The organism is Chryseobacterium binzhouense, assembly GCF_007474545.1.
Lineage (GTDB): Bacteria > Bacteroidota > Bacteroidia > Flavobacteriales > Weeksellaceae > Chryseobacterium > Chryseobacterium binzhouense.
The window spans coordinates 1-93,215 of the sequence record NZ_VKOG01000008.1; the positions used below are offsets into that span (position 1 = coordinate 1).

Annotated in this window: 92 protein-coding genes, 1 tRNA gene, 1 other RNA gene and 1 riboswitch; of the genes, 60 read left to right on the forward strand and 34 right to left on the reverse strand. The window is 35.3% G+C overall.

The window, feature by feature from the left end; translation table 11 throughout:
- Positions 1-169: 169 nt before the first annotated feature.
- From FNE73_RS15270 to FNE73_RS15310, 9 genes are all read right to left on the reverse strand, one after another.
- The gene (locus tag FNE73_RS15270) at positions 170-586 is read right to left on the reverse strand and encodes a hypothetical protein (protein ID WP_143885427.1); all 417 of its coding nucleotides are present in this window, start codon (positions 584-586) and stop codon (positions 170-172) included.
- A 145-nt stretch (positions 587-731) separates the two neighbouring features.
- Positions 732-2,021 (reverse strand): cryptochrome/photolyase family protein, encoded by a 1,290-nt coding sequence (locus FNE73_RS15275; protein ID WP_143885428.1) that lies wholly within the window; start codon positions 2,019-2,021, stop codon positions 732-734.
- Positions 2,008-2,700, reverse strand: a complete 693-nt coding sequence (locus tag FNE73_RS15280; RefSeq protein WP_143885429.1) for a lycopene cyclase domain-containing protein — start codon at positions 2,698-2,700, stop codon at positions 2,008-2,010. Before FNE73_RS15280 ends, FNE73_RS15275 begins: the two co-directional genes overlap by 14 nt.
- Positions 2,701-3,159, reverse strand: coding sequence for a sterol desaturase family protein (locus tag FNE73_RS15285; RefSeq protein WP_143885430.1), 459 nt, complete (start codon positions 3,157-3,159; stop codon positions 2,701-2,703).
- The gene (locus FNE73_RS15290; protein WP_143885431.1) at positions 3,156-3,632 is read right to left on the reverse strand and encodes an SRPBCC family protein; all 477 of its coding nucleotides are present in this window, start codon (positions 3,630-3,632) and stop codon (positions 3,156-3,158) included. The genes FNE73_RS15285 and FNE73_RS15290 overlap by 4 nt, the downstream gene beginning before the upstream one ends.
- A 2-nt stretch (positions 3,633-3,634) precedes the next feature.
- Positions 3,635-4,084 (reverse strand): hypothetical protein, encoded by a 450-nt coding sequence (locus tag FNE73_RS15295; RefSeq protein ID WP_143885432.1) that lies wholly within the window; start codon positions 4,082-4,084, stop codon positions 3,635-3,637.
- A gap of 99 nt (positions 4,085-4,183) precedes the next feature.
- Positions 4,184-5,020, reverse strand: a complete 837-nt coding sequence (locus FNE73_RS15300) for a phytoene/squalene synthase family protein (protein WP_143885433.1) — start codon at positions 5,018-5,020, stop codon at positions 4,184-4,186.
- An 11-nt stretch (positions 5,021-5,031) separates the two neighbouring features.
- Complete coding sequence (locus FNE73_RS15305; RefSeq protein ID WP_185147363.1) at positions 5,032-6,498, reverse strand: phytoene desaturase family protein; 1,467 nt, start codon at positions 6,496-6,498, stop codon at positions 5,032-5,034.
- Position 6,499: 1 nt separating this feature from the next.
- Positions 6,500-7,168, reverse strand: a complete 669-nt coding sequence (locus tag FNE73_RS15310) for a MarR family winged helix-turn-helix transcriptional regulator (protein ID WP_143885434.1) — start codon at positions 7,166-7,168, stop codon at positions 6,500-6,502.
- A 184-nt stretch (positions 7,169-7,352) separates the two neighbouring features.
- Here FNE73_RS15310 and FNE73_RS15315 point away from each other — a divergent pair, with 184 nt between their 5' ends.
- A complete protein-coding gene (locus FNE73_RS15315; protein WP_143885435.1) occupies positions 7,353-9,149 on the forward strand; it encodes a hypothetical protein in 1,797 nt (598 codons plus the stop codon).
- 56 nt (positions 9,150-9,205) lie between these two features.
- Here FNE73_RS15315 and FNE73_RS15320 read toward each other — a convergent pair whose 3' ends face one another.
- Complete coding sequence (locus tag FNE73_RS15320) at positions 9,206-10,510, reverse strand: voltage-gated chloride channel family protein (protein ID WP_143885436.1); 1,305 nt, start codon at positions 10,508-10,510, stop codon at positions 9,206-9,208.
- 28 nt (positions 10,511-10,538) lie between these two features.
- A riboswitch (Fluoride riboswitch) is annotated at positions 10,539-10,604 on the reverse strand.
- Positions 10,605-10,836: 232 nt separating this feature from the next.
- Here FNE73_RS15320 and FNE73_RS15325 point away from each other — a divergent pair.
- From FNE73_RS15325 to FNE73_RS15360, 8 genes are all read left to right on the forward strand, one after another.
- Complete coding sequence (locus tag FNE73_RS15325) at positions 10,837-11,466, forward strand: TetR/AcrR family transcriptional regulator (RefSeq protein ID WP_089744845.1); 630 nt, start codon at positions 10,837-10,839, stop codon at positions 11,464-11,466.
- 97 nt (positions 11,467-11,563) lie between these two features.
- On the forward strand, positions 11,564-12,646 hold the full coding sequence (gene dnaX, locus FNE73_RS15330; RefSeq protein ID WP_143885437.1) for a DNA polymerase III subunit gamma/tau: 1,083 nt from the start codon (positions 11,564-11,566) through the stop codon (positions 12,644-12,646).
- A gap of 314 nt (positions 12,647-12,960) precedes the next feature.
- Positions 12,961-13,263: a hypothetical protein gene (locus FNE73_RS15335; protein WP_228430162.1), complete on the forward strand. Its 303-nt coding sequence runs from the start codon at positions 12,961-12,963 to the stop codon at positions 13,261-13,263.
- A 283-nt stretch (positions 13,264-13,546) separates the two neighbouring features.
- Positions 13,547-14,629 carry a chorismate mutase gene (locus FNE73_RS15340; protein WP_143885439.1) on the forward strand — a complete coding sequence of 361 codons (1,083 nt, stop codon included), beginning with the start codon at positions 13,547-13,549 and terminating at the stop codon, positions 14,627-14,629.
- A gap of 57 nt (positions 14,630-14,686) precedes the next feature.
- The gene (gene rsgA, locus FNE73_RS15345) at positions 14,687-15,613 is read left to right on the forward strand and encodes a ribosome small subunit-dependent GTPase A (RefSeq protein WP_143885440.1); all 927 of its coding nucleotides are present in this window, start codon (positions 14,687-14,689) and stop codon (positions 15,611-15,613) included.
- 100 nt (positions 15,614-15,713) lie between these two features.
- Positions 15,714-16,223 (forward strand): FKBP-type peptidyl-prolyl cis-trans isomerase, encoded by a 510-nt coding sequence (locus FNE73_RS15350; protein WP_143885441.1) that lies wholly within the window; start codon positions 15,714-15,716, stop codon positions 16,221-16,223.
- A gap of 78 nt (positions 16,224-16,301) precedes the next feature.
- Complete coding sequence (locus FNE73_RS15355) at positions 16,302-17,306, forward strand: peptidylprolyl isomerase (RefSeq protein ID WP_143885508.1); 1,005 nt, start codon at positions 16,302-16,304, stop codon at positions 17,304-17,306.
- 130 nt (positions 17,307-17,436) lie between these two features.
- Positions 17,437-18,000 (forward strand): hypothetical protein, encoded by a 564-nt coding sequence (locus FNE73_RS15360; RefSeq protein WP_143885442.1) that lies wholly within the window; start codon positions 17,437-17,439, stop codon positions 17,998-18,000.
- Position 18,001: 1 nt separating this feature from the next.
- Here the strand turns inward: FNE73_RS15360 and FNE73_RS15365 are convergent, their stop codons facing one another.
- From FNE73_RS15365 to thrS, 5 genes are all read right to left on the reverse strand, one after another.
- Complete coding sequence (locus FNE73_RS15365) at positions 18,002-19,171, reverse strand: M28 family peptidase (protein ID WP_143885443.1); 1,170 nt, start codon at positions 19,169-19,171, stop codon at positions 18,002-18,004.
- Positions 19,172-19,266: 95 nt separating this feature from the next.
- Positions 19,267-19,611 carry a 50S ribosomal protein L20 gene (gene rplT / locus FNE73_RS15370; protein ID WP_143885444.1) on the reverse strand — a complete coding sequence of 115 codons (345 nt, stop codon included), beginning with the start codon at positions 19,609-19,611 and terminating at the stop codon, positions 19,267-19,269.
- 173 nt (positions 19,612-19,784) lie between these two features.
- Positions 19,785-19,982: a 50S ribosomal protein L35 gene (rpmI, locus tag FNE73_RS15375; protein ID WP_034676300.1), complete on the reverse strand. Its 198-nt coding sequence runs from the start codon at positions 19,980-19,982 to the stop codon at positions 19,785-19,787.
- Between the two features lie 359 nt (positions 19,983-20,341).
- Positions 20,342-20,842 (reverse strand): translation initiation factor IF-3, encoded by a 501-nt coding sequence (gene infC, locus FNE73_RS15380; protein WP_130913502.1) that lies wholly within the window; start codon positions 20,840-20,842, stop codon positions 20,342-20,344.
- A gap of 150 nt (positions 20,843-20,992) precedes the next feature.
- Positions 20,993-22,930, reverse strand: a complete 1,938-nt coding sequence (thrS, locus tag FNE73_RS15385; RefSeq protein ID WP_143885445.1) for a threonine--tRNA ligase — start codon at positions 22,928-22,930, stop codon at positions 20,993-20,995.
- A gap of 121 nt (positions 22,931-23,051) precedes the next feature.
- On the opposite strand from thrS, the gene FNE73_RS15390 reads away from it, so the two are divergent.
- Positions 23,052-24,020, forward strand: coding sequence for a dipeptidase (locus tag FNE73_RS15390; protein ID WP_143885446.1), 969 nt, complete (start codon positions 23,052-23,054; stop codon positions 24,018-24,020).
- A 48-nt stretch (positions 24,021-24,068) separates the two neighbouring features.
- Here the strand turns inward: FNE73_RS15390 and FNE73_RS15395 are convergent, their stop codons facing one another.
- The 10 genes from FNE73_RS15395 to FNE73_RS15440 form a co-directional block, all read right to left on the reverse strand.
- Positions 24,069-24,248 (reverse strand): hypothetical protein, encoded by a 180-nt coding sequence (locus FNE73_RS15395; RefSeq protein ID WP_089744814.1) that lies wholly within the window; start codon positions 24,246-24,248, stop codon positions 24,069-24,071.
- Positions 24,249-24,258: 10 nt separating this feature from the next.
- The gene (locus FNE73_RS15400) at positions 24,259-24,864 is read right to left on the reverse strand and encodes a DUF4230 domain-containing protein (protein WP_143885447.1); all 606 of its coding nucleotides are present in this window, start codon (positions 24,862-24,864) and stop codon (positions 24,259-24,261) included.
- Positions 24,861-25,433, reverse strand: a complete 573-nt coding sequence (locus tag FNE73_RS15405; RefSeq protein ID WP_143885448.1) for a TlpA family protein disulfide reductase — start codon at positions 25,431-25,433, stop codon at positions 24,861-24,863. The genes FNE73_RS15400 and FNE73_RS15405 overlap by 4 nt, the downstream gene beginning before the upstream one ends.
- Before the next feature lies 1 nt (position 25,434).
- Complete coding sequence (locus tag FNE73_RS15410) at positions 25,435-25,902, reverse strand: pyrophosphohydrolase domain-containing protein (protein WP_143885449.1); 468 nt, start codon at positions 25,900-25,902, stop codon at positions 25,435-25,437.
- 118 nt (positions 25,903-26,020) lie between these two features.
- Positions 26,021-27,214: a pyridoxal phosphate-dependent aminotransferase gene (locus tag FNE73_RS15415; RefSeq protein WP_143885450.1), complete on the reverse strand. Its 1,194-nt coding sequence runs from the start codon at positions 27,212-27,214 to the stop codon at positions 26,021-26,023.
- 104 nt (positions 27,215-27,318) lie between these two features.
- The gene (locus tag FNE73_RS15420) at positions 27,319-27,957 is read right to left on the reverse strand and encodes a hypothetical protein (protein WP_143885451.1); all 639 of its coding nucleotides are present in this window, start codon (positions 27,955-27,957) and stop codon (positions 27,319-27,321) included.
- A 99-nt stretch (positions 27,958-28,056) separates the two neighbouring features.
- Positions 28,057-28,851: a hypothetical protein gene (locus FNE73_RS15425; protein WP_143885452.1), complete on the reverse strand. Its 795-nt coding sequence runs from the start codon at positions 28,849-28,851 to the stop codon at positions 28,057-28,059.
- A 107-nt stretch (positions 28,852-28,958) separates the two neighbouring features.
- Complete coding sequence (locus tag FNE73_RS15430) at positions 28,959-30,413, reverse strand: LptF/LptG family permease (RefSeq protein ID WP_143885453.1); 1,455 nt, start codon at positions 30,411-30,413, stop codon at positions 28,959-28,961.
- A gap of 67 nt (positions 30,414-30,480) precedes the next feature.
- Positions 30,481-31,128, reverse strand: a complete 648-nt coding sequence (locus FNE73_RS15435) for a LolA family protein (protein WP_143885454.1) — start codon at positions 31,126-31,128, stop codon at positions 30,481-30,483.
- A 54-nt stretch (positions 31,129-31,182) separates the two neighbouring features.
- Positions 31,183-33,699, reverse strand: coding sequence for an FtsK/SpoIIIE family DNA translocase (locus FNE73_RS15440; protein ID WP_143885455.1), 2,517 nt, complete (start codon positions 33,697-33,699; stop codon positions 31,183-31,185).
- A 250-nt stretch (positions 33,700-33,949) separates the two neighbouring features.
- On the opposite strand from FNE73_RS15440, the gene ccsA reads away from it, so the two are divergent.
- The 3 genes from ccsA to FNE73_RS15455 all read left to right on the forward strand — a co-directional run bounded on the left by ccsA (position 33,950) and on the right by FNE73_RS15455 (position 38,666).
- Positions 33,950-37,294 carry a cytochrome c biogenesis protein CcsA gene (gene ccsA, locus FNE73_RS15445; protein ID WP_143885456.1) on the forward strand — a complete coding sequence of 1,115 codons (3,345 nt, stop codon included), beginning with the start codon at positions 33,950-33,952 and terminating at the stop codon, positions 37,292-37,294.
- A 142-nt stretch (positions 37,295-37,436) separates the two neighbouring features.
- Positions 37,437-38,315, forward strand: a complete 879-nt coding sequence (locus tag FNE73_RS15450) for an SPFH domain-containing protein (protein WP_143885457.1) — start codon at positions 37,437-37,439, stop codon at positions 38,313-38,315.
- A 162-nt stretch (positions 38,316-38,477) separates the two neighbouring features.
- Positions 38,478-38,666, forward strand: a complete 189-nt coding sequence (locus FNE73_RS15455; RefSeq protein ID WP_143885458.1) for an Arc family DNA binding domain-containing protein — start codon at positions 38,478-38,480, stop codon at positions 38,664-38,666.
- Between the two features lie 44 nt (positions 38,667-38,710).
- Here FNE73_RS15455 and FNE73_RS16780 read toward each other — a convergent pair whose 3' ends face one another.
- Positions 38,711-38,860 (reverse strand): FAM210 family protein, encoded by a 150-nt coding sequence (locus FNE73_RS16780; RefSeq protein ID WP_160814002.1) that lies wholly within the window; start codon positions 38,858-38,860, stop codon positions 38,711-38,713.
- A 129-nt stretch (positions 38,861-38,989) separates the two neighbouring features.
- Between FNE73_RS16780 and amaB the strand changes: the two genes are divergently transcribed.
- The 8 genes from amaB (at position 38,990) to FNE73_RS15495 (ending at position 49,256) form a co-directional block, all read left to right on the forward strand.
- Positions 38,990-40,540 (forward strand): L-piperidine-6-carboxylate dehydrogenase, encoded by a 1,551-nt coding sequence (amaB, locus tag FNE73_RS15460; RefSeq protein ID WP_143885459.1) that lies wholly within the window; start codon positions 38,990-38,992, stop codon positions 40,538-40,540.
- Positions 40,541-40,631: 91 nt separating this feature from the next.
- Complete coding sequence (gene lat, locus FNE73_RS15465) at positions 40,632-41,957, forward strand: L-lysine 6-transaminase (protein ID WP_143885460.1); 1,326 nt, start codon at positions 40,632-40,634, stop codon at positions 41,955-41,957.
- A 63-nt stretch (positions 41,958-42,020) separates the two neighbouring features.
- Positions 42,021-42,248, forward strand: a complete 228-nt coding sequence (locus tag FNE73_RS15470; RefSeq protein ID WP_089744800.1) for a DUF2007 domain-containing protein — start codon at positions 42,021-42,023, stop codon at positions 42,246-42,248.
- A gap of 148 nt (positions 42,249-42,396) precedes the next feature.
- Positions 42,397-42,915 carry a GNAT family N-acetyltransferase gene (locus tag FNE73_RS15475; RefSeq protein WP_143885461.1) on the forward strand — a complete coding sequence of 173 codons (519 nt, stop codon included), beginning with the start codon at positions 42,397-42,399 and terminating at the stop codon, positions 42,913-42,915.
- Between the two features lie 115 nt (positions 42,916-43,030).
- Positions 43,031-43,486, forward strand: coding sequence for a P-loop NTPase family protein (locus FNE73_RS15480; protein ID WP_143885462.1), 456 nt, complete (start codon positions 43,031-43,033; stop codon positions 43,484-43,486).
- Between the two features lies 1 nt (position 43,487).
- Complete coding sequence (locus FNE73_RS15485; RefSeq protein WP_143885463.1) at positions 43,488-44,672, forward strand: efflux RND transporter periplasmic adaptor subunit; 1,185 nt, start codon at positions 43,488-43,490, stop codon at positions 44,670-44,672.
- Position 44,673: 1 nt separating this feature from the next.
- Positions 44,674-47,820 carry an efflux RND transporter permease subunit gene (locus tag FNE73_RS15490; RefSeq protein WP_143885464.1) on the forward strand — a complete coding sequence of 1,049 codons (3,147 nt, stop codon included), beginning with the start codon at positions 44,674-44,676 and terminating at the stop codon, positions 47,818-47,820.
- 20 nt (positions 47,821-47,840) lie between these two features.
- Positions 47,841-49,256 (forward strand): TolC family protein, encoded by a 1,416-nt coding sequence (locus tag FNE73_RS15495; RefSeq protein ID WP_143885465.1) that lies wholly within the window; start codon positions 47,841-47,843, stop codon positions 49,254-49,256.
- Positions 49,257-49,421: 165 nt separating this feature from the next.
- Here FNE73_RS15495 and FNE73_RS15500 read toward each other — a convergent pair.
- Positions 49,422-49,495, reverse strand: a tRNA-Ala gene (locus FNE73_RS15500).
- A gap of 308 nt (positions 49,496-49,803) precedes the next feature.
- Here FNE73_RS15500 and FNE73_RS15505 point away from each other — a divergent pair.
- Positions 49,804-50,178 (forward strand): hypothetical protein, encoded by a 375-nt coding sequence (locus FNE73_RS15505; protein WP_089744794.1) that lies wholly within the window; start codon positions 49,804-49,806, stop codon positions 50,176-50,178.
- Positions 50,179-50,229: 51 nt separating this feature from the next.
- Here FNE73_RS15505 and FNE73_RS15510 read toward each other — a convergent pair whose 3' ends face one another.
- Complete coding sequence (locus FNE73_RS15510) at positions 50,230-50,877, reverse strand: hypothetical protein (RefSeq protein ID WP_143885466.1); 648 nt, start codon at positions 50,875-50,877, stop codon at positions 50,230-50,232.
- Between the two features lie 151 nt (positions 50,878-51,028).
- Between FNE73_RS15510 and FNE73_RS15515 the strand changes: the two genes are divergently transcribed.
- The 17 genes from FNE73_RS15515 (at position 51,029) to FNE73_RS15595 (ending at position 66,213) form a co-directional block, all read left to right on the forward strand.
- Positions 51,029-51,595 (forward strand): C40 family peptidase, encoded by a 567-nt coding sequence (locus FNE73_RS15515; RefSeq protein ID WP_143885467.1) that lies wholly within the window; start codon positions 51,029-51,031, stop codon positions 51,593-51,595.
- A 121-nt stretch (positions 51,596-51,716) separates the two neighbouring features.
- Entirely contained in the window at positions 51,717-52,529 is an 813-nt protein-coding gene (locus FNE73_RS15520) for a 2,3,4,5-tetrahydropyridine-2,6-dicarboxylate N-succinyltransferase (protein WP_143885468.1), read from the forward strand.
- 10 nt (positions 52,530-52,539) lie between these two features.
- A complete protein-coding gene (locus FNE73_RS15525; RefSeq protein ID WP_143885469.1) occupies positions 52,540-53,214 on the forward strand; it encodes a glycosyltransferase family 32 protein in 675 nt (224 codons plus the stop codon).
- Positions 53,198-54,292, forward strand: coding sequence for a glycosyltransferase family 4 protein (locus FNE73_RS15530; protein WP_143885470.1), 1,095 nt, complete (start codon positions 53,198-53,200; stop codon positions 54,290-54,292). The genes FNE73_RS15525 and FNE73_RS15530 overlap by 17 nt, the downstream gene beginning before the upstream one ends.
- A gap of 244 nt (positions 54,293-54,536) precedes the next feature.
- The gene (gene hisG / locus FNE73_RS15535; RefSeq protein ID WP_143885471.1) at positions 54,537-55,394 is read left to right on the forward strand and encodes an ATP phosphoribosyltransferase; all 858 of its coding nucleotides are present in this window, start codon (positions 54,537-54,539) and stop codon (positions 55,392-55,394) included.
- Between the two features lies 1 nt (position 55,395).
- Positions 55,396-56,688, forward strand: a complete 1,293-nt coding sequence (hisD, locus tag FNE73_RS15540; protein ID WP_143885472.1) for a histidinol dehydrogenase — start codon at positions 55,396-55,398, stop codon at positions 56,686-56,688.
- Entirely contained in the window at positions 56,675-57,700 is a 1,026-nt protein-coding gene (hisC, locus tag FNE73_RS15545) for a histidinol-phosphate transaminase (RefSeq protein WP_143885473.1), read from the forward strand. The genes hisD and hisC overlap by 14 nt, the downstream gene beginning before the upstream one ends.
- Before the next feature lie 63 nt (positions 57,701-57,763).
- Positions 57,764-58,858: a bifunctional histidinol-phosphatase/imidazoleglycerol-phosphate dehydratase HisB gene (hisB, locus tag FNE73_RS15550; protein ID WP_143885474.1), complete on the forward strand. Its 1,095-nt coding sequence runs from the start codon at positions 57,764-57,766 to the stop codon at positions 58,856-58,858.
- Positions 58,858-59,436 carry an imidazole glycerol phosphate synthase subunit HisH gene (gene hisH, locus FNE73_RS15555; RefSeq protein WP_143885475.1) on the forward strand — a complete coding sequence of 193 codons (579 nt, stop codon included), beginning with the start codon at positions 58,858-58,860 and terminating at the stop codon, positions 59,434-59,436. Before hisB ends, hisH begins: the two co-directional genes overlap by 1 nt.
- 9 nt (positions 59,437-59,445) lie before the next feature.
- Positions 59,446-60,168 carry a 1-(5-phosphoribosyl)-5-[(5-phosphoribosylamino)methylideneamino]imidazole-4-carboxamide isomerase gene (gene hisA, locus FNE73_RS15560; RefSeq protein WP_143885476.1) on the forward strand — a complete coding sequence of 241 codons (723 nt, stop codon included), beginning with the start codon at positions 59,446-59,448 and terminating at the stop codon, positions 60,166-60,168.
- Entirely contained in the window at positions 60,161-60,913 is a 753-nt protein-coding gene (hisF, locus tag FNE73_RS15565; RefSeq protein WP_143885477.1) for an imidazole glycerol phosphate synthase subunit HisF, read from the forward strand. The genes hisA and hisF overlap by 8 nt, the downstream gene beginning before the upstream one ends.
- Entirely contained in the window at positions 60,910-61,506 is a 597-nt protein-coding gene (gene hisIE / locus FNE73_RS15570; RefSeq protein WP_143885478.1) for a bifunctional phosphoribosyl-AMP cyclohydrolase/phosphoribosyl-ATP diphosphatase HisIE, read from the forward strand. The genes hisF and hisIE overlap by 4 nt, the downstream gene beginning before the upstream one ends.
- A gap of 67 nt (positions 61,507-61,573) precedes the next feature.
- A complete protein-coding gene (locus FNE73_RS15575; RefSeq protein WP_143885479.1) occupies positions 61,574-62,410 on the forward strand; it encodes a 1,4-dihydroxy-2-naphthoyl-CoA synthase in 837 nt (278 codons plus the stop codon).
- 141 nt (positions 62,411-62,551) lie between these two features.
- A complete protein-coding gene (locus FNE73_RS15580; protein WP_143885480.1) occupies positions 62,552-63,097 on the forward strand; it encodes a PH domain-containing protein in 546 nt (181 codons plus the stop codon).
- Complete coding sequence (locus FNE73_RS15585) at positions 63,081-64,577, forward strand: PH domain-containing protein (protein ID WP_185147365.1); 1,497 nt, start codon at positions 63,081-63,083, stop codon at positions 64,575-64,577. Before FNE73_RS15580 ends, FNE73_RS15585 begins: the two co-directional genes overlap by 17 nt.
- A gap of 8 nt (positions 64,578-64,585) precedes the next feature.
- Positions 64,586-65,515 carry a 1,4-dihydroxy-2-naphthoate octaprenyltransferase gene (gene menA, locus FNE73_RS15590; RefSeq protein ID WP_143885482.1) on the forward strand — a complete coding sequence of 310 codons (930 nt, stop codon included), beginning with the start codon at positions 64,586-64,588 and terminating at the stop codon, positions 65,513-65,515.
- Between the two features lie 11 nt (positions 65,516-65,526).
- A complete protein-coding gene (locus tag FNE73_RS15595; protein ID WP_143885483.1) occupies positions 65,527-66,213 on the forward strand; it encodes a metal-dependent hydrolase in 687 nt (228 codons plus the stop codon).
- A gap of 59 nt (positions 66,214-66,272) precedes the next feature.
- On the opposite strand, the gene ffs is transcribed toward FNE73_RS15595, so the two are convergent.
- An RNA gene (gene ffs / locus FNE73_RS15600) (signal recognition particle sRNA small type) lies at positions 66,273-66,370 on the reverse strand.
- Between the two features lie 132 nt (positions 66,371-66,502).
- Here ffs and FNE73_RS15605 point away from each other — a divergent pair.
- From FNE73_RS15605 to FNE73_RS15660, 12 genes are all read left to right on the forward strand, one after another.
- Complete coding sequence (locus tag FNE73_RS15605; protein ID WP_143885484.1) at positions 66,503-67,099, forward strand: DUF4199 domain-containing protein; 597 nt, start codon at positions 66,503-66,505, stop codon at positions 67,097-67,099.
- Positions 67,100-67,116: 17 nt separating this feature from the next.
- A complete protein-coding gene (locus tag FNE73_RS15610) occupies positions 67,117-68,067 on the forward strand; it encodes a glycosyltransferase family 2 protein (RefSeq protein WP_143885485.1) in 951 nt (316 codons plus the stop codon).
- A gap of 1 nt (position 68,068) precedes the next feature.
- A complete protein-coding gene (locus FNE73_RS15615) occupies positions 68,069-68,770 on the forward strand; it encodes a GIN domain-containing protein (RefSeq protein ID WP_143885486.1) in 702 nt (233 codons plus the stop codon).
- Positions 68,771-69,382, forward strand: coding sequence for a hypothetical protein (locus FNE73_RS15620; protein WP_143885487.1), 612 nt, complete (start codon positions 68,771-68,773; stop codon positions 69,380-69,382).
- 16 nt (positions 69,383-69,398) lie between these two features.
- Positions 69,399-71,114 (forward strand): phospho-sugar mutase, encoded by a 1,716-nt coding sequence (locus FNE73_RS15625; protein ID WP_143885488.1) that lies wholly within the window; start codon positions 69,399-69,401, stop codon positions 71,112-71,114.
- A gap of 93 nt (positions 71,115-71,207) precedes the next feature.
- Positions 71,208-72,461, forward strand: a complete 1,254-nt coding sequence (locus FNE73_RS15630) for a pyridoxal phosphate-dependent aminotransferase (protein WP_143885489.1) — start codon at positions 71,208-71,210, stop codon at positions 72,459-72,461.
- Positions 72,462-72,555: 94 nt separating this feature from the next.
- Positions 72,556-73,863 carry a trypsin-like peptidase domain-containing protein gene (locus tag FNE73_RS15635; protein ID WP_143885490.1) on the forward strand — a complete coding sequence of 436 codons (1,308 nt, stop codon included), beginning with the start codon at positions 72,556-72,558 and terminating at the stop codon, positions 73,861-73,863.
- 67 nt (positions 73,864-73,930) lie between these two features.
- Positions 73,931-74,917 (forward strand): DUF6438 domain-containing protein, encoded by a 987-nt coding sequence (locus FNE73_RS15640; protein ID WP_143885491.1) that lies wholly within the window; start codon positions 73,931-73,933, stop codon positions 74,915-74,917.
- 23 nt (positions 74,918-74,940) lie between these two features.
- Positions 74,941-77,781 carry a VIT domain-containing protein gene (locus FNE73_RS15645; protein WP_143885492.1) on the forward strand — a complete coding sequence of 947 codons (2,841 nt, stop codon included), beginning with the start codon at positions 74,941-74,943 and terminating at the stop codon, positions 77,779-77,781.
- 215 nt (positions 77,782-77,996) lie between these two features.
- Entirely contained in the window at positions 77,997-78,719 is a 723-nt protein-coding gene (gene kdsB / locus FNE73_RS15650) for a 3-deoxy-manno-octulosonate cytidylyltransferase (protein ID WP_143885493.1), read from the forward strand.
- Between the two features lie 114 nt (positions 78,720-78,833).
- A complete protein-coding gene (locus tag FNE73_RS15655; protein WP_143885494.1) occupies positions 78,834-79,496 on the forward strand; it encodes an outer membrane lipoprotein-sorting protein in 663 nt (220 codons plus the stop codon).
- A 20-nt stretch (positions 79,497-79,516) separates the two neighbouring features.
- Positions 79,517-80,095: a glutathione peroxidase gene (locus tag FNE73_RS15660; protein WP_143885495.1), complete on the forward strand. Its 579-nt coding sequence runs from the start codon at positions 79,517-79,519 to the stop codon at positions 80,093-80,095.
- 44 nt (positions 80,096-80,139) lie between these two features.
- On the opposite strand, the gene FNE73_RS15665 is transcribed toward FNE73_RS15660, so the two are convergent.
- On the reverse strand, positions 80,140-80,793 hold the full coding sequence (locus FNE73_RS15665) for a metal-dependent transcriptional regulator (protein ID WP_143885496.1): 654 nt from the start codon (positions 80,791-80,793) through the stop codon (positions 80,140-80,142).
- 83 nt (positions 80,794-80,876) lie between these two features.
- On the opposite strand from FNE73_RS15665, the gene FNE73_RS15670 reads away from it, so the two are divergent.
- Entirely contained in the window at positions 80,877-81,929 is a 1,053-nt protein-coding gene (locus FNE73_RS15670) for a threonine aldolase family protein (RefSeq protein WP_143885497.1), read from the forward strand.
- Between the two features lie 31 nt (positions 81,930-81,960).
- On the opposite strand, the gene FNE73_RS15675 is transcribed toward FNE73_RS15670, so the two are convergent.
- From FNE73_RS15675 to FNE73_RS15690, 4 genes are all read right to left on the reverse strand, one after another.
- Complete coding sequence (locus tag FNE73_RS15675) at positions 81,961-82,209, reverse strand: DUF6952 family protein (protein WP_089744758.1); 249 nt, start codon at positions 82,207-82,209, stop codon at positions 81,961-81,963.
- Positions 82,209-82,517 (reverse strand): thioredoxin family protein, encoded by a 309-nt coding sequence (locus FNE73_RS15680; protein ID WP_143885498.1) that lies wholly within the window; start codon positions 82,515-82,517, stop codon positions 82,209-82,211. Before FNE73_RS15680 ends, FNE73_RS15675 begins: the two co-directional genes overlap by 1 nt.
- Positions 82,518-82,643: 126 nt before the next feature.
- Positions 82,644-83,276 (reverse strand): peroxiredoxin, encoded by a 633-nt coding sequence (locus FNE73_RS15685; protein ID WP_089744756.1) that lies wholly within the window; start codon positions 83,274-83,276, stop codon positions 82,644-82,646.
- A 151-nt stretch (positions 83,277-83,427) separates the two neighbouring features.
- Complete coding sequence (locus FNE73_RS15690; protein WP_143885499.1) at positions 83,428-84,567, reverse strand: acyl-CoA dehydrogenase family protein; 1,140 nt, start codon at positions 84,565-84,567, stop codon at positions 83,428-83,430.
- Positions 84,568-84,761: 194 nt separating this feature from the next.
- Here FNE73_RS15690 and FNE73_RS15695 point away from each other — a divergent pair, with 194 nt between their 5' ends.
- From FNE73_RS15695 to FNE73_RS15730, 8 genes are all read left to right on the forward strand, one after another.
- Positions 84,762-86,630 carry an endonuclease gene (locus FNE73_RS15695; protein ID WP_143885500.1) on the forward strand — a complete coding sequence of 623 codons (1,869 nt, stop codon included), beginning with the start codon at positions 84,762-84,764 and terminating at the stop codon, positions 86,628-86,630.
- Positions 86,631-87,229: 599 nt separating this feature from the next.
- On the forward strand, positions 87,230-87,769 hold the full coding sequence (locus FNE73_RS15700) for a phage tail protein (RefSeq protein WP_143885501.1): 540 nt from the start codon (positions 87,230-87,232) through the stop codon (positions 87,767-87,769).
- 58 nt (positions 87,770-87,827) lie between these two features.
- Entirely contained in the window at positions 87,828-88,367 is a 540-nt protein-coding gene (locus FNE73_RS15705) for a phage tail protein (RefSeq protein WP_143885502.1), read from the forward strand.
- 34 nt (positions 88,368-88,401) lie between these two features.
- A complete protein-coding gene (locus FNE73_RS15710; protein ID WP_143885503.1) occupies positions 88,402-88,944 on the forward strand; it encodes a phage tail protein in 543 nt (180 codons plus the stop codon).
- Between the two features lie 55 nt (positions 88,945-88,999).
- The gene (locus FNE73_RS15715; RefSeq protein ID WP_143885504.1) at positions 89,000-90,121 is read left to right on the forward strand and encodes a type 1 periplasmic-binding domain-containing protein; all 1,122 of its coding nucleotides are present in this window, start codon (positions 89,000-89,002) and stop codon (positions 90,119-90,121) included.
- Entirely contained in the window at positions 90,118-91,056 is a 939-nt protein-coding gene (locus tag FNE73_RS15720; RefSeq protein WP_143885505.1) for a formyltransferase family protein, read from the forward strand. The genes FNE73_RS15715 and FNE73_RS15720 overlap by 4 nt, the downstream gene beginning before the upstream one ends.
- A 15-nt stretch (positions 91,057-91,071) precedes the next feature.
- Entirely contained in the window at positions 91,072-92,607 is a 1,536-nt protein-coding gene (locus tag FNE73_RS15725) for an autotransporter outer membrane beta-barrel domain-containing protein (protein ID WP_185147366.1), read from the forward strand.
- On the forward strand, positions 92,583-93,215 hold a 633-nt coding region (locus FNE73_RS15730; protein WP_185147367.1), incomplete at its 3' end, for a PKD domain-containing protein. The genes FNE73_RS15725 and FNE73_RS15730, both read left to right, overlap by 25 nt.

Below are 93,215 nucleotides of genomic sequence, written 5' to 3' on the forward strand. Positions count from 1 at the left end.
TGCATTGCTCATTTCCTCTTCCAATCAACCGCAGAATATTACAAATTATTTTTGTCAAAAGCACCAACTATTTTTGACCACATTACCTATAAATAAAAATCCCCGACAAAAAACTGCCGGAGAAAGTTAAAATATATATAATTTGATTGGTCTTTGAAATCAGCAGGTTCTATACTGCTGCTTTATGATAAGAGTTCTTGAAAATTTGATTGGTATCTTTACCAAAAAGGCACGAGAATATATTCTGAAATTCATGAATATATTTACATCTGATATTGTTACCATAAATTTTCAGTCCTTCTACAATCTTCTTTGAACTCAGGTCAATGTCATATTTAATGAATGCTTCAGGTCTTTCATAACGAATCTGATGAGTAGATGCATAAGTTTTGGCAAAACCAAATTTTTCCAGCCAGTCTTCTGTAATTCTGATTGGATTGATCTGCTCGGCAGGAAGTGAAACTGTGTGATTTTCGTTCTCAATTCTAACAAAATAATCATTATTATTCTGAAAAATTTCTGCAATAGTAAAAATCTCGTTATTGTACTCAACCAGATTTTTAATTTTTAAATCTGTAACTTTCATAATATTTTGGTGTGTGGCGTTAATATTCATACTTCAACAGTATTTACAAATACTATGCCCGACATCAGAATTTATGCATTTTAAGTCACATTTTTTTTAATATTTTTCTAATTAGTTGAAAATTAAGCGAAAATTTTTCTTAATATTAATTCGAAACGGCTTTTTTATATGTTTCTAAAGTGCGTTCTCTTGCTGTTTTATGGTCAACGATAGGAGAGATGTTCATATCTTTTTCCGACAGCCAGGTTTTAATGTATTTTTGATCTTTATCAAACTTTTTTGTTTGTTCGTAAGGATTAAAAATTCTGAAATAAGGAGCTGCATCGCATCCGCATCCTGCTGCCCATTGCCAGTTTCCGTTGTTGGAAGAAAGCTCGTAATCTAAAAGTTTTTCTGCAAAATAGGCTTCACCCCATCGCCAGTCGATAAGAAGATGCTTGGTAAGAAAACTTGCGGTAATCATACGGACACGGTTATGCATAAATCCTGTTTCATTGAGCTGCCTCATTCCCGCATCTACAATCGGGTATCCTGTTTTACCTTCGCACCAGCGTTTAAATTCGTTTTCATCATTTCTCCATTCAATATTTTCATATTTTTCTTTAAAGCATTTTTTAGTGACTTTAGGAAAATGATAAAGAATCTGCATGAAAAATTCTCTCCAGATTAATTCATTCAGCCATATTTCATTATGTTTAGTAGCATAATTTACGCATTCTCTCACCGAAATTGTTCCGAAACGAAGTGCAATTCCCAGTCTTGTTGTATCATCTAATGCCGGAAAATCTCTGTTTTTATCGTAAGATTCTAATTTTTTCTCATCTAATAGAGGCTTTACAAATCTGTAATCTGTTTTTTTAAATCCGATATCTTCTAAATCCGGTACTTCTTTAAATTCCTGCGTCTGGAAGTTTTTAAAATTGGCAGAAGATATTTTTATTTCGTTTTTTTTCAGAAGAATTTTCCATTTTTTTGAATATGGAGTATAAACTGTATAGGGTAGACCATCATCTTTTACTACCTCATCTTTCTCAAAAATTACCTGATCTTTATAATCTTTGAAATCAATATTATTTTCCTTTAAATATTCCGAAATTTCGTGATCTCTTTTTCTGGCATAAGGTTCATAGTCACGGTTGCAGAAAACGGTTTCGACATCAAATTCACTGATGATTTTTTTGAAAATTTCCAAGGGTTTTCCGTGATACACTTTTAAATTACTGTGATGTTCTTTCAGTTGTTTATTTATCAGATCCAGAGACTGGTGAATGTAATCAAGCCTTTTATCCTCTTTATTGGTCAGCTTATCCAAAATTTCTGTATCAAAAATAAAAACCGGAACTACTTTCCGGTTGGAGTTTAATGCTTCATTTAATCCCGTATTGTCATCAAGACGAAGATCTCTCCTGAACCAAAATATATTAATCCTGCTCATTTTTTTTAAACTTATAAAAGAAAAACAAATTCCATAAAATCATTTCATATCCGTACACTGTATCTTCAACAGGAATGGTAAGCATTCTGAATCCTATAAAATCACCAGAATTATAATTTACGATAGGAGACTCTAATCCGGTTCCGGTAAGTATTCCGTTAACTGCAAAAAAACCAGGCATCAGAATAAGGTAGACGAAAGATGCTTTGCCAATCCATCTGGCTTTCAAAACAAAATAAAGAATCAATAAGCTTGCTGCTGTTGTAGTAAATGTAACGAGTGTATAAATCCTGTCTTTAAATAAATAAGCAATGATAAAACATACAACTGCCGAAACAATGACAAATATTTTTTCAATACTTACATTCCAGTCAAGTTTAAAAAATTTATCCAGACAATGATACGTAAATACACATGAAAAAGGAATACAGATAAAAAACAGCAGTTCTTCCAGCGGTAATCCGAAAAGTCTTATGCCGATGAGATACCGGTCATTAAACCACCATACTCCATTGGCTGTAAACCAGACATCCCATGCTATGAAAACCGAAGCAACAAGAACTGAAGCCATTATAAATGCCTTAAAATGTCTGTTAAATTTTATCTTTGGATGAAAAGAAAAAATGAAACAGATAATAATGGTAAAAAAATTAATTGCTAAGTAAGTGTACTGCCACATTTAAGCTTTGCTTTTATTGAAAAACATTTTAAAATATTTTACCGGAACCCATAGAAATCCAAAGCACTCTCCATGTTCTTTTCCGGTATGCTTATGGTGCTGCTTATGTCCTCTTCTTATAGCGAGGAGGTAAGGATTTTTTGTATTTTTAAGAATCTTGAAACGCTGATGAATAAAGATGTCATGTACAAAAAAATAAGCCATTCCGTAAAGGGTAATTCCTATAGCGATATAGAAAAGGGCGTTGAAATTGTTGATCGTTCCGTAATACATCATGGCAATGGTTGGTACTGCAAAAATCACGAAAAAATAGTCGTTTCTTTCCATTTTTCCTTCATTGCTGTGATCATGATGATCGCGGTGAAGTGACCACAGAAAACCGTGCATCACGTATTTATGAACCAGCCACGTAATTCCTTCCATGACAAAAAAAGTAGTAATAACAATCAGGAAATTCATGCTTTATTATTCTGTTTTTGGTTAAACATTTCCTCTAAGACTTTGGTGCGGTAATCAAAAATATGCTCAAGTTTCTTTTTCACAAAAAGACCGTGAGCAATCTCTCCTAAAAATCCCAAAGGTAATTCATAATCTACAGTATCTTTCATCAAAACGCCATTTTCATTCTCAATAAAATCATGGCGGTGATTCCAAAGTTTGTAAGGACCTTTCTTCTGAAAATCAGTAAAGCTCTTCTGAAAATCTACTTCGGTGATTTCTGTCTGCCAAGACATTTTGATGTTCAGCATTGGTGATACGAAATAATCAATGATCATTCCTTTGTAGATATTATCATCAGAAAGTTGGGTACGTACAATAAAGTTCATTTCTTTCGGAGTGATTTTAGAAAGATTGTTAGCAGACGAGAAAAAACGCCATGCTTCATCTATTGTACAGTTAAGTTGCTGTTCGCGGTAGAGTTGATGAATCATTTTTAACTTTTTAAAATTTGGATGATCATGTCTTTCAGAAAAGGATTGCTTATATTGTCTATATTCCTCGAAAGCAGATTTTTATCATCCTTAAGGTTGTTTTTATATCCCAGAAATGCAGGGCTTTCTTTCTGAACCGAATATCTTATGAAAATGGTTTCCAGATGATCAGGTTCCTGTTGTAATGCTTTTTCTATGTTTTTTTTAGCTTTATTAAAAGAATTCAGTTTTTCAAAAGGATTGCTCGTATGTTTTGCCCATACTGCCTGAAATGCACCGAAATAAGCAAGTTCAATTCCCGTATTATTTTTTTTCTCAAACTGAAAGATCATTTCTTTACAAACTTTTTTATCCTCAACCGCTTTCTGATAGTTTTTTCTGATCAGATCAAGATTTTGGGCATAAGCAAAAGTAGTCAGAGAAAAAACAACTGCAGATATAAATTTTTTCATACGTAGATCTTTTGTTATTTTAAGTTATATACAACCTAACATAATGGCTCAGTATGTCTAATTGTTTTCTTACTTGTTTTTGTTTTCTCATTTATTTGTTTAAAACAAAGACATTTTATATTGCACATAGCTGCTCATCATCAAAGAAAACTTTCTTCCGTTGGAAATTCTTATTCTTTGGTTAATAATTTTATGGGCAGAAGTTCTTTTAATTTTTCTGAATAATGAAATGTAATAGCGGTACGCAAGATAAACTCCAAATCTTGATGAAGGCGGAAGTTTTTTGATTCCTTCCAGTGCTTCTTTAAATTCAGCATAAATTTCCTGCTCAATCTGAGCTTTCACGATATTGTCAAAATAAGAAATATCAACATTCGGGAAATAGCATCTTCCCAAAACCTGATAATCATCCTTCATATCCCGAAGAAAATTTACTTTCTGAAAAGCAGAACCAAGCTTCATTGCAGAAGGTTTGAGCATCGCAAAAAGTTCTTTATCACCGTTCACGAAAATATGAAGACACATTAATCCGACTACTTCAGCAGATCCCAGAATATATTCCTTGTAAAGATCTGAATCATAATCAATTTTCTGAAGATCCATTTCCATACTTTTCAGAAATTGATTGATAAGCTGCCTGTCAATATCATATCGGTGAATAGTCTCCTGAAAACACTGTAAAATAGGATTGAGAGAAATTTTTTCTTCCAGAGCCTGATTGGTCTGCTCACGGAATCTGGCGAGAAGAGTAGCGCGGTCGTAGTCGTGAAAACTGTCAACAATTTCATCAGCCAGTCTTACGTAACCGTAGATAGCATAAATGGAATTTCTGATTTGAGGAGACAGCGCTAAAATTCCAAGTGAAAAACTTGTACTGTACTGTTGGGTGGTCTGCTTGCTGATCTTGTAAGAAAGTTCGTCGAAAAGTTTTTTCATAATTCTATAGTTTATTTGGAAGCTTCTGTTGCGGCAATTTTTCCTGAAATAATGGATGGCGGTACGCCCGGTCCCGGAACAGTAAGCTGACCTGTGTAAAAGAGATTTTTTATTTTTTTGTTTCTTAATGAAGGTTTTAGTACTGCGGTTTGATTCAGCGTATTTGCCAAACCGTAGGCGTTTCCTTCATATGCGTTGTAATCTTCCATAAAATTTTTAATGGAATAGCTCTTTTTATAAGCAATCTTATCAAGAAGACCTGAAGTTTTCGTATGTTTTTCAAGTCTTTCAATCATTTCTTTAAAATATCTTTCTCTTATTTCCTCGCTGTCATTAATTCCTGTTGCGATCGGCATCAATAGGAAAACATTCTCACCGTTTTCAGGTGCTACGCTTTTATCGGTCTTAGAAGGACAGCAAGCATAAAAAAGAGGTTTTGTAGGCCATTTTTTATCGGTATAAATTTCTGTTGTATGCAGATCCAGATCATTTTCAAAAAACAATGTATGATGCTTAAGGTTTGGTATTTTTTCTTTAAAACCAAGATAGTATATAAGGCAGGAAGGTGCAAATGTTTTATTCTTCCAATAACTTTCGGTGTAATTTTTATATTCTTTCGGAATTAAATTTTCTTCTGTATGATGATAATCTGATGATGCAATTACTGTATCAAAACTGATTTCTTTTCCATTGATCGTTACAGACTGAGCTTTAGAATTGCTTACGTTGATTTTTTCTACGTTTGAATTAAGATGAATATGCACGCCCTGTTCAATGCATACTTCAGACATTGCTTCTATTACTTTATAAAATCCACCCATCGGATACCATGTTCCGAGTTTGTAGCCTCCATAGTTCATCAGGCTGTAGAGTGCGGGAATATCTTTAGGAGCAGCACCCAGAAAAATTACCGGAAATTCCATGAGCATGATCAATTTAGGATGCTTAAAATATTTTCTAACAAAACGGTGGAAGTTAGAAAGCAGATCAAGTTTCAAAGCACTTTTGGCAATTTTCGGAGATACAAATTCCATCCATGAATGACAAGGTTTTGTAACAAAATCCTTCATGCCTACTTCATATTTATACTGTGCATCATTCATAAACTCATCAAGTTTTTTACCTGCACCTTGTTCTGTATCTTCAAAAAGATTTCTCATTTCCGAATAAGATTGAGGCAATGACATATTTCCGTCCTCAAAAACCATTTCAAACTGCGGATCCAAAGATACCAGCTCATAGTAATCTGATGTTTTTCTGTCAAAATCTTTGAAGAAGTTTTCGATAATATCGGGCATCCAGTACCAGCTTGGTCCCATGTCAAAAACATAGCCATTGTCGGTAGAAAATTGCCTGGCTCTTCCTCCGAGACTGCTGTTTTTCTCAAAAACATGAACTTCATGACCGTTTTTAGCTGCATAAGCCGCTGCTGAAAGTCCTGAAAATCCTGAACCGATAATTGCTGTTTTTTTAATCATATTAATTATTATTGAATGAATATTCTGAGAATATGGTATCTAATAGATTTTTTGTGTCAATATTTCTGCCAAAAATTTCATTATGATAATGATCAAGCTTATTTAGAAGCTTTATAAGTTCAAATTTTTCAGCTTCAGTAAGATTTCCACTCACAATTTTTGTAGCCTTGCGTATTTTATCCATTTGTTTTTCCAGTGCAGCAATACCTTTTGGAGTAATACTGATTAATTTGGAACGTTTGTCATCAGGTGAATTTTTCTGCTCAACCCATTGCTGTTTGATAAGTCTGTTGATCGTAAGGATACCAACTGGTTTTTCGTGAATGTTTCTTCTGATCAGCTCTGTTTTAGACATTTCACCGAATGATCTGAGATTGATGAGATAAATAAATTCTTCCTGTGTTGAAAAATCTGAATCAGCGATAGCTGACTTTGAATAAGTTTTAGCATATCTGTTGAGGTGCACAAGTAAGGTGCTGATCACACTTTCTGAGCTTCTCCCGTTTTCTTTTCCTACCCATGCTACAGATTGATGAGTTGTTTTTTTCTGATGATTATCAAAAATCCAATTTTTAAAGCCATCAATGTCATTAGTATAGTGATGGTTTTTATTTTCGGAATCAAACTCTTCCAGCAAATGGATAATATCTTTAGTCAAATCGTAATTCATTTGTAGTATAAAAGTATACAAATATACTAAAATTAGTATATAAAGTATATTTATATACTTTATTTTTTTTCATTTTTTATTTGTTGCATAATTTATATAATCGTTGTAGTTTTGCTGCGAGTTATAGGTTTTTCAGATCAAATCAGCTTCATTTATTATGAAGCTCAATATTAATTATTTAATAATGATCAAAAAACCATTACACACTTTTCATATTCCTGTTATGGGATTGGCTTACACTATAGACAGTCCTATTCGCGTTGCCCAATACGGTATATCTTCTGTTGTTTCAATCATTGATGATGAAATTGTTGAGAAAATGAAAAACTTCTACAACAGAAAATTTAATTTGTCTTACCCGGAAATATCTTCTAAAACAGAGGATTACCGAGCCAGAAGAATAACAGATTACCTGAATCTGATGGATGAGATAATCAGTAGAAAATTTGAAACATTAAAAGAAGATGTTTCTAAAAGCAAGGAGTCTTTACAACAGTTTATGTCTTTAATTCCGCAATATTCAGATTTGAAAAAAGGATTGGCAGAATTTCTGAATCAGGGAGATTTTCTGAGTTCACATATTAAAAATTTCCTTGAAGAAAATTTTTCTCCCGGAAATATTGATGTGAATATCATGACGAAAGTTGATAAAGACAATTATAAAAATAACGAACAGCTCCCTGTGATTTTTAACGATGCCCACGCTTCGCTGCGGGGTTTTGCAAAAAGCAGGCTGTCATCATCTCTTGTGCTTTCAGCAGGTATGAATCCAAGATTGTACAGTTACATAGAAGAGTTTGATGATTTTTATCCTGACAGAAATAATTTCATTAAAAAGAAAATTATTCTTAAAGTGAGTGATTTCCGCTCAGCAATGATTCAGGGCAATTTTCTGGCAAAAAAGGGATTATGGGTCTCAGAATACAGAATAGAGTCCGGTCTTAATTGTGGAGGTCACGCTTTTGCAACAGATGGTTTACTTTTGGGACCAATTCTGGAAGAATTTAAAACCAAGAAATTAGAATTGGTTTCTTCTGCTCATTCTCTGATGATAAAAGCGCTAGAACAGAAAGGCAGATATGTACCTTCTGAACCGCTTGACTTACAGATAACTGTACAAGGCGGTGTAGGAACAGCTGAAGAACATCAGTTTTTATTGGATAATTATGAAGTCAGCAGTGTAGGGTGGGGTTCTCCGTTTCTACTTGTGCCTGAAGCAACCTGTGTAGATCAGGAAACCAGAAATCTTTTGGCAGAATCTAAAGAAGAAGATTATTATCTTAGTAATATTTCTCCTTTAGGAGTTCCTTTTAATACGGTAAAAGGTACTTCAAATGAGCTGATAAAAAGACGGAAAGAAGCTAAAGATAAATTTGGCAGTTCTTGTCCTAAAAAGTTACTTGCTTTAAGCAAAGAATATTCTCCGCAAGGGATTTGTACTGCGTCAAAAAAATATCAGGATATCAAGATCAGCGAACTTGAATCTCAGAAAGAAACTTTAAGCAACCAACAGTTTTCAAACAAAAAAATGGAAATTACAGAAAAAGCCTGCCTTTGCGTAGGACTTGTGAATTCTGCTTATATAGATAATGATATAGAAATAAAAGGGGAAAAGCAGGGTGTGGTCATTTGTCCTGGACCCAATTTGGCTTATTTTGACAGAGAGCTTAAGCTTGCTGAAATGGTACAGCATATTTATGGAGCCGAAAATGTAATTTCGGATAAAAACCGTCCGAATGTTTTCATCAATGAGCTCAAAATGTATATCAGACATCTGGAAAAAGAAATGGCTGATTCTCCGGAACCTACAGTCTCACAAAAAAAGAAATGGAAAACATTTAAAACAAATATTCTGGAAGGAATCACCTATTATAAAATACTTTTTCAGAAAACATCATTCTTTTTAAATGATCGTCAAAAAATAATGAGCCAGCTGAATATTTTTGAAAATGAATTTCTGGTCTTAACTTCGAACTTATAATGTATAACAAATAAAAGCTGTGTTTATATAAATGCAGCTTTATTTTTATAAAGAAATTACAAATCGCTCAATCTTTTCCCAATATCACCGGTAAATCTGCTGTTTTTGGGTTCGCCTATTATCTGACTTTGGTAAATGCTGTTTTTCCCTGAAAAAAGATAAGATACAGTACAGGCAATAGCAGCATATACTCCGTACTCTATTCCAAACAATTCTATCGCCATGATTGTGCATGCAATTGGGGTATTGGTTGCTCCGGAAAACACCGCTACAAATCCCATTCCTGCCAAAAGTGCTAAAGGTAAAGGAATCATAAAGGCTAAAGCATTTCCCAGAGCAGCACCTATAAAAAATAGGGGAGTAACTTCGCCACCTTTAAATCCTGCAGCTAAAGTAATAATGGTAAAGATCATTTTGACTGCAAAATCATATGTCAGAAGCTGTTGATCAAAAGATTGCACAATGGTTGGAATTCCTAATCCGATATATTTTGTTGTACCTGTCAGAAAAACTGCCGAAGCTACAATAATTCCCCCGACAAAAGGTCTTAAAGGTGCATATGGTATCTTAGATTTAAAAAATAGGCTTGTTCTGTGAAGGCTTTTACTGAAAATAGCTGCACAGATTCCAAACAAAATACCTGCTAAAACTGCATAAAGAATATTGAGAAAATTTATTTCCGGAACAAAATTAATGTGGTAATGAGTATGATGGGCTTTCCAGAGCTTCGTGACCAGATCTGCAATCACCGATGCTGCGATGGCAGGAAACAGAGAGTTGTATTTTATCCTTCCGATGAGGAAAACTTCAAGTCCGAAAATTGCTCCCGCCAATGGCGTTCCGAATACCGAGCCAAATCCTGCTGAAATGGAAGCTATGATCAAAATTTTTCTTTCATCTTTTGTCAATCTGAAAGGTTTTGAAAACTGATCAGCAATAGCAGCTGCCATTTGAAGAGCAGTTCCTTCACGACCTGCAGAGCCTCCGAAAAGATGAGTTATTATGGTTCCGATATAAACGAATGGAGCCATTTTAAAAGGAATGGTTTTACCAGATTGATGAAGATTGTCAATCAGCAGATTATTTCCCTTTTCTACGTCTTTGCCGTAATAATGATACAGTAAACCCACCAAAAAACCGCCTAAAGGTAAAAGGAAAATAATCCATTGATTGTTTTCACGAAAATTTGTTGCCCATTCTAATGATTTTAAGAAAAATGCGGAAGCGCTGCCGATTAAAATACCTGTTACGAGGCTTATAAACAGCCATTTTAATATAAAAATCGACGAGGGATATTTTCTGAAAAAAATATTAAAATGAATTTTTAAAATTCTGAAAAGTGTCTTGTTAATTTTAGTCATATAGTTCCTGATTAAATGTTAAACATTCAATTAATCAGGCGCCATCAGCTTCGAAAAGCGGTTGGTCAAGGAAGACACCATTTCCTTATAATCAACAAAATTAAAATAAATTTTTAGAAGAACAAAAATATATTTTTGATAGGATTAAATTTTTTTCTCGTCGGCTGTTGTGAATTATTTCAGATAGAATTTCCCTCTAATATTATGTTAAAACCATTTTTATAAAGAATTCGTATATAAGTGATAAACAAAATCAATTCTCATATTTGAGATGTACGTTTGTTATGTTAAAAAAAATAGTTAATTTAGAACCCAAATTGAAAACGATGCCTAGAAAAGTTGTACAAGGTCCTATCAGGGACAAAGAAAAAACAAAGCAGAAACTGCTGAATGCGGTTGGTAAAATTCTGAAAACAAAAGGTTATTCAGGGTTGATGGTTAGTAAAATTGCTGCTGTTGCAGGTTTTGACAAAAAACTTATTTATGAGTATTTTGGCAGCACAGACAAGTTAATTGATGAGTATATTAAATCTCAGGATTACTGGAGCCGATTAGATCAGAAAGAAATGGATGTTGATTTTTCAGACGGAGGTAAGGAAATGTCTAAAATGGCATTGATCAACCAATTTGAAGGTTTGAAAAAGAACAAAGAACTTCAGAAGATTATCGTGTGGGAATTATCTGAAAGCAGACCCGCTCTGAGAAAAATCTTTGAAAAGAGAGAAGAGGTAGGAGAGGAAATGTTTAAGAATATTACCGATCCGCATTTCGGTGATCAGGCAGAAGATTTCCGTGCAATTGCTGCACTTTTGGTTGGCGGTATTTACCATCTTAATTTGTACAGCGCTTATAACGGAACTACATTCTGTGGCTTGGATCTGAAGTCTGAAGAAGGCAGAAGCAGAATTCAGAAAGCCATTACAGATATTATAGATTTTGCATATCAGAGAAAATAATTTATTGCTATAGACTTTACATTTATTTTTGAGTATTAATATAAAATTTGAATTTTTTATACTTTCAGATTAAAACTATATTTCTTACTTTTGACCAATGGAAAATTTTATCGTATCTGCAAGAAAGTACCGTCCGCAACAGTTTGATACCGTAGTTGGGCAATCTCATATTACAGATACTTTAGAGCATGCTATTGAAGAAAATCAACTCGCACAGGCTCTGCTTTTCTGCGGACCGAGAGGTGTCGGAAAAACAACCTGTGCAAGGATTTTAGCAAGAAAAATAAACGAAAAAGACGGTTCTGTTTCTGAGGATGGTTTTGCTTACAATATCTATGAACTGGATGCCGCATCCAATAACTCGGTAGATGATATTCGTGAACTTATCGATCAGGTGCGTTTTGCACCGCAGGTTGGGCAATATAAAGTGTATATTATTGATGAGGTTCATATGCTGTCTTCTGCCGCATTCAATGCTTTTTTAAAGACGCTGGAAGAGCCTCCTGCGCATGCTATTTTTATTTTAGCAACTACAGAGAAGCATAAGATTATTCCGACCATATTATCCAGATGTCAGATTTATGATTTTAAAAGAATTACCATTCTTGATATTCAGGATCACCTAAGGAAAATTGCGGAAAAAGAAAACATCAAGTACGAAGATGATGCTTTGTATCTTATTGCGCAGAAAGCAGATGGTGCACTTCGTGATGCACTGTCAATTTTTGACAGACTTTCTACTTTTTCCCAAAAAAATATTACTTTGGCAAAAGCTGCGGAAGTACTTAATATTTTGGATTATGATCAGTATCTTAATATTGCTGATCTGGCAAAAGAAGGCAAGATTCCTGAAGTTTTGGCTGCCTTTAATGAAATTGTAAAGAGAGGTTTTGATCCACACTTATTTATTGCCGGTCTTGGAAATCATTTCCGTGATTTGATGATGGCACAAAATGCTTCTACGATAGATTTAATCGAAGTAGGAGAGCAGACTAAACTTAAGTTTGTAGAACAGGCAAAAAACTGGAGTCCTCAAAATCTTATTGACGGAATCGAGATCTGTAATCACGCTGATATTAATTATAAAAATTCTAAAAATCCGAGATTGACAGTAGAAATTGCCTTGATGCAGCTGTCATCAATTTCTGCGGGATTAGATGCAAAAAAAAAAAGTTTATAATATTATCGCCGTTTCTTGACGAAAAACAGGAAGTTGTTCTAAAACCTGCAGCAATACAGGAAATTAAAAAAGAAGAAAAAGCTCCTATTGATCATCCTGACGAAAAAAAGGTTGCAGAAATTAAAAAGGTATCGAAACCCTTATCAAAAACCACTATTTCATCAGGTTTTAGTATCAATTCATTTCTTAATAAAGAAGAGAAAACCGAAAGCACAGAAGTTACAGATCATACAGTTTCAGAAAAGCTTCCGGAAAATCATTTTACTGAAACAGATCTTCAGAATGAATGGACGACGCTTCTGAAGAATTTAAGGTTGAAAGATCCTGTAGTTTTTAATGCTATTAAAGCTTTTAAGCTAACTAAAATAGAGGAAAAAGTTATTCTGATTTCTTATCCTTCTGATTCTGCTAAAAATGAGTTTGATAAAATAAGTATTGAATTTTTTAACCATTTTAAGCATAAGGTTAATAACCATTCTATTGATTTTCAGTTTAAAAAAGACCATGAAAATTTAAAGATTGAAGTAGTTACCAAAAAGAAAATTTTTGAAAAATTTGTGGAAATGAATCCGCTTCTGAAAGATCTTGATGATTTAATGAAGTTTGATTTGTCATAAATTGATATATTTGTATAAGATTTATCAAATTTTAGATACCATTCAGTTGAAACTTACTAGAGTTTTTTATTATTATTCAGATCATTCTGCTTATTGGCGGGATGGTAATCTCTTTTTTGCAGACACATATTGCCGCAAAAATAGTAATGGTTATTGTTATCAATAAACATTTTTCCTGAAAGATATAGAAATATCTTTTTACACATTAATCTTGATTTTTTTACATTAATAACATACGTATCTACTATTGATACGCTTACAGTTTTAAATAAATACTAATTGAATGAACTTAGGAGAGTTAAAAAACAGTTGGATAGAGCAGTTTCAGCAGCCACTCATCATTGCAGGACCCTGCAGTGCCGAAAGTGAGCAGCAAATGCTGGAAACAGCAAAAAGAATAAAAGAAAATAATACCAATGTCCCGATTTTTAGAGCCGGAATATGGAAACCCAGAACAAAACCAAACGGATTTGAAGGGGTAGGAGTAATTGGGCTCAATTGGCTAAAAAAAGTAAAAGAAGAATTCGGATTTCTTACGGCAACAGAAGTTGCCAATGCACATCACGTAGATGCAGCCATTAAAGCTGATGTTGATATACTCTGGATTGGAGCCAGATCAACAGTAAATCCTTTTACTGTGCAAGAAATTGCTGAAGCTTTGAAAGGAACAGAAAAGATTGTTTTGGTCAAAAATCCTGTGAATCCTGATTTGGCATTATGGATTGGTGCATTAGAAAGACTTTTAGGACAAAATATCATGAATCTTGGAGCCATTCACCGTGGATTTTCTACTTATCAGAAAACAAAGTACAGGAATAATCCCAACTGGCAGATTGCTTTGGATTTTAAAAGTCAGTTCCCAAATATTCCATTGATTGTCGACCCTTCACATATTTGTGGAAACCGCACCGGATTGGCTGGAATTACTCAGGAAGCATTTAATATGGGGTATCAGGGTGCGATGATCGAAAGTCACTGCAATCCGGACGAAGCATGGAGTGATGCAGCTCAGCAGATTACTCCTGAAGTTTTAGGCGGAATGATTTCTGACTTGAAACTCAGAAATCCGGATCTGACTGGTTTTGAAGAAGAAATGGACAGACACAGAACCTTAATTTCTGATCTGGATTTTCAGGTTATTGAGCTGATTTCTCAAAGAATGAAAATTTCTGAAAAGATTGGAAAACTCAAAAAAGAAAATGATATTGCGATATTTCAGCCGGACAGATGGAAGATTATCAATGAATATGCTGTTCAGAAAGCTTCCGAGACGGGTTTGTCTAAAGAATTTATTGAAAAAATATTCAAAGCCATCCACGAAGAGTCTATTGATGTGCAGAATAATATTATGATAGACAGAAAATAAGGACAATCTCATCAATAGGTTATTTTCCCGAATTGTCTATATTTGTAGTTATAATATATGAAAGGTAAAGTCATAAAATCTACGGGAAGCTGGTATCAGGTTTTGGAAACAGAATCAGGTAAAATTTTTGAAGCAAGAATTCGTGGAAAATTTAAACTGATTAAAACCAGGCTTACCAATCCTCTGGCTGTAGGTGATTTTGTTGAGTTTCAGCTGGAACAGGACGATATTGCTTGGATTACCAAAATAGAACCCCGTAGAAATTATCTGATCAGAAAATCAGTCAATCTCTCTAAAGAAGCTCATATAATTGCTTCTAATATAGATTTGGCGTGTTTTATATTTACATTAAAATTTCCTGAAACATCGCTGGGCTTTTTAGACAGATTTCTAGCATGTTGTGAGGCTTACAATATTACTCCGCTTATTTTATTCAATAAAATGGATGTTTTAAATGATGATGAGCAGGAACTGGTAAAAGATATTGAATTTCTGTATCAGGAAATAGGATATGAAACATTGGAAATTTCATCTTATTCCCAACTGAATCTTGATGATCTGACAGAAATTTTAAAAGATAAGATATCGGTATTTTTCGGTCATTCCGGATGTGGAAAATCTACCTTGGTGAATGCTTTGCAACCGGGGCTTAATCTTAAAACTTCTGAAATTTCAGATACGCATCTAAAAGGAAAGCATACAACTACTTTTGCACAAATGCATTTTTGGGATTTCGGCGGAAATGTAATTGATACTCCCGGAGTGCGCGAATTTGCTATGATTGATATTGAAAAAGAAGAGGTGCAGCATTATTTTCCGGAAATTTTCAGAAAAAGAGAAGAATGCAAATATCACAACTGTCTTCACATTAATGAACCCAAATGTGCGGTAATAGAAAGCCTGGAGAGCGGAGAAATTCAGCACTCAAGATATTCTACCTATCTAAAATTAATGGAAGAAGCGGAAGATCTTCCTTATAAATAGTATTTAATTTTATTAATCCGGAAAACAATTATTAGTTTAATTAATAATGTAATCAATTTTTGCTAATCATTACTGAATTATGTATTTTCGCAATAGTTTTATGAGAAAAATAATATTCATATCGCTTTTGAGTTTCATTGGCTGCAAAAGAAATAATCCGGTACATCCACCTGTTGGCGGAGTTTTGAGTCAGAAAGATCTTGATGTATCAAAAAACCGTTCCAAAAATCTTAATACAATAGAGAGAGAACAGATTAATGATTGGATTAAAGATCAAAAAACTGATTATTTTCCCACACAGCTTAATTACTGGACTGATGTTCCGGGTTTTGATAAAAGAGAAAGAAGACAGGATGAAACTTTGATTTCTTATTCTTATGATCTGTATGATTTTGATCAGACCAAAATTTATGATAAGCCAATCAGTAGAAATAATGCAAGATTTGGTCATTTTGATGAACTTAAAGCTGTGGAAAATGCGCTAAGATACATGAAAGAAGGAGAAGAAATTACGCTTTTGGTTCCGTCTTCACTTGCGTATGGAACTTATGGTGATGAAAATAAAATTGATAACGACATTCCTTTAATTATAAAATTAAAAGTTCTTTAAATGAAATTTTCAAACAAAAATATAATCTTTGCAGCGGCAGGCATTTCGCTTCTGAGCTGTACTCCAATTTATAAAAAAATGAACGTAGACAAAGAAACTTACGCTGGTCTTAATGACGGACTATACGCTAATCTTCAGACAACGAAAGGTAATATGATCGTAAAGTTTGAGGATAAAAAATCACCGGTAACTGTAGCCAATTTTATTGGTCTTGCAGAAGGTAAAATAGATAATAAAGCAAAAGCTAAAGGAGTTCCTTTTTATGACGGAACGATTTTCCACAGAGTAATCAAGGATTTTATGATTCAGGGAGGTGATCCTAAAGGAACGGGTATGGGTGATCCTGGTTACAGATTTGACGACGAAAAAAACGATCTGAAGCATACAGGCAAAGGAATTCTTTCAATGGCAAACTCGGGACCGAATACCAATGGGTCTCAGTTTTTTATTACTGAAGTGGCAACACCTTGGTTAGACGGCAGACATACAATTTTTGGTAAAATAGTAAAAGGAGAGGAGGTGATTGATGCAATTGCCAATGTGGAAAAAGGTGCACAGGATAAGCCTAAAACCGATATAGTGCTTGAAAAAGTTTCTGTTTTCGGAAAAGGTGACGAATATAAAAATTATGATGCTGCAAAAATTTTCAATGAAGGAAAGGAAAAAATAGCAGCTAATAATAAAGCTATGGAAGAAAAAGCTGAAGCTGAGGCTAAGAAAGCATTAGAAGATCTTAAAGCAGGAATGCAGGTAACTGAATCTGGTCTTTATTATAAAATTACCAAAAAAACAGAAGGTAAAACTCCTAAAGCCGGAGATAATGTTCAGGTACATTATGCAGGAAAACTGACAAATGGGACTGAATTTGATTCTTCATTTAAAAGAAACGAACCATTGGAATTTCCTGTAGGAATGGGAAGAGTGATCAAAGGATGGGACGAAGGGATTCTATTATTAAAAGAAGGTGAAACTGCTACTTTACTGATTCCGCCGGCAATGGCTTATGGTGAAAGAGGAGCAGGAGGAGTAATCCCGCCAAATGCATGGTTGATTTTTGATGTGGAATTGGTGAAAGTTCCTTAATCACGATTATAAAAATAAATTCAGAAGCCGTTTCGTTTGAGACGGCTTTTTTTTACTGAAATTGTTCTTTCGACCAATATCAGAATGACACCTTTTTTATGTACATTTGAAGCAACTTTAAATTTAAAAAATGAAAAATAAAATATTCACATTCGTTTTAGTCCTGATATTTGCATTTTCTTTCGGACAGAATGATGATCAGGCAATACGAAAATCTGTAGTTTATTTTGCCAATACGATTAAATATAAACAGCTAGATAAAACAATAGACTGTATTTATCCCAAATATTTTACTGTAGTTCCCAAAGAACAGATGACTCAGCTTCTCAATATGACTTACAACAATCCTTTTGTAAAAGTTGATGTAAAAGATATGAAGTTTGCTTCAGTAGGAAAACCTGAGTTGGTGGACGGAGAATATTTTTCTTTGGTAAGCTATTTTTTAAAATTGAGAGCAGACGTAAGTTCCATGAATGATGACATGAAAAAAAATATCAATCAGATGCTTTCATCGAAGTATGGCAAAGATAATATACAGTATATAGCAAAGGAAGGTGCATATATCATCAATGCACCTATGTCCGTTTATGCTGTTTCTAAAGACAGAAAAAACTGGAAAGTTGTATTAGCCGAAAAAGAATTCAAATCTCAGCTGACAAAAGTTTTGCCTAAAAAAATTCTTGATAAGATTTAAACTATTTTTCGATAAGAAATTTTCTTACCACCTTTCCATCTTCCGAATTTACTGTACAAAGATAAGCTCCGTTAACTAATTTTGAAACGTTAATGTTTTTTTCGTTTTCGTGGGACGAAATAAGCTTTCCTGTCATATCATTGATTTCAATGCTGAAATTTCCGAGTTCTTCAGGAATTTCTACGTGAAGAATATCTTTGGCAGGATTAGGATAGATTTTAATTGATTCAAGCTTATTTTCCGCAACTTCATTGGTTGACAGAATAGAAGACGCTACTGCAAAATGCTGTAAAGCACCAACAGCAGCTTTCCCAACATTGAATACATATACAGGATCTACGTTTGCAAAAGTATCATTTACGGTATGCTCATTATTGCTTCTTACCGTTTCATAAAAACCGGTAATGATATCCCCTTTATTTTCAAAAGGAATATAATCCGAAGCAAAAGCATTAGATAATATAGTCTGCAGCGGAGAATACAATGCTGTACATGCAGCGAGCTGCTGAGTCATGGCTAGAGAAGGCGCGTTGTTGGCTGTTTGTCCGCTCTGGTCGCTTTCGCAGGTAATTGTATTGTTGTTATTTCCAATTTTTCCTCCTACCTGATCAATATTAAAAACAACTTTAAGATTAAGCTGTCTTACATTATTTTGGAAAACAACATTATTTACATAATGCGTGCTTCCGATTAAGCCCTGTTCTTCTCCGGAAAAGTGAATAAATTTTACCGAATATTCTGTTGGTACATCTTTCAGAATTCTTGCTGCTTCCAGAAGAATTGAAGTTCCGCTTCCATTATCACTCACACCGGGACCCGTAATGGTATCATAATGTCCGCAGATAATGACGTAGATGTTGGGATAAACAGTTCCTGTTTTAGTAACCACCAGATTTTTGGAGGTTGTGCTTCCGAAAGTAAAGGTATCTTCTGTAATCTGGCTTGCATTATATCCGTAAGATTGATATTTTGCCTTAAGCCAGTTCAGAGTATTAGTATTGGCGACAGAACCTGTAGTTTTTATTCCCAGATTGGCAAACTCCTGAAGAAGAGTTGTTACGTTGGTTTGGGTAACCTGGTTGGCTCTTGTCTGGTAAGCCTGTATAAAACTTTGTGCATTAAGGCTGCAAGCCGCTATCGAAAGAAACAGAAAACCGGTTATTTTTTTCACTTTGTATGATAATCTTTAATATTACACAAATGTAAATAATAAAAAAATCCCAAGCAAAAAACTCGGGATTTATATTGATAACAAAAAATTTTACATTATTTTACTTGATCTACAACTGCTTTGAAAGCTTCAGGGTGATTCATTGCTAAATCAGCTAAAACTTTTCTGTTAAGCTCAATGTTGTTCTTTTTAAGAGCTCCCATAAACTGAGAGTAAGACATTCCGTGCTCTCTTGCACCTGCGTTGATACGCATGATCCAAAGTGCTCTGAAGTTTCTCTTTTTCTCTTTTCTTCCACGGTAAGCATATTGCATTGCTTTTTGTACCGCGTTTTTAGCAACAGTCCAAACGTTCTTTCTTCTACCGAAAAAACCTTTAGCTTGTTTCATTATTTTTTTTCTGCGAGCTCTAGAAGCTACGGCATTTACTGATCTTGGCATAATTTAAATTGTTTTTTTGAAAAGGGCGGAACTAAAGTAAATGATGAATGATCATTGATATGAGATTTCTCTACAATTCACATACTCCAGACTTTATTCTCTTAGATGCACCGTTTCAGGGTTAAATGTTGAATTTTTTTAATTCTTATAAACCGGATAATGATTTATAAAAACTACTTAATGGCTAATTGACGTTGAACACTTTTCTCATCCACTTTAGCTACATAAGAAGTAGTAGTAAGATTTCTCTTCTGCTTTGTTTCTTTTTTAGTTAAAATGTGGCTTTTGTAAGCGTTTTTTCTTTTGATTTTACCAGTTCCGGTAAGAGCAAAACGTTTCTTAGCACCTGATTTCGTTTTTAATTTTGGCATTGTTTGCTTTTTTATGTTTTGTTATCAATATATTTTAATGTATCAAAGAATCAATTTACCAGTTCACCAATATTGTTACATTGATACATTGTTAAATTGCTACATTGATTTTGGGCGTGTCCCTTACTCGCTCATTCCGCTGCGCTGCATTCGCTCATTCGGGTCGGGCTATCCATTACAAGTCCTCGCTCTGCGGCATTTCCACCGCTTGCTGCGGGCTTTCCATTACTATCCCTCACGCAATAATTGCGTCTGCAAAATTACGAAAAATAATAATACGAAAAGAGACTTTCATAGAAAATCTCTTTTTAGTATGATAAATCATCGGTATCTGAATGTTGCAGATGATTACTGTAAATTTATTTAGCCGGTTTCTTAGGGCTCATCATCATGATCATTCTCTTTCCTTCAAGTTTAGGAAGCTGATCTACTTTTCCTACATGCTCCAGTTCCTGAGCAAGCTTCAGGAGTAAAATTTCTCCCTGATCTTTAAAGATGATAGAACGCCCTTTGAAAAACACATAAGTTTTCAATTTGGAACCTTCTTCTAAAAATTTTTCGGCGTGCTTTTTCTTAAACTCATAATCGTGATCGTCTGTCTGAGGACCGAAACGGATCTCTTTTACTACCACTTTTACTTGCTTAGCCTTTAGCTCTTTTTGTTTTTTCTTTTGCTCGTACAAAAACTTTTTATAGTCAAGTACTCTGGCAATAAAAGGCTCTGCCTTATCTGAAATGACAACCAGATCCAGCTCCTGATCTTTGGCAATCTGTCTTGCCTTATCAATAGGATATACACCCGGTTCTACGTTGTCTCCCACCAAACGAAGTTCTCTTACACGGATCTTATCGTTAATCATGTGAGCGTCCTCCTGTTGTGGACGTCTTTGTGGGCCTCTGTTGTTAAATCTTTGTGCTATTGTATTAAATTTTATTGGTTAATCTTTACTTATTGCGACCAGCTGATATTTTAGCTGATCTTATTGATTTCCGGGAATTGTTATCTTCAATTATCCGGCAAATTCAAATCCTGTTTGTGAAGCTTCTTTAAAGTAATTTACAAAATCATTAATGCTCATTACTCCCAAATCACCTTCGCCACGTCTTCGTACAGAAATTGTGCCATCCTTTTCTTCATTTTCGCCTACTACAAGCATAAAAGGAATCTTTTTCAACTCTGCATCACGGATCTTTTTACCCGTTTTTTCGTTTCTTTCGTCAATTAATCCGCTAATATCGTGATTTTCTAAAAGTTGTGAAACTTTTTTTGAATAATCTACATATTTTTCACTGATCGGAAGGATGATAAACTGATCCGGAGCCAGCCACAATGGGAAATCTCCGGCTGTATTTTCCAGTAAAATCGCAATGAAGCGTTCCATAGAGCCAAATGGTGCTCTGTGAATCATTATCGGTCTATGTTTCTCATTATCATTTCCAATATACGTAAGGTCAAATCTTTCCGGTAAATTGTAATCTACCTGAATTGTTCCTAACTGCCATTTTCTTCCCAAAGCATCTTTCACCATAAAATCCAGTTTTGGGCCGTAGAATGCAGCTTCACCATATTCGGTAATGGTATTTAAACCTTTTTCTGTTGCAGCAGTTACGATTGCATTCTCTGCTTTTTCCCAGTTTTCATCTGATCCGATATATTTTTGTTTATTTTCGGGATCTCTCAATGAAATCTGAGCCGTAAAATCAGCAAAACCTAATGAACCGAAAACATAAAGAACCAAATCAATAGTTTTCTTAAATTCATCCATTAACTGATCCGGAGTACAGAATAAATGCGCATCATCCTGGGTAAAACCACGAACTCTGGTTAAGCCGTGAAGCTCGCCACTTTGCTCGTATCTGTAAACCGTACCAAATTCTGCATATCGCTTTGGCAGATCTTTATAGCTCCATTGAGAAGTTTTATAAATTTCACAGTGATGCGGGCAGTTCATAGGCTTCAGCATAAACTCTTCACCTTCATTCGGAGTTTTAATTGGCTGGAAGCTGTCTGCACCATATTTATCCCAGTGTCCTGAAGTAACATATAATTGTTTTGCTCCGATGTGGGGAGACATTACAAATTCGTATCCTGCTTTTTTCTGAGCTACTGAAAGGAAATTTTCTAATTTTTTTCTTAAAGCAGTTCCTTTAGGCAGCCACAATGGCAAACCTTGTCCCACTTTTTCAGAGAAGGCAAAAATCCCTAATTCCTTACCTAATTTTCTGTGATCTCTTCTTTTTGCTTCTTCAAGTCTTTCAAGATATTCTGTAAGATCTTTTTGTTTCGGAAAAGAAATACCGTACACTCTTGTAAGCTGAGGATTGTTCTCATTTCCTCTCCAGTATGCTCCTGCTGCGTTGAGAACTTTGAAAGCCTTTACAATTCCTGTATTCGGAATATGACCTCCACGGCAAAGATCTGTGAAGTTATCATGGGTTACAAAAGTGATTTCTCCATCATTAAGATTAGAGATCAATTCAACTTTATACGGATTATCGGCATACGTTTTTAAAGCCTCTTCTTTAGAAACCGGATATAAAGAGAATGTTGATCCTTTTTTAGCATTTTCCAAAACTTTCTTTTCGATTTTCTCGAAATCTTTTTCAGATAAGCTTTCGTCGCCAAAATCTACATCATAGTAAAATCCGTTTTCGATGGCAGGACCGATCGTTAACTTAGCATTTGGATAAAACTCAAGGATAGCCTGCGCCAAAAGGTGGGCTGAAGAATGCCAGAAGGCCTTCTTTCCAAGATCATCATTCCATGTCAGAAGCTGCAACGTAGAATCTGTGGTTATAGGTGTGGTTGTCTCTACTTGTGTACCGTTTACAACTGCGGAAATGGTATTTCTAGCCAATCCCTCGCTAATAGATTTTGCCACATCTAAAGGAGTAACTTCTCCTTCAAATTCTCGGACGCTTTGGTCTGGAAGTGTAATTTTTATCATTGTTTTACTAAGAAATTTTAAGATGCAAAAATACGTTTTTTTTTATAATTCAATATTATATTTATACTATATTTGAATATGAAAACACATACTTTCCTGCTAAAAAACCTATATTTTTACCATGACAAAAAGAAATATTGACCTTCACTGCGACTTATTGGTATATCTGATGAATCCTGATTCTAAGATTGATGACGGAGAAATCGGCTGTTCGCTTCCGTTTTTGAAAGAAGGAAATGTAAAGCTTCAGGTGATGGCGATTTTCAGTCCGACTTTAAAGGGAAGTACACAATTTGGAAAGCAACAAAGCCAGATTTTCTCTGATCTTATACAAACAGAAAATTTCTATTTATTTAATACGTTAGAAGATTTAGAAAATCATTCAGAAACAGGCATTATTGCTGCTATTGAAAATGCATCTGGATTCTGTGAGGAGGATGAAAAACTTGAACAGGGTTTCAGGAATTTAGAAAAAATTATTGAAAAGACTCAAAAGCTGCTGTATATCGGAATGACCCATCACACCGAGAACCGCTTCGGTGGTGGTAATTTTTCTGAAGCCGGACTTAAACAGGATGGGAAAATTTTGCTGGATTATCTTTCAGATAAAAATATTGTTGTTGATCTTGCTCATACTAGCGATGCGCTGGCTTTCGGTATCCTGAACTATATTGATCAGAGAAATTACAAGATTCCTGTTTTTACCAGTCATTCTAATTTTAGAAAAATCTGCAATCATAAGAGAAATCTTCCTGATGAACTGGTAAAAGAAATTATCAGCAGAAAAGGTCTTATCGGAATTAATTTCGTAAAAGATTTTGTGGGAAATGACAACCCCGAAAATCTTTACAGACACATCCGGTACGGCATCGAAAATGGAGCAGAAGATTATCTTGCATACGGCGGAGATTTCTTTTATGATAAAAACCATCCCGACAAGTCACGTTATCCGTTTTTCTTTGAAGAATACTGTAACTCGACAGCATATAATTCTATTAATAAAAGACTTTCGGAACATTTTTCAGTTGAAATAATGGAGAAAATAAGTCATCAGAATGCAGAGAATTTTTTGAGAAATTTAGGCTATTAAACATTCTGTCTTTAAGGTGATTTTGACCATATAAAAAATACTGAGCTTTCACTCAGTATTATCTGTTTTACCTGTTTTGTCTTTTGAAGATTTTTGCACGTCTTCTTTGTCTACATCCGAAGGGTTTTGTTTTTCTGAAGATGCGGGAATGTCGCGGAAATCTTCGTTTTGTTTCTTTGTTTCTGCGGTATTGGCAGATTCTTTTTTATTTTTTTCTTTTGAATCCATAGTATTGAATTTAGAGTCCGAGAATACCGATTTTTCCGGTCTTATCTTCTATTGTGTAATTCAAAGCCTTTGCCAAAACAAAAATATTGTTCAGATTTTCCATTAATTGTGTACGGCCTTCGTTTCTCAGCTTATTTTGATCTACGGAATTTATGGCAGTTTGTTTTGCCTTTTGAGTAACATTTTTAATGTCTTTTTCTGAAATTCTGTTGAAGAAAGAATCATCCAGTGACTGAATTTCTACACTCGGCGTAATTCGTATCTGCGCATCCGGAAGTTCTGTAATAACCAGTCTTTTATTAATAGAATCTACTTCTATTTTCATCTTGTTGAGATCATAGGAAACCTGTGCGTTGGTTTTGGTGTAGGTAATGATACTGTTACTCGTCATTTCCTTTCCAAAAAACTCATAGCTCATTTTGGTTTTCTGCATGGCTGAAAAATTCTGTTCCAGAACGACCATCTTATTCATTTTCGAAATCTGATTGGTCAGGATGTAATAATCTGATTTTTCTTTCTTTTCAGTTGCGTTAAAGCAGGATTTAAAACCAAAAAACAGGAGCAACATTAATAGAACTCCTGCAAAAAACGGTATGATAATTTTTAAATTTCTCAATTCTCTTTCTTAAATATTTCTCTGATTACCGACCGGTCATCTTTTCCAAGAATTTCTACCAGATCTCTTTCAATATATCCTGTAGTCGGCATTTCAATAATTCTTCCAATTTCCTTGCCATATTTTTCTACAATGATGGTGGGAACTTTGTGCACATTATATTTTACCTCGTCACCTGTAGGAGATTCTTTTTTTCTGTTTACAGCAATGATGGTGAGTCTGGTATCAGGATATTTCAATTCATCCAGAATCTTCATCAATCTCGGGAAATCTCTGTGAGAATCTTCGCACCATGTTCCCAGAAAGACAATAATATTATAAGAATTAAGTTTACTTTTTTTAAGTTCAGTAATGGCTTTCTGATCTAAAGCATACTCGTTGAACTCTTTTACATACCAGTCCGCATAAGGCTCTTTGGTAAACTGATCTTTCAATTGGTGCCCCAGAAGCATTTTTTCGTCGTTGGTGGTTTCTACTTCACGATTCACAACCACTTTCTGAGCGGCTAGCTGCTGTGAAGCAATTGCCAAAACTGAAACTGCTACAATTCGGGTAATAATTTTTTTCATTCTAATTGTCAATTATTGATTTTAAATCAGCAGGAGAATAGTATTTGTTTTTCAAAACCTTATGATCAGATTTTCTGTATACATTAAATTTTTCTCCTGATTTTTCGTAGAAAGATTCTACTTCTTTTTCTTTATAAAATTCAACGGTTTCCTGTGCCTGTTCTTCATTGTCGCACGCTTTAGACATATTGGAACGCTGCACTTCGTTGAACAGTTCTACAAATTTACTGCCAAGACCAAATTCTAAGACAGCTCCGCTCAAAACATACTGTAAGTCGCACAATGCATCTGCAATTTCAACAATATTGTGATCTTCAATAGCTTGTTTTAACTCGTTCAGCTCTTCCTGTAAAAGTTCTACTCTTAGGTTACATCTTTCTTTCGAAGGAATCTGAGGGGTATCTAAAATAGGTGCTTTAAAGGTGGTGTGGAATTCTGCTACTTGGTTCAAGCTGTCAATTTTATCCATGAAATATTTTAATTTTAAGCAAATATAAAAAAATGATGATAGAATTACATCTGCCGTTATCAATTAGGCTGAAAATATCATTAAAAAAAGCTGTCTTATTTTGACAGCTTCATGATTTCTAATTGAACTGCAAAAGCAATTCTTTTATTCTTTTCATGGCTTCTCTCAAATCTTCTTCGGAAGCAGCATAAGAAAAACGAATGCATTCCGGACTTCCGAAAGATACGCCGCCTACACAACCGACATGAGCATTCTCCAGCAAAAACATAGCAAAATCATCAGCATTTTTGATCTCAGTTCCGTTCAGGGTTTTATCTATATAAAAGGAAATATCAGGAAAGAAATAAAATGCTGCTTTTGGTAAAACTACCTTAAAACCAGGAATTTCTTTCATTAAATCGTACATCAGATCCCTTCTGCTTTTAAAGGCATCAATCATGTAACGGTATTCTTTAGGATCGGTTTTCAGTGCCGTGATAGAAGCCCGCTGTGCCATTGTATTGGCTCCGCTGGTCATTTGTCCCTGAATTTTTTCACAAGCTTTCGCGAGCCATTCCGGGCAGGCAGAATAACCAATTCTCCAACCTGTCATTGCAAAAGCTTTGGACATTCCGTTGATAACGGCTGTCTGCTCATACACTTCAGGAAACTGCGCAATGGACGTGGTCTTTGTCTCGTAATTGATATATTCGTAAATTTCGTCTGATATTACCGTTACGTGAGGATATTTCGCAATAACTCTCGCTAAAGATTTAAGTTCATCATAGGTGTAATATCCGCCTGACGGATTGCAGGGTGAACTGAAAAGAACAGCTTTTGTTTTTTCATTAATAGCTTCATCAAGCTGTTCTGCAGTGATTTTAAAATCAGTGACATACGATGTAGGAAGCATTACGGATGTACCGCCCATCATTTTTACCATTTCATCATAGCTTACCCAAAAAGGAGTAGGAAGAATAACCTCGTCACCATCATTTATAATAGAAGCCAAAACATTGATGATAGCCTGTTTTGCACCGTTAGAAACGCAGATTTGTGTAGGTTTGTAATCTACACTGTTGTCTCTTTTTAATTTTTCAGAAATTGCCTGTCGAAGCTCCAAAAAGCCGGGAACAGGAGAGTAGTGGCTGTAATTTTCATTGATGGCATCAAAAGCAGCCTGTTTAATGTTATCGGGAACATCGAAGTCCGGTTCGCCCAATGTTAAACTGATTACATCTATTCCACTGGCTTTCATTTCTCTTGCCTTATTAGACATTACAAAAGTCTGAGAATATCCTAATCTTTTTACTCTGTCTGAAAGTTTATCCATATAGTTTTGTCTTTTGAACAAATATATAAAAACTTAGTTTGAATCTGAGTAGAATTTTGTAATGCCTTTTACTTCTTATTAAAGCCATAGTAGCTAATCTTGATTTACTGCAAGCAATCCGTTTTTTTATTTTTGTGACTCATTAAATTGCTGAATGTTTTCATCAACTCTTTATCAGGGCAGGTTTTGCTTTCATAATTTTTAATATTATCAGGACTGAGTCTGCTTTTTTCGGCAGAACGAACAGTGTATTTTTTCTCAAGACATTTTTCCAGCTTGTTGTTGATATAGTATAATCTTTTTTCGGTTATTTCATCTTTGGTTTCCGGTTTTTCTGCAGTTCCGCCGTCAAAATTCCAGACGGTTTCCTGCTTAAAAATAAAGAAAGCCTGATCATTATTTACAAAATAATTTTCTATAGCTGAATAATGACTGTACTCTGAAAAAGAATGCTTGATGGATCTGATTTTTCCGTTTTGTGAATAGTATACAACTATCCCTGAACGCTCATTACATTCGTAATTAAAGCTTGTTGAGTCCAGTTTTTTTGCATTTATCTGCTGATTGATTTTGGTATATTCTGCTTTTATCTCATCTGTATTTTGTAATGAAATCTTTGCAGTATCTGAGATTTTAGATGTTTTATTTGATTCATTTTTGGAATCTGAATTGTTTTTTATTGGAGACTGTTTTTCACATGAAAAAATTAAAATCAGACACAGCAATATTGGTATGTTTTTCATATTAATCGGGATTGTATTCACATCAACCAAAAAATATGCAAATCATTAGCTGTAAAATAAAAACAACCGCAGAAGCGGCTGTTTTTTAACGATAAAATTTTATTTACAGTTTTCGTTATAATCCAGAATAACTTCATCAATGATTTGAGGAACATCAGACATTACATCATCAACCTGGTTTTTGATAAATTTCCCTAAACCTGTTCTCTTTTTTGTGTCGTTTTTCATCGAAGCATATTCTCCTCCGGCAATTTTACTTTTTACTAGGGGACAGTCTGCTGTGATAATCTTCGCTTCTTTCAGATCAAATTCTTTTAGTTTGCTTCCCTTTTTTGTATAAATATAGGAAGGATTATTACGCATTCTTTCTGTTTCTTTCTCTGCTTCTTTGATTTGACTGTCCCCTGCAGCAAAGCTTGTCGGAAAACCGTACAATCTGTAAATTTTGATTTTACCATCTGTTACAACTTCTGCAAACTGATTGGTCTTGGTAAGATTATTAAATGCTTTGATGTTTCCGCTTAATCCGCTTGTTGCAGTGTTTAAACCTTCTTTTACGTTGGTGTATTTTATTACCTCAAAATGTCTTTCGTTATTATTTTCATCATAGGCAACATATTCTTTGAGGTCATCAGAGTCCATTGTTTTAAATTTCTGCTTCTTTTTGGACTTGTCAATATCCGAAACAGCAACAAATTTTACTTTTTTCTGGTTATCCCAAGGATTACGGGCATCACCAACCATTCTTACAATACCTTCTGTCTTTTTGCCGCTTTTATCGACAATAAAACCAAATTTTTCGTTGCTTTTAAGCTCATAATCTGTTGTTTCATCCTGTCCGTATAGAGATGCACTCATAAGACTTAATACACTTAATAATAAAATTTTTTTCATGTTTTTTTGAATTAATTAAGGCTGTAAATATGAGGATTTTTTTTGAATGTCAAATATAATTCATAAAAAAACCGAAACTAATCAATGTTCCGGTCTTTTATTTTAGATTACTGATATCTTTTATGTTCTTTATTTTTCACAAAAAGTTTTATTACAGGCTTAAAGAAAGCTTTATATTTTTCTGAATCGAATAGTTGAGAATCGGTAAGTGCTTTGTAAGTCATCAGTATACCAAATGGAAACAGAATAATATTGGGAAGCCATGCGGCAAGATAAGGATCCATTTTTCCTGACCATGCTACGTTTTCAAAACCCACATTAATAATGTAAAATACAATGAAAATAATGATTGCAATAATTACAGGAACTCCCATTCCTCCTTTTCTGATGATAGAACCAAGGCTTGCACCAATCATAAAAAATATGATGCAGGTGAAAGAGTAGGTGAGCATTCTTTGTTGATAAAGAATTACCTTACTGAAGTATTTTTTGCTGGGATCTATCTCTTTATCTTTTGAATCCAAATTAGATTTTAATGTTTCCAGCCTGGAATATGCATTGCCGATTGCCTGAGTTTTTTTATCAGATTTTATGGTATCAATTTTATACTGCTGTTTAACAGGGGCTTTTGTTTTGTTTTTATCCATATAGGTGACAACAGAATTCACCTGATTCATCATCTCATTACTGATGTTTTCATTGATTCTTGCATTTTCCTTTTTGGTTTTATCAATGGTAGCAAACAGTTCGTTGAAGGTTTGAAAACGATAATCATCAGTGATTTGCTCTTTTTCAATGGCTTTATCAATCAGTTCACTGATATCAAAATGTGTAATAAGAGTGTCAAATTTTGTTCCCTGATCTGGTTGTTTTAATCGTACATTTTCAGATTTGCCTGCATGAGAATCTTCGGTTACATATCCGTTGTACAAAATCAGCTGCATGTATTTTCTGTTTTTGGCATTGGCAAATTTGCCTTTTTCTGCAACGATAGTCTGCTGATTTTCGAAATTGCCTGCTTTTTTATGGATAAAAACACCTTCCAGATCCCTGCCTTCGTCGCCTTTTATTTTATCAAATTTCACCATATAACCAGGAAGCTGATCAATGAACTGTCCCGGAGTAAAATTGAGAGCAGGCTTTGTCTGTGCAATATTATAGAGCATGTTTTTTGCCTTTCTCTGAAAATCAGGTATAATATTATTAGAAAAAATATAAAGAAGAATAGCAAGTACAATGGTTACTCCGAAGAGAGGCATCATGACTCTGGTAAGTGAAATTCCGGCAGCTTTCATGGCGACAAGCTCATATCTTTCTCCCAGTTCGCCAAAGGACATGATGCTTGCCAGAAGAATGGTAAGCGGTAACACCATACTTACAACATTTACTCCGAGATAAAAAAGGAGCTTCATAATCTGAAATGTAGTAAGACCTTTTCCCATAAACTGCCCCAGCTGAATCCAAACAATATTCACAATAAAGATGAAAAACAGTACACTGAATATGAAAAAAAACGGACCAAAAAAGGTCTTGATGATGTATCGGTCTAATATTTTTAACATTCGCCAAAATTAATGAAAAAGCCACAAAGTTTTCTTTGTGACTTTAAATTTTAATATTTATTTAGAACTATAATTCTGTAACGAGATAATTTTTGAATTTATTTTTATCAAACACAAACATATTTGGGTCTAATTGCTGATTTTCTTTGTATTCTTTGATGGAAATAACAGAAATATCTTTGTTGGTTCCGAACTGTTCCAGCTTCAGCATCTGTTTTTTTGCAGCATCTACATAAAGGTAAATATGTTTAAGTCCGTTTGCTTTTACAGGGGTAAGTTTAATTAAATCTGCGTTTACGCCGTCAACAGTTTTCTTTCCGCTGTAGATTACGTTGTAATCTTTTCTGTAGGAAGTCAAATAATTGATAGGGGAAAACATAGCACTGTTCTCATTCGGTCTCGCAACCGTTACTTCTTTATCTTCCTCATTGATGTTATAAATCTTGCTGCCGTCAAAGATCTGCTCGGTTTCCATGATTTTCAGTTTGTATTTGTTACCTGCTGAATAATAGATTCCCGGTTCAGTCTTAGAAATCGTACCATTGGCTCCGCTTCCGAATGCAAATTTAAAATAAGAATTTTTCTTGGAATTGTAGTTTGCCGTAATATCGTCTAATATTTTTTTTGCTTTAGCGTCAATTTTTTGTGCCTGTGCAAATCCTGTACTTCCTACTATTAATGCTCCTAAAACTATCTTTGAAATTATTTTTTTCATTTTATTTTCTATATTTCTATTTTTTAGACTTTCACAAAAGCAATAAGTTAAATTTTAGCTTCGCAAATCTTCCAAAAACTGTTCCAAAGAATGAAGATCGCTAATGAGAACTTCTCTTGCTTTAGCTCCGTTGAATCCGCCTACAATACCACTTGCTTCCAGCTGATCCATAATTCTTCCGGCTCTGTTGTATCCCAGTTTCAGCTGTCTTTGAAGCATAGAAGTTGAACCTTGCTGAGTTGAAACAATAATTCTCGCAGCATCTTCAAACAAAGCGTCTTTTTCGTTAGGATCAAAAGCACCAACTGAGCTTGTAGCATCTTCAGAAACATATTCAGGCAGCAAAAATGCAGAAGCATAACCTTTTTGTTCACCAATAAATTCTGCCAGCCTTTCAACTTCCGGAGTATCTACAAAAGCACATTGCAATCTCAGAATTTCATTTCCATTGAAATAAAGCATATCTCCTTTACCGATCAGCTGATCAGCTCCCGGAGAATCTAAAATCGTTCTGGAATCTACACTCGAAATTACACGGAATGCAGCTCTTGCCGGGAAATTGGCTTTAATCATCCCTGTAATAACATTCACCGATGGTCTTTGTGTAGCAACAATCAGGTGAATTCCTACCGCTCTTGCCAGCTGAGCTAATCTTGCAATCGGGAGTTCTACTTCTTTGCCTGCGGTCATAATTAAGTCTGCAAACTCATCCACCACCAAGACAATATACGGTAAATAGCGGTGTCCGTTTTCAGGATTCAATTTTCTTTCGCTAAACTTTTTATTGTATTCTTTTAAGTTTTTACAGAAAGCATTTTTAAGAAGGTCATAACGCTGATCCATCTCAATACAAAGCGAATTGAGGGTATTAATAACCTTATTGGTATCGGTAATAATCGCTTCTTCAGCATCCGGAAGTTTGGCTAAATAATGTCTTTCAATTTTTGAATATAAAGAAAGTTCCACTTTTTTAGGATCTACCATCACAAATTTCAGTTCGCTCGGATGTTTTTTATAAAGAAGTGAGGTCAAAATAGCATTAATTCCTACCGATTTTCCCTGTCCGGTTGCTCCTGCCATCAAAAGGTGAGGCATTTTTGACAAATCTGCCATAAAAACTTCATTAGAAATAGTTTTCCCGAACACAACGGGCAAATCCATATCCGTATTTTGAAATTTTTGAGAAGCAATTACTGATCTCATAGAAACCATCGTAGGATTTTTTCTCGGAACTTCAATGCCAATCGTTCCTTTTCCGGGCATTGGTGCGATAATTCTGATTCCCAGAGCAGAGAGATTTAATGCAATATCATCCTGAAGCTTTTTGATGGATGCTACTCTGATTCCTGCTTCCGGAACAATTTCGTATAAAGTGACAGTAGGTCCTATCGTTGCTTTTATTTCGGCGATACCTACATTAAAGTTTTTAAGAAGACCTACAATTTTATTTTTGTTTTCTTCTAATTCTTCTTTATTGATTGAAATTTCTTCATTTCCATAATCTTTCAAAAGATCTAAAGTCGGCATCTGGAATTTGGCAAGATCCAATCTGTGATCATATAAACCGTGTTTTTGTACCAATTCTTGAGACTGCCTGTCAGAATCCTCAATGATATCAACTATTGGCGCTACTTCCACATTAAATTTTATATCTTCAACCGGCTCAGAAAAATTGGATGAAATATCAAAAGCATCTTCAGGCTTTACGGCAGGAATAAGGTTTTTTGTTTCAACACTCAGGTTTAGAGAAGTTTCAGTTATTTTTTCTTCATCAAACGATGTCTGATTGGGAGTTACAATAGTTTCAGCATTTGATACCGGCTTAGATTCCTTAAATGGAGATTCCTTTTTAGGTTTTTGAACCTTAATTTCAGATTCGTCAGTTACTGTAATATTGGGAGAATCGGTATTGTTGATTTCTTCTTCCAGTTCCTGATCTGCTTCAAAGCTTTCATCAGAATTGGGCATCATAGATTTTACCCTTCCGATAGTATTTTCGTTGATGGTATTAAGCTTTGCCTTTACTGAGCTGGGACGAAGATTAAATTCAAGAATAAAATAAAGTGCAATACTTACGACTAAAACTACCCAAAGACCTACAGTTCCGATGATTGCAGAAAGAGAATCCATAATCTGATAACCGTAAACTCCGCTTAGAACTCCCTGTCCTTTGGTAATGGCTCCAAAAAGAATAGGAAGCCAGCAGATGAAAAACAGAGAATGACCAAAAGTCATCCATGGTTTAAAAATTTTCTTTTTCAGGATCATGGTTCCGAAAACCACAAAGAGAAATGCGACAATAAATGAAGCCACCCCAATACTTTCAAAAATAAAAAGGTTACCCAGCCAGTCACCCAGTTTTCCGAAAATGTTTGATGACTGTATGCTCTTGTCCAGCATAGTTCCTGCCTGACTCTGATCTGCTTTCCAGTTCATCAGATAAGAGATAAATGACAATGTAAGAACACCGGCAAAAACGATAAACATTAAGCCGAAAAATATGCGGGGTTTTGATAAAATTTTACCTGCTTCAGGTGTCTGAGATGGTTGTTTGGGTAATTTCTTTTCCATAATTTAAGTGTGGCAAATTTAATGTTTTTTTTAGATTTTAGTAATCTTTTAGAAGAAAAGAGCTTTGTTTTTTGTATTCGTATTTTATAGCTGAAAACCTGACTGATAATTAAGATTAAAATATTTTTAAATTTGTTATTTTGAATGATTCAAAATAAGCAAAAACCTTTCTGGAATGATAAAAAACAGCTTTTTTTGCCGTCCTTTCGGTTTATCATCCTTATTTTTGCATGTCAAGTAATATAAAATCATGAAGAAGCTGCAGGATATACTTATTTCCACCAGAACAATGGCTGTTCTACTGCTCGTTTATGCATTTGCCATGGCTTATGCAACTTTTTTAGAAAACGATTATGGTACACCTACCGCAAAGGCATTAATCTATGAAGCCAAATGGTTTGAGCTGATTATGCTTCTGCTTATCCTCAATTTCGTAGGAAATATAGGAAGATACAGACTTTGGAGAAGAGAAAAATGGCCTGTCTTGGTTTTTCACCTTTCTTTCATTTTTATTTTTATCGGGGGAGCTATTACAAGATATATCAGCTTTGAAGGACAAATGAGCATCAGAGAAGGGCAGACTTCCAACGAAATTGTAACGGATAAGCATTTTTTTAAAATTAAAATTGAAGAAAACGGTGAGACTCTTGATTATCAGGATGTACCATATCTGATGTCTCCGCTGCATAAAGATTTTAAGGCAACGTATGATTTTAAAGGAAAAAAAATCAAAGTAGTAACGCTTGATTATGTTCAGAGAAAAAAAGACAGTCTGGTTGCAGATCCTAATGGTGCAGAATATCTTCATTTAGTATCTACTGCAGAAACAGGAAGGCAGAATATTTACATTAAATCCGGAGAGACAAAATCAATCAATGGGACTTTGGTTACTTTCAACAGAGCTATTGACGGTGCAGTAGAATTTAAACAGGAAAACGGACAGATTTTAATTAAAACTCCTGTAGATGCTGCTTATATGACCATGGCAACGCAGGCAACCGGAAATACTGCCAAAGATCAGTATCAGCCTTTGGCTTTGAGAAGCTTATACACAATTAACGAATTAAAGCTGGTAGTTCCTGAAGGTTTAAGAAAAGGAAAACTGATGGCTTTTGAAGGTGATAAAAAGAAAGATCAGAATGTTCCTGATGCAATGACGATAGAAATTGAAGGTCCGAAAACCAAACAAACTGTTGAGCTTTCTGTAGAAAGAGGAAATCCAAATGCATACAAGCAGATTGCAATGGATGGGTTGAATATTATGGTTGGTTTTGGTCCTAAAATTTACAACACTCCTTTTGCGTTGAAGCTGGACGATTTCGTAATGGAAACTTATCCCGGAAGTTCTTCTCCGAGTGCTTATGAAAGCCATGTGAAAATTATCGACGAAGGAAAGCAGATTCCATATAATATTTATATGAATAATGTTTTGAATTATAAAGGTTACCGTTTCTTTCAGGCAAGTTATACGCCGGACAGAATGGGAACTTTACTCTCTGTAAATCATGATTATTGGGGAACTCTGATTTCTTATATTGGATATGCATTTTTATTCGGAGGAATGTTTGTAATGTTTTTCTGGAAAGGAACACATTTCTGGAAGCTTAATAAAATGCTGAAAGACATTAACAAGAAAAGAACAGCGATGGTTCTTCTGCTTTTATTAAGTCTGAATTTCAATGCACAAAAAATTGAAACACACGGAACATCCGACGGAAGCAGAGAACATGTTCATACAGAAGGAGATGGTCATAATCATGCTCCTGCTCCTGAAAAAGTTGCATCGGAAAGCAGACCGCAACAAAATTCTGTAGCCGCTCCGCTTTCAAAAATGAGAATTATTTCGCCGGACGAGATTATAGCGAAAAATAAAATCAGCAGAGAACATGCGGATAAATTTGGTTATCTTTTAGTGCAGAATTATGAAGGCAGAATAGTTCCTATTAACACACAGGCTTTAGATGTTTTAAGAAAATTATATAAAAAAGATAAGTTTAAAGGAAGTGACGGAAATTATTTGACAGCTGAACAATGGTTTCTGTCAATCAATACAGATACTCCGAGCTGGACGATGGTTCCCTTAATTAAAGTAGATGCAAAAGGAGGTAAGGAACTTTTGAGAAAAACAAAAGCCAATGAAGATGGTTATACTACTTTAATGAGTCTTTTTCCTGCAGATGCCAACGGAAATCTTACCTATATTTTGGATGAAGACTACAATACAGCGTTTCGCAAAAAACCTGCAGAGCAGTCAGAATATGACAAACAGGTGATCAAACTCAACGAAAGAGTACAAATTTTTAATGAATTTTTCAGTGGTCAGTTTTTAAGAATTGTTCCTGTGAAAAATGATCCAAACCATACTTGGCATTCGTGGCTTGATCAAAAAATGGAACCTGATATGGAATCCCAGAAAGTGATGGGACCTTATTTTGCAGAGGCACTTCAGGCACAGAATACAGGAAATTGGGCAAAAGCTGATATTGAACTAAAAAAACTTTCTGATTTTCAGCAAAAATGGGGAAAAGCAGTTGTACCGTCTCAGTCGAAAGTTGATCTGGAAGTTTTTATGAATAAAGCTGACATCAACTTTAAGCTTTTAATTTTTTATACGATCATTGGCGGTTTGCTTTTTATTTTAGGTTTTGTAGAATTATTCAAGCCTAATAAAATTTTAAACAGAATTATCAAGGCGATTATTTATATTGGAGTTGTAGGCTATATCTGTCATTTCTTCGGATTAGTAGGAAGATGGTATATTTCAGGTCATGCTCCTTGGAGTAATGGTTACGAAGCTATCATATTTATTTCTTGGGTTGGTATTTCTGCCGGATTGATGTTCTATTTTGGATTCGGAAAGAGTTCAGGAGTACAATTGCCAAACCGTACGTTAGCAACAACAATTAGATTTTTCGGGAATGATAATCATTCCAACGCCTTAATTCCTGCAGCCGGTTTTATGGTGGCTGTTATTATGATGGGATTTGCTCATGGAGGTTCTGCTCTTGATCCGCAAATTACCCCACTGGTTCCGGTTCTTAAATCGTATTGGCTGATTGTACACGTTGCCATTATTGTATCTAGTTATGGTTTCTTTGCGCTGTCGATGATTATAGCCGTGATTTCATTGATATTCTATATCATTACAGATAAAAAGCAATTCAAACTGCACAATGATTCTACTCTGAAAGAATTGGCAATTGTTTCTGAAATGTCTTTAACAATTGGTCTGTTTGCATTAACTGTCGGAAACTTTTTAGGCGGAATCTGGGCAAACGAATCCTGGGGAAGATATTGGAGCTGGGATCCGAAAGAAACATGGGCATTTATCTCGATCATGGTGTACGCATTTGTTTTACACATGAGATTGGTTCCTGGATTAAGAAGCAGATGGGCATTTCACGTAGCGACAATGTTTGCATTCTGCTCAATGGTAATGACATATTTTGGGGTGAATTATTACTTAAGCGGACTCCATTCTTACGCAGCAGGAGATCCTGTTCCGATTCCTGTTTGGGTTTATATTGGTTTGGCAATAATGCTTACATTATCTATTGTCTCTTACGTTAAGTTTGTTTCTTTAAAGAAAAAATAAATTTAGTTGTATTATAAATAAAATCCCGAAAGTAATTTTTCGGGATTTTTTATTTCAAAAAAATAAATTTAAAACCAAAATTTATATCTGTTTTTTACATATCTTTATGATATCAAAATAATATCAATTTAAAATTAACACTATGGAAAAAGTTTTAAAACCTATGTCTGGCTATTTGGCACTTATTATCAGTCTGCTTTTGCTGGCTTTTTGTATTTATCTGTTCGTTCTCGGGGTAGATGATAGGGTAGACAATAATGTTACTTATCTTATTATTTCGTTTGTGTGTTTTGCTGTTACATTGTTTTTCATGAAAGGCTTGATGATTATTCAGCCTAATCACTCAAGAGTATTGAATTTTTTCGGAAAATATGTAGGAACAGTGAAAGAAAATGGTTTGTTTTTCATCAACCCATTATACTCTTCACAAAAAATGTCTCTCCGTTCTGAAAATTTGCAGGGACAGACGCTTAAGGTAAACGATAAAATGGGAAATCCTATCGAAATTGCTGTTGTTATGGTCTGGAAAGTTGGAGACACTTACAAAGCTGCTTTTGATGTTGAAAGGTATACAGATTTTGTAAAAATGCAGAGCGAAGCAGCAGTTCGTCATTTGGCAATGAGTTTTCCTTATGACAATTTGGAAGACGATCATGCGCCGATAACTTTAAGAGAAGGTGGCGATAAAATCAATTCGATTCTTGAGCAGGAACTTACCGACAGATTATCCAAAGCGGGTATCATCATCCAGGAAGCCAGAATTTCACATTTGGCTTATGCATCCGAAATTGCAGGAGCAATGCTTCAGAGACAGCAGGCAACAGCAATTGTGGCAGCCAGAACTAAAATTGTAGAAGGAGCTGTAGGAATGGTAGATTTAGCTTTAAAGAAACTCTCGGAAGAAAATATTGTAGAACTGGATGATGAAAGAAAAGCAGCAATGGTAAGCAATCTTATGGTAGTTCTATGCGGTGAAAAAGCAGCAACTCCAATTTTAAACGCTGGAACATTATATAATTAAGTAATTTTGAGGCTAAGAATTAATAACAAGCATAGGTCTTTGAGTGAAATTGAAGATTCTATGTAATCAAACGCCTTTTCAAACTTAAAAACAGACAGATTATAAAAAATCTTTGCGCCTTTGGGTTAAAAACAAAAAGCAATAAGAAAAACCAAGCAATAAATGAAATCAGAAAAAGCCCAAAATTCGTCAGAACATAAAACAAAAAAATCCTTTGTGATAAGAATTGACGAATCTACCTATAAGCTTCTGGAAAAATGGGCGAATGACGAATTCAGGAGTGTAAACGGTCAGATTGAATTTCTACTAAATCAGAATCTGATCAATTCAGGAAGAAAGAAAAAAGAATAAATAGAATTAAATATTAGTACAGCAGAGATTTTTCTCTGCTTTTTTTAATCCAGACAGCTTTTGAGGCTATCGGCTCCAAAATAAAAAATTACCAGCCAGACCAAACCTTTTATGGTGAAAAATGCCAATCCTGCCCATCCGACACGCTTAAACCACTTTTTAAATTTGGATTCTTTTTCCTGTGAATTTTCCATTTTTAAATTTTTTACTCTTACAAAGATAACCATGTTTATAATTAGTCCAAATAAAATAAGCCTGAAAATTAAAATTTTTCTGTTGGATAATATTTTTTTATCTTAGGCGAAACGAAAAGTTAAAATTGTATGTCTAAAAAAGCCAAAGATTTCGGAATTGAAAAATCATTAAAAAATTTAGGAATCAAAGATGAAAATAAAGGAACTTCTACCGGAGGGAAGTTTTTTGCATCAGGAAAATCTATCGAAAGTTATTCTCCGGCAGACGGAAAGCTTATTGCTAAAGTAAAGCTGTCGGGAGAAAAAGATTATGACAAAGTAATAGAATCTGCACAGAAGGCATTTGTAGAGTTCAGAATGATTCCGGCTCCGAAAAGAGGAGAAATTGTAAGACAATTAGGATTAAAACTTAGAGAATATAAAGACGACCTCGGTAAACTGGTTTCCTATGAAATGGGAAAATCTTTACAGGAAGGTTTGGGAGAAGTGCAGGAAATGATAGATATCTGCGATTTTGCAGTCGGTCTTTCCAGACAGCTTCACGGTTATACAATGCACTCGGAAAGACCGGGACACAGAATGTATGAGCAGTATCATCCTCTTGGAATTGTGGGAATTATCACTGCATTCAACTTTCCGGTGGCAGTTTGGGCGTGGAATACCGCTTTAGCCTGGATCTGTGGAAATGTCACCATCTGGAAGCCTTCGGAAAAAACTCCGCTTTGTGCTATTGCCTGTCAGAACATAATGAATGAAGTTCTAAAGGATAATGATCTTTCTGAAGGAATTTCGAGTGTTTTGGTTGCAGATCACGAAATCGGACAAAAACTGGTAGATGACAAGAGAGTTGCATTGATCTCATTTACAGGTTCTACAAGAGTGGGAAGAAGGGTTTCTGCAAAGGTAGCTGAAAGATTTGGAAAATCAATTTTGGAATTGGGCGGAAACAATGCAATTATTATTTCTAAAGATGCAGATTTGGATATGTCAATTATTGGAGCAGTATTCGGAGCTGTGGGAACTGCAGGACAAAGATGTACTTCTACAAGAAGGCTGATTATCCACGAAAGCGTTTATGATGAGGTGAAAAACCGTTTGGTGAAAGCTTATGGACAACTGAAAATAGGAAATCCTCTGGATGAAAGTAACCATGTAGGTCCGCTGATTGATACTGATGCAGTAAAACAATATGAAAAAGCCATAGAAAAATGCAAATCTGAGGGCGGAAATTTTATTGTGGAAGGCGGTGTTTTATCCGGAAAAAATTACGAATCAGGCTGTTACGTAAAGCCTTGCATTGCTGAGGTTGAAAATTCTTACGAAATTGTTCAGCACGAAACTTTTGCACCAATTTTATATTTAATCAAATATTCAGGTCTTGATGAAGCGATTGCCATTCAGAATGATGTGCCACAAGGTTTGTCATCAGCAATTATGACTCAGAATCTGAGAGAAGCAGAGCTTTTTCTTTCACATGCCGGATCAGATTGCGGAATTGCCAATGTGAATATAGGAACTTCCGGTGCTGAGATTGGTGGTGCTTTTGGTGGTGAAAAAGAAACAGGTGGAGGTAGAGAATCAGGTTCTGATGTATGGAAATATTACATGAGAAGACAGACCAATACCATCAATTATACAACCAATCTTCCTTTAGCACAGGGAATTAAGTTTGATTTATAATTTTCAATTTAAACTTGAGTTTTTCAGGGATTTAATTGGTGTTTTATTAGTTTAAATCTTTGAATTTTTTTAATCTTTCAATCACAGTTATATGGACAATACACTTGAAATTCAAACAAATAAAGTAAAAGAAACGGTAGGAAGACACGTGTTAGCAGACGGGTTTGACTTTGTAATGGATATTGAAAATTCTCACGGATCATGGATTCATGATTCACTTTCAGGAAAAAATTTCCTGGATATGTTCTCTATGTTTGGCTCCGGTTCTATCGGTTACAATCATCCATATCTGCTTGAAAAGGCAGAATGGCTGGGAAAAATGGCAGTGAACAAACCCACTTTGGCAGATGTTTATCCCAAAGAATATGCTCAGTTTATTGAGGTTTTCGAAAGGGTAGTAATGCCCAAAGAACTTCAGTATGCTTTTTTTATTGAAGGCGGAGCTTTGGCAGTAGAAAACGCTATGAAAGCATGCTTTGACTGGAAAACAAGAAAAAACTTTGAAAAAGATCTTGATATAGAAGCCGGAATCTGCATTCATTTCAGACAGGCTTTTCACGGAAGAAGCGGTTATACGTTAAGCTTAACCAATACTTCGGATCCTAGAAAGTATCAGTATTTCCCAATGTTTGAATGGCCAAGAATCCTAAATCCTAAATTGCATTTTCCGATTACAGAAGAAAATTTACAGGAAACTATTAAAAATGAAAATTTAGCTTTGATACAGATCACAGAAGCTATTCTTGCCAATCCTAATCAGGTTGCCTGCATTATCATTGAGCCTATACAGGCGGAAGGTGGAGACAACCACTTTAGAGATGAGTTCTTTCAGGGGCTAAGAAATATTTGTGATGAGCACGAAGTTTTGCTGATTTTTGACGAAGTACAGACAGGAATAGGAATTACCGGGAAAATGTGGGCATTTGAACATTTCAGCGTGAGACCGGATATTATTTCTTTTGGTAAAAAAACACAGGTTTGTGGAGTTTTGGCTAATAAGGAAAAATTCGACGAAATTCCAAACAATGTATTCAGAGAAAGTTCCAGAATCAATTCTACATTCGGAGGAAACTTTATTGATATGCTTCGTTTTCAACTTGTAATGGAAGTTATTGAAAAAGAAAATCTTCTAGAAAATGCTGAAACTGTAGGAGAGTACCTTTTGGAAGGTCTGCAGAATTTAGCTCAGAAATATCCGGAGAAATTGTCTAATCCTAGAGGAAAAGGTTTGATGTGTGCTGTAGATTTGCCTTCAGGAGCGCAGAGAGATCATCTGAGAAATATTTTATACAATGATCACCTGATTATTCTTGCGTGTGGAGACCAGTCAATACGTTTCAGACCACATCTTAACGTGACAAAAGAAGAAATTCAGATCGCTTTAGATAAAATTGAAAATAATATTAATAAAATTTAAAACTCTGTAATTTGGAATTTTAAATTAAAATTTCTATATTTAGATACTCAAAATGTAAAGAATATGGACAGAAATACTAGAGTATCAGTTTTTGAAAGTGATAAACCCGCTGAAATACAGTTGATTAAATCTAAATTGGATGATGCCCAGATTGCCAATGATGTGGAAAACAATTATTTGACATTTACAACTACTCCTACTGCAACTACTCTTAAAGTGATGGTTGATTTACAGGACGAAAAAAAAGCATTTGAAATTATTGATGCTTATCTTCAGCAAAACGAAAATTAATTAAAACAATTTCATAATTTTAAATTTTACTACTTCAGAAACCGAAAGTTAATTTTTTAGCTTTCGGTTTTTTATGAATAAAAATTAATGAAGATTTTGGCATTGATTATGATATTTTGAATTTTAAAGACTTTAATAAAAAATCTTTATGACTGATAATAATGAAATTCATTTCAGAGAAGCAAACTCTGAAGACAGAGACAGTATCTGGGAAATTATCCAACAGGCTATAGACAGAAGAAAAAAAGATGGAAGCTCCCAATGGCAGAATGGCTATCCTAATCTTGGTACTATTGAAAGTGATATTTCTAAAAATTTTGGCTACGTATTAACCGTTGATGGCAGAATTGCTGTTTATACTGCAATTATTAAGAATGACGAACCTGCATACAGCAATATTGACGGTAAATGGTTGAGTGACGGAGAATTTGTTGTTATACATAGAGTTGCAGTTCATAATGATTTTTCAGGAAAAGGATTGGTAAAAGTTTTATTTGATAAAATTGAAGATTTCACAGCATCTTGCGGAATTCAGAGTGTGAAAGTCGATACCAATTTTGATAATGCTGCAATGCTCAAAATTTTAGAATCTAAAGGCTATACCTATTGCGGAGAGGTATTTTTATCAGGAGGTGTTCGCAAAGCTTTCGAGAAGATTATTTTTTAAAGCAAAAGTTAAATTACATTTCATTGATTCTTATAGAAGCGAATTATTTATAAACTCTATCAGGTTTGTTCGTTTTGTTCCGAACTAATTGATAATTTTGAAAAAAATATGATTGATGAATCAAACATTAAAGGTAGATAAGAAAATTTTTCAGGATGCCGTAAAATTTTACGGAACTGTCCTCAATCTGCCGCCATTAGCGTCCAAAATATATTCCTACCTCATTTTCGATTTTGATAAGGTGGGAATTACTTTTGATGAATTTGTAGAGGTTTTTTCGGCAAGTAAAAGTTCTGTATCTACGAGCGTAAGCCTTCTTCTCAACCTTCAGCTGATAGTTGACATCAATAAGATGGACGAGCGTAAAAGATATTTTTTCGCTAATGATGATTACAAAAGAATAAGGTTCGAAAAAATTGTTCAGAAAATGAAAGATGAACTTAAACTGATGGATGATTTGAAAAACTTCAGAGGAAATGAAAATAAAGATGCAGAAGAAAGAAATGAAGCTTATAAAGCACTTTTAAATAAAAGTATAATTACAATTCAGGAATCTCTTAATAAACTATGATATGACAAATAAGCTTATACTATTTTCTGCGGGAGCATTATTGCTTACTGCCTGCAAAGAAGAAGCTCCAAAACAGGATGGTCCTAAACCCTATCCTGTAGTTTCTGTAGAAAATAAAAATATAGTGGGCTATGATACGTTCCCGGCGACTATTCAGGGAAGAATAAATAATGATGTAAGAGCTAAAATTCAAGGCTATATTACTCAGGTTTTAGTAGATGAAGGGCAGTATGTGACTAAAGGACAGCCATTGTTCCGGCTTGAAACCAATATTCTGACCGAAAATGCAGCAGCCTCCAAAGCAGGTATTGCCGCTGCAGAATCCAGCATTGCAGCAGCCAGGGCTCAGGTAAGTGCTGCAGAAGTAGAAGTAAATAAACTAAAACCTTTAGTACAGAAAAATATTATCAGCAATGTGCAGCTTCAGACCGCTCAGGCAAATCTTGCACAGGCACAGGCAGGATTACAGCAGGCAGTCGCAGCAAGAAAACAGGCGGTTGCTAACTATAAGGGTGTAGAAGCCAATATTGATTATTCTGTGATACGTGCGCCAATTTCAGGAGTGATTGGTAAATTACCTTTAAAAGTGGGAAGCTTAGTAGGTCCAACAGATCAGACTCCGCTTACAACTATTTCAGATACATCCGAAATTTTCGCTTATTTTTCTATGAATGAAAAATCTTATTTTGATTTTCTGGAAAAATCTGTTGGCGCAAATCTCCCTGAAAAAATTAAAAATCTGCCGATGGTAGAACTTCAGCTTGCCAACGGAAGCATTTATCCTGAAAAAGGAAAAATTGAAGCTATAACAGGCTCTATTGATGAAACTACCGGAACCATTCAGTTTAGGGTTGTATTCAAAAATGCGCAAAAGCTTTTAAGCAACGGAAACAGCGGAACCATCAGATTCCCTAAAAACTTTGACAATGTTTTGGTTGTTCCGGAAAGTGCTACCTACGAACAGCAGGGTATTGTTTATGTTTATAAAGTAGATAAAGATACTGCTAAAAATGTTGTGGTGAATGTGATTGACAGGATTGATAATTTGGCACTCATCAAAGATGGAGTAAAACCAGGTGATAAAGTAGTGGCACAAGGTACGGGAAGTCTCAAAAATGGAACTCCGGTGAAACCTCAGCCGACCACAACCGATGAAGTCGTAAAATCTATAAAACCGAAATTCTAAAATGATAAAGAACTTTATTAACAGACCGGTTTTATCCACAGTAATCTCCATTATGATTGTCATTCTCGGAGTTTTGGGACTCACCGCTCTGCCTGTTACACAATATCCTGATATTGCTCCCCCCACAGTAAGTGTCCGTGCAAACTATACGGGTGCCAATGCGGAAACGGTTATGAAAAGCGTGGTGGTTCCTTTAGAAGAGCAGATCAATGGTGTGGAAGGAATGGATTATATTACCTCAACGGCAGGAAACGATGGGTCAGCACAGATTCAGGTGTTTTTTAAACAGGGAATAGACCCTGATATTGCTGCGGTGAATGTTCAGAATCGTGTTTCAAGAGCAAGCCCGTTGCTTCCTAGCGAGGTTACCCGTGCCGGAGTTGTGACTCAGAAGCAGCAGACCAGTGCATTGATGTATCTTTCTTTTTATTCGGAAAACAAAAATATTGATGATGTTTATCTGCAAAACTTTTTGAATATCAATGTAATTCCGAATTTACAAAGAATTAACGGAGTTGGTGAAGCCAATGTTTTTGGTGGAAAAAATTATTCCATGAGAGTTTGGCTTGATCCTGCAAAATTAGCAGCTTACGGTATTACTCCGTCTGATGTGACAACAGCAATCAATGAGCAGAGTCGTGAAGCAGCGGCAGGTTCTTTAGGACAAAACAGTGGCAGCTCTTTTGAATATATTATAAAATATGTTGGTAAATTCAATGATAAAGAGCAGTATGATAATATCATCATTAAGGCACTTCCCGATGGTCAGAATTTAATGCTGGGAGATGTAGCCAAAGTAGAATTGGGCGGTCTTTCTTATACAGGAGTTGGTGAAAACGGAAATAATCCTTCAATCAGTATGGGTATTTTTCAGACTCCGGGATCCAATGCTCAGGAAATTATCGAAAATATCAAAGCTCAGCTGAAAGCAAATGAAAGCAGTTATCCGGAAGGGGTAAAATATACTTTTAACTTTGATACCAATGAATTTTTGGATGCATCTATAGAAAAAGTAATTCATACTTTAATTGAAGCATTTATATTGGTTTTTATTGTAGTGTATATCTTCTTACAGGATTTCAGATCTACATTAATTCCGGCTATAGCAGTTCCTGTTTCTATTGTGGGAACATTTTTCTTCCTGAATCTTTTCGGATATTCATTAAATCTTCTTACGCTTTTTGCTTTGGTACTGGCAATTGGTATTGTGGTGGATGATGCTATTGTCGTCGTTGAAGCCGTTCACGCCAAAATGGAAAACGGAATTTCCAATTCTAAAAAAGCAACCATTGAAGCGATGGACGAAATTACAGGTGCAATTATATCTATTACACTGGTAATGGCGGCGGTATTTATCCCGGTAACATTTATTACAGGTCCTACCGGAGTTTTTTATCAGCAGTTTGGTATTACGCTTATTATCGCCATCATGATTTCAGCGATTAATGCACTGACTTTAAGCCCGGTTCTATGTTCGCTATTTTTAAAACCTCATGATGCACATCATGAAGACTATAAAAAGAAAAACTTTATTCAGAAGTTCTTTTATAAATTTAATATTGCCTTCAAATCAGCTACAGAGCGTTATGCAAGAGGATTTACGTTTCTTATTAAGCACAAATGGGTAACTTTGGTTATTTTCGGAATAACAGCCGGAATCATTTACTGGACGAGTGCCACGATGAAAAAGGGTTTTGTACCTACAGAAGACAGGGGTATTATTTTTACTGATGTACAACTTCCTCCGGGAGCATCTATGGAGAGAACTTATACTGTACTGAAAACCTTACAAGCTAATGCGCTTAAGATTCCGGGAATACAAAATGTAACTATTTCTACCGGAAGAGGATTGCTTTCAGGAAACGGAAGTAATAACGGTCTTGCCTTTGTAAAGCTTAAGCCTTTTGACGAAAGAAAAGGTGACGGACTTTCCTCTGAAGAAATTACAAAAAAACTTTTCGGACTTACAGGAAAGGTTCCGGATGCAAAAGTAGTTTTCTTCCAGCCTGCAAGTGTGCCGGGCTTTGGTAACAGTGCAGGTTTTGAGATGGTTTTGCTGGATAGGGCAGGAGGAGAATTTGCGGAGTTGGACAATAAGACAAGCGAATTGATTGGGAATTTGATGAAGAGACCTGAAATTGAATTTGCACAGACTTCATTTAATACAAAATATCCTCAGTACCAAATGGAAATCAATGTTCCTTTAGCTAAACAGAAAGGAGTTTCCATTAATTCTATTTTGGAAACTATGCAGGGATATATAGGAGGAGTTTACAGTGCAGATTTCACAAAGTACGGAAAACAATTTAGGGTAATGGTTCAGGCTCTGCCCGAAAACAGAGAAAATGCAGAAAGTCTCAATCAGCTATATATTAAAACAGCACAGGGAGAGATGGCTCCGATTTCGCAGTTTGTAAGTCTCACTAGAACGTACGGACCTCAGTCAGTAGGACGTTACAATTTGTTTACTTCAGTAAAGATTACAGGAGCCAATGCGCCCGGTTACAGTTCTGGAGATGCTATTGCTGCCGTACAGCAGGTTGCTGAAGAAACTCTGGATCAGAATTATTCTGTAGAATTTACGGGATTATCAAGAGAAGAACTCTCCTCCGGCTCACAGACTGCTCTTATTTTTGCTTTAAGTCTGGTTTTTGTTTACTTTATTTTAGCTGCACAATATGAAAGCTACATTCTTCCTTTAGCGGTGGTAATTTCCCTTCCTTTAGGGGTTATGGGAGCATATTTTGGTCAGAAAATTATGGGACTGGAAAACAACATTTATTTTCAGATTGCCTTAATTATGCTTGTAGGATTACTTGCTAAAAATGCTATTTTGATTGTAGAGTTTGCTGTACAGAGAAGGCATCACGGCGAAAGTATTGTCAACTCTGCAATTAACGCTGCTAAAGCGAGATTAAGACCTATTTTGATGACTTCTTTAGCGTTTATTTTTGGTCTGTTGCCTTTAGTTTTAGCAAGCGGAATTGGTGCAGTCGGAAACAGATCCATCGCAACCGGTGCAGCTATAGGTTTATTGATAGGAACTCTTTTGGGAGTATTTGTAATTCCTGTTTTGTACGTGGTTTTCCAGACACTGCAGGAAAAAATTAAGCCTATAAAACAAGAGGACATCAATTTAGCAGAGTAAAAATCTTTAAGATTTAATTAATGAAAAATTTATCTATAATAATAAAAGGAACTGCTTTCTCGGTTTTTACAGTAGCTGTTTTGTCTTCCTGTATGGTAAGAAAAGAATACGAAAGACCTCAGTCTGCAGTTGACGAAAAACTTTTCCGCACAGATATGCTTCCGCAGGACAGTATGAGTATCGCCACTGTTTCATGGAAAGAAATTTTTACAGATCCTATTCTTCAGAAACATATTGACACCGCTTTAGAGAATAATCTTGATGTAAGAATTGCAGTACAGAATATCGTATCAGCAGAAGCATACCTGAAACAGGCTAAAGCAGCTTATGAACCAACCTTATCCGTAGGTCCCAATTATACTTTTCAGACCCAGTCAATCAATACGCAGTTTGGGCAGATTATTGGTGAGCGTAGATACATCAATCAGTTTGATATTACAGCAACAATTGGTTGGGAAGCAGATATATGGGGAAGGTTAAAATCTCAGCAAAAAGCACAGCTTGCTACTTATTTGGGAACTTTGGCGGCTCATAAAGCGGTAAAAAGTGATTTGGTAGCATCAGTGGCATCGGCATATTTTCAGCTTTTGACTTTTGATGATCAGAAAAGAATTATTCAGGAAACTATAACAATAAGAGAAAATAATTTAGAAACTACTAAGGCTTTAAAAGAAGCGGGTGTTCTTACGGAAGTTGCAGTACAGCAAAGTCAGGCACTGGTTTACAATGCAAAATCTTTGCTTATTGATATAGATACACAGATTGCACTGTTGGAAAATACAGTGAGTCTTTTGATGGGAATACCTTCTCAGACCATTGAAAGATCTTCATTAGCAGCACAGAAAATTCCCAATAGTTTGGAGATCGGTTTTCCTGCTAATTTATTATCAAACCGTCCGGATGTGATGCAGGCAGAATTCAATCTCATTAATGCGTTTGAGTTGACCAATGCAGCAAGAGCACAGTTTTATCCTGCCTTAAGACTTACCGGAAGCGGAGGAGTGCAGTCAGTTGATATTGATCATCTCTTCAGTGTAAACTCTCTTTTCGCAAATGTGGTAGGAGGATTGGCACAGCCCATTCTGAACAGAAGGCAGATAAAAACCAATTATGAAGTAAGTCAGGCAAACAAAGAAACGGCTTATCTCAATTTCAGAAAAGCAATTTTAAATGCCGGAAAAGAGGTTTCTGATGCCATTAAAGTTTTTTCTGTACAGGATTCTTTCATTGATTTAAAGAAAAAAGAACTGGATTCCTACAGAAAATCCGTTGATTTTTCTCAGGAACTTGTCAATTACGGAATGGCAAATTATCTTGAGGTATTGAATGCAAGTGTAAATTCTTTGAATGCTGAACTTAATATTTCGAATGCAGAGTACAGTAAAATGAAAGCTGCGGTAGATTTGTATCAGGCTTTAGGAGGCGGATGGAAATAAAAAATAGTTAGTTATTGATATATTCAATCTTGTTAAGACGTGTATCGTGTATTCGATGCACGTTTTTTATAATCAGTAAAGCTGCATTTTAACAATTACTAATGTTTTGAGTGTTTAAAATAATTAAAACCTTCCAGATGTGGAAGGTTTTAGAGTTATATTTAGTGGAGAATACGGGGGTCGAACCCGTCACCTTTAGACTGCCAGTCTAACGCTCTAGCCAGATGAGCTAATTCCCCGACTGTTTTTTCAACTTTGCAAATGTAAGTATTTATCACAGATTTGCAAATTTTTTTTAAATTTTCTGTTAATAACTCTTAAGTATTACAATATGTAAAGAATAGTGATTTACATTAAAAGAATCTTCCGCCATATTTTTTTAAAATCTGACAGTAAAATGAAAAACTATAAAATTAAATTGATATATTTGTCAAATTCAAAAATGCGCACAGATAGACAGAATTTTGAAAATGATATTTAAAATTTTAGAGGTGTTTTTGAAAATAAATTGAATAAATTAAACATATTTCATAAACTATTGCAAACTATGAAGAAACTTTTTCTCCTTTTTTTGACTACTTTTTTACTGATTGGCTGTAGTACAAACGACGAAACAATTTATGATTATATCGGAACCTGGTCAGGAACATACGAGGGAACCCAGAAAGGACTTTGGAACTTCGTAGTAGCCAGCGATGGAAAAGTAACAGGAACCATGTATTCTGAAAGTACAAATGAGAATTACAATATTTCCGGTTTCTTAAATAATTCGGGACAGCTGACAGCAGAATTGGTTTTACCAGCTGACGGACAGTTTTCAGGAACATTAACTCTGGACAAAACTGCCACAGGAACTTGGGTAAATGAATCTCCAACTCCCGCAAGATCCGGAACCTGGAAAGGAACAAAAGATAAAAAATAGAAAACTGATTATATATCTGATCGCCTGACAATTTATTGCAGGCGATTTTTTTTACACAAAACCCATTTTTGTGATTTTACCGTGTTTTCTGAAACACACAAAATGCAGAACCTCTTCATCATTAAAATGATTTTCAAAATTAACTTCGTACTGATTTTCTTGTAATTTAATATTTTCCTTAAAAGATTCTGAAGTATAATTATTGTAATCTATTTTTATGGTTACAATATCCATCTCATCCGCATCTGTTTCTTTGCTAAAGCTGAGGTTTTTATCCCATAAACCAAGATAAATTTGTGTATTTTGAGGTGCTGCAGGGATATTTCCAAACTGAAATTGCTGTAATAAACTTTTTCCTGAATTGGTTTTTAAACCTGCCTTCACCGTTCGGTTTCCTTTCTCTGAAGCTATATCGCTGTCTTTGATGCCGGTCATCGTTTTTGCAAACCTCTGATAGAGGAGAGCATCCTGTGCTTCTGCAATATATTCAGCAAGACAGATGCGTATCGCTTTTCCTACTTTGGAGCAATGTCCGAATTCAGAACTGTTTTGCCTTACTTTTTCGTAGCTGGGACTTTTTTTGTAAGCCGTCTTGTTGAAGCCGCTTTTTCTGCGGACAATATTCTTGCCGTTAAGATTATAGAAAACAAGATCTCCTATTGTTCCGTTAAGTTTAATGAAGCTTTCGTATGTAGCCATGATGAATATAATTCTGCGAATTTAAGAATAATTTAGTTTATAATAAATATTATAATATAGTTTATATATAGTTGTAGTATAGTTATTGTATAGTTTAAAATTTTAAACTATATTTGCTTTCATTAAATAGGTAACTGATTTTCAAATCACTATGCGACAGTTTATTTCTAAAAAAGATTTATTTAAATTTTTATCATTGGTGTTGATTTTTTCGGTTTTTTTAATTTCTTGTGGAAGTTCTAAAAGCGCGACATCTTCGAAAAGCTCCAAAACAAGTTCTGTAAAAAAAGAAAATACAAGAATGTTGCTTTCAGAATTTGAAGGGAAAATTTCTGGATATGTAAAAGAGCTTTTGAAAGATGCCGAGAAATATCTGGGAGCGCCCTATAAATTTGGTGGAAATACATCTGAAGGATTTGATTGCTCGGGTTTTGCCGTAAAAGTTTTTCAGGAAAATAATTTTCAGCTTCCCAGAAGATCTGCAGATCAGGCTTTGGCAGGGAAATCTATCAAAATAGAAACGGTGAAACCTGGTGATTTGCTTTTCTTTGCTACATCAGGCGGAACCCGTGTTTCGCATGTAGGAATCGTTCATACCATTGAAAAAGATGGAGAGATAAAATTTATACATGCTTCCACTTCAAAAGGGGTCATTATTTCTTCTCTCAGCGAAAATTATTGGAACAAAGCATATTTGCATGCACAGAGAGTTTTATAGACTCTTTTTTTATTTCAAGACATCTTTCTTATTTCCATTTTATATTGTGAGCAAACTCTCTCTTTAAGCTAAACTTTTGTATCTTTGAGGGCATTTATTTTAACAAAATTTAAACATCATTATGTCATTACAGCAAACTATTGAAAATATTTGGGATAACAGAGAACTATTGCAGAACGAAGACAGCCAGAAAGCGATCAGAGAAGTAATTTCTTTGGTAGATAAAGGTGATCTTCGTACAGCAGAGCCTACAGAAAACGGATGGCAGGTAAACGAATGGGTAAAAAAAGCTGTTGTGATGTATTTTCCGATACAGAAAATGGAAACTATTGAAGTGGGACCGTTTGAATTTCATGATAAAATGCCTTTGAAGAGAGGATATGCCGAAAAAGGAGTAAGAGTAGTTCCGCATGCAGTTGCGAGAGAGGGAGCTTATATTGCGCCGGGTGTGATTATGATGCCGTCTTATGTAAATATTGGTGCTTATGTAGATTCTGGAACTATGGTTGATACTTGGGCAACGGTAGGAAGCTGTGCACAAATCGGTAAAAATGTTCATTTAAGTGGCGGTGTTGGTATTGGTGGTGTTCTGGAGCCGCTTCAGGCTGCACCCGTTATCATTGAAGATGATTGCTTTGTAGGTTCAAGATGTATCGTTGTAGAAGGAGTTCATGTGGAAAAAGAGGCTGTTTTGGGAGCTAATGTTGTTTTAACGGCATCTACGAAAATTATTGATGTTACAGGCGAAACTCCGGTTGAAATCAAAGGAAGGGTTCCTGCCCGTTCGGTAGTAATCCCGGGAAGTTATACCAAAAAATTTCCTGCAGGAGAATATCAGGTTCCGTGTGCATTGATTATAGGAAAAAGAAAAGAGTCAACCGATAAAAAAACTTCTCTGAATGATGCGTTGAGAGAAAATAATGTAGCGGTTTAAATTTTTGCATATGGCAATTCCGAAACAGATATTTCAGACATTTAAAACAGATAAGCTTCCCTGGCTTACAAAATTTCATATTAAAAGAATGCTCAGAAAAAACCCTGAGTATACTTATCATTTTTATGATGATAACAGAATTCAGGCATTCTTTAAAGATGAGTTTCCGCCTGAATATCTGAAATCTTACAACAGACTCACGATTGGAGCTGCCAAAGCGGATTTTTTCAGATATGCCATTCTTTACAAAAAAGGAGGAGTTTATTTAGATATAGACAGCGGAATCAATATTCCTCTGCGAAATCTAATTCGGGAGGATGATGTGGCTTTGGTCACCGATGAAATTCCTCCTACATATTATGTACAATGGGGTCTGGTGTATGAAGCCGGACACCCGTTTTTACAGAAAACTTTAGAAAATATTCTTGATAACATCAGGAATAATCCTTATCCTCATAATGTCCATAAAACTACAGGACCAACAGTTTATACAGAATCTATCAAACAGTGTCTTTCTGAAAATCCGGATATTCCGCATCGTTTTTTAGCACCGCACTATGAAAATAAAATGGTGTTTAAATACAAACTCGGGAAGTTTTTTTTGTACAGTAAAAAATCTGAACACTGGAAAAGAAAGCAGCTTACACAAAACATTATAAAACCAGAGGATGAAGATAGCATTTGATGCCAAAAGATTTTTTCACAACACCTCCGGTTTAGGGAATTATTCCCGCGATCTTGTTAGAATTTTAGCACAGTATTTCCTTGAAAATGAATACATTTTGCTTAATAAAAACAAGTCGGAAAGAGGATCTGACATTTTAGAAAACTCCAATGTTCATTTTGTGGAAACTTCAAAGGGAACAATGTCCCGACAGTTTAAAATGGGGAAGGATGCCCAAAAACAGAACGCCGATATTTTCCATGGATTATCCGGCGAATTGCCTTTAAAATGGGATAAAAAAACCATCAAAAAAATTGTCACCATTCACGACCTTATTTTTGAGAGATATCCGCAATATTATTCCTTTTTCGACCGTAAAATTCACTTCTGGAAATTCAGGAAAGCCGCAAATTCTGCCGACAAAATCATTGCCATTTCAGAACAGACTAAGCGAGATATTATTCAGTTCTTAAAAGTTCCTGAATCGAAGATTGAAGTCATTTATCAGGGATGCCACAAAGCTTTTAAAGAACAGCAGTCCGAAGAATTCATTCAGAAAACCAGAGAAAAATACAGTCTTCCGGAAAGATTCATTCTCAATGTCGGAACTATAGAAGAACGTAAAAATCTTCTCAATGTGGTAAAAGCATTAAAAGACACAAATATTCCATTGGTGGTTGTCGGCAAAAAAACAAAATACTTCAGGAAAGTAGAACAGTTTGTTCAGCAGCATAAAATCAGAGTGCAGTTTCTCGAAGGAGTTTCCATGGATGAACTCGCTACAATCTACAAACTTGCCGATATTTTCGTTTATCCAAGCTTTTTCGAAGGTTTCGGAATTCCTGTCATAGAAGCACTATTTTCGAAAACAGTAGTTATTACAAGCAATACAAGCTGTCTTCCCGAAGCGGGCGGACCCGATTCCGTTTATGTATATCCGGAAAATCATCTTGATATTCAGTCTAAAATTAAATTTTTATGGGACAATGAATCCGAACGTAAACGCCGTGCTGATAAAGGTTTTGAGTTTGTTCAGAAGTTTAATGACGAACCGATTGCAAATAACCTGATGAATCTTTACCAAAAAATTATTTCTTAAATTTTTTGGCAGTTTAAAAATAAGTTCTACATTTGTACCACAATTTTCAACAATGAAACCGAGTTTTTTAACAGTACATCATTATCATCATCTCTGCTAAGACGGAATTGATTGATATGAACATATGTTAAAAATCAAAATAATTAAAACCGTCTGAGTAAACAGGCGGTTTTTTGTTTCTAAATTCATCCCGGGCAATTTATTTCCAAACCATCTTTTTACTCAGACACAACAAAAAAGTGAAATGAGTAAATTAAAAATAGCCATACAGAAAAGCGGTCGCCTTTACGAGGAATCTCTTCAGCTCTTAAAAGACTGCGGTATTTTCGTTAACAACGGAAAAGACCAGTTAAAAGTTTCCGTAGAAAATTTCCCGATGGAAATCATGTATCTCAGAAATTCGGATATTCCTCAGTATCTGGAAGATGGAGTGGTGGATGTTGCCATTGTGGGAGAAAATCTTTTGGTAGAAAAACAGAAAGAAATTGAAATCGTTCAGCCTTTGGGATTTTCAAAATGCAGAGTTTCTCTGGCTGTTCCGAAAGAAATTGAAACCGATGAGATCACCTATTTTCAGGGAAAAAAAATAGCCACTTCTTATCCGAATACCCTGAAAAATTTTTTGGATAACAACAATATTTCCGCAGATATTCACATCATTTCAGGTTCTGTGGAGATCGCCCCGAACATTGGACTTGCAGACGGAATCTGCGATATTGTAAGTTCAGGAAGTACCCTTTTCAAAAACGGATTAAGAGAAACCGTTACCATTCTTACTTCTGAAGCCGTTCTGGCAAAAACATTCATACTGGATGAAGAAAAAACCGGAATTCTTGAAAAATTCCTCTTCAGAATTAAAGCTGTTCTTAAAGCAAAAAATTCAAAATATATTCTCATGAACGTTCCGAACGACAAGATCGGAGAAGTTTCAAAAGCGCTTCCTGTGCTGAAAAGTCCGACCGTGATTCCTTTGGCGGAAGAAGGATGGAGCAGTATTCATTCTGTGATAGACGAAGCGCGTTTCTGGGAAGTGATTGATGAACTGAAAGACAAAGGAGCGCAGGATATTTTAATAATTCCAATCGATAAAATGGTGATTTAATATGCAGATAGAAAGATATCCTGAAAGGGAAAAATGGTCTGAATTAACAAAAAGACCCATTATAAAAAGAGAACGATTAACAGAAATCGTTGCCGGAATTTTTGATGAAGTAAAGAACAACGGAGATGAGGCGCTGATTGATTTCGCTAAAAAATTTGATTCCGCAGAAATAAACAGCATTAAAGTTTCTGAAGAAGAAATTGAAACCGCTGAAAATCTGATCAGTGAAGAACTGAAAACAGCCATTCAAGAAGCAAAATCGAATATTACCAAGTTTCACGCTTCACAAATTCCGACGGTCGAAAAAATAGAAACAACAAAAGGAGTGGTTTGCTGGAGAGAAAACCGAGCGATAGAAAAAGTAGGAATTTATATTCCGGGAGGAACAGCACCGTTGTTTTCTACCGTTTTAATGCTTGCTATTCCGGCTCAGTTAGCGGGTTGCACAGAAATTATTCTCTGTACGCCGCCCGCTAAAAACGGTAATGTAAATCCTGCCATTTTATATACGGCAAAATTGTGTGGAGTAACGCAGATTTTCAAGACAGGAGGCGCTCAGGCGATTGCAGCGATGACTTTCGGAACCGAAAGTATTCCGAATGTCTACAAAATTTTCGGACCGGGAAATCAGTATGTTGTTGCCGCTAAAGAATACGCACAAAACTGCAATATTGCCATCGATATGCCTGCCGGACCGAGTGAAGTTCTTGTGATTGCTGATGAAAATGCGGTTCCTGAATTCTGTGCGGCAGATTTGCTATCTCAGGCAGAACACGGAAGCGACAGTCAGGTGATTTTCCTTTCCACAGACGAGAAAATTCTTAATGAAACCATTCTGGAAACACAAAAACAGCTTGAAGCACTTCCAAGAAATGAAATGGCAGCAGAATCTTTAAAAAACAGCCACTTTATTTTACTGAATTCAATTGATGAAGCTTTGGAATTTAGCAATTTGTACGCTCCGGAACACTTGATTTTAGCTATTAATGATTTTGAAAATTATATCCCGAAAATTCAGAATGCCGGTTCTGTGTTCTTAGGGAATTATTCATGCGAGAGTGCGGGAGATTACGCGAGCGGAACCAATCACACCCTTCCGACGAACGGTTTTGCGAAGAACTACAGCGGTGTTTCTCTTGACAGTTTTGTGAAGAAGATCACTTTCCAGAATCTGTCGGAAGAGGGATTGAAAAATTTAGGAAAAACCATTGAAGTTATGGCGGAAGCGGAAGGATTATTCGCTCACAAAAATGCCGTAAATATCAGATTAAAAGAACAGAATGAAAGAATTTAATATCAAAGATTTAGTACGAAAAAATATTCTTGAACTGCAGCCTTATGTGAGTTTTAGGGACAACAATACATTTGAAAATCCTGTTTTTCTGGATGCGAATGAAAGCGCGTTCGGAGAGCTGAACCGCTATCCGGATTCTACTCAAAAAGAATTGAAAGAGAAGTTGGCTTTTTTGAAAGATGTTTCAGCTAAACAGATTGCAGTCGGAAACGGAAGCGATGAACTGATTGATCTTATCGTGAAAGTTTTTTGTGAACCGAAAAATGATGCTATTCTGATGATGAATCCTTCTTTTGCGATGTACGGATTTTATGCTGCGGTGAATGAAAATAAAGTGGCTAAACTGAATCTGAATGAAAATTTCGGAATCGATAAAGAAGAGTTTTTAAAAATCTCAAACGAAGAAAAACCAAAAGTTTTCTTTTTATGTTCGCCCAATAATCCTACCGGAAATTCAATCGAAGACATTGAATTTTACATTCAGAATTTTGAAGGAATTGTCGTGGTTGATGAAGCTTATATTGAATTTTCAGAAAAGAAATCGTGTATTGAATTGTTGGAGAAGTTTCCTAATCTTATCGTTCTTCAGACGTTTTCCAAAGCTTGGGGAATGGCGGGAGCAAGAGTCGGAATTGCATATGCTTCAGAAGAGATTATTCAACTGACTAATATGGTGAAATCTCCGTACAATGTTAATTCTTTAAGTTTAAATAAAATATCAGAACTTATTAGTAATAAAGAATTTGTAAAATACAATATAGAAAATACTTTAAATGAAATTTCCTGGTTGAGAAATGAATTAGAGACAATAAATTGCATCAAAAAAGTATTTCCAAGCGACGCAAATTTCTTCCTGATTCAGTTTGAAAATGTGGATAAGGTATACCGGAAATTGCTGGAAAATGAAATTCTGACGAGCAAGAGAAGTCCGCAGATTCCGGATTGCATTAGAATTAATGTAGGTAAACGAGAAGAAAACAATAAGCTGATTAACGTCTTAAAAAGTATTTAATTAAATCTGAACCTGACAGATTTTTAAAACCTGTGAGGTGTAGAAAAGTAAAAGAAAATTAAAATGAAAAAAGTATTATTTATAGACCGTGACGGAACTTTAATCTTAGAACCGCCCATTGATTTTCAGGTTGATTCTCTTGAAAAGCTGGAATTTTATCCCGGAGTTTTCCAGAATCTTTCAAGAATTGCCAGAGAGCTTGATTTTGAACTGGTGATGGTAACCAATCAGGATGGCTTGGGAACAGAAAGTTTTCCGTATGAAACTTTTATTAAACCACATGAAAAAATGTTACAAGCCTTTGAAAATGAAAGAATTATTTTTAATGATATTCTGATCGACAGAAGTTTTGAAAGTGAAAACCTGCCGACAAGAAAACCGGGAATCGGAATGCTGGGAAAATATATTTACGGAGACTACGATCTTAAAAATTCATTTGTGATCGGAGACCGTCTTACAGATATTCAGTTGGCAAAAAATTTAGGAGCAAAATCTATATTAATCAGTAAAGTTCAGAATGAAGAAGCCGATCTAACAACAGAAAGCTGGAGTGAAATTGCACAGTTTTTAACGAATATTCCGCGAAAAGCCAAAGTTTCAAGAAAAACCAATGAAACAGAAATTGAGGTTGAAGTCAATCTTGATGGAAGCGGAGCCTCTGAAATTTCAACCGGATTACACTTTTTTGATCACATGCTCGAACAGATTTCCAAACACGGCAATTTAGATTTGAAAATTAACGTGAAAGGAGATTTGCAGGTCGATGAGCATCACACCATTGAAGACACGGGAATTGTTCTTGGGGAAGCTGTTTTAAAAGCTTTGGGAAAGAAAAAAGGAATTGAACGTTACGGTTTCCTGCTTCCGATGGATGATTGTTTGGCGCAGGTTGCGATTGATTTCGGAGGAAGACCGTGGTTAATGTGGGAAGCGGATTTCAAACGAGAAAAGATTGGCGATGTTCCGACTGAAATGTTTTATCATTTCTTCAAATCTTTCACCGATTCTTCAAAGTGTAATCTCAACATTAAAGTGGAAGGTGATAACGAACACCACAAGATCGAATCTGTGTTTAAAGCATTTGCCAAAGCGGTAAAAATGGCAGTAAAACAGACGGATAAGAATTTTAATTTACCATCAACCAAAGGAAGTTTATAATGATTGCCATCATCAAATACAACGGCGGAAACGTCAGTTCCGTACAGAATTCATTGAACAGATTAAATGTAGAATCTATAGTAACTGATGATTTTGACCTGATAAGAAAAGCCGACAAAGTGATTTTTCCGGGAGTGGGTGAAGCATCTTCCACCATGAAATTACTAAAGGAAAAAGGTCTGGATCAGCTAATTCCTACTTTAAAACAGCCGGTTTTAGGCGTTTGTCTCGGAATGCAGCTCATGTGTAAAAATAATGAAGAAGGAAATACAGTCGGGATGGGAATTTTTGATATCAATGTAAAAAAGTTTCCTGCAAAGAATATTGTTCCGCACATGGGATGGAATACGATTTCAGACTTTAAATCCGGAATATTTTCAGGGATTGAAGAAAACAGTGATGTGTATTTCGTTCACAGTTTCTACTGCGAATTATCGGAAAATACAACGTCAGTCTGCGATTATATTCTGCCGTTCAGTGCTTCTCTGCAAAAGGATAATTTTTATGCGATGCAGTTTCACCCCGAAAAATCAGGAGATATTGGAAGCCGTTTACTGGAAAACTTTTTAAAACAATAAAAACTGAATATGAAAATTATTCCCGCTATAGACATCATCGACGGAAAATGCGTTCGTTTGTCGAAAGGAGATTACGATACCAAAAAAATATACAATGAAAATCCGCTTGAAGTCGCTAAAGAATTTGAAAATTTCGGTATGCAATATCTTCATTTGGTGGATCTTGACGGTGCAAAATCAAAGCATACTATTAATCAAAAGGTTTTGGAAACCATTGCGAAAGAAACATCTCTGGAAATTGATTTCGGGGGCGGACTGAAAACTCTGGAAGACATTGAAATAGCCTTCAATTCGGGAGCAAAGCAGATTACGATCGGAAGTATTGCTGTTCAGGATCCTGATTTCTGTTTTGATCTGATTGAAAAATATGGTTCCGATAAAATCATTCTCGGAGCCGATTGTGAAAACCGAAAGATAAAAACTTCGGGCTGGCTGGAAGAAAGCCAACTGGATGTCATTGATTTTATTCTCAAATATAAAAATAAGGGAATTAAAAACGTTATCTGTACGGATATTTCAAAAGACGGAATGCTTCAGGGCGCATCGGATGAACTGTACAGAGAAATTGTAGAAAAAACAGCGGTTCAGCTCATTGCAAGCGGTGGAATTTCGTGTATTGAGGATGTGGAACAGATGAAAAACATCGGCTGTTCCGGAACGATTATAGGAAAGGCAATTTATGAAGGCAGAATCAGTTTGCAGCAACTCCAAAATTTTATTGAAAATGCTTAAAAAAAGAATCATTCCGTGTCTGGATATCAAAGACGGAACTACGGTAAAAGGAATTAATTTTGAAGGATTAAGAAATGCAGGAGATCCCGTAGAACTTGCCAAAAGATATGAAAAAGAAGGTGCAGACGAACTGGTTTTTCTGGATATTACCGCAACGATAGAAGAACGGAAAACTTTTGCCGGACTGGTACAGAAAATTGCAGCAGAATTAAGTATTCCTTTTACAGTCGGCGGCGGAATTTCAACGGTAGAAGATGTAAGAAGGCTCTTGGAAGCAGGAGCAGACAAGATCAGCATTAATTCTTCGGCAGTTAAAAATCCTGCATTAATTTCGGAGCTGTCAAAAGAATTTGGAAGTCAGTGTGTTGTGGTTGCGATTGATACAAGATTGGTAAACGGATCCAATTGGGTTCATGTGAAAGGAGGAAGGGAAATAACGGATCTGAAGACACTGGACTGGGCAAAGAAAGCGGAAGAACTGGGAGCGGGAGAAATTCTTCTTACTTCAATGGATGGCGATGGTACAAAAAACGGTTTTGACCTCAGAATAACGAAGTTAATTTCCGAAAATGTGAATATTCCCGTCATTGCTTCCGGAGGCGCCGGAAAAATGGAAGATTTTGAAGCCGTTTTTAATCAGACAAAAGCAACAGGAGCTTTGGCGGCAAGTATTTTTCATTTTGGAGAAGTACAGATTCAGGATCTTAAAAATAATTTAAAATTTAAAAAAATTGCATTACGATGAAAATTGATTTTAATAAAAGTGAAGGTTTGGTTCCGGTGATTATTCAGGACGACAGAACGTTGCAGGTTTTAATGTTGGGTTACATGAACGAAGAAGCTTTTGAAAAAACTCAAAAAGAAGGAGTTGTAACGTTTTTCAGCCGTTCCAAGAACCGACTCTGGACAAAAGGTGAGGAGTCCGGAAATTTTTTAACCGTTAAAAATATTGCCGTAGACTGCGATCAGGATACGATTTTAATTAAGGCAATTCCTACGAACGTTGTCTGCCACACCGGAAGTTTCAGTTGTTTCGGCGATAAAGATTCTAAAGGTTTTCTGTATGAACTGGAAGAAAAAATAAGCCAAAGAATTGATGAAAAAACAGAGGATTCCTACACGTATTCATTATTCCAAAGAGGCATCAATAAAATGGCTCAGAAAGTGGGAGAGGAAGCCGTAGAAGTGGTAATCGAAGCTAAAGACAGCAATGATGACCTGTTTAAAAATGAAGCGGCAGATCTGCTGTATCACTTTTTAATTTTACTAAAAGCCAAGAATTTTACTTTAGAAGATATTGAAGAAATTCTGCTGAAAAGAAATAATCTGTCTTCGTAAATTTTGCTCTTTTGTAAATACCAAAATCTCTCATCAATTCCTTATCTTTGAGGAAAATTTTAACAAAATGATTGAGTGGAAAACCGCAAAAGAATACGAAGATATTACTTATAAAAAGTGTAATGGTGTTGCAAGAATTGCATTCAACAGACCGGAAGTACGAAATGCATTCAGACCAAAAACTACTTCAGAATTGTATGATGCATTTTATGATGCATCAGAAGATCCTTCAATAGGTGTAGTTTTGCTTTCAGGTGAAGGACCAAGCCAGAAAGACGGAGGCTGGGCTTTTTGCAGCGGAGGCGATCAGAAAGCAAGAGGAAATCAGGGATATGTAGGAGAAGACGGAAGACACCGATTGAATATTCTGGAAGTGCAGCGTCTCATCCGTTTTATGCCAAAAGCAGTAATTGCGGTAGTTCCGGGTTGGGCTGTAGGAGGCGGTCATTCTCTTCACGTAGTTTGCGACTTAACGCTTGCCAGTAAAGAACACGCAATTTTTAAACAAACCGATGCTGATGTAACAAGTTTTGACGGCGGTTACGGTTCTGCTTATCTTGCAAAAATGGTGGGACAGAAAAAAGCCCGTGAAATTTTCTTTTTAGGAAGAAATTATTCGGCACAGGAAGCTTTTGAAATGGGAATGGTGAATGCCGTAATTCCTCATGATGAGCTGGAAGATACAGCTTATGAATGGGCGCAGGAAATTTTAGCCAAATCTCCGACTTCTATCAGAATGCTGAAGTTTGCCATGAATCTTACAGACGACGGAATGGTAGGACAGCAGGTTTTTGCCGGAGAAGCAACCCGTTTAGCCTATATGACCGAAGAAGCCAAAGAAGGCAGAAATGCTTTTCTTGAAAAAAGAAAACCGAATTTCGGAAAAGATCAGTGGATCTCGTAAATATACATCAAGAGTAATAGGTAATGAATGATACGTCATTGCCTGTTATTTTGTTAATGGAGTCAAACTGGTTGGTTTATACAATCTTGCAGAATATTATAAAATTTATATAATCAATTAAAACAGAAAAATTACTGTAATATGCAGCAAAACTTTCAAAACCCGCAGATTTTTGACATAGAAATTCCAGATTTTGAAAGTCTGGAGATGGTTTCTGTTTCACCAAAATATCTCAACATTATTTTGTTTAATAATATTTTGTTCTCAATATTTATTATCTCTGCATTTTTTGTTTCTTATTATTTTTTTAGTGGAAATTTTACAAAATTGCAGATTATCGCTGTGGCGTTGCTGTTTTTTTTCCTGATTGTATATGTTTTCTTAAGCTCAGTTATCGGTTTCAAATTCAGGAAATATGCAGTTCGTCAGCATGATATTGTTTATCAGTACGGTTGGCTGAAAAGAAATATTATAATTATTCCTTTTACAAGAATTCAGCATATAAAGGTAGAACAGGGGTGGTTTTCAAAGATTTTAAGCTTAAAATCAGTTTCTGTTTATACAGCAGGCGTGAATGGCGGCGATATTTCTATTCATGGTTTGCCGGAAGACAAAGCTGAAGGAATCAACCATCTGATTATGAATACAATTTCATCCGAAAATAATGAAGATGGAGGAGAAGTATAATTCTTTTTTTACTCCACAAAGGCAGTCCAAAATCGGGATTGCTTTACTGTTTCTATACAACACGGGCGAAGTGATTAAAAATTCTTGGATTTTTATTTTCTTGTTTTTTTTCAGAGATAAAAAATTTGACTTTTGGATTGTTCTTTTAATCGTATCTACTGTATTTTTAATTCTCAGCATATCTGCTGTAATGCAATATTACAATTTCAGATATTATATTGATGCTAAGAACGAGGAGTTTATTATTCACAAAGGAATTATCAATAAATCTTCCACCAAAATAAAGATCAGAAATATTCAGGAGGTTAATATTTCCCAGCCTTTTATTCATAAACTGTTTAATATTTTTAAATTGGAAGTAGACAGTCCGGGAAGTTCCGAAAAAGAAGTTTCTATCTCTGCCTTATCCAAACAAAATGCTTATGACTTAAAGGCTTATCTGCTTGAAGAGAAAAATATTGAAATACAAAATGAATATATCAGTTCAGATGATGTAACGGGAATTTCAGCCAAAAAGCAGTTCAGAATTTCTAATATAAGTATCTTAAAGTATGGACTGACTGCCAATTATGTCCGAAGCTTTTTTGCATTGATAAGTTTGGTAATTTATGGAATTACGCAGCTCAATGATCTTCTCAAAAAGGCTGAAGTGGATGCTCAGATTGATTATGATCAAATTGAAAAAAATGTGCTGAGCTATTCATTACCCATCTTACTTGGAATGACCATAGTGGTTTTAGTTCTTGGTGTTCTGATAAATTCGGTACGGATAATCATTCGTTATTTTAATTTCAAAATAGAGGAAAATTACAGAAATTATTCTTTTGAATATGGTTTGTTCAGCACTAAAAATGCTATCGTAACCAAATCAAAAGTTCAGGTAGTAACCGAAATTCAGAATTGGATCCAGAAAAAAATGAATGTATCTCTGGTAAAATTTCTGCAGATAGGAAAAGATGAAAATGAAAAAAATGTTTCTTCCGTTCCGGGAATTAGCCATAACGAAAAAGAGCATTTGATTGGCTCAATATGGACTTCGACACCGCAGTTCAATAATTTTCTTAAACCTAATTACAGATTGTTGATTGTCAATCATATAATTTGGGTTTTATTTCCTTTTTTAATGGTGTTTTTTATTGATAAGAGTATAATAATTAATTACTGGGAAGCTGTTGTAATCACTTTTATGATCATAGAAATAATTATAGTTTTTTCTTATCTGAATCTCAGATTGTTTTATAATGAAAGCTTTATCAGGCTGCGTTCCGGTTTTTGGGATGTTCATTACAGAACTTTTGAAATAGACAAGATTCAGACTGTGAAAATTTCTCAGTATTTTTGGCAAAAGAAAAGTAATCTTGGAAGTATAACGTTTTACACTTCTGCCGGAAAATTCGGGATTTCAGCTTTGGATTTTTCTGAAGTCAAAAAGCTTTTCAATAATATTATTTATAAAATAGAAACTTCTAAAAACAGTTAAAAATATTTATGTCAGACTGGATAAAAGCCGCAAGGCTGAGAACCTTACCGCTTTCTCTAAGCGGAATTATCATGGGATCTTTCATCGCAAAGTGGAGGCTTTGGGAACAGGGCGGAACTTGGGACTGGAAGATTTTTGCGCTGGCTATTCTGGTGACATTACTATATCAGATTCTTTCAAACTATGCCAATGATTATGGTGACGGCATCAAAGGAACAGATAAAAACAGGATTGGCGAAGCAGAAGCAAGAGCAGTGGCATCCGGCAAAATTACTGCAAAGCAAATGAGAAATGCGGTGATTATTTTCTCTGTTTTATCTTTTGTTGCAACCGTTGCACTTTTATATACTGCATTTATTCCGGATCATACCCAAGAGTTTTATATCTTCATCGGATTGGGAGTAGCAAGTATTTTAGCGGCAATCGGTTATACTGTCGGCAAAAAGCCTTATGGTTACATGGGTTTGGGAGATCTATTTGTTTTTATATTTTTTGGATTGGTTTCTGTGGGGGGAAGCTATTTTCTGTTTACCAAAACTTTTTCGTGGGACATATTACTGCCTGCAACGGCAATCGGAATGATGAGTATGGCTGTTTTGAATCTAAACAATATGCGGGATATAGAAAGTGACAGGCTTTCCGGAAAAAACAGTCTGGCTTTAAGAATAGGATTCAGAAGTGCAATGATTTACGAAATCGTGTTGCTTCAGCTTCCATTGATTCTGATTCTTGTTTTTTTGGGAATTAATGGCTTTATAGAATCCGGTAATTATAAAGTGTTTATTGTGATGATTTTACTCCTGCCATTAATGAAGATCCGTCGTCAGATTATGGCAGTAAAAGAACCGAGAGAGCTTGATCCCTTCCTGAAGCAGGTAGGAATCATGACTTTAATGATGGCGGTTTTAACGGCTGTTGGATTAAATTATTTTAGCTAAAAAATTAAAAAATGAAAATACAATTTTTAGGACAAAACTGTTTTTTGTTCACGTATAAAGAAAAAACAATTCTTTGTGATCCTTTTTACAACTATCAAAAGGAGCAGTCAGGATTTGATATTACTGCTCAGAAAATTAATTATATTCTGCTTACTCATGCTCATGAAGATCATATTGCTGATGTAGGAGAAGTTTTGAAAGAACACCCTGATGCAGCTGTTATTGCTGTTCCGGAAATATGTGGATATTTCGATAATGCACAAAATAAAATTGATATCAATCTTGGAGGATCAGCAAAAATAGAAGACCTGAAGATTTCTATGGTTCCGGCGCATCATACAAGCTCATTTCCGGACGGAACGTACGGAGGTGTTCCTGTAGGATATATTTTCAGGCTTCCTGAAGGTAAAAACGTGTACTTGGCAGGAGATACAGGGGTGATGGCAGACATGGAACTTTTTCCCAAACTATTCGGTCATTTAGACCTTTCTATTCTTCCTGTCGGAGGTCACTATACAATGTGTGCAAGAAAAGCAGCATTTGCAGCAGCAGAATTATTAAAAACACCAAAAGTAATCGGATGTCATTTTGATACTTTTCCGCCTATTGAGATCAATCATGATGATGCTTTGAAGCATTTTGCTGATAAAAATATTGAATTGGTTTTACCGAAACTGGGTGAAATTTTTGAAATATAAAAAATAAAGAGATTAAGTAATTTATAAATCATCTTAATCTCTTCACTTAAATAAATAAAAAATGGCAAGCTACCTAAATCACACCGCTACAACCGATTACCTTTGCTGCGTTCCCACCCTGGAGGATTCTCAGGAGCTGGTTGTTTAGGACTTGCCGTTGCAAAGATAGGAATTAATTATAAACTTAAAAATATTATTAAAGAAAAATCTTCGAAAAACGCCATTAAAACAGCTAAAATGCTGAAATTTAGAGCAATATTTTTCAAGATTTTTTCTAAAAACTGAAATTATGACGAAGAGTTCGGTAACCTTAGGAATTTTGCTTTTTGCAGCTACAATGTTGATCTTTTTTGTAGTCTATTTTTTCTTCTCGGGAATTAATTATTTTGATACTTCATTGAAAGTCAATACTTTTGTGCTTCCTGTTTTTTATGCTTTAGCTGCATTTTGGTCAGTAAAATCCCGTTGGAACAAACAAAGAATGGGCTTCAGAGAAGCTTTCAAAAGAGCTTTCGTTCCGATGTTTGTAGGTGGTTTTCTATCTGTTGTAAGCATTTTTGTATTTCTTAATTTTATTGATACCGATGCAAAGAAGCTGCTTAACTATCAGTATGTTACAAGACAGAAATCTGAATTGGATAAAGAATATAATTCTGCAAGAAAAATTCTGAAACATCAAAAAGATATTGATGAACTTGAAGAAAAATATAAAGAAAGTCTTCAAAGATTCAGTCCGGAGATTATCAAAGGAAAAGATATGCTTACAGCCAGTCATTTTTCAGGATATTTTGCGGCAATTCTTATATTTTACGTAGTTTTGTCGTTGTTTTTCGGAGCTTTTTTCAGAACAAAAAAAGTCTACACCGAAAATACCAATCAAGAATAAATTGTTATAAAAATTAAATGAATTTATCTATCGTTATTCCGTTGCTCAACGAAGAAGCATCTCTTGAAGAATTGTTTTCAAGAATTGATAATACCTGCAAAACCAGTCAGTTATCTTATGAAGTGTGGTTTGTAGATGACGGAAGTACAGACCTTTCCTGGAGCATTATTGAGAATTTGAAAATCCAGCATCCCCAGATTCACGGGATAAAATTTTCCAGAAATTACGGGAAATCTCAGGCTCTGCATGCTGCTTTTGCAAGGACAAACGGTGACGTTATCATCACAATGGATGCCGATCTTCAGGATTTTCCGGAAGAAATTCCAGAATTGTACAGAATGGTAATTGAAGAAAATTATGATATTGTTTCCGGTTGGAAAAAGAAGCGTTTTGATAATGTAATGACCAAAAATATTCCATCAAAACTCTTCAATGCGGCAGCAAGGAAGGTTTCAGGAGTGTATCTTCATGATTTCAATTGCGGCTTAAAAGCCTATAAAAAACAAGTTGTAAAATCCATTGATGTGTACGGTGATATGCATCGTTATATTCCTGTTTTGGCAGCCAATGCCGGCTTCAGAAGAATTACCGAAAAAGAAGTGCCGCATCAGGCAAGACCCTACGGTACTTCCAAATTCGGAACAGAAAGGTTTATCAGAGGCTTTTTGGATCTGGTAACACTTTGGTTTGTAAGTCGTTTCGGAGGAAGACCCATGCATTTTTTCGGAGCAGTGGGAACTTTAATGTTCATCGTTGGTTTTCTTTCAGCATTTTGGCTGGGAATTTCAAAACTGATTGACGTTGCGAGAGGAATTTACGGTCATTTGATTACCAATAATCCATGGTTTTTTATTGCTTTAACGATGATGTTAATGGGAACTTTGCTTTTTATCGCAGGATTTTTAGGAGAAATGATCATCCGAACCAACAGAGAGCATAAGAATTATAATATTGATGAAGTGATATAATATGAAAAAGCTGCTCTTTACGATAATTTTGATTACCGCCGTTTCCTGCGGAGAAATTTCTCCGAAAGGAAATTTAGATAAAAAAGAAGTGGATGTTGAGGAATTTGTTAATCTTGATCTAAATGGCAAATTCCGGGTATTTTATGCAAGAGGACCGGAAAATTTCGTTGAAATAGAAACATATCCCAATATTGCAGATAATCTGGATATTGATGTTGATGATAAAACCCTTTCAATTAAGGAAAGCAGAGACACAAAAGGAGTCGATTTTTATAATGTAACCATTTATTCAAAATATAATTTAGAAAAAGTTTCAATTTCAGATTCTGTAGAAATGAATATTTCAAGCGAAATTAAGACAGATAATTTCAGATTAAATTTAAAAAATTATGCTACTTTTATGGGGTCAATCAACACCAGAAGAGCTGAAATTGACATGAAAAACAAAAGTAGAGCTAATTTTTTGGGCAGAACTGAAAATGCGGTAATTAAGATTTCTGACACCGCCAGTCTGATAGCACCGTATTGGAAAATCGTTAATCTAAACATTGATTCTAAAAATGGAAATTATGCCGAAGTTAATGTAAAAGATTCACTTAAAGGAAATGTGAAAAACACAGCGAAGTTTGTGTATTATAATGATCCGATCAGGGCTTTTAAGGTAGAAAAAACAGCCAAAGTTGAGAATAAGAAATTGAATTAATTGGAAGAGAAAAAAATATACACGGTAGAAACACTTATTCATGTCGATTTCAGAGATCATGTGAATCTGCGTCCGCAAATGTATTTTAAGGATTGCTATACTGAAAATAATTTAAATTCAATTTTGATTGGTACATTATGTCATGCAATTGACGAACATATTGATAATAAATGTGATGAAATTTTTATCTATACACGTGGAAATTCATTAAAAATAAAATATAATGCAGGAATGTCTTTAGAAAAATCTTTGGATTTAACCAAGGCTGAATCTATTATGACAAAAATAGGAGCTTGTAGCAACGAGAAAAAACACTTGAAAGTAGGTCATGAATTTTGTCATTTAGGAATGGCAGTCATTAATGCAGCAGCTGAAAAGGCTGAATTAAAAACGGTTTGGAATAAGCAAAATGGATATTTTCTTTTTGAAAAAGGGCATACAGTTTTGAGAGATTTTTCTAAATCTGATTTTTCTGGAGAATCTACAACAATCAATTTTGAAATGAATAAAGAAATTTTTGGAGATTTTACTTTTGAACTAAATGATCTGCAACTGAAATTAAATTTATTAAAAGAAAAATTACCTAATTTAGAAATCAAACTATATAAATAAACGCACAAATACAAATATGACAACATTAGAAAAAGCCCAACTTTGGTTAGGCGATACATTCGATAAAGAAACGAAAGATGCAGTTCAATTATTAATTGAAGGTAATTCTCCGGATTTAGAAGACTCTTTTTACAGAGAATTAGAATTTGGAACGGGCGGAATGCGTGGAATTATGGGTGTTGGAACCAATCGTTTGAATAAATATACATTAGGTCAGGCAACTCAGGGACTTGCCAATTATATGTTGCAGCAGTTTCCTGATGAGCAGATAAAAGTTGCGATTGCTTATGATGTAAGAAACAATTCAAAAGAATTTGGAAAATTGGTGGCAGATGTTTTAACGGCAAATGGAATTAAAGTTTTGCTTTTCAAAAACCACAGACCGACTCCTGAATTATCTTTCACCGTTCGTGACAGAAGCTGTCATGGAGGGATTGTTTTGACAGCATCTCACAATCCACCGGAATACAACGGTTATAAAGTATATTGGAATGACGGAGCGCAAATTGTTCCGCCACATGATGAAGCCATTATCAATGAAGTATATTCTGTAAAATTTGAAGAAATTAAATTTAACGGAAATAATGATTTAATCGAATGGATCGGAGAGGAGCAGGATGATGTTTATATCGATGCATGCATTGAAAATTCTACTTATCAGAATGTAGGAAAAGAAAATTTGAATATCGTTTTCACATCCATTCACGGAACGACATATACAACAGTTCCAAAAGCTTTGGAAAAAGCAGGTTTTAAGAAAATTGATCTCGTAAAAGAACAGATGATTCCAAGCGGAAATTTCCCAACGGTAGATTCTCCGAATCCTGAAGAACCTGCAGCTTTGGAAATGGCAATGGATTTAGCGAAAATTACCAATGCAGATATCGTTATCGGAACAGATCCGGATGGCGACAGATTAGGAATTGCTGTAAGAAATCTGGAAGGTGAAATTCAGTTGTTAAACGGAAATCAGTGTAATACCATTTTGACGTATTATATTTTGGATCAATGGAAAAAGCAGGGTAGAATTACAGGTAAAGAATTCATTGGTTCTACGATTGTAACTTCAGATATTTTCTTTGATATTGCAGAAAAATTCGGTGTTGACTGTAAAGTTGGATTAACGGGATTCAAATGGATCGGAAAAATGATCCGTGATTTTGAAGGTCAGGAAAAATTTGTTTGCGGTGGTGAAGAGAGTTTCGGCTTTATGACAGGAGATTTTGTTCGTGACAAAGATTCTTGCGGAAGTATCATTTTAGCCTGCGAAATTGCAGCTTGGTGTAAAGCCAACGGGAAAACGATGTACGAATATCTGATTGAAATTTATCAGGAAACCGGAATGTATTACGAAGGTTTGATCAACATCGTTAAAAAAGGAAGAGACGGAGCAGAAGAAATTCAGAATATGATGAAGAATTTCCGTGAAAATCCGCCAAAATCATTGGCTGGTTCATTAGTGGAAGAAGTAAAAGATTTTAAAGAACAGACCAATTTTGTAGTTTCTGAAAACGAAAAGCACGTTATGGATGATATTCCAAAATCTAACGTATTGATTTATTACACACAAGACGGAACAAAAGTTTGTGTAAGACCTTCAGGAACAGAGCCAAAAATTAAGTTTTATGTTTCTGTAAAAGAAAGTTTATATTCAAAAGAAGATTTCAAATCTACATTAAAGTCTTTAGAACAAAAAATAGAAGAAGTAAGAAAAGATCTTCAATTAAATTAATAAAAGAATTTAGAAATTAGATTTTATTGCGCATTTCAGAATGCTCTAGATCTAATTTCTAATTTCTAAACTCTAATTTCTAATAAAAAAAAAGTGAAAGTTTCAAAATTAGCAGCGAACCTCATTGGTTCTGAAATTGTAAAAATTGGTAATGAAGTAAATGATCTGAAAGCGAAAGGAGCACAAATTGCTAACCTTACGATTGGAGATCTGAACTCAAATATTTATCCGATTCCTGTAGAATTGAAAGAGGAAATTCAGAAAGCGTATCAGAATAATTTAACCAATTATCCGCCTGCAAACGGACTTTTATCTTTAAGAAAAGAAGTTTCTAATGATCTTAAAAAAAGATGGAATCTTGATTATGATGCGAATGATATTTTAATTACAGCAGGTTCAAGACCGTTGATTTACGCTGTTTATAAAGTAATAGTTGACGAAGGCGATAAGGTAATTTATCCTACACCATCTTGGAACAACAATCATTACGCATATCTTACTTCTGCCGATGCAGTTGAAGTAAAAACTACCCAGGAAAACAATTTTTTACCTACTGCTGAAGAGTTGAGACCTCACCTTAGCGGAGCTGTTTTACTGGCTCTTTGTTCGCCACTTAATCCTACAGGAACCATGTTTACAGAAGTTCAGCTAAGAGAAATCTGTGAAATGATTCTTGAAGAGAACAGCAAAAGAGGCGCGGACGAAAAACCTTTATATTTAATGTACGATCAGATTTATTCTAATCTTACTTTTGGTGGAAAACATGTAGATCCTGTTTCACTTTTCCCGGAAATGAAAGAATTTACCATTTATATTGATGGTATTTCAAAATGTTTGGCAGCAACAGGAGTTCGTGTAGGATGGGGATTTGGTCCGTCTCATATTATTGATAAAATGAAAGCTTTGCTTACTCACGTTGGAGCCTGGGCGCCAAAACCGGAGCAGGAAGCAACGGCAAAATATTTTCAGAATCCTGAAAATGTAAATGCTTTTATCACAGACTTTAAAAATAAGCTTGAAACGAGCTTAAAAGTTCTTCACAACGGCATTCAGGATCTGAAGACAAAAGGTTTATCGGTAGAAAGTATTGAGCCGATGGGTGCAATGTATCTTACCATAAAACTTGACTATATCGGAAAAGTAAAACCCGACGGAAACAAAATTGAGACATCATCAGATCTTGTATTTTATTTAATCAATGAAGCGGGAGTTGCTTTGGTTCCGTTTTCAGCTTTCGGTGAAGAAAAAACTGAGCCTTGGTTCAGAGCTTCAGTCGGAGGTTTGGCAACCGATGAAATTGAAGTAATGATGCCGAAATTGGAAAATGCTTTAAATAACTTAAAATAGTGTAAAATAATTTTTTAATTTTACAGAAAAGTTGATTCTTAAAATAAGAATCAACTTTTTTATGATGAAACAAATTAATTTAAAATAAACACAAATGGAACATGAAAAAGATTCCAGCAATAAGCTGAATCAAAACAATTCACATCAAAACAGTAATTCGCACTCTGATGACTTTTCAGAGCTTCAAAATTCCGAAACTGAAAATACAATTTCTGTAAATGAAATTCAGGAAAAACCTTTAGAAGAAAAGCCTAAAGAAACCTTACCAATAAATGAACAGAAGAAAAAAAATCCGTACAAAATTGCTTTTTTTAGTTTGGGTGGTATAATCCTTTTAGGGGGAGCAGCTTATTTTGGCTATAAATATTATAAAGATCATCAGGTAAAGCCTATGGTTGAAAATACATGTTTAGATACTGATACAAAAATTTATGACGCATATAAAGATGCCGTCGTAATGGTAAAACACAGATATGCTTTTGTTGCAAAGATTAAAGGAAAAGAAATTCAGCTCAATATTCCTGAGGTATCAGAAGAAACACTTTTCGGAACTGCTTTCTTTGTGGATAAAAAAGGGAATATGATTTCTAACAGTCATGTTTTACAGCCTTGGTATTCTTCTGAAAATATTGATAAAATTAATACTGATGCTTCAAACATACGTAGAAAAATTGCATCAATTCTTACAACGGATATTTCTGAAGAAGGTTATGAAACATTTATTGCATCCAATTGGGGAAATGCTTCTTTAGAATCTAGTGAAGAAAGCGATTATCGTGAAAATGAAGAAGGCGATGGTGAAGAATTTATCAGCTCAAATGAGTCAACTATAACAGTAGATTCGGCAGCCGAGGCTGGAGATATTGCAGCTTCTATCCCACAAAAAAATTATGTTTCCGAAGATGATATTGAAGTATATATGAAGACGATTGATATTTCTGTAGCACTTCATAATTCAGCTGAAGAATGGCTGTCTTGCACAATAGAGAAAATCTCCGAAGATCAATCTATAGATTTAGGAGTTTTACAATTAAATACTAAAGAAACACCCAATACCGTTGTAAATATTATTAATCTTGAGAATGCTGTAACAGATGATCAGACTTTACGTCCGGGAGAAAAAGCTGTAATGATTGGCTATCCTTTGGGTGAAGATTTGGCACAAACGATTTCAGGAATTAAAGTACAGTTGTACAACGGGCAAATCAGTAAAGAATCTGATGGTACAAAAATTCAGTACAGTGTTACTTCAACTCACGGAGCAAGCGGATCTCCGATTTTTAATAATTGCGGACAATTAATTGCCGTAAATTTCAGCGGAATAGATAAGGTTCAGGGTTTCAATTTTGGTATTATTGCTAAACGGATTGATAAGGTATATCCATTCTTAGCTCATAAATAACAGATTAAAACTGTACTTTAGAATATCAATATAAATGCAAAGATTTAATATAAAAATATATATAAAGGTGACTTGTGTTTTTTTCTGCATTTTAAGTTGCAAAGAAAATAATCATCATATAAATCATTCAGAAATTGATCAATTAAAATCTTCAGAAGATGTACAATCTCTGATACGGAAAACAGATTCTACATTTGAAAACTATGAAGTGAAACGTATTAAAGATTTCAGGAGAGAAGATTTTTTATGTAAAGAAAATATTGCACTTGCAGATCAATTAGATGTTTCTCAAAGCTTTTATAAAACAGATTTTGATAATAATGGTTTTACAGATTTGCTTATTATAGGAGATAAACATAATTGTTTAGGAATGAATAACGAATCCTGCAGTTATTCACCTGTTGTACTGCTGAATTTCGGAAATAGAAAATATGCACTAAAAGATATTTCGCGAGGCTTTGATGATTATTATGTTCCTAGAATAAAGAAAGTAAATAATAAAAATCTGCTTGAAATATATAAACCTATTGTAAAAGATTGGGAAAAGAAAACCTTTGGAAAGCCTTTAAAACAAACTTTAGAATTTAAAGAAGGAGAATTTATAGAATACAACTCTAATGATAAAAACTATATTCCTGTAAAAAAGATTGAGTTTTCAACTTCGGGATGTTATGGAACCTGTCCTGTTTTTCAGTTATCAATTGATCAAAACAGAAATGCACATTTTATCGCTGAACATTTCAATTTTAGTGAGAATATGGAAAGCTGGTCTGAAAATATTGAAGGTAAATTTCATACAGTTATTGATGAAAAACAATATGAAAATCTAATCGGGACTTTACAATACATAGATTTTCCCAACTTGAAAAATAATTATGCAGTCGATTGGACAGATGATCAAACAGTAACATTAAAAATTACTTATGCCGATAATAAAGTAAAAGTTATACAAGATTATGGTGCACAGGGAACTTATGGTTTAAAGAGCATCTATAAAAAATTGTTTGAACTTAGGAAAAATCAAAAATGGAAAAAAGATGAAGGTTCTAATTGATATAAAATTAAAAAACAAGTGATATGAATAAAATATTTAACCTATGTGCTTTGATGATTTTTGGCACTGCGTTTTCTCAAATTCCTACATTGGAGGTTGAAAACCAAAAAAAACATCCCGTTATTCTGCAGGAGGCTAAAATTGATACCAAAATTTTAGGAAATCTTGCAACAACAAAGGCAACGTACACATTTTATAATCCGAGTAACAGAATTTTAGAAGGAAATCTTACTTTTCCGCTTCCGGAAGGAGTTTCTGTAAGCGGTTATGCTCTGGATATCAACGGAAAACTGAGAAATGCAGTTCCGGTTCCGAAAGAAAGAGCAAAAGAGGTTTTCGAGAGTATTGAAAGAAGAAATGTAGATCCCGGAATTATAGAAAAAGTAGAAGGCAACAATTTCAGAACGAGAATTTATCCGTTACCAGAAAAAGGAAGTCGGACAATTCAGATTACTTATCATCAGGAACTGAAAAATGTTGTATCAGATTATCAGTACTTTTTAAGCTTTGCCAATGCGACTACTATTCCTAAATTTAATCTGAAAGTCTGGATCAGCGAGAATGCAGCCATTCCAAAAATTTTGGAAAACCCCGACGGAAGTTTTTCTTTTCAGAAACAAGGAAATCAATGGATAGCCGAGATCAGCAAAACCAATTTTACACCTGCTGAAAGTCTAAAAGTAACGATTCCTAAAGATCAGAATTCTTCGCATGTTGTTTTACAAAAAGCTTCAGGAGATAAATTTTATTTTGCAGCCAATGTAGGATTAAATTTTCCGGTGAAAGAAAAAGCACGATCTGAGAAGATTGCAATCATTTGGGATAATTCTTACAGCGGCTCAAAACGTAACAAGGATAAAGAATTACAGTTTTTGGATGCATATTTTTCAGATAATAAAAATGTTTTTGTTTCTTTTTCTTTGCTGAATAATACTTTCGAAAAAGCTGAAGACTTTACTGTTTCAGACGGAAATTGGAGCGCGCTGAAATCTAAAATTTTAAATTTAAAGTATGATGGAGGAACAGATTTCGGAGCTTTAAAGGAAATGAATGGAGTAGAAGAATATCTTTTATTTTCAGACGGAATTTCCAATTTTGGCGATTTAACGATAAAGTTTAAAAAGCCTTTAAACAGTATTTCCAGCACACCAATTTCAGATTTTAATCTGCTGAAATTGCTTGCCAATCAATCAGGAGGAAATTTTATTAATTTGAATGAACTCAATACTCAATCTGCTATAAAAACATATAAAAGATTGCCAGTTCGCTTTTTAGGATTTAAAGAAAACCCGAATATGCAGGAGTTATTTCCAAATATCGGTTCGGTAATTAGTGAGCCAATCAATATTTTTGGAATTACTACCGGAAATGTTGGAAAACTGACCGCCATTTTTTCAATAGGAAACGATAGATTTGAAATGCCGGTAGATTTTTCAACAGCACAACAGGTAGAAAACTGGCAGATTGCTCAGTTTTGGGCGCAGAGAAAAATCAATGAACTGGAATTAAATTCTACTCAAAACCGTCAGGAAATTAAAAATATCAGTGAGCAGTTTGGAGTTGTAAGTAAAAATACAAGTTTAATTGTTCTGGATGATATTAATGATTATGTAAAATACAAAATTACTCCACCACAGGAATTATTAGCTGATTATCAGAGAATAGTTTCCCAAAATAAAGGACGAATTTTTGAACAGAGAAAAAATCTTTTATCTAAAGCTTTTGATAAAACAAGAGAATTAAAAACATGGTGGAATACAGATTTTACACCTGTTGAAAAAAAGGAATATCCGAGAGTTTCAAATCAATCGGCATCAGTACCGCTAGAGCAAAGGAATGTTCAAATTGAAGAGGCTGTAGTTGTTGGATATAGTTCTTCTGCAAAAGCAATAGCTGTTTCTGAAGAAAAGGTAATGGTTGACTCTGCACCAAAAGGAAAAATCACATTAGTTGACGTAGAAAGCACCGCAGAATACATGAAAGATTTCCAAAATTTGCAATCTGCGGATGTAATTTACCAGAAATATCTGGAAAACCGTTCAAAACATGAAAAGCAAATTTCTTATTATTTTGATATTTCCAAACTGCTGTTCAAAAAAGGTGATAAAGCACTTTCTTTAAAGGTTTTGAGCACTTTGGCTGAACTGGATCTTGAAAACGAAGAGCTTTATAAAACAATTTATTATCTGTTGAAACAGAGAGGTCATTACGATAAAGAACTTTGGATCACGCAGAAAATTTTAGAATGGCGTCCATTTGATGCACAAAGTCATAGAGATTACGCTTTAGCTTTGGTTGATAACAAAAGACCTCAGGAAGCTTTAAATATTTATAAATCTTTGCTTTATCAGGAATTTACAGACGAAATTTCAATGCGTGACAACGGAATTGAAGAAATTCTGATTATGGAGATCAATAATATTCTAAAACAGAATAAAAATGTTGACGGCAGCAAAATAGATGACCGCCTGAAAGCAGATTTACCCGTTGATATTCGTGTGGTGATTAATTGGAATAAAGACAATACCGATATCGATCTCTGGGTCACCGATCCGAAAGGAGAAGATTGCTCTTATCAGCATAAATCTACTGCAATTGGCGGAAGAATCAGCAATGATTTCACGCAAGGTTTCGGACCTGAACAATTTTTGCTTAAAAAAGCGGTAAAAGGAAAATATAAAATCAAAACCAATTTCTTTGGGGAAAGACAGAATATTCTTTCCGGACCTACAACGATAATGGCAGAAGTTTATCTTTATTATTCAGACGGAAGACAGGAAAGAAAAATTGCGGTTTTCCAGAGTCAGAAAGAAAATAAAAGGGAAAACGACAGTAAAATTCTCATTGGAGAATTTGAGTTTTAAGAAAAATCACATAAATTGCCGAAGGTTTTTTACTTCGGCAATTTTTATTTTTGTTCAGGCTTTATGAAAGGCTTTATTTGGGCAGCTTTATCCGCCTTCCGCTCCCGCTTTTTTGCCTACACTTCGTTTCGGCAAAAAGAGCTCCGCTCAAGTCGGGCTGCATGCGATTCGATGTTAAAAAACCAATATTAATTTAGTAAAAAGATATTTATATAATGAAAATCATAGCCGTTATTCCTGCACGTTACGAAGCCAGCCGTTTTCCCGGAAAACTGATGCAGATTCTGGGTGAAAAGACAGTGATTACCACAACCTATCAAAATGTTGTGGAAACCGGACTTTTTGATGAGGTTTTTGTAGCCACAGATTCTGAAATTATTTTTAATGAGATTGAAAATAATGGCGGAAAAGCGGTAATGACCGGTCAACATGAAACAGGAAGCGACCGTATTGCAGAAGCGGTACAAAACATCGACTGTGATATCGTCATTAATGTTCAGGGGGACGAGCCGTTTTTAAAACTGGAACCGTTAAAACAGCTGATTGATGTTTTTAGCCAAGATGAAAATCAGGAAATTTCTTTGGCTTCATTAAAAATAAAACTTTACGAAAAGGAAGAAATCGAAAATCCTAATAACGTGAAGGTAATTACCGATAACAACGGTTTTGCACTGTATTTCAGCCGTTCTGTTATTCCGTTTCACAGAGAAATTTCTTATGATGTTGATTATTTTAAACATATCGGAGTGTATGCTTTCAGAAAACATGCATTGCTTCAATTTTCAAAGCTGGAAATGAAACCTCTGGAGATTTCTGAGAAAATAGAATGCATCCGTTATCTGGAATACGGAATGAAAATCAAACTGATTGAAACCAATTTTGTTGGAGTAGGAATTGATACACCGGAAGATCTGGAAAAAGCAAGAAAATTAATTTGAAAACGTATGAATTGGATAATTTAAAAATCGGATGATATGCATCAATTTTCGAATGTATCAATTTAAATTTTCAAATTAAAAAGTCTTATATTTGATTTGAAAAAATTTGATTGAATGAAGAAATTACTTGTAGTATTTGTCCTTATATTCTCACAACTTTCTTTTGCTCAGACTGCTAAAGAAATTATAGACAAGAATATAGAATTATCCGGAGGTTTGACCAATTGGAAACTTTTAAACTCAGTCTTCCTTCAGGGAAAAGTAATTTTAGGCATTAAAGACGAATATCCTATCAAGATTTATCAGCAAAGACCCAATTTAACCAAAACTGTCATTACCATTGGCGGAAAAGATACGGCTATCGAAGGCTATGACGGTACAAAAGGATATGCGATGAATTATGCAACCAATAAACTTCAGGAATACAAAGAATATACTGCTGAAAGTTTTGATAATGACTTTATCGACTGGGAAAACAAAGGTTTTGAAGCAAAATATTTAGGAAAAGAAAAAATAGGAGAGATCTACTGTCATAAGGTGGAACTGACGAAAAATGTGAATAAAAACTACTATTATTTTGATACAAAGTCTTACATGCTTTTGAAGGAAGTAAAAAAAGATGAAACATTATCATACTCAGATTACAAAAAAGTTGGAAATTTGATGATGCCTTTCCGAATAGAATCTTCAAGTGCCAAAAAAGACGGAGATTATGTAATGCTTCTCAATAAAGTGGAAATCAATAAGGTATTCCCTGAAAATAGTTTTAAGTTTTAATTAAATTAAAAAAGTCTATAATGAAAAAGATTTTCATAGTAATGGTTTCATTTGCAGTGTTTTGTAACAGCTGCGCACAGAAAAAAAACGATGTTTCTAAAGTAAAAACCCAACAAGTTATGTCAAAGTCAATATATGATTACAAAGTAGATGCATTGGAAGAGGGCAAAACCATTAATTTTGCTGATTTTAAAGGAAAAAAAATTCTGATCGTTAATACCGCATCAGAATGTGGTTACACACCGCAATATGCTGATCTAGAAAAAATTTCTAAAGATTACGCAGAAAAATTGGTTGTTGTAGGTTTTCCTGCCAATAATTTTGGCGGACAGGAGCCGGGATCCAATGTTGAGATTGGTGCATTCTGTCAGAAAAATTATGGAGTGACATTTCCTTTGGCTTCCAAAGTTTCTGTAAAGGGAGATGATACGGCTCCGATTTTCAAATATCTTTCAGATAAAAACTTAAACGGAGTAAAAGATACCGATATTCAGTGGAATTTCACCAAATTTTTAGTTGACGAAAACGGAAAACTGATTGAAAGTTTCCCAAGTAAAGTGAAACCAACTGACGAGGCGATTACTAAATATTTCAATTAATACTTATTATATTAAAAAGCGGATTTTAATCCGCTTTTTTTGCTTTAATGCTTTACCAGAATCTTCTCGGTTGCTTTTTTACTTAAAATCTCAGTTTTTCCTGCGATTTCAACGGTTACCGATTGATCAAAATCTTCAATTTTTACAATTTTTATTTTTGTATTGAGCAGCAGTTTTCTTTCGGTTAAATAATTAAGAAAAGCGTCATCAGATAACGTAACAGAAGTAAATATAACAGTTTCACCTGCTTTGCAGCTGCTTAGTTTCTGTAAATCCTGAGAAATAATATTTCCGTCTTTATCGGGAATAGGTTCTCCGTGAGGATCAAATTTGGGAAAATCTAGAATTTCATCCATTTTATCAAAAAAAACTTTAGAATGCACATGTTCCAGCTGCTCTGCAATTTCGTGTACATTTTCCCACCCAAAATTCATTTTTTTAACGAGAAACATTTCAGTAAGACGATGTTTTCTTACTACTAATGCGGCTTCGCGCCTTCCTTTCTCGGTAACTCTCAAAGGTTTGTATGTTTCGTAAATAACCCATTTTTTTTCAGCAAACTTCTTCATCATATTGTTAACGCTTGGCATTTTTACGTTGAGAAATTTGCTCAGTTCGTTGATGGTTACTTTTCCCTCATCGTCTACGACATGAAATAATGCCTTCAGGTAATTTTCTTCTGTGAGTGTTGCTTTCAAATGTTAGATACTTGTAACTACAAATCTAACAAAATATTTTTTAAACCTGGCCTTGATTAGCTTTGATTTTATAATTTTGCAGAATGAAATTTTCCTTTAAAAACGATTATTCCGAAGGCTGTCATCCCAGAATTCTGGAAGCTTTGGCAAAATATAATTTTGATCAGCAGCCGGGTTACGGTGAAGATGAATATTCAAAAAAAGCAAAAGAAATAATAAGAACAGAAATCCAAAGTCCGTTATCAGATATTTATTTTGTTTCCGGCGGAACTCAGGCAAATCTGATTGTCATTTCGTCTCTTCTAAAGCCTTACCAGTGTGTGATTTCTGCCGCAACAGGACATATTCTGAATAATGAAACAGGAGCAATTGAAGCAACCGGACATAAAATTTTAGGTGTTGAAAAAGCAGACGGGAAGCTTTCTCCATCAGACATTATTCCTGTTTTGGAAGCCCATCAAAATATTCCGCATCAGGTGATGCCGAAGTTGGTTTATATTTCCAATTCTACAGAATTAGGAACTGTTTATTCTAAAAAAGAACTTCAGGAGCTGTGTGTATTTTGTAGAGAAAAAAATCTTTTACTTTTTATGGATGGAGCGCGTCTCGGACAGGCAATTACTTGCGAAAATAACGATCTGGAGCTAAAAGATATTGCTGAACTTACTGATGTTTTTTATCTGGGCGGAACCAAAAACGGGGCTTTATTTGGGGAAGCAATTATTATTAATTCCACAGAATTGCAGCAGGATTTTGCTTTTAATATTAAACAGAAAGGAGCGCTGCTCGCCAAAGGAAGAGTTTTAGGAATTCAGTTTTTGGAACTGATGACCGAAAATCTGTATTTTGATTTAGCAGAAAAAGCCAATCAGCAGGCGATGAAAATCAAAAATTTCATGAAAGACAGTGAAGTAGAGTTCCTGTCAGAAACGTACACCAATCAGATATTTCCTGTTTTGAATCATCAGCTCATCAATAAACTATCAGAAAATTTTGAATTCTATGTATGGAAAAAGATAGATGACAGCTATTCTGCCATTCGTCTCATTACTTCTTGGAACACGTCTGATGAAGCAGTAGAACAGTTTATTGAAGCAGTGAAAAACGAATTAAATAAAAAAATGCAGCCTCAATAAGCTGCATTTTTATCCTCATTTGGGTAATATATTATTTGTCAATAGAACCCAAAACTTTCTGTGCGAAAGAATTAAGCGCATCTTTTTCGCTCATACCGTTCTGAACATTGGCGTGAACTTCCAAAGCCCCGCAAATATTGGTGATAAGCTCACCTGCCACATTAAGATCTTCTTCTGTTGTACCTCTGAACTCAGAAAAACTTTCTAAAACTTCTAATGTTTTTTCCAGATTTTCCGGAGTCTGATTCTGATAAAACTGTCTTATTATAGGTAACTTCATTATGCTAATTCATTAAATAAATTAATAAGACTTTCTGCCTGATTAGACTGCACCTGATTAACCAGCTCTCCGTTTTTGAAGATGGCAAAGGTTGGTAAATTGTCTACTTTAGCCAATTTTCTGCTTTCAGGAAGTTTTTCTGCATCCACATATAAAAAAGGGATCTTTTCATTTTCAGAAGCCAGTTTTTTAAATTTAGGCTTCATAATTCTGCAGTTTCCGCACCATGTTGCACCGTATTGTACGACTACTTTTTCGTTGTCTTTTACAATATTCTGCAATGTATCTTCTGCCAATTCTGTATACATAAGTTGAATTTTTGAGTAAAATTTAACAATGTAACAATATAACAATGCAACAGTTTACCAATATATTTTGCTGCTACATTATTATTACATTGCTAGATTGCTACATTGTTAGATTAAATTAATTTATTAATTTTTAGCTAAATACTCTGCAGTAGAAGTTCTGTCAGCTTTCATTGCTTCTTTCCCTTCTTCCCAGTTTGCAGGGCAAACTTCACCGTGCTTCTGAACGTGAGTATAAGCGTCGATTAATCTTAAATATTCTTTTACGTTTCTTCCAAGAGGCATATCGTTTACTGATTCGTGGAAGATTTTTCCAGTTTCATCAATTAAATAAGTTGCTCTGTACGTAACATTTGAACCTGTGAAAACTTCTTCACCTTCTTCATTGTATTCAAAATCCTGATCTACAATTCCCAGCATATTTGCCAATTGTCTGTGAGTATCAGCTAATAAAGGATAAGTAACTCCTTCAATTCCTCCATTGTCTTTTGATACGTTTAACCAGGCAAAATGAACTTCGTTAGTATCGCAAGAAGCACCAATCACTTTTGTATTTCTTTTCTCAAATTCAGGTAAAGCTTCCTGGAAAGCATGAAGCTCAGTTGGGCAAACGAAAGTAAAATCTTTCGGATACCAAAATAAAAGTACTTTTTGGTGATTTGAAGCCGCTTCTTCAAAAACATTGATTTTCAAATCATCACCCATTTCACTCATTGCATCAATTGCTACATTTGGGAATTTTTTTCCAACTAAAGACATAATTTTTATTTTTTGATTTATTTTACGGTTGCAAAGATAAAATATTTTCGTCTATCATAAAGTAATTATTGATAAATAAAATCTATAATTATTTAAGCTAAAGAAAAAGACCCAACCATAGGCTGAGTCTCTGTATAAATCTAATTAGGAATTATTTTGTAATATCTCTTCCGATAACCAGTCTTTGAATTTCTGAAGTTCCCTCTCCGATGGTACAAAGCTTGGAGTCTCTGTAATACTTTTCTGCAGGGAAATCTTTTGTATAACCATAACCTCCGAAGATCTGCACGGCATTGTTGGAAATTCTCACGCAGGCTTCTGAAGCATATAATTTTGCCATAGCTCCTTCTTTGGTCATTTTTTGTTTAGCATTTTTTAAAGTTGATGCTCTCTGGATCAGTAGTTCAGCAGCATCAATTTCAGTAGCCATATCAGCTAACATAAAATTAACTGCCTGAAAATCAGCAATTGATTTTCCGAACTGTTTTCTCTCTTTTGCATATTTCAATGCTGCTTTATAAGCACCTTTTGCTATACCTAAACTCAAGGCAGCAATAGATATTCTTCCGCCATCAAGGATTTTCATTGCCTGTTTGAAACCTTCGCCCACTTCACCTAATCTGTGAGTATCAGGAACACGTACATTATCAAAAATAAGCTCAGCGGTTTCTGAGGCTCTCATTCCTAATTTGTTTTCTTTTTTTCCTGAAGTGAAACCAGCCATTCCTTTTTCTAGAACAAATGCGGTAGAATTATTTTTAGCACCTTTTTCACCTGTTCTTGTCATAACAACAGCAATATCTCCTGAGATGGCATGAGTAATAAAGTTCTTAGCACCATTGATTACCCACTCATCACCGTCTTTAACGGCAGTTGTAGACATTCCTCCGGAATCTGAACCGGTATTGTGCTCGGTGAGTCCCCATGCTCCGATTACCTTTCCGCTTGCCAGTTGTGGAAGCCATTTATTTCTTTGCTCTTCATTACCAAACTCATATATATGATTAGTACAAAGCGAGTTGTGCGCTGCTACAGAAAGACCGATGGATGGGTCAACCTGAGAAATTTCATCAAGAATCGCAACATACTCGTGATAACCAAGATCAGAACCTCCATATTCTTCAGGAATAACAATTCCCATGAAGCCCATATCGCCCAATTGATGGAAAAGTTCTTTAGGGAAAGTCTGGCTTTCGTCCCATTCCATAATATTGGGTCTGATATTTTTTTCAGCAAAATCTTTTGCTGTTTCTGCTATCATTTTAATGTTGTTAATCGTTTCTGTATTCATATTAGATATAGTTATTTTCCAAAGATACTTAAAATGACGAAATTATAAAGAATTTTATATTGCATATTGATGTATTTTGTTTAAAGAATTGTAAATCAATATTAACGGTATTTTTATTTTAACATAATATTAATGTGTAACTTTGTAAAGTTAAGAGATATAATAGCTATTTTAGCCCTCCAATTTTTACTGATATGCGAAAAACTTTATTTTCTGTACTTTTTTTATCTGCTGTTGTTTCTGCACAGATACCCTCCGGTTACTATGACGGAACGACAGGACTTTCAGGCTATGCTCTGAAATCTAAACTGCATGATATTATTTCATCAAAAAATATTAACTGGCATTACGGAGATCTTACGAACTATTATAATCAGACTGATTTGGATGTTTATTATGATCATACAGCTTCAAATACAACCATTTTACTGGATATTTATTCTGAAATTCCAACAGGACCTGATGCGTATGAATATACAACAGCCAATATTACGGGATCTTCCGGTGCAGAAGGTCTGGGATGGAACAGGGAACACATGATGCCGCAGAGTACTTTTTACAGTAATTATCCCATGTATTCGGATTTGTTTTATGTAATTCCTGCTGATGCCAGAATTAATCAGCTAAGAAGCAATTATCCTTATGGAATGGTAGGTTCTACTATATTTTATACCTTTACCAATTCTTCCAGAATAGGAAATTGTGCAATTTCGGGAGTTGCTTATACAGGAAGGGTTTATGAGCCTATTAACGAATTTAAAGGGGATGTAGCTAGAAGTCTGCTTTATTTTGCAGTAAGATACGAAGGAAAGCTTGGGACTTTTAACTTTAATAACAGTACAAATCCTGCTTCAGATACCAATCCTTTAGACGGAACTGAAGAAAGGTCTTTTGATCCGGCTTATGTTGCGATGCTTTTACAGTGGCATCAGCAGGATCCTGTTTCTCAAAGAGAAATCGACAGAAATAATAAGGTATACAATATTCAAAAAAACAGAAATCCATTTATAGATAATCCGTCGTGGGTCAATTTAATTTGGGGACAAACTCCCGATACAGTAGCTCCGCAGGCTGTTTCTAATGTAAGTGTAACTCAAAACAGCGCTTATTTTACTACATTGAGCTGGTCACCAAGTACAAGTTCTGATGTTATCGGGTATAATATTTATCAAAACGGAACATTAATAGGATCTACCAGAGGAACTACATTCAGTGCAGACCATCTTATTCCTTCCACAGCTTATACTTATACTGTGAAAGCGTATGATAACGGGTATCTATTATCTCCGGACAGCAATATGGTTTCGGCAACAACTTTAGCCAGCGATGTATATGCACGCGATTTAATGGTTACAAAATATCTTGAGGGTACTTCTAATAACAAAGGAATCGAAATAACCAATAAAACAGGACATCCGGTAAATCTAAGCGATTACAGACTATCTATACAGTTTCCCAGCGGAAGCAATTATTATTTTCCCGCTCCTTACGAACTGGAAGGAATTGTTCAGAACAATGAAAGCTTTGTGGTGTTGAATCCTGATGCAAACTTTTCATGCTATACCATCAATCAGGCAAAGTTTGTTACTGCTGCTCCGCAGATGACTTACAGCGGAAGTCAGTATGTTGAATTAAGGTATAAATCAAGCACAGTAGATGCAATTGGCATTTCGGGAACCAATAATTCTTCAGTTTTAGGCAATGTTTCTTTGTATAGAAAGTCGACTGTTGGTCAGCCAACAACTTCGTTTAGTATTGCAGAATGGGATGTTTACCCAAGCAATTACTGTCAGAATCTAGGAACTTTGTCTACAGGAGAAATACTTTCCGCCCAGTCTAATGAGTGGAAAATTTACCCAAATCCTGTGGATGATGGTATTTTCGTAAAAGGTAAAAACGTAGAAAAGATTGCTCTTGCACAGATTTTAGATTTATCAGGCAGAATAATTGTTTCCGAAACAAATCCTTTTAAAAACAAGAACAGTATTTCTGTGAAAAAACTTTCAAAGGGAGTTTTTCTTTTAAACTTAGATGGTAAAGTTTACCAGTTGATAAAAAAATAGGTTTTTATCTTGATAAAATTGATTACTAAAACTGTCTCGCTGAGGCAGTTTTTATTTTTTAAGTATTTTGATTATTATTTGAAATGTATCAAACTACAAGATTATAATTAATATAATATAAATTCAAAAGGGAATTGAAGGCTGAAAAACCGTAAAAATACGGAGCGCCAATTAACTGAATAAGGTTATTTTTGTATGAGAAAAATTGGTAGTAAGATATTATTAATACTGTAGTCTAAAAACTGATATTATGTAAAATTTATATTAATTTGAATCTATGGTATGTGATATATTAAAAATAATATTATATTTGTAACATATCACCAGTTGATTTTTAAGCTATAACCAAACAAACCAAATTTATATGAAAAACGCTGAAAATTCCGCCTGCTTCAGGCATTATTCACTACACGTGAAATTACTTTAATCTACAATATTTGCTTCAATATAAATTCAATCTACAATCTTGTGGGTGATTTATGATACTTTATTGTTGGAAATGATTTACTAAAATATCACTATAAAAAATAAATGAAGTTGTTGCATATTTTATAAATGCAATGATTTTAAATATTAATCCTTAAAAAAAACAAATAATTATGGAAGGAACAATTGGAGAAATCCGACTTTTTGCCGCAAATTTTGCCCCTAAAGACTGGTGGTATTGCGATGGCTCATTATTGGCAATCAGATCAAATACAGCTTTGTTTGCTATTCTGGGAACAACCTATGGCGGAGATGGTAAAACCACTTTTGGATTGCCTAACCTCATGGGAAGATCTGCAGTTGGTGCAGGACAGGGACCTGGATTATCTTATTACAATCTTGGTGCAACCGCAGGTAACAATGCTGTAACACTGAATATGAGTAATCTGCCTGCACATACACATGCTGCTACAGGGAGTGTTGTAATACCTGCATTTTCTGAAGAAGGAGATTCGGGATCACCATCCAACAATGTTTTGGCAGCAAAAGGAGGGATGTACAGCTCACAGGGAAGCGATTCGACAACTAAGCCTATTCCTCTTCCTTTGCAGATAGGTGCTGTTGGTGGAAACGCTCCATTATCGATCAATCAGCCATCGTTGGGAATGAATTATATTATCTGTATGTACGGAGTTTTTCCTCAAAGATCTTAATATTTAGACCAAATTTTTAAAAACTTAAAAACAATTATAATAATCAAACACTTAAATTATGGAAGGATATATAGGAGAAATTCGTCTGTTTGCCGGAAATTTTGCGCCAAGAGGTTGGGCATTTTGTGATGGGACAGAATATAGTATATCAATGTATGAGGCATCTTTTGTCATTTTGGGTACAACCTACGGAGGAAATGGGCAAACTACATTTGCAGTTCCTGATCTTCGCAGCCGAATTGCTGTAGGAACGGGTACTGGAGCTGGTCTTACAAACATCAGCTTAGGACAGGCAGGAGGTTCAGAATCTACCGTAATGACTACAGCTCAAATGCCTGCGCACAATCATCCTGCCAGTTCAACAATAGGTTTTCCTGCTTATTCAGACAGCGGAGATACAGGATCTCCTTCAGGAACTATACTGGGAGGATTGCAAGGCGCTTATTCTACACAACCTGCGGATACTCACATTGCTCCAGCCACAACTACGGGTTCTTTGTCTGTAGTGGGAAGTAATATGCCTTTTGGAATTATTCAGCCTGTACTGGCAACCAATTACATTATTTGTCTTGAAGGAATTTTCCCAAGCAGAAGTTAATTTAGTAAATCTTTAACATTAAAAACTAATCATTATGGACGGAACAATGTCAGAAATCCGAATTTTTGCAGGAGATTTTGCTCCAAAAAACTGGGCATTTTGTCAGGGACAACTCTTAAATATAAATACTAATCAGGCATTATTTGCATTACTGGGTACTACCTACGGTGGAAACGGAGTAACTACATTTATGTTACCCAATTTTGCAGGTAGAGCACCAATGGGAACAGGAAATGCAGTGGGTATCGAAAGTTATCAGTTGGGAGAAATGTCCGGAAGCGAAAAAGTAACATGTACATTGGCAAATATGCCGACCCACACGCACAATTCAGGTAGCGAAACTGTTGCTATCAAAACTTTTTCGGATGGCGGAGATACCGGTTCACCTACCGACAATACCCTTGCATCTTTATCTGGTTTATATTCAAATCAGACTGCAGATACAACGCTAAGACCAATATCTACTGCATTTAATTTAAGTATTGCAGGGGGAAGTCAGCCTATTAGTGTGCAACAGCCATACTTGGGAGTGAATTATATTATTTGCCTATACGGGATTTTCCCATCAAGATCATAATTGATAATCAACAAACCTCTGATAGTTTATCTATCGGAGGTTTTATTTAAAAAAAATGAAAATAGCTTTACTCTTACCACGATCGGTAATCTATCCTTCAATTTCTTTTGATATTATGGATGGGTTCAAACAGTCGTTAAAAAACCTGGGTTTAGAAGGTTACCACGAAATTGTCTCTTCGGGAATCGGTGTTGCCGCAAAGCATGAAGAAATTTATGAACGTTGTGAACAGTTTTTATTGGAAGGTGCAGACATTGTCATTGGATATATCAATCCTCTGGCGGCAGAATTTGTACATCCGCTTTTCGAATCTTCTGATAAAACATTGCTTGTTTTAGACAGCGGATATCATTTTCCTGCTTTTCAGGGGAAACTTTCGCATGCATATTTTATTTCTTTGCAGGGAAGCTTATGTACAAGAGTTATTGTACAGCAGGCAATTGAACATGGGTATAAAAACTTTGCATTCACATGTTCGTTTTATGATGCAGGCTATCGTACCTCTTATATCTACTCAAAAGCAGTTGAAGAAAAAGGAGGTACAATAGGATTTAATCATATTACCTCTTTGCGCCGGGCAGATTTCACTTTATCCCCACTTACAGATTATCTTCAGCACGAAAAGGAAACTGCTGTTCTTGTATCCTTTTGTGGCGATATGGCAGAAGATTTTTTCAGCAATAGTCAAGAAATTAAAGAAAATCATTCCATTTACGGAGCAGCATTTACCTCAGAAGAACTATGGCTGAAAAAAATAGCTTATCCGGGAAGAAACTGGAATTCGGCAGTTCCGTGGTCACAAAATCTGAAGATTCCTCAAAATGAGATTTTTGTTGAAATACTGAATAAAAATAAAGAAGGGAAAGCAAATCTCTTCTCATTGTTGGGTTGGGAAGCTGCACTTTTTATTGGGATGGAAAATGTTGAATTTGACAATATCTCAATCGATTCGCCTCGTGGAAAAGTATTTATGAATCCGGAAAACAGATTCACAGAAGCTCCTGTATATTATGCAACCGTAACGAAGGATGAGTTTACAGGAAACTGTATTCTTGAAAACGTACGTATAGCTTCAGTTACGGAAGAAGAACGAGAAAGTCTGAAAATCAATATAGAAGCTATGCAGAATGTTGAGGCGAATACATGGCTTAATGCTTATGCTTGTTTGGAATCATGAATTTAAAATCTAAAATAGCGGTATTATGTAATAATCGGATGGCAATTCCTGCTTTGCAGTCTCTGCATTCATCAGGACAGCTTTACGGTATTGGTGTACCCGAAGGAAATACAGACGTTATTGATTTCTGTATGATGCTTTCACGACAATCTGGTATTCCGTTAATCATCATGAAGAAAGAAAAATTTTCTCTTCAGATAACTGAATTAATTGAAAAAGCAAATCCAGAATACGTTTTTACCATGACTTTCCCCTGGAAGATTTCAGGTGAAATATTGAAAAAATATCCGGCTACGTTCTATAATTTCCATTATGGTCTTTTACCTGAAATGCGTGGTGCAGATCCTGTATTTCAATCATTAAGAAGTCAGGCTAAAGAAACGGGGATCACCGTTCATGTAATAGATGAAAGGATTGACAGAGGCGCTATTATCTTAAAAAAAACCTTGCCAATAAGCTCAAATATGACCCATGGTATTTTATGTACTAATCTATCTTGGTTAGGAGCTAATCTTCTTATTGAACTTTTGCCCCTGTTAAAAAATGGTTTTCAGGGAACTGAACAGGAAAATTTAAAAGCAAAATATTATAAAAAACCACAGGCGGAAGATGTATGTATATCATGGCAGAAGTCTGATGCTCAAACTATCGAAGCTCTTTCCAGAGCGTGTAATCCTTGGAATAAAGGTGCTTATACTCAATGGAATGGTTGGAATATAAGAGTAGTTGAAGCTACTGTTGTTGAGAAAATAAATGATCTGCCTGATCCACCGGGAACTATTCTTTCAATCAATAAAGAAAGCGGTTTAATCGTAAAATGCAGTAATGAAACTCAGCTTCGCCTGGATATTATATATACAGATGAAGGTTTTATGAGTGGTCATAAATTAAGTGCATTTGGCTTAAAAAAAGGCAGTCAGTTTGCCAATTTGTAATCGAAAATGTTAAATATGAAAAATTTCTATCTAAAAATTAAAAAACGAACCAACTTTATCATTTTAGTGGGTTCGTTATTGTTTGCCTCCGGAGCGTATGCGCAGACAACTCTTGCGCCGGGAGATATCGCCTTTACGGCGTACGACTCTACTCCGTTAGCAGGTGCAGGAGATAGCTTTTCATTTGTTTTGCTCACCAATATTTCGAGCGGAACAAAAATAAGTTTCACAGACCGGGGCTATAACGGTTCCGGATGGCAGACTGCAGGGAGTACAGAATCTTCCATCACTTGGACGAGTGGTACTGCGTTGCCAGTAGGAACCGAGGTGTTTATTGTTGGGCTTGTAGCTTCAACCTACAACCCTGCTTCATCTACATCAACGGTTAATGGTACTGTTGCCCTTACTGAAGGAACTTCTACAAACGGACTCTCTTTATCTAATGTAGGAGATCAGATTATAGCATTTCAGGGAGGAAATGGCAGTATAACAGGATCTGGAGCGTACTCTATTGCAGGAATTAACTATTTTTACACTGCAGGTTCAACTTCTGCGGGGTGGAACATCGGAGCATCTGCAGGACCTAATGCTTCGTTAATGCCTCCAGGTCTTACTGGTGGAACCAGTGCGTTTTATACGGGAGCTGTTACGGGAACTACACTTGCACAGTCAGGGAAATTCGATTGTTCCGGCACACCTACTACAACAGCGGCAAATGTTCGTACAACAGTGATGACTCTTGCGAACTGGTCACTTAGTACAGCTTCTGTTGGTCAATATTCAGGATGTACATTTCTGGCCAGTAATCCTGTAATTACGGCGAGTCCGGCAAACAGAACTATATGTGCTGGAGGTACCACTACCTTCACAGTTGCTGCTTCGGGAGCTACTTCTTATCAGTGGTATCAGAATTCTGGGAGTGGATTTATTGCTTTGACTAATACTGCTCCTTATTCAGGAGTTACAACCAATACTTTAACAATCACAGGGGCTACTTCAGCAATGAACGGCTATCAGTACCGTGCGGTGGCAATTGGTTCAGGCTCTGCAACTTCTACTGCTGCTACATTAACCGTTGTAAGCATAAGTACCACAGGAAGCAAAACTGATGTATCCTGTAACGGTGGATCCAATGGTGTTGCTACGGTAGTACCATCAGGTGGTGTTGCGCCTTATACCTATTCCTGGGCACCTTTCGGTGGCACGGCTGCAACGGCTACAGGTCTGTCTGCCGGCACCTATACTGTAACGGTTACAGATAATTTGGGATGTCAGGCCACAAGAACATTTACGATTAATCAACCTGCGACAGCAGTTTCAGGAAGTACGGTTGTAACGAATGTTGCATGTAACGGCGGTTCAACAGGAGCAATTAATTTAACACCGACAGGAGGAACTGCACCATATACTTTCAACTGGGGTGGTGGAATCACGACAGAAGACAGAACAGGATTGGCAGCAGGAACTTATACGGTACATATACATTCAACTGGGGCGGCGGAATCACGACTGAAGACAGAACAGGATTGGCAGCAGGAACTTACAGCGTAACCATCACTGATGCAAACGGATGTACCGGAACAGTTAATGCAACGGTAACTCAGCCAGCAACAGCAGTTTCAGGAACTACAGTTGTTACGAATGTTGCATGTAACGGTTCTTCAAACGGTTCTATCAATTTAACACCGACAGGCGGAACTGCACCTTATACTTTCAACTGGGGAGGTGGAATCACGACTGAAGACAGAACAGGCTTAGCAGCGGGAACTTATACGGTAACAATTACTGATGCCAACGGATGTACCGGAACGGTAAATGCAACGGTAACCCAACCTGCGACAGCAGTTTCAGGAACAACGGTAGTAACTAATGTAGCATGTAACGGCGGTTCAACAGGAGCAATTAATTTAACACCGACAGGCGGAACTGCGCCATACACGTTCAACTGGGGTGGTGGAATCACGACAGAAGACAGAACAGGATTGGCAGCAGGAACTTACACGGTAACGATCACAGATGCCAACGGATGTACCGGAACGGTAAATGCAACGGTAACCCAACCTGCAACAGCAGTTTCAGGAACTACGGTTGTAACGAATGTAGCATGTAACGGTGCTTCCAACGGTTCTATCAATTTAACACCGACAGGTGGAACAGCA

Excerpts from the sequence above, each read along its gene's own strand:
- FNE73_RS15270 (WP_143885427.1), bottom strand. The coding sequence starts at position 586 with ATGAAAGTTACAGATTTAAAAATTAAAAATCTGGTTGAGTACAATAAC.
- FNE73_RS15275 (WP_143885428.1), bottom strand. The coding sequence starts at position 2,021 with ATGAGCAGGATTAATATATTTTGGTTCAGGAGAGATCTTCGTCTTGAT.
- FNE73_RS15280 (WP_143885429.1), bottom strand. The coding sequence starts at position 2,700 with ATGTGGCAGTACACTTACTTAGCAATTAATTTTTTTACCATTATTATC.
- FNE73_RS15285 (WP_143885430.1), bottom strand. The coding sequence starts at position 3,159 with ATGAATTTCCTGATTGTTATTACTACTTTTTTTGTCATGGAAGGAATT.
- FNE73_RS15290 (WP_143885431.1), bottom strand. The coding sequence starts at position 3,632 with ATGATTCATCAACTCTACCGCGAACAGCAACTTAACTGTACAATAGAT.
- FNE73_RS15295 (WP_143885432.1), bottom strand. The coding sequence starts at position 4,084 with ATGAAAAAATTTATATCTGCAGTTGTTTTTTCTCTGACTACTTTTGCT.
- FNE73_RS15300 (WP_143885433.1), bottom strand. The coding sequence starts at position 5,020 with ATGAAAAAACTTTTCGACGAACTTTCTTACAAGATCAGCAAGCAGACC.
- FNE73_RS15305 (WP_185147363.1), bottom strand. The coding sequence starts at position 6,498 with ATGATTAAAAAAACAGCAATTATCGGTTCAGGATTTTCAGGACTTTCA.
- FNE73_RS15310 (WP_143885434.1), bottom strand. The coding sequence starts at position 7,168 with ATGAATTACGATTTGACTAAAGATATTATCCATTTGCTGGAAGAGTTT.
- FNE73_RS15315 (WP_143885435.1), top strand. The coding sequence starts at position 7,353 with ATGATCAAAAAACCATTACACACTTTTCATATTCCTGTTATGGGATTG.
- FNE73_RS15320 (WP_143885436.1), bottom strand. The coding sequence starts at position 10,510 with ATGACTAAAATTAACAAGACACTTTTCAGAATTTTAAAAATTCATTTT.
- FNE73_RS15325 (WP_089744845.1), top strand. The coding sequence starts at position 10,837 with ATGCCTAGAAAAGTTGTACAAGGTCCTATCAGGGACAAAGAAAAAACA.
- dnaX (WP_143885437.1), top strand. The coding sequence starts at position 11,564 with ATGGAAAATTTTATCGTATCTGCAAGAAAGTACCGTCCGCAACAGTTT.
- FNE73_RS15340 (WP_143885439.1), top strand. The coding sequence starts at position 13,547 with ATGAACTTAGGAGAGTTAAAAAACAGTTGGATAGAGCAGTTTCAGCAG.
- rsgA (WP_143885440.1), top strand. The coding sequence starts at position 14,687 with ATGAAAGGTAAAGTCATAAAATCTACGGGAAGCTGGTATCAGGTTTTG.
- FNE73_RS15350 (WP_143885441.1), top strand. The coding sequence starts at position 15,714 with ATGAGAAAAATAATATTCATATCGCTTTTGAGTTTCATTGGCTGCAAA.
- FNE73_RS15355 (WP_143885508.1), top strand. The coding sequence starts at position 16,302 with ATGAACGTAGACAAAGAAACTTACGCTGGTCTTAATGACGGACTATAC.
- FNE73_RS15360 (WP_143885442.1), top strand. The coding sequence starts at position 17,437 with ATGAAAAATAAAATATTCACATTCGTTTTAGTCCTGATATTTGCATTT.
- rplT (WP_143885444.1), bottom strand. The coding sequence starts at position 19,611 with ATGCCAAGATCAGTAAATGCCGTAGCTTCTAGAGCTCGCAGAAAAAAA.
- rpmI (WP_034676300.1), bottom strand. The coding sequence starts at position 19,982 with ATGCCAAAATTAAAAACGAAATCAGGTGCTAAGAAACGTTTTGCTCTT.
- infC (WP_130913502.1), bottom strand. The coding sequence starts at position 20,842 with ATGATTAACGATAAGATCCGTGTAAGAGAACTTCGTTTGGTGGGAGAC.
- thrS (WP_143885445.1), bottom strand. The coding sequence starts at position 22,930 with ATGATAAAAATTACACTTCCAGACCAAAGCGTCCGAGAATTTGAAGGA.
- FNE73_RS15390 (WP_143885446.1), top strand. The coding sequence starts at position 23,052 with ATGACAAAAAGAAATATTGACCTTCACTGCGACTTATTGGTATATCTG.
- FNE73_RS15395 (WP_089744814.1), bottom strand. The coding sequence starts at position 24,248 with ATGGATTCAAAAGAAAAAAATAAAAAAGAATCTGCCAATACCGCAGAA.
- FNE73_RS15405 (WP_143885448.1), bottom strand. The coding sequence starts at position 25,433 with ATGAAAAAAATTATTACCCGAATTGTAGCAGTTTCAGTTTTGGCAATT.
- FNE73_RS15410 (WP_143885449.1), bottom strand. The coding sequence starts at position 25,902 with ATGGATAAAATTGACAGCTTGAACCAAGTAGCAGAATTCCACACCACC.
- FNE73_RS15415 (WP_143885450.1), bottom strand. The coding sequence starts at position 27,214 with ATGGATAAACTTTCAGACAGAGTAAAAAGATTAGGATATTCTCAGACT.
- FNE73_RS15420 (WP_143885451.1), bottom strand. The coding sequence starts at position 27,957 with ATGAAAAACATACCAATATTGCTGTGTCTGATTTTAATTTTTTCATGT.
- FNE73_RS15425 (WP_143885452.1), bottom strand. The coding sequence starts at position 28,851 with ATGAAAAAAATTTTATTATTAAGTGTATTAAGTCTTATGAGTGCATCT.
- FNE73_RS15430 (WP_143885453.1), bottom strand. The coding sequence starts at position 30,413 with ATGTTAAAAATATTAGACCGATACATCATCAAGACCTTTTTTGGTCCG.
- FNE73_RS15435 (WP_143885454.1), bottom strand. The coding sequence starts at position 31,128 with ATGAAAAAAATAATTTCAAAGATAGTTTTAGGAGCATTAATAGTAGGA.
- FNE73_RS15440 (WP_143885455.1), bottom strand. The coding sequence starts at position 33,699 with ATGGAAAAGAAATTACCCAAACAACCATCTCAGACACCTGAAGCAGGT.
- ccsA (WP_143885456.1), top strand. The coding sequence starts at position 33,950 with ATGAAGAAGCTGCAGGATATACTTATTTCCACCAGAACAATGGCTGTT.
- FNE73_RS15450 (WP_143885457.1), top strand. The coding sequence starts at position 37,437 with ATGGAAAAAGTTTTAAAACCTATGTCTGGCTATTTGGCACTTATTATC.
- FNE73_RS15455 (WP_143885458.1), top strand. The coding sequence starts at position 38,478 with ATGAAATCAGAAAAAGCCCAAAATTCGTCAGAACATAAAACAAAAAAA.
- FNE73_RS16780 (WP_160814002.1), bottom strand. The coding sequence starts at position 38,860 with ATGGAAAATTCACAGGAAAAAGAATCCAAATTTAAAAAGTGGTTTAAG.
- amaB (WP_143885459.1), top strand. The coding sequence starts at position 38,990 with ATGTCTAAAAAAGCCAAAGATTTCGGAATTGAAAAATCATTAAAAAAT.
- lat (WP_143885460.1), top strand. The coding sequence starts at position 40,632 with ATGGACAATACACTTGAAATTCAAACAAATAAAGTAAAAGAAACGGTA.
- FNE73_RS15470 (WP_089744800.1), top strand. The coding sequence starts at position 42,021 with ATGGACAGAAATACTAGAGTATCAGTTTTTGAAAGTGATAAACCCGCT.
- FNE73_RS15475 (WP_143885461.1), top strand. The coding sequence starts at position 42,397 with ATGACTGATAATAATGAAATTCATTTCAGAGAAGCAAACTCTGAAGAC.
- FNE73_RS15480 (WP_143885462.1), top strand. The coding sequence starts at position 43,031 with ATGAATCAAACATTAAAGGTAGATAAGAAAATTTTTCAGGATGCCGTA.
- FNE73_RS15485 (WP_143885463.1), top strand. The coding sequence starts at position 43,488 with ATGACAAATAAGCTTATACTATTTTCTGCGGGAGCATTATTGCTTACT.
- FNE73_RS15490 (WP_143885464.1), top strand. The coding sequence starts at position 44,674 with ATGATAAAGAACTTTATTAACAGACCGGTTTTATCCACAGTAATCTCC.
- FNE73_RS15495 (WP_143885465.1), top strand. The coding sequence starts at position 47,841 with ATGAAAAATTTATCTATAATAATAAAAGGAACTGCTTTCTCGGTTTTT.
- FNE73_RS15505 (WP_089744794.1), top strand. The coding sequence starts at position 49,804 with ATGAAGAAACTTTTTCTCCTTTTTTTGACTACTTTTTTACTGATTGGC.
- FNE73_RS15510 (WP_143885466.1), bottom strand. The coding sequence starts at position 50,877 with ATGGCTACATACGAAAGCTTCATTAAACTTAACGGAACAATAGGAGAT.
- FNE73_RS15515 (WP_143885467.1), top strand. The coding sequence starts at position 51,029 with ATGCGACAGTTTATTTCTAAAAAAGATTTATTTAAATTTTTATCATTG.
- FNE73_RS15520 (WP_143885468.1), top strand. The coding sequence starts at position 51,717 with ATGTCATTACAGCAAACTATTGAAAATATTTGGGATAACAGAGAACTA.
- FNE73_RS15525 (WP_143885469.1), top strand. The coding sequence starts at position 52,540 with ATGGCAATTCCGAAACAGATATTTCAGACATTTAAAACAGATAAGCTT.
- FNE73_RS15530 (WP_143885470.1), top strand. The coding sequence starts at position 53,198 with ATGAAGATAGCATTTGATGCCAAAAGATTTTTTCACAACACCTCCGGT.
- hisG (WP_143885471.1), top strand. The coding sequence starts at position 54,537 with ATGAGTAAATTAAAAATAGCCATACAGAAAAGCGGTCGCCTTTACGAG.
- hisD (WP_143885472.1), top strand. The coding sequence starts at position 55,396 with ATGCAGATAGAAAGATATCCTGAAAGGGAAAAATGGTCTGAATTAACA.
- hisC (WP_143885473.1), top strand. The coding sequence starts at position 56,675 with ATGAAAGAATTTAATATCAAAGATTTAGTACGAAAAAATATTCTTGAA.
- hisB (WP_143885474.1), top strand. The coding sequence starts at position 57,764 with ATGAAAAAAGTATTATTTATAGACCGTGACGGAACTTTAATCTTAGAA.
- hisH (WP_143885475.1), top strand. The coding sequence starts at position 58,858 with ATGATTGCCATCATCAAATACAACGGCGGAAACGTCAGTTCCGTACAG.
- hisA (WP_143885476.1), top strand. The coding sequence starts at position 59,446 with ATGAAAATTATTCCCGCTATAGACATCATCGACGGAAAATGCGTTCGT.
- hisF (WP_143885477.1), top strand. The coding sequence starts at position 60,161 with ATGCTTAAAAAAAGAATCATTCCGTGTCTGGATATCAAAGACGGAACT.
- hisIE (WP_143885478.1), top strand. The coding sequence starts at position 60,910 with ATGAAAATTGATTTTAATAAAAGTGAAGGTTTGGTTCCGGTGATTATT.
- FNE73_RS15575 (WP_143885479.1), top strand. The coding sequence starts at position 61,574 with ATGATTGAGTGGAAAACCGCAAAAGAATACGAAGATATTACTTATAAA.
- FNE73_RS15580 (WP_143885480.1), top strand. The coding sequence starts at position 62,552 with ATGCAGCAAAACTTTCAAAACCCGCAGATTTTTGACATAGAAATTCCA.
- FNE73_RS15585 (WP_185147365.1), top strand. The coding sequence starts at position 63,081 with ATGGAGGAGAAGTATAATTCTTTTTTTACTCCACAAAGGCAGTCCAAA.
- menA (WP_143885482.1), top strand. The coding sequence starts at position 64,586 with ATGTCAGACTGGATAAAAGCCGCAAGGCTGAGAACCTTACCGCTTTCT.
- FNE73_RS15595 (WP_143885483.1), top strand. The coding sequence starts at position 65,527 with ATGAAAATACAATTTTTAGGACAAAACTGTTTTTTGTTCACGTATAAA.
- FNE73_RS15605 (WP_143885484.1), top strand. The coding sequence starts at position 66,503 with ATGACGAAGAGTTCGGTAACCTTAGGAATTTTGCTTTTTGCAGCTACA.
- FNE73_RS15610 (WP_143885485.1), top strand. The coding sequence starts at position 67,117 with ATGAATTTATCTATCGTTATTCCGTTGCTCAACGAAGAAGCATCTCTT.
- FNE73_RS15615 (WP_143885486.1), top strand. The coding sequence starts at position 68,069 with ATGAAAAAGCTGCTCTTTACGATAATTTTGATTACCGCCGTTTCCTGC.
- FNE73_RS15625 (WP_143885488.1), top strand. The coding sequence starts at position 69,399 with ATGACAACATTAGAAAAAGCCCAACTTTGGTTAGGCGATACATTCGAT.
- FNE73_RS15635 (WP_143885490.1), top strand. The coding sequence starts at position 72,556 with ATGGAACATGAAAAAGATTCCAGCAATAAGCTGAATCAAAACAATTCA.
- FNE73_RS15645 (WP_143885492.1), top strand. The coding sequence starts at position 74,941 with ATGAATAAAATATTTAACCTATGTGCTTTGATGATTTTTGGCACTGCG.
- kdsB (WP_143885493.1), top strand. The coding sequence starts at position 77,997 with ATGAAAATCATAGCCGTTATTCCTGCACGTTACGAAGCCAGCCGTTTT.
- FNE73_RS15655 (WP_143885494.1), top strand. The coding sequence starts at position 78,834 with ATGAAGAAATTACTTGTAGTATTTGTCCTTATATTCTCACAACTTTCT.
- FNE73_RS15660 (WP_143885495.1), top strand. The coding sequence starts at position 79,517 with ATGAAAAAGATTTTCATAGTAATGGTTTCATTTGCAGTGTTTTGTAAC.
- FNE73_RS15670 (WP_143885497.1), top strand. The coding sequence starts at position 80,877 with ATGAAATTTTCCTTTAAAAACGATTATTCCGAAGGCTGTCATCCCAGA.
- FNE73_RS15675 (WP_089744758.1), bottom strand. The coding sequence starts at position 82,209 with ATGAAGTTACCTATAATAAGACAGTTTTATCAGAATCAGACTCCGGAA.
- FNE73_RS15680 (WP_143885498.1), bottom strand. The coding sequence starts at position 82,517 with ATGTATACAGAATTGGCAGAAGATACATTGCAGAATATTGTAAAAGAC.
- FNE73_RS15685 (WP_089744756.1), bottom strand. The coding sequence starts at position 83,276 with ATGTCTTTAGTTGGAAAAAAATTCCCAAATGTAGCAATTGATGCAATG.
- FNE73_RS15690 (WP_143885499.1), bottom strand. The coding sequence starts at position 84,567 with ATGAATACAGAAACGATTAACAACATTAAAATGATAGCAGAAACAGCA.
- FNE73_RS15695 (WP_143885500.1), top strand. The coding sequence starts at position 84,762 with ATGCGAAAAACTTTATTTTCTGTACTTTTTTTATCTGCTGTTGTTTCT.
- FNE73_RS15700 (WP_143885501.1), top strand. The coding sequence starts at position 87,230 with ATGGAAGGAACAATTGGAGAAATCCGACTTTTTGCCGCAAATTTTGCC.
- FNE73_RS15705 (WP_143885502.1), top strand. The coding sequence starts at position 87,828 with ATGGAAGGATATATAGGAGAAATTCGTCTGTTTGCCGGAAATTTTGCG.
- FNE73_RS15710 (WP_143885503.1), top strand. The coding sequence starts at position 88,402 with ATGGACGGAACAATGTCAGAAATCCGAATTTTTGCAGGAGATTTTGCT.
- FNE73_RS15715 (WP_143885504.1), top strand. The coding sequence starts at position 89,000 with ATGAAAATAGCTTTACTCTTACCACGATCGGTAATCTATCCTTCAATT.
- FNE73_RS15720 (WP_143885505.1), top strand. The coding sequence starts at position 90,118 with ATGAATTTAAAATCTAAAATAGCGGTATTATGTAATAATCGGATGGCA.
- FNE73_RS15725 (WP_185147366.1), top strand. The coding sequence starts at position 91,072 with ATGAAAAATTTCTATCTAAAAATTAAAAAACGAACCAACTTTATCATT.